This window comes from Paenibacillus taiwanensis DSM 18679 (assembly GCF_000425125.1).
GTDB classification, from domain to species: Bacteria; Bacillota; Bacilli; order Paenibacillales; family Paenibacillaceae; genus Paenibacillus_B; species Paenibacillus_B taiwanensis.
The window spans coordinates 1-115,343 of record NZ_AULE01000028.1; the positions used below are offsets into that span (position 1 = coordinate 1).

Consider the following 115,343-nt stretch of genomic DNA (forward strand, 5'->3'; position numbering starts at 1 on the left):
AAGCCCCCCTCAAGATGAGATTTCCCAATTAGTAAGACCCCTTGAAGACGACGAGGTAGATAGGTTCGGGGTGGAAGCACAGTAATGTGTGGAGCTGACGAATACTAATCGGTCGAGGGCTTATCCTAATACATTCTAAGTGAGTCATGTACACTTCGCATTCAGTTTTCAAAGTGCAAGCTTTGAACCATATAGATTAGCTTAGCTAATCGTTGTTTGGTGGCGATGGCGGAGGGGTTCCACGCGTACCCATCCCGAACACGACCGTTAAGCCCTCCAGCGCCGATGGTACTTGGACCGCAGGGTCCTGGGAGAGTAGGACGTTGCCAAGCAGATAAGTAATTGAGAACTGTTCCCCGACAATGTATCGGAGAACAGTTCTTTTATTTTTCCTCTGAAGTTAGCTACATTAAAAGCTAACTATTTAAACCCATCTTCAATATTTTGCCCATCGTATTTTATCCGGTTACCGTTTCCAACCATCAAAAGGCTACGCTGTTATGTCTTTCAGGAATGTAAGCTGCATGACATCTAAATCAATAGTAAACTCAAGCTCTTTTCGTTAAAGTGATAACATGGAAGAGAGGTCGAGCACAATTAATACGATAAATAATGTACCTTGCCGCAAGCTGAAGCTAAACGATGAAGCGCAAACGACGGCCAAGGTCATCTCACATAACAAGTCATCACGTGCCGTTCTTCAAACGGAACAAAAAGCTTGCATCCCGCATGTAAGGATAAATTCTGCATCTTCTAGTGCACAACTATCTACGGCTAACAAGCGATCAGCGTGGAAATATAGTACGATCGTTGCGGTATGTGTTGCGCTCCTTGTGCCTATTCTGACTTGGACAGGGCTAATAGCGGCGGGTAGCCAATGGATCGATAAAGCTAAGCTGGATATGTTCTACGAACAGGTGCAGCAACAAGTGGCCTTACCTAATGGACAGCCATTAGTTCGGCCGGACGAAATGCCCTCTTATATTGGAGCAGCGTTGCTCGCTATCGAGGACCATCGATTTTATTTGCATCCTGGTGTCGATCCTGTAGGAATGGTTCGTTCGCTGTGGGTAGATGTGATCAAACAAAGCAAAGTACAAGGTGGCAGCACTATTACGATGCAGTTGTCACGGAACTTATTTTTATCACATGAGAAGAAATTTGTGCGCAAATTTAAAGAAGTTGCGATTGCCTTAAATCTGGACTGGAATTACAGTAAACAAGACCTGCTTGGTATGTATTTAAACAAAGTGTACTTTGGACATGGCAAATATGGCATTGAGGCGGCAGCCAATTATTATTTTGCCAAAACAACCCGATCTCTTAACAATGTACCGACCATAGACCTTGCCGAGTCAGCTCTACTAGTTGGATTGCTCAAAGCACCTGAGCACTATTCGCCTTTTAAAAACTTGCAGCGTGCACAGCAGCGCCAACAGGTTGTGTTATATCGGATGTATGATTTGGGCTGGATAACGAAAAATGAACTACAGACAGCCCTTCACAAGCCAGTAATATTAGCTAAGAGGTGAGTAGTGATATCGATATCTATTTTTCGCCGCCTAATTTTGTCTTCATAGATCACTTATATGAAATTGAATTTATCCTTATCTTTTCGTATACAGAAGTGTAGGACTAGACGCTTGATCTTGCTGAATGATATGATGGGTGTTGGGTGAATAAGATGACAAAAGAAACCATAAATGAAGAACCAACGAACAATGGTAATGAAGATACTGCTGCGGCAGCGAAATTTACTGAGCTGGTTGATGCTGTTCATCATAACGCGCTTGTCGCGTTGCGTACATATTACGACGATGTACAAGGACAGGTATTAAACCACGAAGTTTATGGGCCAATTTTTATTTATCAAGTGAAGGATGCTGCAGAAGACAGTTATGTATGTGGATTTTTTATGCGTGAATTAATTGAGATGTTCCAAACCAACGATAAACCGGACCAATGGATGGCCTCCTTCTTCGTAGAGCTGATGAAGACAAAGGGTGGTAAATTGTTGCCGAAATCGCCAGAGTCAGAAGACGAGGCGAAGGCATTAATTGATGAAGTGTTGATCCCTCAATGTCTCGCGGCTGTTCATGAAGAGTTCCCTGATACGGCGCATGCGGGGCTGGGGTGGAATGAGGAGCATGGTCCTGTATTCGAAGCAGGGTTTCCGGCGATCGTCGAAGGAAACAACACTTGTGCATTCCCGATCCATATTTTAATGATGCAAATGCTGCTCAATCGTGATCCTGCGGATTTGATACTACAAGGTTTGTATCATATTCAAGAGGGCCACGAATTAAACGGGTAATTCAAGCGGAAAAACGGCAGAAATGCCGTTTTTTTATATAGAGGGATGTACTGAACCACTACCTTTAACACGGGCTCAAATCATCGGTATACGAGATTAGTAGCGAATCGAGGAGAGCGTAAAATGATGAAAAGGGTAAAATTAGTTGTAGTCCTTATCCCGTTGTTAATTATAATTTCTCTAATGATAGGGCTGTTTAATCAACATGATTTTAATTCGATAAAGGGGATTGTTAGTTTACACCTTTCGAAAGATAAGATGGTGGAAATGACTGGTCCAACTAACGCGCTTTATTATATTAGCCGATCAACTGATGCCGACGAGCCTGCTAGCCCTTATTTCAGTCAGATTAATTGGAACCAATCCTGTATAATAGAAGCAGGGCAGGAGAGGGGGAAGCAGGTTATTGATCCTTGTTATATTTCTATATGCATTTGTGTTAAATGTGACGGGCTATCAATTGATGGTCATCGATAAGCAAAAAGCGGTCAAGCATCGTAGACGCATCCCCGAGCGCAAGCTGTTCCTGACAGGGTGGCTTGGCGGTGCACTAGGTATTTTGATAGCGATGTATAAGAAGCGACATAAGACGCAGCATGTGACGTTTACGGCGGGCATACCTTTTATTCTTATTGTGAACGTAATCGTGTACAGTTTCATCATCATCAAATTCGGGTAAAAAAGAGTGCATCTCGTAGATCACAACTACAATCGTAATGATGCTGAAGGGTAAATATAGACGGAGAAGCGAGGGATTATTATGGCATTTACAAATGTATTGGTAGCTTATGATGGATCGGAACCTTCCCGCAATGCACTAAAGCATGCGCTTGGTATGGCAGAGGCTAGTGGAGAGGTGCGTGTGCACGTTGTTCACATTTTCCAGTTGCCGCAATATTTCCTTGGAGATGCATTCTCAACAGCTTCCCCTCAAGTGAATCAAGAAGTGTATGAATATGCACAGCAGATTGAACAGCATGCAAGGGAGCAGGTCAGCTTCTTAGGAGATCGCGCTGCGGTAGAACTGCTGCAAGGTCCTCCTGGACAAGCTGTCATTCAATATGCGGAGCAGCACAAATGCGACTTGATTATTATAGGCAGCAGAGGCTTGAGTGGTTTGCGCGAGTTTGTGCTCGGCAGCGTCAGCCATTATGTTGTCCAGTCTGCTAAAGTACCTGTATTGGTAATGAAGTCATAGTGCGCGCATACATCTTTTTTCAATAACATCGGCTTAGCCATTATGCAGATAACGTAATGAAGCAGAACCAGTTTGTCAGTCTCTCTATGAGAAGCGGCAAGCTGGTTTTTTGTGTATACTAAAAAAGTATAACCAAGCTAATATACGAACGATAAATTGTAAACTATATTTATTGTTCGCCTATTGGGTTGACACTCTATATATGACCTTGTTAAACTGAATGTAGATAAGACGATAATCGAATGATATATCATTTCGTATATTTCCGTGAATATGGGCGGAAGTCTCTACCCGAGGACCGTAAATCTTTGGACTACGCAAATGACAATACTCCCTGCCTCCATTCCTCGCGGATGGTGCTCATGAAATCGAGGCTATGTGCTGCTGTTGCGGCATACTAACTGGATGAATGGCCAAGCTCTGGCAGATCATTGTATGGTGTAGTATAAAGTTCAGAAGGCCGAGTAGAGATGATTTCATTTCACTCAGCTTTTTTTATTTGTCCATACTATTACAGTAAAGCTTGATCAGTGCTCGGTGTATGTACTTGAAATAGTTACAGCCATTAATTAATTTTAAAAATAAAGATGTGTACTATAACATGGATCATGTCGAAAGTGGGATGAGGACAAAATGGGAAACGTGGCAAACAGCAGCAGCGAACAGCATGTACTAAAAGTTGGCGTTATCATGGGCAGCACCTCAGATTGGGATACGATGAAGCGCGCATGTGATATTCTGGATGAATTGGGCATCCATTATGAAGCGCGTGTTGTATCAGCGCATCGTACTCCGGATGAGATGTTTCGATATGCGGAGACAGCTGAGACTCGAGGTATCCGAGTAATTATTGCTGGTGCAGGCGGTGCTGCGCATTTGCCTGGGATGGTAGCAGCAAAGACCATTCTGCCGGTTATCGGTGTCCCTGTGAAATCTTCCAACTTAAACGGCATGGATTCTTTATTATCGATTGTACAGATGCCTGCTGGAGTTCCGGTAGCTACTGTTGCTATTGGTCATGCAGGAGCGACGAATGCCGGACTGCTAGCAGCACAAATGTTAGGCATGTACGATGAGTCTTTACGAGCCCGTTTGGCAGCTCGCCGGGAGCAGATTCGCGAACAGGTCGCAGAGACGGGGGCACTTCAATGACAGTCTCACCGAGAATAACCGAAGTCTCAAACATCAAGATGACTCCAACTGGAAATCAAGGTGACCATACATCAGTTCGAATACAGCCAGGCGCAACAATAGGGGTGCTGGGCGGAGGTCAGCTTGGCCGTATGCTAGCGTTGGATGGTTTGCGCATGGGGTATCGCTTTGTTACTTTAGACCCGTCACCAGATGCGCCCTGCGCTGAGGCGGCGCGCCACATACAAGCAGACTTTGGGGATATAGAGGCAGCTGGACGTCTGGCGTCGATGTCTGATGTTATTACTTATGAATTTGAGAATGTTTCACTTGAGGTTGTAGAAAAGCTTGAACAGGGCGCCTACCTGCCTCAGGGCGGACATCTATTGCACATGACACAGCATCGCTTGCGTGAGAAAGATGCGTTGTCGAAGGCAGGTATTCCGGTAGCACCTTATGCAAAGATTGAATCGCTTGCAGAGCTGGAGCAGCAAGTAGCGTTGTTTGGTGGCCAAGGCGTGCTCAAAACGGCAACTGGAGGCTATGATGGCAAAGGTCAGCGTATGATTCGGCGGCAAGGAGATGCTGAACAAGCATATAAGGAACTTTCCATTCTCGGTGCAGAACTGGTGCTTGAGGCGTTTATTCCGTTTCAGTTGGAGCTGTCTGTCATTGCAGCACGTAATTCGGACGGAGACATTGCTACATTTCCCGTAGCTGAAAATAGACATGCAGACCATATTTTGCATTTGTCCATCGTGCCGGCTCGTGTGCCTGAAGCTGTGCAGCAGGAGGCAGAACGTCTAGCTCGTCAAATTGCAGAAGCACTTGATGTGGTGGGCTTGATTGCAGTTGAAATGTTTATGACGGCTGATAATCAACTCATCGTTAATGAGCTGGCGCCTCGTCCTCATAATTCAGGGCATTATACGATGGACGCTTGCATGACGTCACAATTCGAGCAGCACCTGCGTGCGATATGCAACTTGCCGCTTGGGGATACAACACTTCGTACACCGGTTGTAATGGTAAATCTGCTCGGTGAACATCGTAAAGACATGTTACAATGGCTAGTGGAGGATGATGCAGTGGCAGAGAAGCTTCACGTTACACCGAAGCTGCACTGGTACGGCAAGTCCGAGGCTTTGCCTAAGCGTAAGATGGGGCATATTAACTTGTTGGCGTCTGATGTGGAATCTGCGCTGCAATGGGTAAAGCAGACGAATATTTGGAGGAATCAATAACGATGATTGAACGTTACTCACGCCCGGAAATGCGGGCCATATGGACGGAAGAGAACAAATTCAAAACTTGGCTTGAAGTAGAACTGTGTGCTTGTGAAGCATGGGTAGAACTGGGCGTTATTCCGAAGGAAGACGTACAGCAGCTGCGTGCGAATGCGACTTTTGACATCGATCGGATCTATGAGATCGAGGCAGAAACTCGTCATGACGTTATCGCTTTTACGCGTGCAGTGTCTGAATCAGTTGGTCCTGAACGCAAATGGGTTCACTATGGCCTCACGTCCACTGATGTTGTAGACACGGCGCTTGGTTATCAGTTAAAACAGGCGAATGAAATTCTCGAAAGCGACATTTTGAACTTTATTGAAATTTTGAAGAACAAGGCGCTTGAATATAAAGATACACCGATGATGGGACGTACACATGGCGTACATGCGGAGCCGACAACATTTGGTCTGAAAATGGCATTATGGTATGCCGAAATGCAGCGTAACCTGGAACGTTTCCGCCATGCAGCAGATGGTGTGCAGTACGGCAAAATATCAGGGGCAGTAGGGACGTATGCCAACATTGACCCGTTTGTAGAGAAGTTCGTGTGCGAAAAGTTGGGCACCAAGGCTGCGCCTATCTCAACGCAGACTTTGCAGCGTGACCGCCATGCTGAATATATGGCGACGCTTGGCTTAATCGCGACTTCACTCGACAAGTTCGCCACGGAGATCCGGGGCTTGCAGAAGAGTGAATTCCGCGAAGTCGAGGAGGCTTTTGCGAAAGGCCAGAAAGGTTCCTCTGCCATGCCTCATAAGCGTAATCCGATCGGCTGTGAAAACATTTCGGGCCTTGCTCGTGTCATTCGTGGACACGTCATCTCGGCCTACGAGAACGTCACGCTGTGGCATGAGCGCGACATTTCGCACAGCTCAGTGGAGCGTGTAATTTTGCCAGATGCAACGATGCTTTTGAACTACATGCTCAATCGTTTCATGAACATCGTCAAGAACTTGACGGTATTCCCTGAAAACATGAAACGTAACATGCAGCGTACGTTTGGTGTGCCGTTCTCCGGCCGCGTCATGACGAAGCTGATCGACAAAGGCTGGGCTCGTGAGCAAGCCTACGATACAGTACAGCCCCGTGCGATGCAAGCGTGGGAAGAGCAGCGCAGCTTCCGCAGCATCATTGAGGAGACACCTGAAATTACGGCGGTGCTGACGGCTGAGGAGATTGAGGATGCCTTTAATCCGCAATGGCATTTAAAGCATGTGGATACGATTTTTGCACAGGTAGGCTTGCTGTAATAGGCACTACATCGTGAATAGTGATTAGTGAGTGATGAATTAACATCATTAAATAAGTAACCATTCGATTGTACGCAACAATAAGGATGCAGGCTAACATCATGCTTGGGGAGGCAGTTATCGTGACAACCGCAGCTATACCGACCGCAGTGAATCTTGTGAACGCTCCGCTAGTATACAAAGGCAAAGTGCGTGAGCTTTATGACTTGGGACAGCATTTTCTAATCGTGGTTACAGACCGAATTTCGGCATTTGACTATGTGCTGGAACCGGCTGTTCCAGAGAAAGGAAATGTGTTAAATCAATTAAGCGCATATTGGTTTGATCAAACCAAGGAACGGATTAGCAGCCATGTTGTGCATACAGATGTGGACAAGCTGGGCGATGTTATTATAGACAAAGAGGCACTACGTAATCGGATTATGGTCACGAAGAAAGCGGAACGCATTGATATTGAATGTGTGGTTCGTGGCTATATTACTGGTGGCGGCTGGCGTCAATATACGAAGAACCAAGCGATTAACGGTATTGAGCTGCCTGCTGGGCTGCGTAAAAATGAACGCTTTTCAACACCATTGTTTACCCCTGCGGCCAAAAATGATGTAGGACACGATGAGGATATTACATTTGATCGTATGCAAGAGCTTGTGGGATCGGAACTTGCACATACGCTGCGTGACAAAAGTCTGATGCTGTACGAGTACGCGAGCGCATATTGCGAGCAGCGCGGCATTATACTTGCGGACTGCAAATTTGAGTTCGGTATCGTTGAGGGTGAAGTAATACTGATCGATGAAATTTTTACGCCGGACTGCTCTCGGTTTTGGGCCAAGGAAAATTATGCGCTTGATACGGAGATTGACAGCATGGACAAAGAGCCTGTGCGTACGTATCTCGCGCATTCGGACTGGGATCAGGTCAGCGCACCTGCTCCATTGCCTCAAGCGGTAGTCGAGGAGACGACAAGACGCTACGTCGACATTTGGACGAGACTTACCCAATAAATGCAAAGAACTCCCGGCCTCTTATTGGCCGGGAGTTCTGTTATGAGGCGGGGAATTGACCTGCCTATGATCGACTTGGTTGTAACAGGAGGGGCTTTGCTAAGTCCGCTGTGACGAATTGCTGCTCAAATCAGTATTAACGTTGCAGGAATTGGTGTCCTTCTCATTTGGATAAAGCAGCAGCGGTGCCTGTCTTCGCCCTACGATGCCCGCGTAAGCGCGTGGTTGTTCTTGCTTGCGGGGAAATCCGGCTGCCGTCAGCAGCCTTTCTAATTCGGATCGCTTGCCAGCATTATTGTCCATCATCATCACCTGTTACTCTTTATTAAACAAAGTATTCAAGTCTAAACCTGCTGGGAACTAAAAAAGGAGCGGCCTTCTTACGGGCTGCTCCTTCTGCTTAATATCGTATCACAAAGGGCTCTCTTCGAGTCCCTACTATTGACGAGTACATGCCATATGCGGGTTTCTTGCTGCCTTTCTGTACATGAATGCCTGCTTGCTCCAGTCTGGCGATCGCAGCTTTCTTCGCTTGCTCGAAGTCGGAACCGTTGGTGTCACCTATCTTCATGCACATTCCCTCGCTTTGCAATAATCTCAATTTCCATTATATACAGAGTCCAGACACTTTTGAAGTTTATTTTCAAAATCTTCCGTGATTTGATCCAGCAAACGGTTGCGGTTAGCGTCATGAAGAATTTCCGCATCAAGTGCAATAACATATAGATAAGGCTTGTCTTGTATACGTAATCTGGCCGCAATATATTGGCGGTTCGATTTATCATTTCTTCCGGTATGGGTGAAGGAATAAGAATAATTCTCCAGTAAAATGGCACGGAGCAGGCCTGTACGCTTCATAGACTCCAACTTTTTAACTTTGTCAGGATCAAGAAATAAGGTGAAGCTTGCTTCAAACAACTTCTCAAGCAGGTCAAAACTAATGAGCAAGAAGGCATAAATAATGGCATCCTTCTCATTTAAGTCCTGCTCGCGCTTTAAGGATAAGCTCCGGTTATGGGTAGTAACAAAGTCAACAAACGGCATAAAATCTCCGCGTTCGGCGGCACTCCGTGCTGTCATGAAATCACGATAGAGCTTAATGCTGAACCGATAATAAGATTGATGAACCGCATTCAGGTCCACATTTTCCATAACAGCCCCATCCATTAGATTCAGCTTGATCACACTATCACCTTTCTGATGTTGGAGTGTAAATTCGTAAAGTTGAACGGCAAGGACATACGGGTTGTTCTGCACGAAACCGTGGAACAATCGGAGCAAAATATCTCGCATCCGGTATGCTCCCAACTGCTGGTTTGCCATGACAAGCATCTGCATTTCGCTGTGCAGCTTCGCTTCCAGTTCTTTCTTTTCTTCATTTTTTCTGGCTAAAATGTCGAGGACGTACGAGGCTACACCAGCGAGGATCAATATCGTCCAAATAATCGGGAATTCGGCTTTATCGGTGTAGGGCTCAATATAACTATGAAAAAAATTGGAAGCGAGGTCCGAATTTTCAACCCATAAATCGAACATAAAGACAAAGGCCATGACGACCAAAAACCAATAAAATTTCTTCAAGGGCAAACACCTCATATTTGGGTAGCGTATGTAAAGCTGGATTGGGTGAACAAGGGGGGAGCGCGAGGTCATAAAGGCCGTATGCAAAAGTTGACGATTACAACGTGGCATTTAACATGCATATAGTTCTATCATACTCCATGTGGAAAAGTTTAGGAATATGCAATTATGAGCCGGAGAAGGCGAAGTGATTACATTAACGTTGCTTTGAACGGATAGAAGCAAATCGAAAAAAGAATGTAAGAAGCGTTGACAATAAATTGAAACGCAAGTATAGTTAGTTACACGAGTAATTAACTAGTTTGGTGGTGGTGAGATGGGATATTTGATCGATGACAGCCGCCCGATCTTTATGCAAATTGCAGAACGGATTGAGGATGACGTCATTGAAGGAAGACTGCAAGAAGAAAGTCAAGTGCCTTCAAAGATTCAGATTGCTGCTTTTTATCAGATTAATCCGGCGACAGCCGCGAAAGGGGTAGCCCTGTTGGTGGATGAAGGAGTTCTATACAAAAAGCGTGGAATCGGCATATTTGTAGCGACAGGAGCTCGGGCGCTATTGATGGAGAAGCGAAGAGAGCAATTTTATGAACAATATGTGGTTGCGATGATCCAGGAGGCCGAAAAACTAGGGATTACAGCAGAACATTTGACGGAAATGATTAAGAGGGGGGCGAAGCGTGTTGAGTAAAATAATCGAAGTGAATCAATTAACAAAGACCTACGGCGGTGTGCACGCTGTGGATCATGTCAGCTTTACGATTGAGGAGGATAAGATATATGGTCTTCTCGGGAGGAATGGTGCAGGAAAGACTACGATTATGCATATGCTCACAGCACAGCTTTTTCCAACATCTGGTGAGTTAAACGTGTTTGGGGGAAATCCATACGAAAATGAGTCAATTCTCAGGCAGATTTGCTTTATTAAGGAGAGCCAGAAGTATCCCGATATTTTTAGTGTTCACGACGTGCTTGAGGTGGCCGCTGCGAGCTTTCCGAATTGGGACCGTGAATATGCACATGATTTAGTGGGTGATTTTAGATTGCCATTGAAGCGTATGGTCAAAAAGCTGTCCCGAGGCATGACGTCGGCAGTAGGGATTGTCATCGGTCTGGCAAGCCGCGCGCCGCTTACCATATTTGATGAGCCGTACTTGGGACTGGATGCCGTCTCACGTAGTTTGTTTTATGATAGACTGATTGAGGATTACAGTGAACATCCAAGAACGATCATTCTTTCAACTCATTTAATAGATGAGGTAAGTCAATTGTTAGAGCATGTACTCGTTATCGATGAGGGGCGTTTGATCATGAATGAGGATGCTGATGATTTGAGAGGGAGAGCTTTTACGGCAGTGGGAGCATCGACTAAGGTTGAAGCTTTCATAGCAGGTAAAGAAGTTATTAACCGCACTCCTTTCGGCGGTATGACTTCAGCTACTGTAATCGGAAGCTTATTGTCAGACGACAAAAAGCAAGCGGAAGCACAAGGAATAGAGGTAACACCAGTATCCCTCCAGCAACTAATCGTTCATCTGACAAAAAGCGGTTCAGACCGCAAGGGGGTAAAAGCCTAATGAATCGTATTGCAGCTGTCATAAAGATGCACAGCAGGGATAAGTGGTCTTGGTATGTACTCCCGTGGCTGATTTTGTTGTTAAGCTTTTTCGTTAATTTTATTATTGCTTATGCCATTAATGATGAAGGCTTTACGAGCGGCGGAATGGGTTCGATCTTTATTTATTTGTTTGTAATGGGAGTTATTTGTTTAGGACAAACGTTTGTATTTGCAATTAGCTTAAGTATAAGACGCAAGGACTACTTTCTAGGAACGGCCGCCTCGATCGCTATCGTAAGTGTGATATCTGCCGTCATCTTACTGCTGCTTGGCACGTTGGAACAAGGAACAGGCGGTTGGGGATTCAATCTTCACTTTTTTCACGTGGCCTATTTAAATGATGGCACGATCTTTCAGCAGTTATGGATTTATTTTAGTTTTTTGCTGCACCTGTTTTATTGTGGGTTTGTTATTTCAAGCCTGCACCGACGTTACGGTCGTAATGGGCTGTATGTATTTTTTATAGCTTCATTTGTTATTGGAGCTGCCGGATCATACCTGCTGACCTACTTTAGCCTTTGGTTGGATATATTTAGTTGGATAGGCCAATACACAGTCTTCCAGCACTCCTTGTGGATATGTGCCCTGACTGTACTCTATGCAGGGATATCGTATTTGCTGCTGCGTAAAGCAACCATTTAATAGGGGAGCTTCATACCGTCCGATACTAATCGGGCGGTATTTGTGTATTCAGAATGATGATGCGGCATTTTTGGGGCGTGACGCAACGAAATACGGGCACACTACAAAAAATAGCGGGCTGCATCGTTGTGGGGATGGACATATCTATGTCAATAAAAACGAACTATAATATTTAATTAACAATTAATGTTCGTGTTTTACGGTTGACATAGGCATTTGAACACTGATACACTATACTCAAATCAAAATATAACGTATGATGATAGCTCTCGTATAATTCCGGGGATATGGCCCGAAGTTTCTACCCAAAGACCTTAAATTTTTGGACTACGAGGGAAAGCGTCCTGCAAACGTATGTATATCCGCCCAGTCGCTTATGTGCGATCAGGTACCGTGATTTTCTGCGTTGCTCGCGTTTTCTTTCTGGTCTTGACGGTCCCAGGGCAGTGCTCCAAGCGCTTTCTCTCGGACCGTTTTTATGTCTTGGGCTCGTTATTCGTAAACGTCTTATAGCTCATAGCACAAGCATAATGTCAGCAAGCACGCCCTGCGAATAGATCGCAAGGCACCTACCTTATCACTCATTCTTGGGAGGAAACGATTCCATGTTCAAAGCAAAAGTTTATGTCACGACGAAGGCAAATGTACTCGATCCGCAAGGAGCTGCTGTTCAACAGGCACTGCACACGATGGGATATGGAGCAGTCGAAGAAGTGCGTATCGGTAAATATATGGAACTGACGCTGAACACGAATGACCGCGCGGAAGCTGAGGCCGAGCTTGAGAAGATGTGTAAACAACTGCTCGCCAATACGGTCGTTGAAGACTATCGTTATGAGTTGGAGGACTAATCTGATGAAGGTAGCGGTACTCGTATTTCCGGGTTCCAACTGTGATTGGGACTGTGTACATGCGGCAGAAGAGACATTAGAAGGTGCAACAGTAGAGCGTGTCTGGCATACGACATCAGACTTGACGGGGTATGACCTGATTATAGTTCCAGGCGGTTTCTCTTACGGAGATTATTTGAGAAGTGGGGCAATTGCCCGCTTCGCTCCTGTTATGAGCGCGGTTGCTAAAGCTGCGGAAGATGGTGTGTTTGTATTGGGCATATGCAACGGCTTCCAGATCCTTACCGAGGCCGGCTTACTGCCAGGAGCGCTGCGTCGTAATGCGGGCTTAAAGTTCAGATGCCACTATTCGAACTTACGTGTGACAAACAACAGTACAGCATTTACAAGCGGCTACGAAGCGAACGAAGTCATCGATATTCCAATTGCGCACGGTGAAGGCAATTATTACTGTGACGATGAGACGTTGGCCCAATTAAAACGCAATAATCAAATCGTGTTTACGTATGAATCGAACCCTAACGGTTCGATTGAAGATATAGCGGGAATTATGAACACAAGCGGCAATGTGCTTGGCATGATGCCGCATCCGGAGCGTGCGGTAAGCGATCTGCTCGGTTCGAAAGACGGCGTGCGTATGTTTGCATCAATTATGAAGGCCTGGAGGGAACGTCATGCAACCAACGTTAACTAAGAACGAGACGACATCTTCACTGGAGCAAGGCAAAGCCAACATGCTGAAGGAACCAACTCCACAGCAAATAGCGGATGGTCGCATTTATGCAACTATGGGCGTGACGGACGCAGAGTATGCGCATATTTGTGAATTGTTAGGTCGAAAGCCCAATTACACAGAAATCGGTGTATTTAGTGTAATGTGGTCCGAGCACTGTGCCTACAAAAATTCCAAGCCTTTATTAAAACGTTTTCCAGTAACAGGTGATCGTGTATTGGTTGGACCAGGCGAGGGCGCGGGGATTGTAGACATTGGTGATGGCCAGGCGGTCTGTTTTAAGATCGAGAGCCATAACCATCCTTCAGCAATTGAGCCTTTCCAAGGTGCGGCAACGGGCGTAGGCGGCATTATTCGTGATATTTTCTCTATGGGCGCGCGTCCAGTAGCTTTGTTAAACTCACTTCGTTTTGGACAATTGACGGATGAGCGTGTGCGGTATTTGTTCGAGCATGTTGTATCTGGAATTGCTGGTTATGGTAACTGCATCGGTATCCCGACGGTCGGCGGCGAAGTCATGTTTGATTCGAGCTACGAGGGAAATCCGCTAGTAAACGCTATGTGTGTTGGACTGATTGACCATAAAGACATTCAGCGCGGGGTCGCAAGTGGTATTGGAAATCCTGTCTATTATGTAGGACCACCAACTGGACGCGATGGGATTCATGGGGCGACATTTGCCTCCGAGGAACTTACGGAAGAGTCGGAAGCCAAGCGTCCGGCGGTTCAGGTAGGCGATCCATTTATGGAGAAGCTGGTTATGGAATCATGTCTGGAGCTTATCCAATCGGGGATTGTAATTGGTATTCAAGACATGGGAGCAGCGGGCTTAACCTGCTCTAGCGCAGAGATGGCAAGCAAGGCGGGTAACGGACTTGAACTGCATCTGGATGAGGTGCCACAGCGCGAGCGTGGTATGACACCGTACGAGATGATGCTGTCTGAATCCCAAGAGCGGATGCTGTTTGTCATTGAAGAGCACAATGAAGCGATCGCAATGGAGATTTTTGATCGATGGGGCGTCATTTGCCGTAAGGTTGGACGTGTGACAGACGACGGAAGACTTCGTTTGACCTATGGCGGTGAAGAAGTAGCTGACATGCCGGTACGCGGTCTGGTCGATGAGTGTCCAGTATATGAGAAGCCGTCCCAAGTACCAGCGTATTATACCGCTAATGAAGCAATAGATACGACTTCTTATCCAGAAGTTGTTGATGTAAATGAGGCACTGCTGAAAGTGCTGGGCTCACCGACGGTTGCGAGCAAAGAATGGGTATACCGTCAGTATGACAGCATGGTTCGTGCGAGCACGGCAGTGGCGCCAGGCTCTGACGCCGCAGTCGTAATGGTGCGCGGCACACGCAAGGCGCTTGCGATGACGACGGATTGTAATGGACGTTATGCGTATTTGGACCCATTCATGGGCGGTCGGATTGCTGTTGCTGAAGCAGCCCGGAACATTGTGTGTTCTGGCGCGGAACCACTTGCAATTACAGACAACCTAAACTTCGGCAATCCAGAAAAGCCTGAGAACTTCTGGCAGATGGAGCAGGCAGTAGACGGGATGGCAGAGGCGTGTCGTCATCTATCCACTCCGGTTATCGGAGGCAACGTCAGCTTATACAATGAAAATGCAAAAGGAGCCATCTACCCGACACCAGTTGTGGGCATGGTAGGTCTCGTTCACGATGTTGATCATATTACACAGCAAGGCTTTAAACAGGAAGGCGACATTGTCTTGCTGCTTGGTACGACACAAGCAGAGCTTGGCGGCAGTGAATTCCAAACGGTCATTCACGGTGTAACAGAGGGACGTCCTCCAGTGGTGAATTTAGATACAGAATTAAATCTTCAGCACGCAGTGCTCCGTGTCATACAAGCAGGTCAGGTGCAATCAGCCCATGACCTTGCCGAAGGTGGCATCGCGGTAGCATTAACAGAGTCAGCTATTAGCGGCAGCATCGGTGTAACCGCAGATTGGCACATCGAAGGATTGCGTAAAGATGTGGCCTTGTTTAGTGAATCTCAATCCCGCGTCCTGTTGTCGGTTCGTCCGCAGCATGTGGAAGCGGTCCTTGAGAGTTGTGCCCAATATGATGTGCCTGTTCAGCGCTTAGGCGTCGTTGGCGGAGACCGAATTCAGCTGCGGGTGAACGGTGAGGCTGCCATCGATGTGGCACGTATCGAAGCGGAACGGGTGTGGAAGGATGCGATTCCATGTCTGATGCAATAAAGCAGCATAAGCATATGAAGGAACGTGAAGAGGCAGCTCAAGTATACGACTTTACGCGTATGGACGAGAAGGGCACTTACTTTAATGAGGGAATCGGCAAGGACGGTCCTTTTGATCGTCTACGCGAGGAGTGTGGAGTATTCGGCGTATTTGGTTACGCCGATGCTGCTTCACTTACTTATTATGGTCTCCATACGTTACAGCACCGCGGTGAGGAGAGTGCGGGAATTTGTACGTCTGATACTCATGATTTCAGCTATCACCGCGGCATGGGACTGGTCAAGGAAGTGTTCGACAAAGACCGTCTTGCGAGCCTGAAAGGTGATCGCGCTATCGGTCATGTACGATATTCAACGTCCGGCGACAGTCGCTTGACTAATGCACAGCCTCTCGTTTTTAAGACGCGTGATGGGGATCTGTCCGTCGCCACGAACGGAAACATCGTAAATGCGCCTGTCATTCGCCGCGATTTGGAGAAGATGGGTTCGATCTTCCAGACGACGAGTGACACGGAAGTGATTGCACATTTGATTGCCCGTTCTGAGGCTGATCTAGTTACTGCTGCTAAAGACGCGCTGCGTCAGCTTGAGGGTGGCTTTGCGTTCCTAATTATGACGAATGAACGGCTGCTAGTTGCATCAGATCCTCACGGCTTGCGTCCGCTTGCAATGGGCCGAATCGGAGATGCCTATGTCTTCTCGTCAGAATCGTGCGCACTTGATGCAGTTGGTGCAGAATTTATCCGTGCAGTTGAGCCAGGTGAACTGCTTGTATTCGACGCAATGGGCTACCGCTCAGAGCGCTTCGCTCCTGTGGAGCGTCGTGCCCTTTGTGCGATGGAGTTCATTTACTTTGCACGTCCCGACAGCCAAATGCATGACGTGAACCTTCATACGGCACGCAAGCGGATGGGAATGGAGCTTTCTAAAGAAACATTCGTAGAAGCGGACATCGTATCTGGCGTGCCTGATTCCAGCATTTCCGCTGCGATTGGCTACGCGGAGCAGTCTGGCATCCCTTATGAGATGGGGATGATTAAGAGTAAATATTCGGGGCGAACTTTTATTCAGCCAAGTCAGGAGCTGCGTGAGCAAGGCGTCAAGATGAAGCTGAGCGCAGTTCGCAGCGTAGTGGAAGGAAAACGTGTCGTTCTAATTGACGATTCGATCGTACGTGGCACGACATCACGCCGCATCGTAAAGATGTTGCGTGACGCTGGGGCGCTGGAGGTTCATCTTCGAATTGCGTCGCCGCCATTCAAACATCCATGCTTTTATGGAATTGATACGCCAGACAGCAACGATCTGATCGCTTCAAACCATTCAGTAGAAGAAATATGCAGCATTATTGGTGCAGATTCGCTTGCTTTTTTGTCGCACGAGGGCACGGTAAACGCGATAGGTGGCGCTTTTACTAAAGAGAAAAACGGTGGGCTGTGTATGGCTTGCTTTGACCATGACTATCCGACGGAGCTAACCCATGTAGCAAAAACTTCAAGTTGCAGCTGCTAGTTACCTAGCATATGAAATAAAGTGTTCTGCTAACGGAATTATAGAAAGTACAGGGAATACGGAAGTACAGGAAGTACAGTACACAATGGATATCACTATTATTTATGCACAAGGGAGAGGAACCCATGTCTGAAGCTTACAAACAAGCGGGTGTCGATATCGCTGCTGGCAATGAAGCTGTTGAACGTATGAAAAAGCACGTACGACGCACTTTTCGTCCGGAGGTTATGACTGATCTGGGAGGATTCGGTGCCCTGTTCCAGATGAATCACAAGAAATACGAGGAGCCTGTGCTCGTATCGGGAACAGATGGTGTCGGCACGAAGCTGATGCTGGCCTTTGCAATGGATAAGCACGATACAATTGGTATTGATGCGGTGGCGATGTGTGTAAATGATATCGTGGTCCAAGGGGCTGAGCCTTTGTTCTTCCTCGATTACTTGGCTTGTGGAAAAGTAAACCCAGAGCGTATTGAGAGCATTGTCAGCGGCATCGCAGAAGGTTGTACACAAGCTGGTTGTTCGCTTATTGGCGGCGAAACAGCAGAGATGCCAGGCATGTACCAAACGGAAGAGTACGACATTGCGGGCTTCAGCGTTGGGGTAGTTGATAAGAGCAAGCTCATTAGTGGGGCGGACATTCAAGCGGGTGACGTAGTGCTTGGCTTGCCATCAAGCGGTGTACACAGCAACGGCTTCTCGCTTGTACGCAAGCTGTTGTTGGAAAAAGCAGGCTACAGTCTACAATCATCCGTACCAGAGTTGGAAACGGACCTGACACTTGGTGAAGTATTGTTGACGCCTACTCGCATTTATGTCAAACCGATGCTTAGCTTAATGGAGCAAGTACGCGTAAAGGGTGCTGCACATATTACGGGCGGTGGCTTCCTGGAGAATATTCCTCGTGTTCTGCCGGAAGGTACAGCGGTTCAAATTGATTACGGTTCTTGGCCAATCCTGCCTATTTTTAGCCATATGGAGCAAGTTGGCGGATTAACGACAGAAGAGCTGTTTACGACATTTAATATGGGAATTGGTATGGTCATCGTTGTTGCAGAAGAAGATGCAGAGGCCGCTATAGCTTCCCTTAACGCTAGTGGTGAGACGGTGTATCGAATTGGCACTGTGCAGGAAGGCAGCCGTTGTGTGCTTATTCCAGGAGCGGGGCTATGATGCGCTCGAAAAACGTCTCGATGAGCGGTGAACATGAGGCTCCTTCAACTGAAGGGGCTTCAGCTTCGGATAAGCCGCTTCCTCGAATTGCGATTTTTGCTTCTGGTTCTGGTTCAAATTTTCAAGCGATCGTGGATGCGGCTCAGGCTGATCCGGAACATTTCGGAGCTGTCATTGCTTTACTGGTCTGTGATAAGCCGGGGGCGTATGTGTTGGAACGGGCTAAGGCGGCAGGTATTCAGACAGCTGTCTTTACGCCAAAGCAATATGGAACTCGGGAATTGTACGAGCAAGATGTGCTTCAGCGGCTTCAAGCGGAAGGTGTTGAATGGATTGTGCTGGCAGGTTATATGCGTATCATTACACCTGTACTGCTAAAGGCTTATCCTGGAAAAATGATGAACATCCATCCCTCGTTGCTGCCGTCGTTCCCTGGACTTCATGCCGTTAGGCAAGCGCTCGACTATGGAGTACGTGTAACAGGAGTTACGGTACATTTGGTAGACGAAGGAATGGACACAGGGCCAATTCTGGCACAGCAAGCTGTACAGGTAAATGCAGGTGACTCGGAGCCATCGTTGTCTGCACGTATTCATGCGATTGAACATGAACTGTATCCAGCCGTTATTCGCGATGTCCTTGCAGGCAGATTAGCGCCAATTCGAGTCGACTTACAGCGGATGCAGTAGAATCAGTAAAAGCGGCATCCAACGGCATAAATGGAATAAACGGCTGAAGCAGTAGAATTAGTCGAAATAACTTGATAAATAACTGACTTACATTATATTTCTTGCATAATAGAGCAAGCGCAACGATGCAGCAGAGTTAATCCTAATTACACTTAAGGGAGAGAACATGATGTCGATGAAGAGAGCATTAATCAGCGTATCGGACAAGACTGGAATTGTAGAGTTGGCAGAGGCGTTGGCAAAGGCAGGCGTTGAACTGATTTCAACAGGGGGAACAAAGACACTGCTGGAGCAAGCTGGCGTACCTGTAATCGGGATTTCTGACGTTACTGGTTTTCCTGAAATTATGGACGGCCGTGTCAAGACGCTCCACCCTGCGGTTCACAGTGGATTGCTCGCGGTACGTGACAATGCGGAGCATCAAGCGCAAATGCAGGAACTGGGCTTGTCTTACATTGACCTCGTCGTTGTTAATTTATACCCGTTTAAGCAAACCATTAGTAAATCAGACGTAACGTATGAGGACGCGATTGAAAATATCGATATCGGCGGGCCTACTATGCTGCGCTCGGCTGCAAAAAACCATGCTTTTGTAACTGTGGTCGTTGATGCTGCTGACTACGGTCGAATCATTGAAGAAGTACAGGCGACAGGAGATACCACACTGGAGACACGCAAACAGTTGGCTGCAAAGGTGTTCCGTCATACCGCTGCATATGATGCGGTCATTGCGGGTTATCTCAATGAACAGGTTGGCGAGACTTTCCCTGAACAATTAACGGTCACTTATGAGAAGGTTCAGTCGCTGCGTTATGGAGAGAATCCACATCAGCAGGCTGCTTTTTATCGTGAACCGCTTGCTTCTCAAGGCAGCTTGCCAACGGCCGAACAACTGCACGGCAAGGAGTTATCCTATAATAACATTAATGATGCGAATGCGGCATTAGCCATTGTGAGTGAATTTGAAGGACCGGCAGTTGTAGCGGTCAAACATATGAATCCTTGCGGCGTTGGAATCGGCGAAAGTATATATGAAGCTTATCGCAAGGCGTACGCTTCTGATCCAACGTCGATCTTTGGCGGCATCGTAGCTGCGAATCGGCCTATTGATGCGGACACAGCGCAGTTATTAAGTGAGATCTTCTTGGAGATCGTGATCGCGCCAGAATTTACGACGGAGGCACTTGAGATTCTGTCCCAAAAGAAAAACATTCGCTTGCTTCGCACAGGTATAGCGCCTTCCGCGTCAAGAAACAGCGCCGCTTGGCAGCTCACCTCGATTGATGGCGGCTTGCTTATTCAGGAGACGGATGTGCATCGTTTAGAGGCTGATCAGCTGCAAACCGTGACGAAGCGTGTGCCTTCGGCAGAAGAGTTGGAGCAGTTGCGTCTAGGCTGGAACGTTGTAAAGCATGTGAAATCCAATGCGATTGTACTCGTTAAGGACGGCATGACGGTAGGCGTTGGGGCAGGTCAAATGAATCGTGTTGGCGCTGCACGAATCGCGATTGAACAAGCAGGGGAGCACGCACGTGGAGCCGTGCTCGCGTCGGATGCTTTCTTCCCGATGGGAGATACGTTGAAGCTTGCGGCAGAAGCGGGAATTGTGGCCGTTATTCAGCCTGGCGGCTCCATTCGTGACGAAGAGTCAGTGCAAGTGGCAAACGAACACGATATGGCGATGGTGCTTACAGGCATTCGTCATTTTAAACATTAATATACGTTAATTAAGCTCGCTGCTCGAACGGCTCAATTGCAAGATCAATTACAACGACAGGGCATCATTAACTTTAAGGTGGAGGCGACAAGAATGAAAGTAATGGTCATTGGCGGCGGAGGCCGTGAACATGCTCTAGTATGGTCACTTCGCCAAAGCAGCAAAGTGTCGGAGGTTGTGTGCGCTCCGGGAAATGCGGGTATCGCCGAATTAGCAACGTGTGTGCCGCTTGCGGTGAATGAATTTGAAGCTATTGCAAAATATGCAAATGAGCATGAAATAGATCTTATCGTGGTTGGGCCAGATGATCCGCTTGCGGATGGGATTGTAGATGTGCTGCAAAGTTACGGTCTAAACGTATTTGGTCCGAACAAAGCGGCAGCTGAGATTGAAGGTAGTAAAGTATTTATGAAGCATTTACTGCGCAAATACAATATTCCAACTGCTGCCTACGAAACTTTTGACGATGTGGAGCTTGCGCTCCGTTATGTACGCAGCCAACCGATGCCAACGGTAATTAAGGCCGATGGGCTTGCAGCAGGCAAAGGTGTCATCATCGCGCATACGTTGGCGGAAGCAGAAGCGGCGCTGCACGAGACGATGGTGGACAAGAAATTTGGCAAGTCCGGCAATCGAATTGTTATTGAAGAGTTTATGCAAGGGCAGGAGATATCGATTTTGGCCTTTGTAGATGGAGAGACCGTACGTGCCTGTGTACCAGCCCAGGATCATAAGCCGATTTTTGATGGGGATCAAGGTCCAAACACTGGGGGCATGGGAACTTATAGTCCAGTCCCACATATCGATGCGTCTGTCGTTGAAGAGGCATTAAAGACGATTATTGAGCCGACAGCAAGAGCGATGGTGCAAGAAGGCAGAACCTTTAAAGGTTTGTTGTTTGCAGGGCTCATGATTACACCGGAGGGACAGCCGAAAGTGGTGGAGTTTAATGCACGTTTTGGTGATCCCGAGACGCAGGTCGTATTGCCTCGCTTGAAGACAGACATCGTTGAAGTATTTGAAGCAGTAGTGAAGGGAACGCTGCATAACATCCAACTGGAGTGGAGCGATGATGCGGCTGTATGTGTAACCGTTGCGTCTGAAGGTTACCCAGGTACTTATCGTAAAGGCGACGTCATTACGGGACTAGCAAATGTGGGGCAGAAGGCGTTAGTGTTCCATGCAGGCACGGCAAGTAACGAAGCGGGTAACATCGTTACAAATGGTGGCCGTGTGTTAGGTATTGTAGGGCGTGGCCAGGATGTGAAGGCCGCACAGGCTGCCGCTTATGCAGCGGTGAAGGAGATCTCGTTTGACGGCATGTATTATCGCACGGATATTGCTGGCAAAGCTTTAACGGGCACGTTAGTTTAATACTGTAACACGATAATAAGAAAGACTTGCTTCATCTCTTAGAGGAGAAGAGGCAAGTCTTTATTTTTTTGCGTCTGTCGACTTAGCGTGAGTCCTTTTAGAGGATGTGCAAATAGGGATCACATTTTTGTAAACGAAGGAATAACCTGACGACAACTCTCTCATACTATGTTGAAACGACATCAAGAGCGGTAATACCCGCAGCAGGGCACTAGTAGTGAGTGGAGTTCATACATCTGATGCTGCGGTGCCGTACAAGATTGGAGGGCCTGTTAATGTTTGACCAACAATCATCCTATCCGTCGGATGGATTGACGAAGCAATATTTGAATCAGGAGCATGCACGAGGGATGGATGAAGTGAATGCATGGGTGATCACAAATGGTGATGACCAAAACAGCTTGCCAGCACAATTGAATGCGGGTTCTGAATCGCTGCAAGACTCCGATGACAACGAGTGTGTAGGCGACGCTTGTCCAGTTGAGCGTGGCGCCAAGGCGACAAACATGATGATTAACCAATCCTACGGATTTCATGTGGACAATTTGGATTATGAGTTGAAATAACTACGTAATCTCGTACAGCAGTTCAAGGACAGCAACAGTGCAACATAGATTATTATTAGGGAAAAGGGCGCGGCAGTTGATGCTGTAGCCCTTTTTCTGTCGATAGAGAACAAACCAATTCGAAGAGTAAGAAATATTGGGTGGTTCCTTTTAGTGGGCGGGAGAAGGGTTGACATTACATGGATACGATGATAAAATCCAAATTAACATAAATACAAGTAAATTAATCGGAATTATAAGATTTTAAAATATATAAGAAATGATGAATAGAAGCGGGGGAATGACAATGGAACGGTTTGTGGAAATAAAGTGGCAGCATGAGCGGATCGCAGCTTCGATCCATTATCCTGTTGAGCGTACGCCTTTTGAATCCCGATCTGAGGAGAAATCATGCAAAAGGGTACCTTTAACGGTTATTTGTCATGGCTTTGTGGGCAGCCGCATCGGAGTTGACCGTTTATTCGTAAACGCCGCGAGACGTCTGACGGCGGAAGGTCACATCGTGCTGCGGTTTGACTATGCGGGCTGTGGCGAAAGCTCTGGCGAGTACGGTAAACTGGGAATCGACGCTATGATTGAGCAGACTCAGGCCGTTCTCGATTATGCCCTCGCTTGTGGAGATGTAGATCCTCAACGGGTAACGCTGATTGGACATAGCCTGGGCGGTGCAGTAGCCTTGTTAACAGCGGTAAAAGATCAACGCATTAAACGGCTAGTATTATGGTCACCAGTAGCCTACCCCTTTAATGACATCGTCAACATCGTTGGTCGGAATCGTTATGACGAGTCCGTTAAAAACGGCAAGACCGAATACTTAGGGTATCATTTTACACCAGAATATTTCGATTCCCTTGGCAAACACCAGCCCTTCCAGGAGGCTGTAAAGTTTCAAGGGGATGTATTGCTGATTCACGGCACATCGGATGATGTCATTCCAGCAGACTATTCGTTCTTGTATCAGAAGTTGTTCTGGATGCGTAGTGATGGCCAGTGTGACAAAGAGATTGTGTTCCAAGCGGATCACACTTATTCGAACGGCAGCCACCGTGAAGCGGTATATGATCGTACAATAGAATGGCTTCAACATTGGGAGCGCCGTCAGCAGCAATGGGCACATTGGAGCATTTAACCAGGTCAAGGCAGACACAAACAAGGCTATAGTTCATACCGTTCATACGAAGCGAAGTACATGCGCACCTGACAAGGGCAGCGATGGCTTCGCTTATTGTTTTTTTGTGAATAACAAATGTTTGTTTTAGACTCCTACAGAAGCGCAGAGGATTGGACTTTTGAATAAGGATGATGGATAATAATGTTAAAATAATCTAGTCGAGCAGGAGGTCATCCTAATGTTAAAATAATCTAGTCGAGCAGGAGGTCATCCCATCGATGCATGAACCGTCCTTCCTTCGTAGCCAAGCTTGTCTACTTGTATTACTACTGTCCTTTACCATTGTAACCGCTTGCACGCAATCTGCTCCTGTTCAGAATCAAGTGGTGTCAGACAAACCTATTCAAGAGGCAATAATTGTACCTGAGCAAGAAAAGAGGGAGCCACAGCAGGTGCAGGCGCCATTTACAGGATTGCCGACTCCTGAACAAGCGATTCAGCAACGTCCGATTGCTGTGATGGTGAATAATTACAAGGCTGCGCGGCCACAGTCAGGTTTATCTTACGCGGACGTGTTAATCGAAGTGTTGGCGGAGGGCGGCATTTCGCGACTTGTTGCCATTTATCAGAGTCAAAATCAATATGCGGGCACCATTGGCCCTGTCAGAAGTATCCGTCCTTATTTGATTGAGCTTGGTGAGAGCTATAAAGCAGTGTTAGTTCATGCTGGTGGGAGTCCTGATGGTTATCGTATACTTCAACAACAGCATAAGCCTTATTTGGACGAAATTTCGAATGCGGGCTCCTATTTTTGGCGGGACAAAAGCAGGAAGGCGCCTCATAATTTATACACGAGTCTCATTAAATTGGAGCAGGGGATCGCAAAGAAGAAGTATGAGCTGACAGAAGCGATCCCTGCCATGTCTTTTGCTGCTGTGGGACAGGCCGAGCATACCGCTATTGCATACCAAACGGAAGCGGCTGGCAAGATTACAATCGCTTTGTTAAAAAATTCAGAGCTGGTGGAGTATCAATATGACGCTAATCGCGGAAACTATATCCGATATGTGGCAGGCAAGCCGCATGTCGATAAGGAAAACAACGAAGCATTACGAACTGTAAACGTGCTTGCAGTTGAAGCAAAGCATCAAGTATTGGATCAGGCGGGCAGACTGAGTGTTGATGTGACCACTGGTGGGAAAGCAATCTGGTTTCGCCATGGACGAGCGGCAGCGGGCAAGTGGGTACGTCAAGCGGCTGGACCGATCCAATTTCAACTGGAGGGGCAAGTTATTCCCCTACATTCAGGTGTCACCCATATTCTGATTGTACCAAGCTTAGAGGCGAAGGAAGCACACGTGAAATGGAGCGAATAGGATAAAATTGTTATAACAAATCGAAATTTGTCGAAAAAATTAAAAAATGTAACATATGTTCGTGAGAATTGCCGCGAAATGTTACATTTTACGTTTACGATTTATTTACAAACGACGCCTTTTTTGTGATAAGATATGTAAGGCTTGAAAAGTTTACAGCACACGCAATTAGGTTGCAAAGGAGATTTCAGAATGTTCAAGAAGAAGGACGTGTTTTTTGAAACGCTGCAAAACATGGCGGATACGCTCGTTACGGCGGCTGAAACGTTTGCAAAAGGTGTCGAAGATCTGAGTAATGTTTCCGCGTTTGTGAAGGAAATGAAGGATTTGGAACACAAATGTGACGGTTTCACGCACACCATCATTACGGAATTGAACAAAACCTTTATTACGCCGATTGAACGAGAAGACATCATGTCACTTACGACGGCGTTGGACGATGTATTGGACGGTATGGAAGCGAGTGCTTCCCGCTTTGAAATGTACCAAATGTTTGAACGTGATGAAATTGTAGTCCAATTTGCGGATGTGCTGAAACGAAGCACGTACGAGATTCAAAAGGCGATTCGTCTGTTGTCGCAGAAGAAATTGCTTGCTATTCGTGAATACAGCATTAAGTTAAATGATCTGGAAAACGAAGGGGACGCATTGCTCCGCTCTGGCGTGAAGGCGTTGTTCGCAAACATTAAAGATCCAATTGATCTTATTAAACGTAAGGAAATCTATGAACGTCTGGAGCAGACTACGGATAGCTGTGAAGATGTTGCTGATATGCTTGAAACGATCGTGATGCGTAATTCCTAAAGTTGTTATCGGCTGAAGACAGCTCAAGGATTGAAGGGGGTTAAGGGAATTGCGCAGACGTTCCTAGCAAGCTTCTGTGCAAGATATTCGTATGGATACGTCATTATTAGTTATCGGGATCGTTATTTTCCTGGCACTTGCGTTTGACTTTATTAATGGATTCCATGATACGGCAAATGCAATCGCTACATCAGTGTCGACAAGAGCTTTAAAGCCGCGTACAGCTATTATTATGGCTTCCGTAATGAACTTTATCGGTGCACTTACGTTTACAGGCGTTGCCAAGACGATCGGGGGCAGCGTAGCAGACCCTGCGACGTTAACGAACGGCCTGGAAATTGTAGCAGCGACTTTGATTGCGGCGATTATTTGGAACCTCGTTACATGGTGGTTCGGGATTCCTTCTTCTTCTTCACATGCGCTGATTGGCGCGTTGGCAGGCGGTGTATTTGCCGGAGCCGGGATGGAAGGACTTAATGTAGGCGGCTTCAAAAGCATTGTATTAGCGCTAATCTTCTCGCCTATTATTGCTTTTGTAGGCGGTTATATTTTGATGACTATCCTCAAGTGGATATTCGCCAACAAGAGCCCGCATTCTGTTAATAAGGGCTTCCGTACTTGTCAGGTTATTACAGCTGCTTTCCAATCGTTCTCTCACGGGACTAACGATGCACAGAAGGCGATGGGTATCATTACGTTTGCACTAGTTACAGCTGGCTTCCAGACAGATATGGAAGTGCAGACGTGGGTTAAGATTGCAGCGGCAACAGCGATGGCCTTAGGTACATCTATTGGCGGCTGGAAAATCATTAAGACAATGGGCACCAAAATCTTTAAGATCGAGCCTATCAATGGTTTTGCAGCGGACTTGACGTCTGCTACCGTTATTTTGTCTGCTACGTTAACTCATTTGCCAACAAGTACAACGCATGCCATTACGTCAGCTATCCTCGGTGTTGGGTCAGCCAAGCGTTTCTCCGCTGTAAAATGGGGAGTTGCGGGACGTATTGTGATCGCTTGGTTTATTACGATTCCAATCTGTGCGTTATTGGCTGCTGTAATATTCAAGATTATCGATTTCATTTTCTATTAAGATATGATGCTGCTCATACTTGCTTATTGTGCGAGTGATGAGAAAGAGCCGTCCTCGGAGTGAACTGACCCCGAAAAGTTAGACTTTATAGTTAGGCGGCATCTAAGGCATGTGTTCGGTACTGTACCGGACTCATGCCTTTTAATTTTACCTTTATCCGCTTGTGATTGTAGTATTTGATATAAGCTACTAATTCTTCTTTGAATTGCTCAATTGATTCAAATTCCTCTATATATAAGAACTCTGATTTTAAGATGCCGAAGAAGCTTTCCATAACGGCATTGTCATAACAGTTTCCCTTACGTGACATACTTTGCGTTATCCCTCGTTCTTGTAGCGCATCCCGATACTGTGCCATTTGATAATGCCATCCTTGGTCAGAATGGATCAGCAGTGTATCCTCGTTGTGTAGACGCTTAAATGCCTGCTCTAGCATCGTTGAGACAAGGGTATAGACTGGACGAGAATCAATTGTATAGGTGATAATCTCCCCGTTATACAAGTCCAGAATTGGCGACAAATAAAGCTTCTCACCAAACAACTTAAACTCTGTAATATCCGTTACCCATTTTTCATTTGGCTTAGTAGCCTGAAAATCTCTTTCTATGATATTAGGTGCAACTTTACCTAAATGACCTTTATACGAACGATATTTCTTCATTCTAACGATACTCTTCAATCCGAGTTCTGCCATGATGCGTTGTACCCTTTTATGGTTTACGGAATGTCCCTGATTGCGTAATTCTAGTGTAATACGACGATAACTATAGCGCCCCTTGTGTTCATGGTACACGGCCGCAATAAGGGCTTTAATAGCTGTATCTTTATCTGGACGTTCCAATATCTTTAACCAATAGTAATACGTGCTGCGGGGCAGCTTGGCTAGTTGTAATAGTGCGTTGATCGGAAATTCTGTCCTTAGCTCAAATATTACTTTAGCTTTGTCTTGCTTTGTAACTTTTCCTTGTTTTGAACTAAGGTATTCAACTTTTTTAAGTAGGAGTTCTCCATTCTCAAGCGCTTTACTTCTTCCTGTAAGGCTTCTAATGATCCGTCAACTAGGACTCTCTTCTTTGTTTGTTTATTCACTGATGTTTCTTTTTTCACTGATGGACGCCCCTTCTTCTTTGATATCAGGGCGCTCATTCCACCTGCTTCGTATTGCTTTATCCACCTAAGGATAGTCGCATCAGTAGATAGGTTAAATCGTGTTGCTGTCTCGTTAACAGATGCCCCATGCTCTTTCATATAATAGAGTACATCCATTTTAAATTGAACATCGTGATTTGTATAGGTTGATATAAGCCCAGCCACTCCATGTTCTTTAAATCGAGCTACCCATCGTTTTATTGGTGCACTGCTCATATTTCGTTCATCTGCTATTGTTCGGTAAGATTTCTTTCCCTTTAAGTATTCCAAGACAGCTTCTAATTTGTCTCCATATGAATATTTGGCCATGTAAAAACTGCACCTCCAATTGTTAAGTGTGTCTAACAATTGGGGTGCAGCTCAGAGGATCGGCTCTTTTTTGATGTTCGGGGCTTGGCGGTTGGAAATGTGATCAAGCACTTAACGTGTTGGCCGCAAGGGGCGTGAAGGTCGGTTTTTAGTTCTGCTGGTTCGTCTTGGAGCTTGCCTGCGACGTCTAGGTGTGCGCCCAGTGTTGGCTGGACGTCTCCGTCTGCGGCGACGTGTTGGCTTATAGAAGTATTCTTCGTCTTCGTTATCCTTGTTTTTGGACTTGCCGAAGACACCGACTAGCATTTTGGCCATTGGCGCAAACTGCTGCACACTCTGCATCACTTTTTGTACTTTGCCCATCGTGGAAACAATGCCTTCAACACCACCCATTCGGTCAAAAATGCCCTTTAAGTCGCCGATGTTAAATCCGCTTTTGGAGGTAGCGGCGGCAGCGGTGGCGACGGGCGTAACAGGTGCTTGATACGGTACGACTGCATTGGAGCTAGGGTTGTGAGGGGTTAGCCCAGAGGTCGTAACGGCTTGTTCCTCACTGTTGCGATAGGAAACTTTGTATCCGGCCCCCTTGACGGGTGAGGCAGGAGGATATGCCGTGGAGCGCTGTGAATGCGGCGTCAGAGACAAGGAGCGGGGGGAAGAATTAGCCTGAGTAGCGCTCCCATTATGATGGTTCTGCTGCTGTGCATTCGGTATGTGTAAGCTCGGCACGGACATGAGCTCTTTAGGCGTGTTCATAGAATCACCCTTCATATATGCAAATTAGGGGTTGGCAAATGCCCCTGTTTGCTATACTGTATGTCGTAGGCGAACAACTCGTGTGGACTTTCGCCCGTGGGCGAACGCCTAATCGAATTGTAAGCGCTATCGGATACGGCAGTTCGTTAACGCGAAACTACTGTACTGCTTGAAAAGGTTGGATAAAGGAAGTACAATGAGTGTACATGAGAACCTGTAGGAGTGGATCTGTTTGCAACTGAAAAAGTTAAACGATAAATCGATTGATCAATTATTTGAATCCATCTTAACGTTGGAATCATTGGAAGAAGCTTATATATTTTTTGATGATCTGTGCACCGTTAATGAGATACAATCTTTGTCTCAGCGTCTGGAAGTAGCACGGATGCTCGGTAAGGGCTGCACTTATAACCAGATTGAAGCAGAGACGGGAGCAAGCACGGCGACAATCTCCCGTGTTAAGCGTTGCTTGAATTACGGCAACGATGGATACAAGATGGCGCTGGAGCGTCTTGGACGTTAAGATGAAGCAGGGGCTATTGATTATTAGCCACGGCTCAAGGGACGAAGCTTGGGTCACATTAGTGGATGAAGCGATTGATAAGGCAGTATGGCCGGAGGGCCTGCCGGTCGCTTCTTCTTTTTTGGAGTGCGTTCCGAACCGGAGCATACAGGACGGCGTAGATGAGCTAGAGTCACAGGGCGTCGAGCAGATTGGAGTCGTCCCTTTGTTTGTGTCATCAGGAAGTACCCACGTCGATGAGATCGCGTGGGCACTTGGTGTGAAGGAAGAGCCGTTGTGCGAATCTGATCTGGAGCGGTTTAGGGTACACGCCGATATTGTATATGGTGTGCCTCTTGATGAACATGATTCCGTATATGCAATGATAGCTGCACGGCTGCGTGCAATGGAAGTGGATGGAGCACGGGACGCCGTTATGCTGATTGCACATGGCAGTCCTCATGAGCCGTTTCAGACACGATGGCGGGACGGGCTAACAAGGATGGCTCAACAATTGAAAGCGCGGAATTGGTGTACAGCGGCTGGACATGCATTACTCTGCTGCGATGATGTTGCTGGACGTGTACAGGAGATGCAATCATTGCTGTCTGCAAGCAGAGCGGATACGGCTCTGGGGCGAGTGGCGGTAGTTCCCATTTTTTTAAGCCGAGGATACTTTACTACGAAAGTCATCCCTGAACGGCTAGCAGCTGTTATGCCTAATTATGGGGTTGTCGGACAGGAATCTAGGTCTTTTGTGTTAGAAAGAGGCACTCAGCGTGGGGATGCTGAGTTAGAAGCAGATAGTTGTGCATTGTTGTACGACGGGCAGACGCTGCTCCCTCATCCTGCACTGACGGTTTGGTTAGAGCAGGAGGCTAGACGAATACTGTCCCGTTAATTCGTTATCTCTAATCCGAGCTATTTATAAGACGTTAATTAGCTGTGGATATCGATAGCATGTCAGTTGTGGGGAAGATGAGATGATCCTTTTTTAATATGAGGGTTTGAAATTGCGGCCTAAACGGTTAAACTTAATAAGATGGACTAGCCATACGTTAAGAGGGATTGATCATATGCTTGATGGATGGCTATTAGTACGGGACCGTCTCTACTTATTGACGATGCCGCAGGTTGTGGGATGACGTACTTATGAATAGATTGTAAATGGGTGAAGGATACATGATAAAAAGAGCAAGGCTGATTTATAATCCAACTTCCGGACGTGAGGAAGGTAAGAAGAAGCTGGCAGATATTTTGCAAAGGCTGGATGCTGCTGGTATCGAGACGACGACCCATGCGACTGAGGGCGAAGGTGATGCGAGCCGAAGTGCGGCGGATGCGATTGATCGGGGTTATGATCTTATTATCGCTGCCGGGGGCGATGGTACGATTAATGAAGTCATTAACGGTATGGCTATTAAGGAGCACCGGCCACCACTTGGTATTATCCCGTTGGGGACGACCAATGACTTTGCGCGCGCACTTGGTATCCCACGCAATTGGGAGGACGCCTGTGACCTTATCATTCGTCAGGAGACACGCGCTGTAGATGTAGGGCGTGCGAACGATACACATTTCATTAATATTGCAGGCGGCGGCTCATTAACTGAACTGACCTATGAGGTGCCAAGCAGGCTTAAGACGATGATCGGGCAGTTGGCTTATTATATGAAGGGGCTGGAGAAGATGATCTTTCAGCTTCGCCCAACTGAATTGAAGCTGAAGATTGACGGTCACGGTGAGTTTCATGATGAGTTTATGCTGTTTTTAATTACGAATACGAACTCGGTTGGTGGGTTTGAGAAGCTGGCGCCAGGTGCGTCGATAGACGACGGTTTATTTGACGTTATTATGCTGAAAAAATGTAATATTGCGGAGCTGATTCGTCTTGCGAGTATGGCTTTGCGAGGTGAGCACGTCAATGATCCGCACGTCATTCATATTCAGTCGAAGCGTATTGAAGTGACGTCTTCTGACTATGTCCAGTTGAATCTGGATGGCGAATATGGCGGCACGCTGCCGGCTGTGTTTGAGATGCTGCCACGTCATTTGCATATTTATGCCGATCTATCAGGGGAGTCGACGTATCGCTAAGTTCATCTCATATGGGTGTGACGCCTTTATTTAACGAGTGATGGATTAGATGAGGTAGTGAACTGCTGCTGCGTGGTTAAAGCTAAAGATATGATGAATGGTAATGGTATAAGCTTGATCGTATAGGCGCGTGAGCGGGGGCTACGCGTCTTCTGTTATGTATCCGACAGGGTGTGTTATAGGGCAGTGCGCTTGTATTTCGATGGTTTTAGCTGAATAAGGCGGTCGGTTTCGCTGTGAAATAGGTCTCTTCATTTAGGTAGGCCAGCAGGACGAGACGGGCCGTTTTGTTGATGTTAAGGGGGATTCTGATTTCGTCGGTAAGACTCGGTAAACGGGATATCAACATTCATCCATTAAATATACACAAGTTACACCCAGCATACACAGGTATCCAGTTGGAAAGATAGAAATTCATAGAAATGAAAGTGAAGTTTACACGTTGTGGCTGGATTTGTGTGCGAGGATTACATTTTACGGGTATGAAGTTGTGGATAGAAATGTTGGATTACGCCTGAAAACTCAGTTATGCACAGCTAAAATTCAGGTTGGCAGTCTATTGATGTAAACGGACGGATATTACATGACGATTGCGCACAGGTTATAAACACCATACACAGGTCGATATACGAACAGTGAGGATTGTCAGGATTGTGGCGATTGAAAAGATCGGATTTAAGGTACGCGGATAGGATAGAAGAGAAGAGTGAAACCGCGATTAAACCTGAATAGAGTGCAGGCACGCATACTAGCGAACTGGTTATAGAAGAGCTGGGTTTTTAGCTAATAATAGCAAGGTTTTTAAAGGATATTGCTATTTGTGATGGATCAACAATGGATGTATGCCGATTGAATAGGAACATATACAGATGGAGGAATAAGATGAATAAACAAGATAACAAACGAAGCAAGAACAGCAAGCGTAGAGGATCGGGAAAAGGCCGCACGAATGCAGTGGCTGCTGTATCAACCGCGCCTGTACAGAAAAACGATGAGGTTGTACTGGATATTATCGGCTTGACCCATGAGGCAGAAGGAGTTGGTCGGGTAGAAGGATTTACATTGTTTGTGCAAAATGCGCTGCCAGGCGAAAAAGTACGCGCTCTTGTGCTGAAGGTGAAGAAGCAGTACGGCTTCGCCAAAGTGCTGGAACGTGTGGTGGATAGTCCCTACCGTGTGGAGACGGAGCATCCTGCTCATTATTATGGCGGCTGCCAGCTTCAGCATCTGGCTTATGACGAGCAACTACGCTGGAAGCGTCAGCATGTTGTGGATGTATTGGAGCGCATCGGAAAATTTGGAGTGGAGCAGGCGGATGATGGGGCAACTAGAGCTGCAAATGCGGGTTCTGCTATTGGTGAAACACAAGTCAAGGTGCTGCCGACTATTGGTATGGACAACCCTTGGCGTTATCGTAACAAGAGTCAAATGCCAATCGGCCAAAACGAGCGGACTGGCGGTCTGATCGGCGGGTATTATGCTAAAGCTAGCCATCGAATTATGGATACGGATGTGAGCCTGATTCAGCACGAAGTGCATGATGAAGCGATGCGTGTCGTGAAGGAGCTTGCGCGTAAACACGGCATTCAGCCGTACAACGAGGAGTCGCATACTGGCTTGCTGCGCCATGTTGTCATGCGGATCGGTTTCCGTACGAATGAGCTGATGATCACGCTAGTGACCAACGGGAAGCGTATTCCGCAGCAGGAGGAATTTGTAGAAGACTTGGTTAAAGCTTTGCCGCAATTAAAAAGTGTATGTCAAAATATTAACAACAAGCAGACGAATGTTATTTTGGGTGATAAGACCCGTTTGTTATGGGGATCTGAATATATTACCGATTATATCGGAGATATCAAGTTTGAAATTTCGGCGCGGTCATTTTACCAAGTCAATCCGGTGCAGACGGAAGTTCTGTACGAGAAAGCGGTCGAGTACGCCGGTTTGACGGGCAAAGAGACGGTAATCGATGCGTATTGCGGCATCGGCACGATCTCGTTGTTCCTTGCGCAGCGCGCGAAGCGGGTGCTTGGCGTGGAGATCGTGGAGGAAGCGATCGACGACGCTCGTCGTAATGCCGAGATTAACGGCATCCAGAACGCGGAGTTCGCCGTAGGTGCGGCGGAGGAAGTGATGCCGCGCTGGCAGGAGCAGGGCGAGACGGCTGACGTTATCGTTGTCGATCCGCCGCGCAAGGGCTGCGACCAGGCGCTGCTGGATACGATGCTGGAGATGCGCCCAGAGCGCATCGTGTACGTGTCGTGCAATCCATCGACACTGGCGCGCGACTTGCGTATCCTCGCGGATGGCGGGTACCAAGTGGTTGAGGTGCAGCCGGTGGATATGTTCCCGCATACGGCTCATGTGGAATGCTGTTCACTATTAGTTTGGAACGGAAATAACGAATGAGAAGTTAATGTGGGAATGCCCTCTCTTCATTGAGAGGGCATTTTTTCTTCACAAGGGAGCGGGAGTCGGAGGGTTAGGATGCTCGGAGGTGGTTTACAGCTAAATGAATGTCACTTTTATCAATTTCGGGCAGTAAACATCTGCTCAGCAACCAGACGCGAAAATTTTATCGATACGAAAAGGGGGATACCAACATATGGTACAATGGATTTAGTTCTTGTTCTGATGAAAGTTGTTTGGGGGTCAGATAGATGGAACGAGAAGTATTATGGAAGACGTTGATGATGAATGGTTCTATCGTTATGTTTTGGAGACAAAGCATATTAGAAAAATACGTTGAACATATAAGAGAAGAAGGATTTGATGTATATCTCTTTGATTGTGAATCTTGGGATAAGAACAGTTGTCTTTTGGAAATAGGTAGTACTCTTGATTTCCCAGATTATTACGGAAAAAATCTAGACGCTTTTAATGATTGCCTTTCCGATATCGTCCCTAGTGGTGAAGGCTTTGTGCTTGTCTTCAAGAACTTCGACAAATTCAATGTACGAGATAAAGATACTGCGTATCATGTGCTTGACATTATCCAAAATAATTCTTGGAAATTACTTGTCGGAAATCAAAAGAAGTTGCTCGCTTTTTTGCATTCAAATGACACTCAGTTACATATTCAATCACTGGGAGCATTACCTGTACTTTGGAACAATGAAGAATGGCTTAATAAGAGCAGAGGAGTTTAGCCAAGAATCCTATGGGTAGGATGTAGCAACTCGGAATAGTAAAGGAGATCACTAATTGAAGGAAAGAAAACTAACAAAAACTCAATTTAAAGAGGCTTTCAAACGAGGACTAGGTAACTCATATATCGAGTTAAAAGAGAGTAATAATCGTGAAAAATACAAGGATATTGTCTTATGGTCTTGTCTCCATAACACTTGCTATGACATGCAATGTGAAGGCGGGCGTGGAATCTTTTTATATAATGCAATTTGTCTGTTCGAAGATAGGGGCTTTTTTGAAGAGGCAATAATCCAAAAGTTTATGCAAAAGAATCTAGATAGATGGTTATTCGATCAGTTGTGCGAGATTTTATATCTTTTTTCAGTCGATGGTAGCGTTAGAGCAAGGGAATCATTATATGAAAAATATAATACAACATTCGGATTTCTTTCACATCGCGTCAATCGTTTAGAAAAGGAAAACTTTGAATGGCTTTGTGTATGGCTAACATCCCTAGATGGATTTCCTGCATTCAAGTGCATTGTAAAACAACTTGGCGAGTATTCATTAAGAAAACGTGATACTGTGGATATGGATTGGTTTTATTCAAACGCGAAAAATAAGTTTGGGGATAAACGTGTCGATACATTTTTGCAAAACAATGCGATTAAATCTGATTATGTAAAAGCTTTTCTAAACTCCGTATCACACAGCACGATTCAAAATAGACAAAGTATCGATTCACCAACATTAGAAGAACTGATTAAATCATCAAGAGAAAAGCGTAGCCGTGGGCTTGCACTTCGTTTTGCGAAAAATGCATCAGAGGATGATTTGATAAAATTAGCGAAATACTCTATCGAAGAAACAAATCTAGAAATAAAGGTAGAATTGCTCTGGACTTTTAGGAAGGTTTGTTTCCCATTGGATGAGCAGTATATTTTCGAACTTGCCGAAAGTGATAATCAATCAATACGAGATATTGCTTTTGAGATGATGCAGCATTTACCATCAGATAGGATTCACGACTTCGTAATAAATCTTCTTAAACAAAAGAAGGAACTCGCAAATGCTCTAAGTCTCCTATGTTATTGTTATAAGTCTGAGGATGAAACTGTGCTACTCGAAGGCATTCAAAGTCTGACAGTATCATATGATGAAGGCGAATGGCATGGTGTCTTTATGTGCGTTGAGGATTTATTAGATAATCGATCAGTTAAAGTTAATCCCTCCGTATATATCTACATATATAGACAAACACTGTGTTCATATTGTCGTCATACTCTGATTCAAGGAATGTCCAAGAGAAAAGTTCTCCCCCAAGAGATTCTAGAAGAATGTTTGCATGACAGCTACGAGAATACAAGAAAGTTTGCAGTACGAAAACTAAAGAAAATTACGTAATTAAGCCCTGTTTGGGCATTCATACACGTGGCTTTACTTTTTTGAAGTAACCATTTGACATACTAGGCATGATGAGTTCTATAAAATACGAGCTAGTAAAGCTTACGACATTCTTTAATAATAGGCTTTCCGTTATATAGGCTTGTTGAGGTACTTGCCGTAAAACTGCCGCAAAAATTTGTGATAAGGTAAAGTAAATCAAGTGAATAGAACTGGAAGAATTAACTGAAAGTTGAGATAATAGCATCTAAGTTATAATACATGTGTTTTTCCTTCCATTTCACCGTGTCGAGTGGTATGTGGAATTTCTGCACTAACCACTTTTTCATCGAGCTCACCAGTCTCAAATATATTTTTCAAATGACGATAAATTGATGTTCTATCGACATCGAACAAGTCTGAGATTATTTTCGGGCTGTCCAAATCGTTCTATTTTTAACAATAAATTCCAATTTTCATCAGCATCATACATTAAAAATTGGATTTCTTTCATCATGATCTTCCATCTATCCACCTGATTTAACAGTTTCCAATCTATTAGTTTTTGACTAATTCATCCGCCAGTTCATAGATTGCATCGCGCAAACCGTTTCGATATTTCATTCTAGGTAAGGACTGTATTTGCTCATCATAAGCCAATGTTGTTATAGTTAGAAGCGGCTTGATCAATAATGTCACGGATTTTACGTTTATCATCCAAATATTGTAAGTCATAGCGATGGCGACTAAACAATTCTATTTTAGGTCTCAGAGGGTTTGGGACGGATTTTGCCGAAATATATAGTGAGAAAGTATTAGGTCTTCGAAACTTATACTCTTCTTAGGTTCAAAAATGAAATCAATAATTCTAAAGCATTCAACTGTCGATTTTTAAGTTCAACTGCGAGAAGTTATACTTAAAAGTATGCCTTAAAATTTCAATATTGAATATTTGGTAGAGCAATGAACGATTGTGATGCTAAGTGTTCACGCAAAGATTAATGAATTCGGGGGCTGAAAATGTACAATATAAAGAATAAAAAGGCATCAAAGGTAGAAGCTGTTACGTTTGCACAACTTGAAATGCAAGAGAATGATATAGAGGAACTTCTTAGAAATAGTATCGATATGCTTTGTGATGATGAGGAATCAATGCTTATAGTTGGACGTCAAGTGAAGAATGAAAGTCATGGGAGAAGTGATCTTACAGCTGTTGATAATAACGGGAATATTGTGTTGATAGAAATTAAAAGGGATCGAAAAGATATTGAAAATCGTAAAGAGGCTTTTGAATTTCAGGCTATCCGATATGCTGCAAGTTACGCGACAATCGTAGATGCCGATGATCTTGTTAGAAAAGTTTATGCACCCTATATTGAGAAATACAGAAGTGAATTCGAACTGGGTGAGCTAACCTCATATGAGCTTGGGCTTAGGAAACTGAACGAATTTTTGAAAGTTAATGGTGCTGAAACTAGTTTTAATAAGAAACAAAAGATTATTCTTGTCGCCTCTGACTATGATGATCAGACGTTGTCCGCAGTTGCCTGGCTAAATAACAATGGTGTTGATATGAGTTGTTTTAAACTCACACCTTATAAAATTAATAATGAAGTGTTTTTAAATGCTGAAAAATTGTTGCCACTAACCAACTATGATGACTACTATGTCAATTTAATGGAGAAAACTCCATCTAGAATAAAGCAAAACAAAGATATTAAACGCAGGTCATTACCTAAAATTGATGAGATGCTTCTTTGGGGCGTTGTCAAAGCAGGAGATACGATTGTAGCAAAAGGGAGAAACGATGAAGCTACCTTACTTAGTAATGGAAATGTATTAGTTAATGGCAAGGAAAAGTCATTGTTAGCATGGTTAAAGGAAGTATTCGGGTGGTCGAACATTGCGACATATGATTTTTCTGTATTAAAAGAGAGTGGAAGAACTCTCTATCAAATTCGTGAAGACTACATGAATAAGCAAGTTGCTGAAATGGTGAAGGAATTGTGATAAATGAGTAAGTCCAGCCATTAAGATAACGATTAACAAATTTTTTAAATCTGTGAAAATATTGGATTTTGATGCAGAGAAGTATATAGAGTCATGATAGTTTCAATGAAAAGTTAAAGAAAGCCGCATAAATGAACTTAACCTTTTTTGTATTTCTACCCTTATTTATCAACGTTGTCATTTTCTACTAGTATCGAGTCTGTAAAATAGTTTGTGTAAACTCCAAAACCTATTAAAATAGAATCAACTGAAAGGTTGGGAGTACACATGAGACTGAGGACAAAAGAACAATTGCGGGCCTTTATTAAGGAGAACAAGTTGGTCACAGCAAAGGACGCTCAGGATGCCTTGAAAGTTATTCGCCGAGACGATTCAGGAAACGCTGGAGGCAGAGATGGATGCTCATCTAGGCTATGAAAAGCATGAGAAATCGGATAAAAACACTCTAAATTCCCGTAACGGAAAGAGCCGCAAGACCATCACCAGTAAGTACGGTGAGCAGGAGATCGCGGTTCCCTGTGACCGTCAAGGCGATTTCGACCCGCTTGTGGTTAAGAAATACCAGTCCAATGTGACCGGGATTGAAGATCAGATTATCGCGTTGTATGCCAAAGGCGTGAGTACACGAGACATTCAGGACCATCTTCAGCAGATCTACGGCATAGAGGTGTCACCTACGTTCATTTCCAATGTGACCAATAAAATAATGCGGCTAGTAAAAGAATGGCAAAATCGGCCACTTCAAAGCGTCTACGCGGTAGTTTTTTTGGATACCATTCACTTCAAAGTGAAGCAGGATGGGGCTATTGTGAACAAGACGGCGTAGATGGTCATTGGCATTGATTTGGACGACAACAAGGATGTTTTAGGCATCTGGATTGGCGAAAATGAGTCGGCCAAGTTTTGGCTCAGCGTACTGAATGAGCTGAAAAATCGTGGCGCTCAGGACATTCTCAAGATTAATATAAGGCATGGTTCATCCCACATATATAGGTTATTGCTGATACTTTAAAATATACTTGATGTATTCTTTTGCACTGTGATCGATATCCTCATGGCTAGCTTGAAATGAAGCTCCGAAGACAGCGAAGTAGGGTAACGCCAATGCGCCCACATGTCTTGTACTGGCTTTGAAAGGTGCAATTACTTCATCTACGGTAAACGACACAGAGCCCTCTGGCATATAATTTTCTTTCTTATCGCCAATGGATATGGCAAGCCCGAACTTTTTCCCTTTAAGTTTATCCCCTTTGGATCCATAAGCCCAGCCGTAAGCAAAAACATCGTCAAACCACTTTTTCAATAACGGCGGATAACTATACCAATACAAAGGGAATTGCAAGATGACATGGTTATAGGCTTCTAATAAATGTTGCTCTCTAGTAACATCAATGTTCCAGTCAGGGTACTCTTTGTAAAGCTCATGAATTGTAATTTCGTCAGGATATTGCTGAAGTTCTTCTTTCCAGCACTGATTTATTCTTGAAACTTCCAGGTTCGGGTGTGTCAAAATGACAAGTGTTTTCATTATATAACCTCACTTCTTATGTTCATCTGTAACCGTGTAATGGCAAAGTGTCTCTTTCAATTTGTTGGACTACAATCATTATGTTGCAAGCTTGAAAAAAAGAAAATACACACAATAAAGTAAGGTAGTTACTTTAAAGTGCGTACTAGACTCGAAAAATAATATGTGCCACAGTTAATGTTTAAGCGACTATATTAACTTGGCTTTGTAAGATAGTCACGAACGAGGTGTCATTTGATGAAACAGTATAATCTGGGCATAGAGGCGACGCTTGAAATTATAGGTGGAAAGTGGAAAGCTCTGATCATATGCTTATTAATGTCCGGTGTAAAGAGAACAAGCGAATTACAGCGCCATATTGACGGCATTTCACAAAAGGTGCTGATCCAGCAACTTCGCGAACTCGAAAAGGATGGGCTCGTAAGAAGATATGTGTTTCAGCAAATGCCACCAAAAGTCGAATATAGCCTAACAGAGTATGGAGTCACAGCCAATAAGATCGTTGAAGTGATGTGTTCTTGGGGCAAAGAGAATATTAAAATGAGGCAACAGCAAGGGGAAGATATCGTCTTGCTGGAGGGAACAGTCACCGGAGAGTTTTGAAGATTATGTATGATGAAGCTAGCAGTGCTTAAAGTGACTCTATAGAGAATGGTTACTCTCCTGCTAACTTCAAAAATAAAAAAATCGTTGTATGGCTTCTCTAGGTCACAATACAACGATTTTTACAATGTGATCTTGTTGTTGGGACATATCCCTTTTTATAATGTAAATTTAGGTTCGTAGAAATTAATTTTACGATTAGCATAAGCGTAATTGACGAGAAATTCACCTTCTTGGGCTTGTAGTGCTTACACAGGATCGATCATACATGAGTTTTATTTGGTTGTAAATATATCCCGAAAATATTACGTTGTTCGACTTTTTTTATTTTAAATAAGATATTTTAGGCCAAGTATTTTAAACTACTTGTGTAAACGCATCGTCGTCAGCGATCTGACCTATGTGAAGATTTTGTATAACTAAAAAGATCGTTATCCTATTTATTGGATAGCGATCTTTTTTCTACTCCACGAGCAAAGCAATCCAGATAAATAGTACATATACCAAAGTAAGGACTCCAACGACACTTAAAGGAACAATCCAGAGTAGGTGAGCTTTAAAAGGGTGGATTCGGTGCATTTGTTTTTGCTTGGTAATAGCTCATACCGCATACTCTCAATAATTTTTTCGACCTTCGCCTCATCGACGTTCTGGAGTTCATTCCAATGTTACCTAATTCAGTTTTGTATAGTACCTTATTTCTTCATTATCCACGTGAAATCCAAGCGATTCGTATAGCGATAAGGCAGATTTATTTGTAGTTAATACCTCAAGTTTAGCACTTTGTAGTTGATTAGCTTTGAGATATTTCAAAGCTTGTGTAAGTAAATACTTGGAAAATCCACGTTTTCTCCATGGTTCGCGGACAAAAACGTCCTCGATTACACCAAAGTCATCTTCTTGCCATGCCATCAGCCCGCCAACGATAGCGTCTGTTTGACGTATGACCATGGATGTCCATAGGTTGTTATTCTTGTATTCAGATAACCTATTAAGACCAAGTGGAGTATCAGGCCAAATTTCAGCTTCTACATGAAGATAATCTCTTTCTTCGTCAGAGGTCTCCATCTTCCAGTGTGAGAATTGAAAGTCCTCCTGAAGCTTTAACTCAGTGATCGGTTCATTCAAATCTCGCTTCATGTGATATAAACTATTCAGATAAAAATATCCTTTTTGAATAAAAAAATGATTGTTTGCTGTTTCTGTCGAGTAATTGCCAACACAAAGCATTGTTTCGTATTCTTCAGACAATGTTTCCATTAATTTCTTTGCTCTATTGAAAAGATAGTGATAGACGTTTTCGAGTAAAGCAACGTCATTTTCCCTTTCGGGAAGTGTTTTAAGATTGACGTAAATGGAATGACTGTTCTCTTTTGGACGTCCGGGAGGCATAACGTTAATGATGCTAACTTGCCCCTTAGCGATCATAATCCCATTTTCAAATGCGCAATAAACGTTATCCCAATTATATTCGTCCCCGACCCACCAAAATATTTTATTTTCTTTTGCTGTTACTGATCGGTAAAACTGTCCAAGGGACGGCATGTCTCCGTTTTGGAAATTACGTATGAACATTTCTGTTGGAAATTGGCTCAATACAATACCCCTCTCAGTTTTGGGGGTCCGCAGTTTAGAGTGCTAGTTATGCGAGCTCCCCTTAATAAATTTACCCTTTGCTAACATTAGATTGCCCACAACAAACACCACCTTTACTGTTATTACCATTGACATTAACATGCCTTGAGCATGGTTTCAAACATAATTTACAAATATAAATACTTTTTTCCTACATGTATGACTATTCATGTGATTTTCGTCTACCAGCTACGGAGAGCCAAATTCAAACGTTACTTGAATAATATCCTCAACTTCTTGATGGTATTTTACAATTTTTAAATATAACAAATGGATGCAGCTTGATTGAACATGCTGTCTATGGTGGTTGTGCTTTGTTGCTTGGCGTTGACGAAATAGAAATAGCTAGTATTTGTGATGAGCATATAATTGTTAATATCCGTGCGTGAGTTCATATCTGGTAAATTGTCGTAGCAATGGCTGTTGCTATTCGTCTTGTAGAAAAAGAAAAAAGGGGAAGTGCAATTGGGATTATTTTAATAGGTTTAAGTAGTTCCTTAGTTTTTGGAGTGCCACTTGGCACATTTCTCAGTGAAATCATCGGATGGAGAGCACTATTCGTATTAATTGGTTTGCTCACGATTATTCCACTACTCGTTGTTTATAGAAATGTTCCTGCGATGCAAGAACAAGAACCAGTTATGATACTTATGCAATTAGCCATACTAAAAGATAAGAGAATTGTACTCGCAGTTGCTGTGACGTTGTTTTATATAGATGGTTACTCTACATTGTTCACTTATTAACACCATTTTTACAAATTTATTCCAATATTACCGTTTCAGAAATTAGTAGTGTGTTATTACTTGCTGGAATTTGCAGCTTCATTGGTTCTATCATTGGAGGGGTGGCAGCGGATAAAAAGGACCCCAAATTACGATTTTGGCGGGATTAACCCTGCAACTCATATCGATCAGGTGATTCAGAGGATGCAACTAGTCCACTTTTCATTGCCATAACGCCTATTTTTATAATTATCAATTTTCCACGTATCGGCTTTTCTTAATAACACAAACAGGTATTCATCATTAAAGTTAGTTTCGGTTTTGATATACACTTCTGCACGATTTTTATTTTTAAGTTCAACATTGGTTTCAATAGAGTGGTCTATCCCATTGAACTTCACCGGAAAACCAATGCTCTGTCTGTTTTTTCCTCCATATACCCTCTTTTTATCGGTACAGTATTCAACAAAAATAGGACCGATCAGCCCCGAGAATTGTTCGTGCCAATCTGTTCGTTGTACATAATGATATTCATCACCTGTATATTTTTCTTTTAATTCAGCTTCTTCTTGTTCATGTTGTTTATAGATGTGGTCTTCTATGTCGTTCCATTTTGATCCGTATTGTTGGACGATATGAATTAAATGCTTGTGTAACTCTTGTTGATCCACGGGATAACACCTCTCCACATATAAATATAGTTATTACTTGTCCGACAAGTTATTTCATACCCTTCGGATCAGCCATAACAAGACTGATGGCCTTTTCCATAGTTTCTTATACATCCAATACTAACCACAAGTGATAACTTATACAATCCTTCTTTGATTCAAGTCCCCAGTCCCCTAAATAGGAGAAGGGGGGTTTTTATAGCGAAAAGGCGAACTATTATAATATGATTGAGGATAACAATAATTAAGGCGTAAAGCAGATTGGCTTTACTAGGGATAGCTAATTTACGGAGGATTTATAATGAATAAAATGTATGAGTTTGGTTTTTTGTGCACGAATAAGGATGAAAAGGAACTGATGAATGCTCTGTACAGTTTTTTAGAACCACTTCGTAGGACATTCTCGAAAACTAGAAATAAAGGGATGTTAGAAGCAAGGCTTCCATATGTTTATAAGCATTTTTATTGGAATTTGAACAAAGAGAAGCAAGTTTATGTGGAGGTTTATCCAAATAAAGATGTAGAAGGGCAATATAAGTTTGCAGATGAAAACGTTGGATGGGTATTGTTCGCGAATCTAAAAGATGTTACACCACCCTATCATGTACCTATCGAGGAACAAGAGAAGTACCTTGCTGATTTGCTAAGCTCAGCTCATTTTAACTATGTTAAATTATATGAGTACAGTGATGAGGAGGAAAGACTATAGACCGGCATAGGTATCGTCCAACAATGTACATACACAGTGGTCAAAGAGGATCTTTAGATGCCTATATTTTAGAACAATAGGGGGAATTAGTATGTGTAGTTTAAAAGAATATGTTTTCACGAGTGTAAGGGAAAGCATTTTATCTTGGGATGGCGATCTTCTGAGTGACATTTATGTTTTATCTTTTTATGTTGAAACCGAGGATGATGATTTAAGAAAACCAAGGCTAGTTTTTGGTTATAACACGGAAACGAATTACAAAGAGAACCTTACGAATGCATCGAATCGTGACGAAGCAAGGTGGAACTATGCTTTCTGGTTGCAGAATGAGGAAATCATAATTGGTGATAATTACGAGGATGAGAACTTTGAAGCACTTATTCTAAGAGATCAATGGGTGAAGGATTCTAAATGGTACTATGGTGACGAATTGGAAGAAGACAATTTCGACAAAGCTATGGATTTAGGGCAGCAGATCGTTGCTGATTTTTATCAAATCGTCAAGGAAACGGTGAAAAGATTGCATAATGAGGGTATGATTAAGAGCGTGTTTGACAAAGACATACCTTTAATCATTCATGAGCTAGAATATGATGATGCAATTGCGGAGATAAACAAAGAAATTAACCCTAAGATTTGTATTGATGAGTTTGTTGAATGGATTGACACTATGTAATTACTGAAGAGATGGCATTAAGGTCATCTCTTTTTGACAAGTTGTAAAATGAAGTGTGACACCTTAATCAAAAGAAGCCCGTTGATCACAATTATTATGTTGGGCTTTGCCCTCAGCAGTGGAGGCTGAGAAGGATTGTCGGAAATAGCAAAGAGGGGCGCAGCCCCCTTTGCTTTATAATTTTTGATAGTGATTTAAGAGATTCTCTACTTTATCTTGGATCAGTTGCTTTAATGATTCAGGCTTTACAGATAAAACATAATTACCATATCTCATAAAATAATGAGCTATAAACGCTTCTTCTCCATGATTATAGGACCCGTTAATAACGGTTCTATTTCCATTTTCTATTTTCATAGAAGGATAATGTTCTTTATAATAAAGATCCTTTGCTTGTTCTACAATCTCTACTTCAAAATGAATACCCTTCTCAGATTGATACATTTCTAATGAACGACTAACGAGTTCGTCAATAGAAAAGTGAGATTTGATTTCCTCTTCTTCTATAAAGGTTATTCTATCGCATCTGAAAACTCTATATTTATTAGTAGGTAACTCTATTCCTGCAGCATACCATTGACCAAACTTAGCGGAAATTTTGAAAAATTGAACATGGTAACTTGTTGTCTGATTATTTTTTACATATTGAATCTTACAATTGCTCTCATTAAGAATGCTTTTTAGAATTTTATCTAAATAACGACTTACATGATGGTGCTGATATACTTCAAGCTGTAGCACTTTTTTCATTTTGTGAATCTGCTCTATTTGTTCCTTAGAAAGGCAGTGTTCAAACTTTTCATTTAGCTTCGTGACACTTAAATGAAATGGTGTTGATTGATAAGATTCTAACGTCAACATGGCAAAGTACAGCGCATACACTTCATCAATCGTAAAATTAATGGGGGACAACAATCTGTTTTTTAAGATGCCGTATCGCCCATGTCTGCCATGTTCTGAAAAAATAGGCATGCCTAACTGTTCTAATGAACTAATATCACGTAGAGCGGTACTTTTAGAAATATTGTATTTATCCATTAGGTCATGTAAATTAAAGAACTCTCGACTGTTTAAGTATCTTATCATGTCATTTAATCTTTCTGATTTCTTCATCTGAAAACCTCCTTATAAAGGTGTCATGTTTTGATACCTTTATATATTATGATGAGTTCAAGGTCATATATCAAAGGAGATTGATACCATGAGTACAACACTAGAAGTCGCCATTTTCTTATCCATGAACGGAAAAGCACAAGAAGCGATACAGTTTTACAAAAACCATTTTAAAGCAGAGGAACTGTTGCTAGTTACCTATCAAGACATGGCAAGACGTGACAGTTCCATACAGCTTACAGATGAAAACAAAAATTATATTTCTCACTCTGTCTTATCCATCGGAAGAACAAAAGTAATGATAGCGGAAGATACTATGGATATCAGTGAACAATATACAGTTGGCAATAACACTTCATTATGTATTCAAAGTGCTGACGTAGAAGAAATTAAACATTTTTATAATAGCTTACTTACAGATGATAGAGTGAAAATTATTGTTCCTTTATCCCATAATTTGTTTAGCAAAGCATACGGTATTATTGAAGACCCGTTCGGTATTCAAATACAATTCATGTTTGATCATAGATTAAAATGATGGGCAAACATTGCTAATAGGAGTAAGACAGGAGGGCTGCTAGTAGCCCTCTTTTTTGCTTTTATATAAACGACCTCTTAATCAGATGCTATAGTAATTACAAAAGCTATCTAATTACACCGTACAATAAGTCATCGGCAGACAATTATGAGAATGGATTAGTTGGTATCATTGATTGTGAAAAAGGTTTATTCGGTATTAAAGAGAACTACAGGGAAAAGATGAAAATGAAGGTATTAGAACGAACCTATTTGAAGGGAGAAACAAACATGACAAAGGGAAATGACATCAGCAATAAGACGGAATTGTCGCCGGAACAACACGAGGGACTGCTCAAAGCTTTAAAAGCCCGTTTCGAGAAAAACATGAACCGCCATGAAGGGCAAGAATGGACTAACGTGCAAGCAAGGCTTGAAGCAAATGCAGAAAAGCTGTGGTCGCTTCATGAAATGGAAAGAACCGGCGGCGAGCCCGATGTTGTTGGGTATGACCATAAGACGGGCGAATACCTATTTTATGATTGTGTGGCGGAAAGTCCTAAAGGCCGCAGAAGCGTTTGTTATGATCGTGCAGCGCTGGAGTCAAGGAAAGAGCATAAACCGCAAAACAATGCAGTTGATATGGCAGCCGACATGGGCATTGAGCTATTAACGGAAGAACAATACCGGGAACTGCAACAGCTTGGAAATTTCGATCTGAAAACATCAAGCTGGGTGGTAACACCTGCAAATATTAGAAATCTTGGCGGGGCCATCTTTTGTGATCGTCGCTATGACACGGTCTTTATGTACCACAATGGAGCAGAATCCTACTATGCTGCAAGGGGCTTCCGCGGCTCGCTGAAAGTCTGATGATGATCTTGTATGGGGCGGAGCATCACTTGATGGTGATATCCAATACTATTGATGCGGAACAACATCGGCATTCTTTTTTACAGGTGACCATTTCTTTAGAGGACGAATTGGCCATTGATGTAGAGGGACATAGCTTGAGTTGCTCCGGCATCATGATCAATTCCAACGTGGTTCATCGGCTAAAAGGAGCGGGACACCCTTTAATGCTTCTTTTGATGGACAGCACCTCTGAGATGGCGGCAAGCTTTAAGCGATATATAGAGGGCCATACATATTATGTATTTCCGCCGGGGATGATGGAGACTATTCGAGAATTTGTGCTAAAAGAGTATTTTGGCGTTAAGGATACGGACAGCTATCTTATTTTTCTGGGACAACTGATGAAGCTAATGGGTGTGGAGCATGTAAATAAAGCTATTGTTGATCCGAGAATAAGAGAGTTTATACAGCTTATAAAAGATTGCACCGACTCCGAGCACTCCGTAAGTTTATATGCCAGGCAAATGGGTTTGTCCAACAGCAGATTGTCGCATCTCTTTAAAGAAAATACAGGCATATCGCTTAGCGGATATATGCTGTTGCACAAGCTGCAGAAGGCAACTTATTTTATGTTTAAAGGGCTCAGCATTACGGATGCGGCTATGGCGGCGGGATTTGACAGTCCGTCGCATTTAGCCGCCACCAGTAAGAGACTGCTGGGAATGACGGCGAAGGATATTCGCAAAGATAGCGTCTTTTTAAAAGTTTCCTGCCTGCATTAACCGTACAATGGGTGCAGGAGGTGTTTTCAATGAGAGCATACTTAAAGGAAACGGAATTGCTGAACTATTCTCATCCCCTGATCCGGCAAGTCATTCACAGTCGCCAGTGGGATCGTATGTCCAGAAAGGAACAAATTCTTGGCATTTATAACTACGTCCGTGACGAAATCCTGTTCGGTTACAATAGGGCAGATGATATTCCAGCATCGGAAGTATTGCAGAATGGCTATGGTCAGTGTAATACAAAGGGGGTGCTTTTTATGGCGTTGCTAAGGGCCGTGGGAGTGCCTTGCCGCATGCATGGATTTGCTATTGATAAAAAGCTGCAACAGGGAGCGATGAAAGGGTGGTATTACCAATTGTCGCCCCGAGAGATCGTTCACAGCTGGGTTGAAGTGCTTTATGAGGGCAAGTGGTTGAATATCGAAGGGTTTATACTGGATATTCCTTACTTGACCAAGCTTCAGCAAAAATTCAGACAGTGTTCGGGTTCATTTTGCGGTTACGGCGTCGCTACAAATCATTTTCAAAACCCGGAAATTTATTGGAATGAAAACGATACCTACGTGCAGAAAGAAGGAATCGTTCGGGATTTTGGGATTTACGACAGTCCCGATGCCTTCTTCTCCGATCATCAACAAGGGCTCAGCCCGCTCAAGAAATCGATCTATAGCCGAATCGTTCGGCATCTGATGAATCGAAATGTCAGCCGCATAAGGCAGGGGTAATGGAATGGCTTTGAGAAGTACATATTGATCGGGATAAATATCTCGCTCCTCTTGCCATAGCATGGGGCACGCCTTGCCGACGTGTATTTAGATTGAGATGTATTGGCGGAAATAGTAAGGAGGGGCGGAGAACCCCTCTTTTTGTTTGTCTAATTCAGTTTTATTAAGTACCTATATTTCGCCTTTCTTCTATTCCAGAAGCCACCTAAAAAAGTGTAGTGAGGTTAATTTTGAATGAATGAGGTTATTAAAAAATTATGGATTGCCTAAAAGAAGGTTTAAATGAAGATCCTCCTTTATGAACCAATTACGGCAGATCTTGATAGAAACTGGATATAATGGAACCAATCTAGTAGATTTTGATTTAGTTGAAAATCTTGAAAGATTTCATTAGCTAATTGTTTAGAAAAGTTGAAGTAGCTGTGGTAGGCGGGCGTCCATATAGATCACGAGTGTAAGGGAAAGCATTTTATTTTAGGATGGAGATCTTTTGAGTGACATGTTTTATCCTATATGTTGAACACGAGGTTGGGCTTTGCCATTAGCAGTGGAGGTATTTTATTCCGACATAGAGGATTGGTGTTGATTATTGTATGATGGATAATAGAACAATCGCCTTAATTAGGTAGTAATTTATATAGAACAAGGAGTAGTACATGAGCTGGAGCAAATTGAAGCAAAATCTGGACAGTTTTTTATGTCCTGCGTTACAAGGAAGAGTTGAGTACCGTGCAACGAGCTATCGTTATTTACCCGATAAAGCAGGGCTTAGCTATTTGACAGTAGATAAAAAGAACGTATTTAATATGAGTGATACGACTACCTTAATCAGTTGGTACCAGACGGAACTAGAAATTAAAAATGATACGAATATCCAAATTCCGATTAGTAATGAAGAAATTGAAGCCATCAGAAAAGAGACGAAGGGAACGGTGCCGGAGGATCGGCTAAAAGTAATTGCAAGAAATCGAAAAATAACAGTACATGCAAAAGAGCTTTTGTCGGCACAATCCTCTTTAAGCAAATCAAATTTTGTCGTTACAGCTAATAAGTTTCTGGCCACTTCTATTGAGGAAAGTATCGAGAGTGATGATATTTTATTAAATGTGTTGGCTTTGGTGGACAGACGAGTTGGCAAAAAGCGAATTATAAATATGAGCGAGAAGATAAGGTTAAAGCATCCCATTGTGCAATATTTTTATGAACTACGGCGTAGTACGTTGTAGTAATATAGGACGTAATCTCCTATACAGCAAAGAGACTAGCGTTGAATACTGGCTGTATGATAATCCGATAAAACAAATCAATCCCCCCTCATTCAGAGGGGGGATTTTGTAAGGAGTGGTCAATATCCTCGCCAAAAAAACAATGCTTCTACTTTGTCTATCCTCCATGATCTTAATTTCAGGATGCTTTAGCAATTTACAACAAAATGAAAGCCGAGATATAAATGAGCAAGAAGTTTACAGAACTATTGAAGCATACATAGTGAAAGAAAGGCATTATTTGTTATACAACGTAGTGGAGGGTGAAAAGCAAAAAGAAATAGAGATTCAAGTGCCGTATAAGATACAATCATTACAAATTAAAAAAATAACTCTTCTACAAGATAACAACGTTGTTTCCGAAGAACTGGATCAAGTGAAAACTCTAAACAATAAACTTACAATTAAAATGCCCTATTATATCCCACAGTTTAATCAAATGAAAGCAACATTAACGAATAATAAAATTATTACATTGAACATCGGTCAGTACACACTAGAAAATTTTACAGAGCACGATTTCAATCATAATAATATAAAGCCGATGCAAATAACAAATAATCACTTAAAGTTTCACAACGGAAAGCTCGAATCAACAACAGAATTCGTAAAGAAAGACGAAACTGAAGTAGAGGTCAAAATTCCCGAAGCGGCACTTAAATATATAAAAAACATCCAATTTAACAGAGCAGAACAAAATGGGAAGATTAAATACACTTTAAAGTGTGAGATTTCCCAATCTATATTAACAGACTATAATTTGGAATCTGCAGTAGTAGATATATCGATTGTACAGAATGCAAACGAAAAAAAATGGAGTTTAATTAAAAGTAGCGTTCCTATTCAAACAATGGATTACCAAACAAAAACAAATGAGTAAACTGACTTTTATTCCAATTAAATAGGTGTAAAATTTAGAGACAAGTTCACCTTTCGCAAGTAGATCAGGCATAAGCCGCTCTCTACATTTGAAGAGAGGCTTGTCAGCCTCCCTTCAATATTTGCATTCATCCAATCGCATGTGTTGTTTAACGAAACGACCAGATTTATACGTACGAATCACATGTTATATGGCAAGCGGATCATCTTGATCTGACAAACCGTTGACCTGGCTCATAACTAAACAGCAGCATCGACAGGGCTAACATTGCACAAATCATATACATAATCGAGTAAGAGAACAGATCCGCGATAGGGCCCATAACAACTCCGCCCAGCGATACCCCCAAGTCAGCCGTCGCAATAAACAAGCCAACTAGCACATTACGGTTTTCCTGAGGTAATACAAAGGTCAAATACGTGGTTAGCGTAGGATAGAGGAGTGCCTGAGCGATCCCCATCAGACCTGCGCCAGCATAAAAAAACATCACTCCACCTATAGCCGAAAAGCTTACCAATTGCGCGGCTACCGCTAAAATGAGCATCATCAACATAACAAAATTCGAGTGCCACTTTCCGTCCGAAGGAATTTTTTTTCTCAAGAAAAAACGTACGGCGACAACGGTACCTGCCTGAATCATAAGATAAATGGCTGCATTTCCGCTGTCCATTTGCGCTGCATACAGTGGTATAAAGGTGGTCACTGCTCCAAATACAAGGGAAGAGGTGAGCATCAGGACGCTGCACTTCAATAAGTGCGGGTTTTTAACTAGTTGGCTAAAGGAGTTCAGCATTTCCGCTCCTTGCTTTGTCTGACCTTCAGATGTCACCACTTCTTGTTTATCCAACTTGGCGGTGTAACCAACGCTTCCTGTAAGGATGGCAAGTATGATCATCACGATCGTAAAAACGTGCATATCACCAGTCTGCCAGATGCTTAAAGCGAGCAGGGGACCGATGATGCCCGGCATGGAAGCACAAAGAGAATACATCGAGATGCCTTGTGAACGATCCTTTTCTGGTAGGGCATCAACTATGCCAAGCTGCAAAGCCATTGAGAAAAAAGCAGTGCACACGCCTTGCAGCATACGCGCAACAAAATAGCCCCCTAAGCCGGTAATGGTGTATAGCAGGAGAGCCAGCCCATTTACCGCAAGAATTGTGCGCAGCACCTGAATTGGTCCCCATTTTTGAATGATCAGGCCCGCCCACGGGCGAAGAAGCATCGTCGTAAACAAATACGCCCCCATAATAATACCGATCGTCGTATTGGTAGCTCCGAGTGATTCTCCTTTTAAAGGAATAATGACATTTAAGATGGCATTTGCACTAAAATATAAAAGGGTTAATACATATAACCGTACAAAAGGCCACGACAACGCTCCCTTCAAAATGTATGCTCCTTCCGCTATTGTCTAACTAGCGCTTTTATTTAAATACCGTTAAGTTAAGTAATGACCATTTGCAGCAAATGTCTTGCATACGGGGATTGAACATCCTTTAACTGTTCCACGTTGACGATTTCCACGATATGGCCGTTTCTTAATATCATCACTCTATCGCAAATATAAGCTGCCGCCCGTATATCGTGAGTGATAAAAATATATCCCATGCTGTACATCGTTTTCAGGTTTTTCAGCAATTCAAGGATTTGGATTTGAACAGAACCATCTAAGGAACTGATGGCTTCATCCAATACAATACATCGTGGCTCCGTCGACACGGCTCTTGCAATGCATACCCGTTGTGCTTCACCCCCGGACAACTCATGAGCATATTTTTGTCGATAGGAAGAGTCCAAGCCGACTTGATGTAATAGCTGATCAATGTTGCCTTGATGCGCCTGTCTCATTTTTTTGTGCAGCATTAACGGCTCCATTAGCGCCTGTTCCACGGTATAAAATGGATTGATGGAGGAAGTATAGTCCTGAAACACAGCGCTAATGTTTCCTAGTCTTGTTTTCCGATCCTTAACTCGCTTTCCATCCCATAAAATGCGGCCTTGATCCGGCTCGTTAATGCCTAGCAGCAATTGCCCTAATGTCGATTTGCCACTTCCGCTTTCTCCGATTATGCCGAGGCATTCTCCTTGCTGCCAATCAAAGCTGATGTTTGAGAGCACCTGCTGTCGCTCTCTCGTAAACAATCCGCCTTTTTTGTATGATTTATTCACATGTTTAACACTCAGCATGGCTAACGCCTCCCATAATTTTGTTGAAATGATGGTCTAGCGTAAGCCCTGTAGATACTAAGAAGCGGGTATATTCATGTTGAGCCGCAGAGAAGATGTCACGGGTCGCCCCGCGTTCCACAATTGCTCCATCTTTCATGACGAGCATCTCATCTGCGATTCGTTTGACTACAGCCAGATCGTGGGAAACGAAGATCATCGCGCAGTTCATTCTAGTTCGTAATTGAATAAACTGTTCAATGACCTCGAACTGTGTAATGGTGTCAAGCGCCGTCGTAGGTTCGTCGGCGATCACTACGTCAGGCTCCAGCACGATGGCCAGCGCTATCATCACTCGTTGCAGCATGCCGCCCGACAACTGGTGTGGATAACTATTCATGATGGCGAGCGGGTCCTTCAGCATGACGCTTTCCATCGCCCTTTTCATTTTGACGGTGATATCGTCACGGCCCCAACCATAGTGCCAGGCAAGCGTTTCTTTTAAATGAACCCCGACTACACAGGAGGGATCGAAGGCGCGCATGCCATTTTGCACAATCATGCAGAGCTGCTTTCCTCTTTTTTTTCGCATTTCTTTCTCGGAAAGCTTGGTTAAGTTAACGCCTTGGAGGAGAATCTCGCCGGATTGATGGAGCAAAGCTTTATTTAATCTCATAATCGCTCTACACGTCAGAGACTTTCCGCTTCCGCTTTCGCCCACAATGGCTAGACAGCTTCTTTGCTTCACATGAAAAGAACTATGCGGGACGAGCACCTTGCCAGTACGACTGTCCCATATTTTTAAATTGGACACTTCCAGACTGTTCATAACAGAATTATGCCACCTCTTTTCCATGCGGCTTTGAAGCTAGAGCAATGGCTTTCCCTTGCCATTTATGGCGGGAGGTCATTAATTTAGGATCTAAAGCAATCTGGAGCGCATCGGACAAAAAGTTGATGGCCGATACGACTAGAATAATCGCGATTCCCGGGGCCAGCATGAGCTCGGGTCTTGAGAACATGACTGCTCGTGCTTCATTTAGCATCATGCCCCATTCCGCATGCGGCGCTTGAATCCCTAAACCGAGGAAAGAAAAGCCGGAAATTTGCAAAATCATAGAGCCAAAAGAACTGCTTGAAATGACGGCGATATCCGGCAGCGAAACGGGCAAGATGTGCTTTATCATAATGTTGATATTGCTAACGCCAATCGCTTTTGCGAACTTTACATATTCAGTATCCGTATATTGCATAACAGACGTTCTGATGATGCGGGCAAACCACGCCCATTTCATCAAGACAAACGCAATTAATATATTTTCAAGGCCAGCCCCTAGAATGCCAATGACCGCTAATGTCATGACATATCCCGGGAAAGAAAGCATGATATCGCAAACTCTCATCAAGATGGCATCCGCTTTGCCCCTAAAGTAGCCCGCAATAAAGCCTAGTGTTGTCCCAATTGCTACCGATATGGACAGGGCAACCAAAACCCACAGCACACTGGGACGGATGCCATATATTAATCGGGATAAAATGCAGCGCCCAAGATGATCGTTACCTAACCAATATTCCCAGGAGGAGGCTGCAAAGCGCAGTTCCATGTGGACTTCCTCAGGGGCATGCGGCGCAAATAAGGGGGCGAACACCCCAGTAACAAGGATGGCGGCGATAAACAATAAACAGACGGCGGCCAACTTATCTTTTCCGATTCGTGTCACTATTTTCATCTAATGATCCTTCCTCAGTTTAGGGTTTAACGCCGCATTTACAATGTCGGAAAACGTATTAAAGATTACAAAGGCTGCTGCCAGTACAAGCACATATGCCTGAATGATCGGGAAATCTCTGCTTAAAATGGATTTCACGCTGAGGGTTCCTAATCCAGGCCAGACAAATAGGTTTTCCACGACGACTGTGCTCCCTAAAATAACAGGAATCGCCATGCCAAATACTGAAATGGCTACCTGCAATGAATTTCGCAGCAGGTGCAGCGTGATTTTACTCTCGGGCAAGCCGCATGCCCTGCCATACAGCACATAGTCTTCATTCAGATTGCTTAGCATGGAGCTTCTGATGATTCTAAAGTAAATGCCTGCAAAGCTGATTGTAATCACCGTAACCGGTAAAATGTAGCTCTGATAGGTGTCCATACCGCTCGTAGGCAGTAAGTCCAGCTTGACGGAAAAATACCAGACTATAAGAGCAGCAAGCCAGTAGGAGGGCATCGAGGTGAGTAGAAAAAAGATACCTCTGACCGATTTATCCACCCATTTCCCTTCTCTTAATGCGCAGATCGTACCAAGTGTGATGGACAGCGCAATAATGGCTATAACGGAAACTAACGTCAGCTTTAACGTATTGAGAAAAGCGGGTCCTAGCAAAGACCACACCGGTTTTCCCGTTACATACGAGTTTCCGAAATCGAGCTGCAAGCAGGACACGAACCATTGTACATAACGAGTGAGCAAGGGTTGATCCATCCCGAGCCTCGCCTTTGTTTCGGCAATCAATTCACTCGTTATGTTCGGTACGCCTTGCGCGTGCAAGATGACCTCGGCTGGATCTAAAGGTGAAAGCTGGTTTAATATAAACGAAAAAAATGAAATTGTTACAAGCAAAGGAAGTGATATCAGAACCCTTTTTATGATATAACGTCCCATAGCCATCACCTTTCTGCGCTCAAATACAAAGGGGAGGAGGCTCCCCCTTTTGTATTTAACTATTGGAAGTACATTCGTTCAAAAGGCAGCTCGTATTGTGTTTGCTTAAACGAAATGCCTTGCAAGCTTTTGGGAGCCACAAGGGTGACATTACCGTTCGTAATCGGAATAAATACAGCTTCATCATGGACTATTTTTAAAATATCTGCATATAACAACTTTCGTGTTTGTTCATCTGTGGACACCATCACCTTATTAATTTTGGTGTACAGCTCAGTGGCGTTGGCGATCCCGTTGGTCGTGTGAAAGTAAGAAGATTCAGAGGTGAAGGCGGCGATGGTGCTTTGAGGATCGTACGCGAGCCCCCACGTTTGATTGAACAGCATGTCATAGTCTCCAGTCGCTCTTCTTTGAGCGATGGAAGAGGATTCTTCGCCGACAAGCTCCAGCCTGATTCCACTTTTTTGGACCGTGCTTTGAATAAATTCGGCCTCTGTTTTTTGGGAAGGCGAATTAGCGTCGTAATAGAGCGTTATCGCTAATTGGCTGCCGGCTTTTGTTCTGATTTTGCTGCCATTTTCTAATATCCAGCCCGCTTTTTCCAACAGCTTGTTTGCCGTTTCTAAGTCATAGCCTCGTTTTTTTAACTCCACCTCGGCATAGTTGACGTTTGATGAGAACAAAGTATTGGCAGGCGTCTCCGTGCCGTTAAAAATTTGCTTGCTAATCGTTTCTCTATCAATGGAATACCAGATCGCTTCACGTACGGCGGTTTCCTGTACGGGACTACCCGCCTTGCTGCTATTAACCACGATCATTTTCGTATTCATAGGCTCGCTTCTAACAATCTGGTAATCGCCCGAATCCGCTAACTCCTTCATGGCTTGCACGTCAAGGCTGTCGGTGCCGCGATCATCCGTAAAGATGAAATTCACTTCTCCTTTTTGCAACGCTAACAATGTCGTTTCACCAGTCGGAAGCACTTTTGCCGTAATCTTTTTCACTTTGGGCGCGCCCCCCCAATAGCTTTCATTGGCTTCAAAAACGGCATGCTGATCCGTTTGGTGTTCAGTAAGTTTATAGGGACCCGTACCGTTAAAACCATTTACGCCATCTTTTGTACCCCCGCTGCTGAAATCTTTGGGGGACAAAAAAGCATAAGGTCGGGTCATGGCCAATTCCAGCAAAGTAGGGTAGTAGGCTTCCGATAGTACCAACTGGACGGTATGCTCAGCAACTACGTTAATACTTACAATTTTGGTGGATAGCTTGATCCAGGAATGTTTGCTTTTATTGCTTTGGACCGCTTCGATGTTTTTTTTCACCGCATCAGCGTTAAACGGTTCCCCATCGTGGAAAGTTACACCCTTTCTGAGATAAAAGGTGTACGTTTTTCCATCCGGGGAGATGTCCCAAGACTCGGCCAGCATCGGGGTGATGCCGTCTTTTGTGTTTTCAACCAGTGATTCGTAAACGATCCCTTGTGCAGGGATGGAGCCTGCATACAGATGGGGATTCATGTCATTAATATCTTTGGCCGTGGCATAAACGAGTTCCGTGCGTTTATTTGCTTTTGCCTTGCTTTCCGTTTTGTTGCTACCACAAGCTGCAAGCAGGGTCATGGAAATCAAAAGTGCAGATAGCAAAATGGCTACATTTTTGTTCATATTTAATCCTCCAGTAAATGGTTCCGGTATACGGTTCTAGCTCGCACTGTTTTCGATTTCCTCGCAAATTTGCTCTATATCTTTAGCGAAGCTTTGAATGATAAAAGCATCCGACAGAAGTTCACCTTTAAGCTTCAGCGCGACTTGCTCGATTTTGTGCTCGTATGTTGAGATAAATTGATCGATCATCGGGCAATTCAAATGAAGATGTTTTGCGATGCCTTGTATAATTTTGATCCGATAATAATCTTCCTTGGGCATACGCGGGATGTCCCACTTTCCTTCTTGATTGATAAATATTTGCCGGATGGGGACAGCAGAGAAATCAAAATATTTTCCATTTGAATCTGGCTCTGAGAACGGATCGATTAACAAGGAAGCATAGCGGACATATAACAAGTATTCTTGATGAATCGTCTCCAGATGAACGAAATGATCGATATCGTGACGCGATAAGCTTTCTGTTCTTACTGGGTAATTGTCATCTGTCATAAACTTCAATAGATTAACGCCGCTCATATTCAGTTTTTCGACGATTGCCGATATTTCTTTCCATCCGCTCCGCATATTACGAATTAAGGCTTGTGTAATCGGTCCTTCGGGAAATAGTTTGTACACACACTTTGTCGTAGAAGCTTCACCAAATATGACGCTTAATGAAAAATCGTTCATGAATAGCGGCGGGTGGACATACAAAGAAATATTTCTCGTTTCGGCTTCGAGCGTCGAATTCATAGCAGTAATGGCGATATCCAACTGCTCATATAATGCCCGCAACTGCTCCATGTTTTGAGATGAAGTGTGGGTTGATCCAATGAACACCTTTTTCTTCACTCCCGTCGTGATGACACGATTTGACGGAATAGCATGCACCCAACGCGTATCACCCAAGTATGTAGAAAAACTTATAATTTCAATGTCAGGGCGTTGAACGTTCATACACTGACGAGTTAATGCGCCAGAGCCGAAGGTCGGAGAAAGCAGCACCACGCACTTGATCTGTCGTCGCACTTCATCGTTAAGCTGTTGCAGCACCTCCAGGTAGGCATCCGCTGTAACCGCTAAAATAAGGGTGTCCCAGTGTCCCGCGACGGTGTCATATCCATCAAACACATGATCCAAGCGGCATTTGCCTTGGAACTTATGATGCTTTTCATTTTGAATGTCTACGTGAACTTGCTGGTCGCTCTGTTTAAGCGCCGTAAAGAAGGACTCCGAACGGGCGGACTGCCGACCGGCGATTCCTATGCAGCCATTCAAATGATGCTTGAGTATAACCGCCATCTGAATGGAGGCAGGTCCAGTCCCCGCAATCAAGATGCGTTGAAAATCATGCATATAAACCTCCTTGTGTTGTCATTATAGGACTACGCTTTTTGGTATAATGCGATATCAAATACATGATCGGGACGTAAAATGGATTCAATTAACTTCCATTTATGAGCATCTGTCGCTTGCATAGGGTAATTAAATAAAGATTTCAGCCGATCGCCATATCGCATGGCTACGACGACTTGTTCATTCGTTAAAGCAAATAGCTGATCCAGTAAATCATATTTATTGGCCACCGTGGAACTAAAAATGATGTGGGTTGCATCCTTGACAGCATCCAGCTGTTCTACGAAGGCATGCTCCAACGTAATTTTTAATCCGTTGCCTAAACGTTCGACCACCTTTCGTCCAAGTGCTATGGCCTCCTCGTCAATGTCGATTCCAATCACCTCTGCACCTGTCTGCTTGGCAATAAATAGCGGTGTCATCGGAAATGAACCGGAGCCAATTAGTAATACTTTAGAATTGGCAGTGACTAGAAAGCTTCCAAATTCATTTTTAATACAAGCCTCTATATGATGAAAGTAATCAGTTTTGTCGATTTCACCGTTCAACAGCTTTAAGGCGCGGTATTTCTCCATGATTGCAACACATGTCGCCGATGAGCTCCTTATTCCCTCAATGAGTGGGGCAAGTTCGCTAGACGTTTGCTGCTCCAGTTCTGCCCATACTTGCTCGTTACTTTCGTTTGTAATAAAAGCGGCATATTCATCGATGATCGTTTCTAATTCCGAACTATGATGTATGGTGCCATCATATCGAGCCGCTAAAGCTATAAATCTTTCATGAAAATAGGCCAAACGGTGCTTAAATTGATTGATTTTCATTCACTTCGCCCCTATACGGTGTTAATTGACCAAACTTCCTTCGATAAAGGCCTTGCCTTGTGCTACAATTCCAACGGTTCCCTCAATGCTCAGGCTCGTTACGCTGTCGTTCTCACAACTAGCTGTGACATGAATCGTGCCGCCAGGCTGCTTGACGGGGAGGGTAATAGCTTCGTTGTTTTTCCAAGCGAGATAGGCTCCGAGTGAAGCCGTGCCCGATCCGCAGCCTCTTTCCCACATCATGCTGTCCAGTGGGGGAACATAAATGAGTGGAGCCAGTTCATTAGAGTCACGTTTAAACAGTAAAATGCCAATCAAGTTTGCGCCAAAGGTGACTCCCAGCAGCTTTGCCAAGCCTTGAACCCGCTTCCTCATGGCGGGGCTGAATTGATCTACTTCGATCACAATATGAAAAAAATCATCATACCTGATGATGGCAAGCTGCATTTCATCGCCTTCATACTCAACTGTCTTTTGTTCAATTTTGTTAGGAACAGGCATGCTCACTCGACAGTCGTACGTTTCTTTGTTTTGTTTCACTAGGCAAGTGATGAATTGATCTGTACCCGAGGCTTCTAAAATAATTTCCGTGAAATGATTAGGCTGGAGCCCACGCTCAGCAGCTACATAAGCCGCTAATGCCATGCAAGCATTTCCACAAAACTCTCCTCCCGCCATTTGTAAATAGGCAGCAGCTTCTTGCCTTTGCGGTTTTTCGATAAATCCTACCTGCTCGGCATAAACATGATCATAGGACATCAATATGGACGCAATATGTTGATGTTCTGCCGGGGGATGCTTTGTTTTCACCAGGATGGTCATATTTTGTGTAGGGTTAAATTTCACAAAATCGATTTCGTGTTTCATCATAACGACCTCTTGACCAATTGTCGCCAACCTCGCCTTCTGTTAATCGTAATAATTACGATTTAAATTTGGGTAAATCATACCCAAAATAAGGGGAGACGTCAATACTTACTTTTCTTTTTTATTCTATACCGATTATTTTTTTCTTCCAGACAGGTGTATTACCCAGTAACAAGGGTTATTCAAAAAGGGGCGTCTCTAAGTCAAAATCGACTTTTTGAGACGCCCCTTATTGTTAGACAGACCGAGCCAGTCGGAATCCAAGATCATCGATGGCAAAGGTAGGATGACTGCGACGACGACAAGAAGCACCACAGCCGCGTTCCGCCTCCGCCCAACTGCCACCTCGAAAAATGCGGTAGGAGCCGTATACTTGCTCGTCGTATATATCCCAGCACCACTCCCACACATTTCCGATCATGTCGTAGAGCCCCCATGCGTTAGGCTGCTTCTGTCCTACTTTATGGATTTGGCCGCCTGCATTGTCCTTATACCAAGCGATTTTATCTATTTCGCCGTATCTATAACCTGTCGTTCCTGCCTTACAGGCGTACTGCCATTCTGCTTCTGAAGGGAGACGGTAACCATCTGCTTCCCAATTACAGATGATTTCTTCACTGTCATTCTTTACCGAATAACATTCATTTAGCCCAGCTCGTTGAGAAAGTAGATTACAAAAGGAAATAGCTTCATTCCATGAAATATTTACGACCGGTGTTTGATTGGCAGTGATAGAAAGAGGGGAGTTTCCCATAATCGCATCATACAGTTCCACGGTCACAGGGGACGGGGCAAGCTGGAAGGACCGGATTGCAGTGTGCCATGTTCTTTTGGTTCGGTCATCTCTCAGTTCTATTTCTCCACTAGGAATTTTGACCATCGGATAATCAAAATGGCCCTTTATGATTGCTGGCACTTCGACATGCCTCCTCAACTTGAAGATGAGCCAGTGCTCAATTTTTGAAGCGCTTGTGTTTCATTTGGCAAGAAAAATAAATCTTTGCCTTTGTTGCTCTCATAAATAAAATCTTTAAAATTCTCACTTGAATACGCAGAGAAATCACCAATAATGGCAACTTTCACGTGATAGTTAATAAATTTCTGTAATATATCTCCAGCAAGTCGAGTTGATAATTTGAAGAAATCATCACAAATGGCGGACTTATTCAAAATAATTCGATTACAGCCTGCTTCATAATGAACAGTTGCAATCAAATCTAATGCAGACTGTACATCTGTGATCAGTAATTCGCTGCCGCTTACAACGGCAATTTCCACATTGTTTACTGTTACCTTGTTAATGTTCATCCTAATCCTCCAGTTAGTCGTTTGACATAGTCCTCACAAATGTATCGATTATCTTCCCCGTTCATCGGTTGAATATTAGCTACTTTAAAAAAGCTGAGCCCGACCACCATAGCGAGCATACCATAAGCAGCACTGCCCGAATCCTCCACCTTCATCGTGCCAAGCGTCTTCCCGTAGTCAAAAATCTTCATAATTCCTTTCATGTCTTCCTTGTATCCGGCGGCCACAACCTCTTGTAAACGGGGGTCCAGCACAGCTTTTGAAAAGAAATGGAGGAAAAGCTTGGCTTGAACCTCATGGGGGATATGCATCTTTTCAACACCGTCAAGATCGGATACATTGATTGCTCCTTGTGTATCCTCGCTATACGGTGGGAGGATGTTCTGTAATGTAATTGCGAGCATCGTCGCTGGGGTCATAGAATGCTCAATTTGAGAATTGATTTTCAACCCATAATAGGCTAAAAACGACCTGAAAGCCTCGATAATCAAGTTGTCTTTATTTTTAAAATAATAAGTGACAACTCCCTTTGAGCAGTCTGCATACTCAGCAACTTTTTCCAGCGTCATACCATCAATACCATGATTACTAATGCACAGTAGTGTAGCATTAATGACATCGGCTCGCCGCATTGGCTCCATTCCCACTTTAGGCATCATATGGCCTCCCTTGTTTGAAATAGATGCTTCGTTATTTTATACTGACCAGACGGAATAAATAAAACATACAATAAATGGAATCTTATGTCAAGCAGTTATTTATTAAATTTCTCTTTACTGACGTGTGACGAATAGAGTTTATTTTTCTGTTCATTCGAGTCTGCTGCGTATGCTGTATAATGAAAGCCATGTCCTAATGATGTAATTGATGAAGGGGAGAGAGTAGTGAAGCGAAATAGAATATTACTCACAAAGCCGAGCAAAAATTATAAAAGTTATGTTCATCTCATGATCACAGAAACTACAGATCAACACATTTTAAATATCGTCAAGGGGCGTTTAACATTACGTAAAAAAACTTCTAATGCAGTGTATAAACAATATCCACCTGATGTGGCAGTTCAGCAGCTCGAGCAGTTGTCCTTGGAATACAAAGCGAAAGGATATAACGAAGAGCCGGAATCGATTTTAGATGCTATTAAGATTCCTGAAATTCAAGTATTAGATAAAGCGAAGTGGCATTATGATGGGGATTTTCCACTGGATCTAACAAAAGAAGCGGCGTATACTGCTACGGGGATGTTTATTACGTGGGTTATTAACAACAATTGGTTTACAGGGGAAATGGAGCAGCAGTTTCATGCTGAGATTGAGCAAGTCAAGAAGCGTCAGCTTACGGGTGCTGAATTTTATCGAAAATGTCTGGACGGTGTATTTTCAACCCAAGAACTTTCGGATGACATTATACCATTCGTAAATCAATATTTGGATATTCAAAATGATATATATACGGCTGAGGATTATGTCCAAACGCTGCAAGGAGACAAGCCTACCTTTTATCACATTGCAAATACGTGGGAAAATTATGACTTGATCGAACCTGTAATCGAGCGACGTTATCAACAATTCCAGGGCAAAATGTAAGCTCTGTCCATTGCAAGGGAGGGGCGCTCAGCATGCGCGCCCTATTAACCTCAAATAAAAAAGGTTGTTGATTTCAAGGAGTAAGCTTCAGTTCCCTTATCTGATTTTTACAATTATTTTCCCTTTAGCTCTGCCCGCTTCTGCATGCTCCATCGCCTTTTGCGCATCATGAAAAGAATAAACGCTGTCTATTACAGGTTTGATGTTACCAGACTCAATGAAGTTGGTTAGTATACGTAATTGATCTCCGCTTGGCTTCATAAACAAATACGTATATTGAGCATGATGCTTTTTTTCAAGTGTAGTGAGTTTATGACTTACTGCTGATAACAGCAATGTTTTAAAAGTACCTAAACCATAGTCTTTCGCAAAGCGAGCATTTGGCATGCCAGAAATGGAAACTATTTTTCCACCGTCTTTTATGACCTCAAATGATTTTTCGAGTATATTTCCCCCAAGTGTATCCAGAACCGCGTCAACATTGGCCAATCTTTTTTCAAATTGTTCGGTCTTGTAATTAATAATTTCATCTGCACCAAGAGATTTTACTAAATTCATACCGGCTTCACTGGCAGTTGTTGCAACAGTGGCACCCATTAACTTGGCCAATTGAATCGCGAAGGTACCGACACCACCCGCCCCAGCATGAATCAAAACCTTTTGTCCTTTTTGTAATTGCAGGATGTCATGCAAGGCTTGATAGGAGGTTAATCCAACAAGTGGAATGGAAGCAGCCTCCTCAAAACTTAAATTTTTAGGTTTTAAGGCGATATCATCCTCGTGGATGGAGATAAATTCCGCCAAAGTACCGATCTTGGTCTTACGTGGACGGCCATATATTGCATCACCAACTTTAAAACGAGTCACTTTTGCGCCTACCTTTAACACGATACCAGAAAAGTCATTACCCAAAATAAGTGGCATATTATATTTAATTAACATTTTTACTTTGCCGTTACGTATTTTAAAATCAATAGGATTAATACTAGCTGCATGAATTTCTGCAAGTATCTCATATTCGCCAACTTCAGGGGTAGACATTTCCATCAAGCGTAGAGGGAAGTGTCCATACTTGGTAACGACCATCGCTTTCATGATTTTTCCTCCGAATTAATTCTGTTTATATTTCATTAGATCTATGATAATTCTGCATAAAAGTTTCAATATTTGACACAAGCGTTTTGAGTAAACCTAATTTTGTACGTACATTGATATAATAAAAGTTTTTTGTTCCTTCTTTTCGCATTAAAATAACACCAGCATCCCGTAAAACCTTCAGATGATGTGACACCGCAGGGCGAGAAAGATGTGTTTTTGCGGTGATCTCTCCTACACGCAAGCCTGTTTGACAATCCGTCTCCATACAAACTAACAAAATAGACTGACGTGTTTCATCACCAATTGCTGATAGTACCTTTTTACAATTGATAAAATCTTTCTTGATCATATTTAGTTGGTCATGTTTATTCATCCAATTGAATACCTCCAATAGTCAGTTGAATAGTTTAACTTGACGAACCATTAGTGCTGACTACGACAATATACTATTGTTGTATGTGGTGCAATATTGGGAAAGAAAATCGAGACGAAGCATTTTGTAGCAGCGAAACCAGATCCGTAGTCTAACGTAAAAGCATCGAATCTTTAACCCGATACCAATACGTATAAATTTCCGTATAACCGAGCTTTGAATATAGTCGAAGCGCGGGCTCATTTTGGGTAACTACTGCTAGATAGCTGTATGCCGCGCCATTTTCTCGGCCCCATTTGAGTAAATTTAATATCATTTGTTCACCGAAACCTCGATTTCTAAAATGAGCATCCGTCACGATATCATATAATCCGATATATGATCGTTCGATAACTCCAAGTCCGCAAGCAACGACCTGATCTTCGAAATAAAGGGTTATAAATCCTGTTTTCGTTTGAATATTGGACAGTAGCCGCTTCATAATGTCTTTTTGTTTAGCTGCAACACGATTTAACTTGCAATAATTGTTGATCCATTCAGTGTCTAGTTGTTCTTCTATGGTGACGGAATGTAGTAGGGGTTCGTTTAGTTGGTTTAGCGCCAAGGTCTGTACACTTGTGGGATCAAGGATGGAGTAGCCCTTGTTCTGTAACACGTCATCTAAATTTGGGGGTTGTACATAGGGGGTAATCTTAAAGGTTGTCTGTAATTGATGAGCGGAATAGATGCTTTCACATTGTGCGATTTTAGTATTCAGATCAAGGGTAGAATTATAAAGTGGCTGAATCGAGTTGGCCCGTTTGGTGTAGCCTTCAGCAAAGCGTAATACCCATCCATCATAAAGCAGCGTGGAGAGCGCGGGCCAGTTGTTCAAGGACAATTCTTCAATCGATTTCATATCCATCATTAGTATTTATCCTCCCAATTACATTATGCATAATAATACAATTTTAATAATTAATATTCAATATAAATGTAACGCCAAGTTAGTTTGCTATAAAACTGAAAGATCTATAAGACAAGTAAATCAGCTAGGCTAAGGTACGACACCAGCTGATTATGGGCAAAATGATAAGAGATAAGTTCTGACGAGGGGAATCGAATTTTTTATGTTGTTTCTATTTTTAGGATTAACAGACAGCATAAATGGTTTTTCAAGCCGTGATAATCCATTCATGCTGTCTGAGCGGTCATCATTGAATTACTTGGGGCATTTTTGAGAAAAGGATGTAGGAGTTGGCTGGTCTTTCCGTTAACTATTGCTGTGAAAGAACGTATGAATTAAATTCGATAGTGTTCTATCATACAAGGCTTTGGCAGCTTCTTCGTTAGGGATATGTCCCCCTAAATAAAGATGGATGCTTCCATGCAGTGATGCCCAAACCAAATTCACAACAAGGACCGGGTCTTGCTCGGTAATAAATCCTTGGTTAATAGCTTTTGTAATGATGGTTATCACTTGTTGTAAGGCCGTAATAGTAGCCTGTAGACTTTCCTCTGTTGGCTTGAATTCACTAAAAGCCCCACCAAACATCACCATATAGTAGCTGGTGTAATTCTGTGAGAACTTCCAATAAGCTTGCCCAATATCCCAAAGAAACAGGTCAAGCTTGGTTTGTTCTGGGACCGCTTGAAAGGCATCAGCTAACAATTTGCAGCCCTCCAGGAAAAGTTGTTTGGCCAGTCCATCCTTGTTTCCAAACAAGTTATAAATAATTTTTGTAGAGCATTCCATTTTCTCAGCAACCCGGCGAATGGTTACGGCTTCGGGACCGTATTCCTGCATAATCGAGGCTGCAACTTCTATAATGCTTAGTTTTAATATTTCGTTATGCTGAAGTTTGGCTTTGGGATAGGTAGTAGTTGTATGAGTATCTATAGACAAATTTTTGGATGAATTGTGCATGTAATTTTCACACCCTTAGAACTTTAATTTGCTAGCTAGCTTGCATTTCAATAACTTATTTTACTGTTTTCAATGGCAAAATGCCAATTTGCAAGTAGTTTTCACTTGTATGTACTCTAAGGACCACCGTTTGCTAGAGTTCCCAAGCGCTCTAATTGACATCGTTGTGATATTCGGATACACTGATTCAAAAGGAAACACTGTTTCCGTAATGCGATTAAGGAGGAGAGAAAATAGGATGATACCGATCCAAAATAAATGGACGCTCATTACAGGTGCTTCTTCAGGAATAGGTGAAGCGTTCGCGCATGAATTTGCAGCAAAAGGAAGCCATTTGATATTAGTTGCTCGCTCGGAGGCCAAATTAAATGCTTTAGCAGAAAAATTAAAACAAGAACATCGCATACAAACGCATGTTATTGTTTCTGATTTATCTCAACAGGGCTCCCCGAATAGGCTCTATCAACAATGTGTAGAACGTGGTCTGAGCGTTGATATCCTAATCAATAATGCAGGCTTCGCTACTCATGGATTTTTTGAACAATTGTCTGGCACAAGACAGCATGAGGAAGTGATGCTTAATGTATTGGCGGTTGTAGATATTACTCATTTATTTTTACCCGATATGTTGCAAAGGAAAAGCGGAGTAGTCATTAATGTTGCTTCAACAGCAGGATTTCAACCTCTTCCTAATATGGCCATTTATGGCGCCACTAAAGCTTTCGTATTATCATTTACAGAGGCTCTATGGGAGGAAAATCGAAAACGAGGGGTACAATTTCTTGCATTATGCCCTGGTGCAACGGAAACGGAATTTTTTAATGTTGTAGGGGCAGATGAAGCTTCTGTTGGGAAAAGGGATACTCCAGAAAATGTGGTCCAAGTCGCACTACGCTCCCTCCAAGCTAAAAAAGTATATGCGATCCCAGGGTTTAATAACTACATATCAGCTCAAATGGCGAGGTTCTTCACTCGAAAACAAATGCTTTATATTGTTGGAAGAATGCTGCGTAAACGTCATTAATAGATAAAGTTATTACTAATATAACTCTCGAATGATTTGTGTTTGCCAATTGAGTAGAGATCATTTATGATCTGTTGCTTCGGGAAAGAAATTCTTATTTTCAGCTCACCAGCGCGCACTGCTTGAGTGCCGGTACGCGCTGGGTGCTTAAACTTTATAATTTATTTCTTGATAAAGGATAATTTAAGAGACAGGCTCAACTTTAAGGTTATGCTTACTCTCATTCTTGTTTCCGGTATATTTCCTGATACTGGCTCGGCGTGCTATGGGCATACTTTTTGAAAATGCTAATAAAGTACTTGTAGTCACTAAAGCCGATATCTTGTGCAATCGTATAAACTTTGCTATCTCCCGCCTTTAATAAATCGATCGCTTTTTGAATGCGGTAGCGGTTAACAAACTCATTAAACGTATAACTCGTTTCAATCTTGAATTTCTGATTTAAATAATAGGCGCTTAAGTCAAGCTGCTCTACCAGATCATGAATGCTGATCTTCTTAGCGTAGTGCTCCTGCACATAGGCGATCATTTTGGCTACATACTTTGATGTTTTCGTTTCTTTTTCTAAAAATCGACTGTTTATAATTTCTTCGCTTTCTTGCTTGAAGCTGGAGATTACTTCATATTTACGAATTAAATCTACTTTTGCTTTGGCAGATTCCAGTGCCCGAATCAGTTGATCATCCTCTAACGGCTTAACGAGAAACTCGGTTACTCCTAGCTGGATAGCTTGTTTGGCGAGATGAAATTCATTATAGCCCGAAATAATGATGCTGCTAAACGTGTGCTGCTGGAGCCCTTCTCTTATCATCGAAATTCCATCTTTTATTGGCATGTTAATGTCGGATATGACAATATCGGGTCGGAGTTCACAAATCTTCTCATAGCCCTCTTGTCCGTTCAGAGCTTCTTCAATGACGATACAATCATATTTCAGCCAATCGATACTAAACCTGATCCCTCTTCGAATCATATCTTCATCTTCTACTAATAGAACTTTAAACATCATTTTCACCCCATTCGTAAGGAATTGTAAGTGTTACACAGGTGCCTTTTCCTTCGGTGCTGTCGATGTGAATGCCGGATTGCTCGCCATATAACAGCACTAAACGGCGATGAACATTGTATAGCCCGATGTGCTTTGTCGTATTGCTAGCGCTTTGTAAGGTCTCGTTTACTCGCTGCAATGTTTCTTCATTCATCCCGTGACCGTTATCATGCACTTCCAGTATTAGTTTGCCTGCTGAAGTATAAATTCGAATGTCAATCAACACCTTGCTTTGATGCTGATAGCCATACTTGATAGCGTTTTCAATGATCGGTTGCAGGAGCAGCTTAGGAACGTATACCACTTTCGTTTCCTCTGCAACGGATATTTGATATTCCAGTCGTTCATTAAAACGAATGTGCTGTAGTTTAAGGTAATCTTGCACGTAATTCATATCATCTTGTAATTGAACGCTGCGATCGTGTCCAATACTGTATCGGAGCAATCGGGACAAGATCATAACTATATCTTGGGCTTGATTGGCATCTATTTTAATGGCATATCTAAGCGTTTCTAACACATTAAACATAAAATGTGGATGGAATTGAGATTGCAGCTGCTTCACCTCAATAATAGTGCTGAGCTCTGACAGTTCTTTGTTTTTTTCCATCAGCTCTTTTAGGCGGTCCAGCATTACGTTGTATTCATCCCCGAGAATTTCGAATTCATCATTGGTCTGAATGTCCACATAGCCGTTAAAATTTCCTTCGCGCAGTTGGGCGAGCGCATGAATTAATTTATCGATTGATTCAGAGTTACGGGCAGACATTTTATGAGACATAATCTGAATCATAATCCATAACAATACGCTTGCAGCAAGGACAAATACTGTCACCGTATAATAAGTATACTGTTCGGATTTATAGGAGTTAAGCGTAACGACTTGAATTGGCGTATCAGGTATCCGTTTCGTATACATATAATACGTGCCATTATTTAATAATACATGCCCTTGATTATCAAACGTAGGGCTGAACTTATTCAGCACCCCTTTGGTTGCATTGCTCGTAGTGGCAATAATTGTATTGTGCTGGTCCGTAATCATTGCAATTTCGTTATTTTGTTCAAAAATAATTTTTTGAATGTCCGATTCATACAGTTGATAAATGATGTAACCAACCGTCTGACCGTCCTTGACAATCGCTTTGCCAAATGTATAGCTTGTATCGCGATCATGGGAATAACGGAAGCTGTTCATTTCACTCAACGTTTCTTGTGGCCGCTGATGAATCCGGTTAATTAGATTACTGAAGGCAAAGTTGGACGACAACACTTCTGGGGGAGCCGAACTGGCCAGAAAGATGCCCCCTGCACTGACAAGATGAAATATGCTCTTCACCTTCTGGTGGTTATTGAAATCGTAAAACTCAGAGTACACTTTGTCACTGCCCAAGTGTGAGCTTACATAGTTGGTTACAGCAGGGGAGACGGCCATCCTGTTAATTTCGTTGTAGTATTGCTGATACACTTCTGTCATAGACTGACTGATGGATTGTGCCGCCTCGGTTGTTTTTTGAGTTAAGTTCATCCTGCCATTAATGATTGTAAATACTAGAAATAATACCATTAACACAGCAAACGGGATAATGGTATACATTCGAAATAAATGACGGGTTGATTCCTTGAAGTTGCGATACTTTTTATGTTTCATTTTGCCCCCCCATCAACACTAACACCTTTGTTTTATTATACCTTACGGCTAGAAAAGGCTGAACAAGATCACTCATCCGCAGGCCATCCAAATACAACCAAGTCGGTCCCTTGATGCAGGTACCGACTTGGCAGTGACGTAAAACATATTGGATTAAAGAGAGACCTCTTTTTGACCGGACAATTTCAGGAAGGCGAGCAACGATACAACGGTAATAACAGTAAGAATCGTAGATAGTGCTGCTGCAACTCCATAGTTCCCGCGAATAACCTCGGTATAAATGGCAACCGTCACGGTCTTTGTTTTGCCCGTATACAAGATGATCGAGGTGCTTAATTCGGTAATAATCGTAATCCAGCTTAAGATTGCACCGGAGACGACACCAGCAAGCATCATCGGCAGTGTAATTTTAAAGAAGGTTCTCATCTGGGAAGCACCCAGGCTGATTGCTGCTTCTTCAATCCCGTCATTGATCTGGTGCAAAATAGCGGCACTTGATCGAATCGTATAAGGCAGACGCCGAATGACAAATGAAATAATCATAATGAATGCGGTTCCACTTAAAGCGAGCGGTTTGTTGTTAAACGTAATCAATAACGCGATCCCTAAAATGGAACCTGGAACGATGTAAGGGAACATCGTGAAAATATCAAGCGTATTGGTTAAAGCGTTCTTTCTGCGAACGGTTACATAAGCGATTAGGATCGCTAACAGGATGATAACGATAAGGGATACGATCGCCAGCACAAATGTGTTCGTAATGACGCTTCCGATATTGTTAAAGGCATCACGATAGCTTTGAAGCGAGAAGCCGTCTACAAAGATGCGGCCGTTTGATTTCAAGAAAGAAGTGTAGATGACATACAACTGCGGCAATAGTGCAATCAAAGTGTACAGATAAATAACGACATGTGCTACAACGTTGCCAATCCCTTTTTTCTTTTTGGATTCAATCGGATTTAGTGCACTCATCGTAAACGATTTACGATTGGAAATGAATTTTTGTATCAGGAAGATCGCAGTTGCAAAAAGAACGACGATAACACTAATTGCAGCTGCAAAGCCATCATCACCACCGACTTCACTTATAAATTCATTAAAGATCAGTACAGGGACGGTCTTAAATCCTTCACCAATAAGCATCGGTGTACCGAAATCAGCAAGTGCGCGCATAAATACGAGCAGTCCGCCTGCGAGCAATGTTGGTGTAATAAGCGGAAGCAGCACTCTGCGCATTTTGTTAAAGCCTTTGTACCCCATGCTTTCGGCAGCTTCCATTAACGATTGGTCCACATTTTTAAGTGCTCCGGATACGTACATAAAGATAAGAGGCACCATTTGTAACGTTAAGACCACTAGTATACCTGTAAATCCATATATATCAGGCATCGTAATTCCAAACGTGTTACTAATGAATCTGGTAATGACGCCGTTTCTACCTAGCAGCAAGATCCAAGAGTAAGCTCCAATGAACGGGGCTGACATCGATGAGATCAGAATCAACACTCGAATAGTAGCATTACCTTTAATCTTAACCGTTGCCATCATGTAGGCGAGCGGTGTTGCGATAAGTGCGGCAAGTAATGTCACACTAACGGTTACTTTTATACTGTTAAATAGAGCATTTAAATAATAAGGCTTGCTAAAAAATTTCATAAAATAAGCGAATGAGAAGTCACCCGTTGTGCCGTTGTACACACTTTTGATCAACATCGTAAACAAAGGTAGTGCTAGAAAGAGAACATAGAAAATAAAGATCAGAAATGAAATGTTGGTCCAGACATCAAATCGTTTGCGTGTCCCCTTCATAGCTGACCGCCCCTTGTATAATTCAATTCACCTGTCGCGTCGTATACATTAATTTTATCTCTTTTTACTTTTAGGAAAACGATTTGACCAGGCTCTAAAATGTGTGTAGTTTTGGATTCCTGCGTAATTTCAATGCGCTGTCCGGATTCTAGGTCCACAAAGTAATGCGTGTTTTGGCCTAAAAATACGCTGTGTACGATGGTTGCTTTAATGCCTGTGTTATCCTCGGTAATAATAAACTCTTCTGGACGAACCGAGATTTTAACGTCAAGCGTCGTTTGCTTCTCTGATGCTGGTAATTGAACGTTCGTGAGCTCTTCAACATATTCTACACCGAAATGCAGATGGTAATGCCCGTCTTCTTTCGTCAGACATCCATTAATAATGTTGGTGCGACCGATAAAAGTAGCAACAAACACATTTGCAGGGCGCTGATAAATTTCTTGCGGTGTGCCCAAATGCTGAATGATTCCCGATTTCATAACGGCAATCCGGTCAGATACCGCCATCGCTTCTTCCTGATCATGGGTTACATATACCGTTGTAATGCCAACTTCTCTTTGAATATCTTTAATGGCATTCCGCATGTCAACCCGAAGCTTGGCGTCCAGATTCGATAGAGGCTCATCCATTAGCAGGACGTCCGGCCGGATGACGATCGCACGGGCTAATGCAACACGCTGCTGCTGACCGCCTGACAGATTTTTTGGCATCCGATCTTTGTATTGTTCGATTTGAACAACTTTCAAAATCTCATCCACTTTGGAGGCAATTTCAGCTTTAGATAACTTTCGATTCTCAAGTCCGAAAGCGATATTCCCTTTAACCGTTAAATGAGGGAAGATGGCATAACTTTGAAATACCATGCCGATATTTCGTTTTCCCGGTTCCACTTGATTAATAACGCGGTCGTTAAAATGAATAGTGCCGCCTTCAATGCTGTTAAAGCCAGCGAGCATCCGCAGCAGCGTCGTCTTTCCGCATCCCGAAGGACCAAGAAGGGTGAAGAACTCACCCTTCTTAATCTCCAGGGACAACTCAGGAATGACGGTAGTATCTCCATACTTTTTTACTAAGTCTTTAATGGATATATTCACGCTCATAGTTGTCACCTAATTCTCTATAATTTATTTGATGCTTGTGAACATCTCGATATAATGCTCTACAATTTTGGATTTGTTAGCACTTACATAGTCAGTGTCCTCTTTAATCATGTTGATGTCAGCTAAAGGTTTCATATGGTCACCAAGCTTCGTATCTTGACGGAGCGGACGGTTCGTCAATTGCGTTCCAAACGCATCCTGAGCATCTTTAGAAAGAATAAAGTCAATAAACTTCTTGGCGTTGTCCATGTGTGGAGCACCTTTTGTAATCGCGGAAGCTGCATCCAGGAATACAGCGCCTTCTTTTGGATAAACGACTTCTACCGGAGCACCGTTTTTCACATATGTGCTTGAAGGGTCTTCATAAGTTAAACCAACTACATATTCTCCGTCAGCTACACTTTTGTGAACCGCGCCGGAACCGCTTGCAATTTTACCATCAAGGTTCTGAATCAACTTGCTTACATAGTCCCAACCTTTATCATTCTCATAATCGCCGCCCATCGCTTTGAGCATATTAGTCAACTGTGCGAATGCGGAGCTTGAGCTTGCGGGATCAGCAGATGCGATTTTGCCTTTAAGCTTCGGATTAAGCAAATCTTCGTAACCTTCGATTTTGATGTCACCAACGAGGTTTTTGTTTACGAGCAGCACGCTTCCATCAGAGATATAAGGCGTTGCAAATCCTGTCGTATTCCGATGCCCCTCAATTAAGTTTTTGTCTTCTGGTGATACGTAAGGCTCGTACAAATCAGCGTGTTCACGGTAGCCAGCCATCGAACCACCAAACATAACGTCAGCGTACGGATTTTGTTTTTCGGATTGTAAACGCTTTATAATTTCTCCAGTCCCAGCTGTTACAAGCTCAACTGTAATACCTGTTTGCTTTTCAAACATAGGGATGATCGTCTTAATAATTTCTTCACTATTTGGGCTGTAGATGACGAGTTTGTTGGATGCTGCTTGCTCGGATTCGTTACTTCCACATCCACTGAGTGCCCCCATAAATAACATACAAGCCATCACTAATATAGAAAGCCTTTTCATTTTTATTCCCCCTGAACTAAGATCGTTTAGTTGCATGTTCATTGTAGCAAGGATGTTACCGGTTACATAATCCCATAATTCGCAAACATCGTCTAAAATTCGCAACCTATTTTTAATTTTAAGTATCGCGATTAGGTCATATTATTGATATTATTCCTATAAATAGGTTGTTGAATGATAAAGGTAATGGCAGGGGTGCCATTAAATTAATGAAGGGTGAAGGAGGGATGTTATGGACGGCAGTAAAACGACATTTGCAACGATCGACGAATACATTGTGCAATTTCCACCTGAGGTTCAGGTAATACTTGAAGCGATAAGAAAAGTAATTCGAGATTCCGCACCAGACGCAAGCGAAAAGATCAGTTATCAGATGCCTACGTTTGCATTACATGGGAATTTGGTACATTTTGCAGCGTACAAGCATCATATCGGCTTCTATCCAGCCCCAAGCGGTATTCTCGCATTTGAGCAGGAGTTGGCACAATTTAAAGGCGCTAAAGGCTCCGTGCAATTTCCACTGAATAAGCCAATCCCTTATGAATTAATAAGCAAAATTGTACAGTATAGAGTAGCGGAGAATGTAGGAAAAGCAGAAGCTAAGTTAAAGCAGAAGCAGGGCAGTGGTAGTAAAACAAAAGCATAAGCAGGGACAAGGGACATGCCTTAAGCGTGTCCTATTTTTAATTCACATAAGGATAAATTGTGGTAAAGTTTAGGTTGATTATGAATAGGGGAAAGGAGGCATACAGCTTAGTAGGGTGTGCAATACAAATGCGGGGAGAGAAAATATGTAAGCGCTACCGAGAGTTCTTTTGGACTACTAAATTTATTGGGGATGTGAAATGTGATGAGCAATTTGACTTTACGTTATTTAAAAGTATTGATCGTTTTCTTTACGGCACTTTTTGGTACTTTAATTTTTGCAGGTAACCTGATGGACTACAATTCTAACTATATGTTTGTGCAGCATGTGCTGTCGATGGACACTACCTTTGACGGAAATGCACTTATGTGGCGCTCTATCACGAGCCCAATCCTACATACGGTGGCTTATGTGGGCATCATTGCTGCGGAAGGCTTATTTGCCTTGTTTGCCTGGATTGCAGCAGTGAAGATGCTGCGGACCGTAAAGAAAGAAGCGAAGTTGTTTCATCATGCCAAGACTTATGCATATTTGGCTTATATGGTGGCGTTCTGCATTTGGTTTTTTGGTTTTGCTATTGTGGGTGCAGAATGGTTTGCGATGTGGCAATCCGATACGTGGAACGGCAAACAAACTGCGATGGATATTACGGAGGTTATGATCGGTTTTGTCATCTTGGTGTCGCTGCGGGATAAAGAACTAACAGAGGTCTGATCCTTACGACAGTCAGTGGTGGAGGCATGAGTTGGCTGTGGCTATACCAAATTAGTCTGTTAAAAGGCTGGGAATAGGAATGGAAACGATTTGACTGTGAAACATGGAGAGTTAGAGTCGAAAAAAGAGATTCTAGCATGATGTACCATTAAGACAACCAGTTACTGATAGAGGATCACGGTAACTGGTTGTTTGTTTTTTGTTCGAGTTTTATAAATATCGTGTTCTAAAGAGGAACTGACAAGTAAATCCACTTCTTTGGTCAAAATGAGAAACTATTTTTTAGCTACTGTAAATGTCGTATCCAGATGCCATTCATCTCCTGTAAATGTATTCCAACTAATGCTTAAATAACTTAACACCACTTTAACAACGCCTCCTACCCAAGGATGTACATAACTTGAGGCAACTTGTTTAGTTGTTTCAGAATAGGAAACAGGAACTCTCAGTTGATCTCTTAAATAACCATAGTTTGATTTAGCATAGGCTAGGTCCAGATCACCTTTTGTACCACCAGGTTTTCTAACTATATCTATAAATGATTCGTGTATAAAATTACTAGTAGCATCCACTTGGTAATTGTTAGCACCTAACGAGCTAGCGCTTGATATTCCAGCGTCCCAAGTATTAGCTACAGAATCTATAATGAAAAAGTTGGGATAACCGTCCCACCTATAGGTTGTGTATAGATCGTATATAAACTCTGTATTCGCTGGATTTTTACCTAAGTAATAAATATTAATATACCCCGACCATATTCCATCAGTTTTACTTGAACCCAGAGGTGCGTTAGTCTTATCTTTCTGTCTTATAGTGGCTCTATCTTTCTCTTGAAGTAACAATATTTCATCTTTATTGCTATCAGAAACAAGGTGACGGATTCCATCCAGACTATTATAATAATGTTTAGCCTTCGTGCTGGTTTTTACCTTCACTCCCCCTTTAGCTACTATTTGTTGCTTCAGTTCTATTGGGTACGCCTTTATTTCTTCTTCTGACGAATTCATTTCCTTCATGATTCGATCTAAATCTACAATAGGGATTGACTTTACATTTTCGACAGGGGCAATGCGGCCGTCATTATATTTAGTAATTTTTAATTCAGCTGAAATACTAATATGTCTTGCTCCTAAATCGACCTTTATCATGGAATTTTCTTTCCCAGATGCCTGAGTTATGGTCGAAAAAAACAATAATAAAACTGATATACACATAACATATTTCTTCATAAATCTTCCTCCAATCTCATAATATATATTATTATATAAGAAATTGAACGCGCCTTCTTTAAAAAGTAGATAAAGATTACCTAAAAAAATAAATGATGCATCACTAAGCGTATATCAAATGATTATTTAAAGTGAAAAATGGTATTGACTAGTGGGCTATAGGCTTGAAGCAGTCATTAACTTAAACGTAAATTTAGATGCTTGGTTCTTTTAAAAAAAGAGTTAAGAGAATTGTCGTGTTTAGAAAGGTTGTTGTGTAGATTGATGCTAGGAAATGATAAATTGGAGGTATTTCTATGAACAAAACAAAGTATCTACTCATTGTTTTATTCTCAGCCGCTTTATTAGTTATGTTGTTTGTATATTATAATTACACTTTTTCTAGGGATATTAAAGTTGGTAAGCTTATAAAAATAGATGCACAAAATGTGCTGACATTTCAAACACGTGCAGGGGAAGAAGTTATTGTAGACTCTCCTCAGATTATTATTCACTTACTAAAAATAAATACAACATACTCGATTAAAATATACAGCAATAAATTAAGAGCCCCTTTTCTAGTTGATATTAAAGAAGTGCGAGATTAATCGTCACAAAACTAGAGCTACCGATGTATTTTGTAATGGGACGGTACGATTACATGACTTCAAGCAAAGCAGCAAAAGCATACTTTGATCAGATTGACGCAAATAAGAAGGAATTTATAACGTACGACGAATCCGCTCATTATCCACAATTCGAACAAAAAGAAAAATTTTCGAGGTGGATGGTAGATTTGTTCGCAAAATGAACGTTCTGATACTATGCGGATGCTGAATAAAAATATCCAGCATCCGCCACATTTCTACCTCTCCTGCGATTTGGAGCGAAGACAGTCCAGAAGTCGCTCAAAAGGTCGTGATTACGCCCTGTTAAGGTAACACTCATCACTTTTATATCCTTGGGATAGTGGTATAATAATGCAGCAACTAGCGCTGTCAAGGGATTCCATGGCAGAACAATACCAAAAAAGAGATGATTACACTGAGTACGATAGATTCCCCTATAAAGAGAAGGACTACGTTCCTGCTGAACAAATATTTCACAGGTGACACGCTTGATTATAAACAAATTATCGCGATTATTATCCCGATATTTGTGGATCAAGCTTTTATTATTTTAATGAGCTTATTAAATACGGCGATGATCAGCTCATCAGGTGTTGCTGCCGTCAGTGCAGTGAGTATGGTCGATTCACTGAATATTTTTTTAATTAACGTCTTTGTTGCTGTGGCAACGGGCGGAACCGTTATTGTAGCGCAGTACAAGGGCAGCGGCAATAAGGAGATGGTTGCCAAGTCAGCCGCTCAAGCTATATCTGCCGTAGCTATCTTATCGATCCTCATTAGCGTGCTGGTCATTATTTTTCATAATCCAACGTTAGATTTGTTGTTTGGACAAGCAGAAGCAGAAGTATTCGACAACGCGAAGCTGTTTCTGATTGGCAGTTGCATTTCTTATCCTTTTATTGCGATCTTCCAAGCTATAACGGGAGCACTGAGAGGAATTGCGGAGACGAAAGCATGCTTAGGCCTGTCGCTTATTATGAATTTAACTTACTTGGGCTTAAATATTTTGTTTATTACGTTTCTGGATATGGGTGTCGTCGGGTTAATTATTTCGATGATTACGGCAAGAGTTCTAGGGATGGTCATTGCGTTAATCTATTTAGTTAAATACAATCAAACGCTGCGGTTCCGTATCCAGCACGCACTCAAGCTTAATTTTTCGATTCTTAAAAAAATTATGATCATTGGTGTTCCATTCGCTGCGGAGCAGATGTTTTTTAATGGCGGGAAGCTGTTAACGCAAACCTTTATCGTACAGCTTGGAACGATGGCCATTACAGTAAATGCGATCGGTGGCTCGATTTCGTTGTTATTTCAGATCGGTGCAAATGCACTCAGCATCTCCATCGTAACGGTAGTCGGTCAATGCATTGGGCGACGAAACACACAGGATGCGAGGAAATTTATTAAGTCGTTTTTATGGCTGTCCTCGATATTTTTTGTAGTGATGGCAGCGCTTCTGTTACCTTTATACCCGTTTATCGTAAGTCTATTTTCGCCGCCTGCCGAGATTGTGCCGGATATTTTCCAACTGATGGTGTTAATTGCGATTACACAGCCCTTCTTATGGTCCATTAGCTTTATTTTGCCTTCCGCCTTGCGGGCAGCCGGAGATTCGAATTTTACATCGATGACATCACTGCTTACGATGTGGGTGCTTCGTGTCATTTTGGGCTACGTGTTAGGGATAACGCTAGGCATGGGCATAATGGGAGTTTGGATTGCGATGGTTATTGAATGGGGCATTCGTGGCTCCATCTTTGTCTGGCGCTTCAGAGGCGAAAAATGGTACAGCCGTAAACTGATCTGATATATCGGACTACAATGGAAAAAGAAATAATATAGACCATTTGAATAGTTACAAAAAAGCATGCTGTGGCGGTGGAAACACATCGACACTAGCGTGCTTTTTTTGTGCACGGAGTTCATTTGAAATAGCCAAGCTTTGAACCTTCATAAATTACTCCTATGTCGGCATACTACAAATGTTTGTTGTGCCCAATGCATAGGAGGAATCGTTGTGAACCAACTGTTTCGAAAAAAATCACTCAGCCTCATGCTTGCTCAAAGTGAGAAAAAAGAACTTGCCCGGGCTATGTCCTTGATCGATTTAATTTTTCTTGGCGTAGGTTGTGTAATTGGAACGGGTATTTTTGTAGTAACGGGTGTGGTAGCAGCAGAAGCTTCTGGGCCTGCGATCATGTTGTCATTTGCAATCGCGGGTTTAGTTTGCGCGCTTGCTGCATTTTGTTACGCCGAGTTTTCATCGGCTGTACCCGTCTCAGGAAGCGTGTACACCTACACCTATGCAACGTTGGGCGAGTTGTGCGCTTTTTTGATCGGATGGGATCTTATGCTGGAGTATGTACTTGCGATCTCGGCTGTTGCAACTGGCTGGTCAGCCTACTTTCAATCCTTGCTTAAAGGATTTCAAATACTGATTCCCACCCTTGTGTCCTCTGCTCCTGGTGTAGGAAAAGGAGGCGTTATCGATTTGCCTGCCGTTCTCATCATATTGGCTATTACTGCGCTTGTTAGTAAAGGGGTTAAGGAAAGTATTAAATTTAACAACATGATGGTATTTGTCAAATTAGCCGTCATTTTGTTATTTATCGTTGTTGGCATTTGGTATGTGAAGCCTGATAACTGGGTACCCTTTGTTCCGTTTGGCTTTAACGGGATTATTACAGGTGCAGCTACTGTGTTTTTTGCGTACATCGGGTTTGATGTAATTGCAACGGCATCTGAAGAAGTAAAAGATCCTAAAAAAACGATGCCGATTGGCATTATCGGGTCCTTATTTATTTGTACCCTAGTTTATATGATCGTATCGGGCGTACTGACCGGGATGATTTCATATAGGGAGCTTAATGTAGGAGCTCCTGTTGCATTAGCGCTCCAATCCGTCGGACAAAATACAGTAGCGGGTATCATTTCAATTGGAGCCGTCTTTGGGATTACAACTGTCATTTTGGCTTTGATTTATGCGCAGGTTCGCTTGGCTTATGCCATGAGCCGTGATGGATTATTACCGCAGAAGTTTGCGCAGGTTAATGCCAAAACAAAAACACCATTTGCGAACACATGGATAACCGGCTTTGTAGCCGCGGCCATTGCAGGTTTTATTGATTTAACGACTCTTGCCCATTTAGTCAATATGGGGACGTTAGCAGCATTTACATTAATATCGATCGCTATAATTGTTTTGCGTAAAAAATTTCCGGATTTAAAAGCTTCCTTTCGTGTTCCGTTTGTGCCAGTTCTGCCCATTGTTAGTGCGCTATTCTGCTTATATTTGACGATCAGTTTGCCTTTGATTACTTGGATTTCCTTTGTGATCTGGATTGGTGTGGGGACGGTCATATACTTCGTATATTCACGCCAGCACAGTCATTTGAATCCATCAGCGCTTGGGTCTGATGAGCGGCGAAAATGATGATGAAGGACATATGCGTGAGGGGGCAGGTTGAAGTTTTCGTTTACATCTCAACTTATTTCTAACATACTGAGAATAGAAGGAAGCGCGCTTGTACAGGATAAGGAATGATGCCGTACGGGAGTGTGTCCGTCTGACGGTGTCCTCTTATGTAGACAAGCTGTAACAAGCTGTGAAGCTTACCTTTCATCATGACAAGCAATTAGGGAGAGTGATCCGATGTTAAGTGAGAAGCTGCTCGACAAGTTAAACGATCAAATGAATTATGAATTTTATTCCTCGCAGGTGTATCTGGCCATGGCGGCCTACTGTTCGTCGGAGAGCTTTGATGGGTTTGCGAACTTTTTCATCGTACAGGCGGAAGAAGAGAAATTTCATGGAATGAAAATATTCCACTTTATTAATACATTAGGTAAGCGTGCGGTGGTTAGCGGGATGGAGCACCCTCAAAATGAGTACAGCTCTTTGCTGGATGCTTTTGAACATTCCTATGCGCATGAGCAGTCTGTCACGAAGCGTATATATGAATTGTCTGACATTGCTTGGAATGAACGTGAACATGCGACAATCAACTTCCTCAAATGGTTTATCGATGAGCAAGTGGAGGAAGAGGCGACCTTCGACAGTATCATTCAAAAGCTCCGTCGGATTGACAATGACAGCAACGCTTTTTATATGCTGGATTCCGAGCTGGCTAGACGTACGTTCACGCCGCCAACAGGCGAAGCCTAATTGGACAACTAATTTAACGATAAAGAGCTGCTTCCCTTTAATTAATAAGAGGGGAGCAGCTCTTTATATTTGCAGCAGCGCTGAATGCGCATTGGCGGCTAGGACTGGCCGAGCAGTTCGTTTGTTCTAGTAACTTGACATTTTATGACGGTATCTATATAATTCGATTTAACAAATATCTAATTAGATAAGTATTAAATTTAGGTGGTGACAAAAGATGCAGCTAGATAAAGTTGTTCAGTACCATAAAGCACTCGCAGACCCGACTAGAATTAGAATACTGATTCTACTTGCGGGAGGTGAGCTTAATGGTCAGGTGCTGGCTGAGAAGTTAAGTGTCACTCCGGCAACGATTACACACCATGCTGCCAAGCTGCGGGAGGCAAGCTTAATTAACGAGCGCAGAGATAAGAATACGATTTTTTTCAGCTTGAATCCGTACTTTATCCGCAACAGTGCTTTGGCAACAGAGGCGTTAATTTATCGTCATAATCAACCGAGGGAAGGGATGGAGGCTATGGATAATCCATCTGCGCGTGTACAGGATACTGTCATTAGAAATTTTTTCACCACCGACGGTAAATTAAAAAGTTTGCCTGCCCAGTTGAAGAAAAAGTTAATCGTATTAGAGCATATAGCCGTTCAATTGGAAAAAGGAAAATGCTATCAAGAAAAAGAGCTAAATGAGTTTATTAAGCTTTATCACGACGATTTTGCTACTATTCGGCGAGAGTTTATTATGCATCATTTTATGTTTAGGGAACGTGATGTGTACGAATTAAATCCGAAGGAAATGTGGGCGCGTTGGGAAACGTTGTCCTGAGGATAGTGAACTTAGCTATTGCAGGCTGCTCAAGCCGAGCTTCTGCCTTGCCGATATGAAGAAGAAACAGACCGTAAACACCTGCAATGATAGACAGGCGTTTACGGTCTGTTCTGGATTAAGGGCTAGTTGGCAGTAGCACAGGATTGGACGACACTCCATACCCCATGAGGGCCGCTGTTCTGATCTGGACGTTGATTTTGAGACCACCACTTGGCCTGATAAAGGACACCGTTATAAGATGCCTGATGTCCATTCAAATACGTACTAGAAGCGTTCCATTCGTTGTTCGAGCAGATGCTGCTCTTAACAGTCGTTACACTGAGCGGAGCGCTTGCTTCCGACAAGTTGTTGCTGCCGTCTCGTGCTTTGACGGTGATGGTGTAGGTTGTTCCTGGCGTAAGCGAATAAAGAGTTGCGGAGGTATCGGATGTCCACACGCTTGGTAGTAGGTTCCCATTCACATATAGATCATAACCAATCAAAGTCACATCATCGGTGGCAGCATTCCAAGTGAAGGATACACTGTCCTGTGCAGTAGCTACAGCAACCAAGCCTGTTGGTGCGAGTGGAGCGACGGTATCATGCGGCACGCTGCCAGGTGCTTTCAGATTTTTAATCATTTCTCTGAGATTTGGCATAAATCCAATCTTGTCGCGGGCCGGATCTGCTGTAGGCGTATTGTACGCCGCACTTTTGATCAGTCGGCGCAGCTCAGCAGGTGAGTAGGGAACGCCAAATGTCGCTTTGGCTATCCCTTGCATGGAGATAGCCGACGCAGTCACGATAGGAGAAGCTGCCGACGTACCAGCAAAGTCCTTCATATAACCCGTAGTAGAATTCGCGTCAATGGCATCGAGTGTGTGCACATCCCATGATCCCCATGCATACGCATCGATACGATTGCCATGCGTACTGAAGCCCATCCGTTTATGAGGCAGACTGGCGCTGGCTGCACCTACAATAACCGCGCCGGAATCACGGAAGTCAGGGTGATTCGGATTTAAAATATACTTGCCATCAACTGTTTGGAACCGATCCAAGTCTACGCTGCCGTTGCCGGCCGCTTCAACGACGGTGATTCCACGATCAACTGCATATCGAATGGCATCAAATTCAGCAGGGTATACTTCGACCGGAACGTAACCAGAAGCGGTAGGATAACCAGTTTGTGCCTCAAGCAAAATAACATCGCCTGCTGATAACGTATTCGCTGCAACGATGATAGCTTCCGCAGTGTTGTAAGTATAATTGGTACGATGCTGGGAGGAGGCAAATGGCTGCGCTTTACTGGCGAGTCCAATATTGCCGATTGTGTTATCAACAGCAGACACTTGACCGAGTACGGCTGTACCATGACTGAAGTATAAGGCATTGATGCCGCCTGGCAGCAAGGGAATGGCGTGACTTGCTAGATCCTCATGATTAAAGGCCCAACCTTGTTCTACGTCAACCCACTTGATCCCTTTGCCATCGCCGCCCTCATACTGCCAAGCATAGGGGGCATAAATACCTAATGGAGCGGGAGCGGCATAACCTTGAAGCGGATAGTTAGGATCGTCGTCGGGTTGTACGGGTGTGGAGTTAGGTGCAAGCGTAATGGATGGAACGGATACGGGCTGGGGCTTGATGTAGGCTTCTTCAACAAGCGGTGAATTTTTGAATTGCTGTAGAAGCATGTCCATATTAGCGCCAGTTGGAATAGAAACCGTATAGTATTGTTCGAAAACAGATAAATTTCCTTGTGCTGAAAAGTGGGTCTGTGAGGTGTTATCTAGTATGGAAAATAAACGGCTGAAGTTTACTTGTGGGAGTTGTGTAAGTGCTGCTTGAAGTGAAGGATCTTGAAGTGCTTTAACCTCAGCTTCGACTTGATCTTGATACGGTATATCGACATGCGGCTTAAACTTGACGACAATCTCTTCGGGATACTTAAATGTAGGAGACGAGGGAGGCGGCGCAGAATCTGCTTCTACAGGGCTAGCAAGGCCGCCGTAGAGCGATGATAGAGACACAAATAATACGGTAGCCATGATGAAGGGGATGATTCGATTACGTTTCATGTTTTCTCTCCTCTTTCGTATAGTAGCTGTCGAAAGCTACTATATATGGACGCAGGGCTTCTGGTCAAGCCCTATGTATTCGTATACAAAGCCTAGCAAATGAGGTAGCGTATTCCCTTCGAAAAATAAACATGTGCGGGAGTTTCAAGCTAGCATAAGCCTTCCACATAATTTACTATAGTAAAATTATGGTATTTTATATATGATAGAGAAGGCAAGATTGATATGATTTTGTCTATCATGTTATTTTAGGAGGGTTTACGATGAGGTCAAAAAAGTCTTTACTCAGCGGATTGGCGTTAGGGGCTTTTGCTATCATGATCAGCACCGCTCCTGTATATGCGGCAGTGACTACTTTCGCCAAATGGCCAAGCAGAATCCAGACGATGAACGTATCGTTGAATTCTAAGCATGCGGCAGCCTGGAGCGAAGGAGCTGCAAAATGGAGAAATGCTTCACATTTTAGCCTGACAACGGTTGTAGGTTCAGCAACAAAATATTATGCTTACGACGTAAACGACTCCGGTGTAGATTGGGACGGTATTGCTGATTATACGGTGACAAATGGAATCATTTCAAATGCACAACTGAGAATGAATACGTATTATACTTCTACCTCCAAATATACCTCGGCGATTAAAGCCGCTGTCACCGGTCACGAAATTGGTCATTCCCTCGGTTTAAATCATACTTCTATCGTAGAAACTACCTCTATTATGCATCCCTATACGTTTAACAGTGACGGTACAAGAGCGCGAGCGCTTTCTCCTTCTCCTTCTGACCTTGCGGTTGTGAACAGCCTGTATCCATTGATGAATGGGCTGGTACAAGAGGGAACGAACTTAAAGCAAAAGGCGAATGGCGTTTATTTGCATCCGTCTTGGGCAGTTCACTATAAGAATGAGCAGCAGTTAGCTAAAGCGGCTGATCTCGTTGTTCAAGGTAGAGTGGTTGCCGAGGCAGGCAGCAAATATGAGGAAGGGGAATACCATACTTATGTGACCCAAGTTAAAGTTAAAGTAAAACAGGTGATGAAGGGGGACCCCACCAAAGCGGGGCAGCAGCTCCGGATTGCCCAGATGGGCGGAAGCGATGGCAGGTTAAATGTATTTGCTGAACATACGACTTATTTGCAAGACGATGAAGAAGTGGTCCTGTTTCTGCGCCAATCAAGTGATGGTACGTATAAGCCTCTAAATGAAGATGATGGTGTGTTTATTATGCGAAACGGTAAGTTTAACAACATTTCCAGTCAAAAGCAGCTTCACTTCTAAACATGTATTTATAAATTGTAGCAGGGCAACTGAAACAATTGGAAAACAAAGGGCGTTTAAATACTGAGGTGATATATCGTGAGGAAAATAGTGATCATCCTGGTCATGCTTCTGCTGAGTGCCTGTACAGGTCACGAGGCAGCACAGAATGCGAACCCCTCAGCACTTGAACCACGCTTGCAATCTGCTGCTTCTTTTCCATACCCTTCTGTGAGATGGAACCATCAAACGTATCGCATAACCGATGTCACTTTAACGGAAGTAGATGAAGAACTAGGGGAAATTGCAGATTACTCTCTGGACGAGAGTGAGACGTTGACCGAACCTTATTCCAACTACTATCGTGAAGGGACCAAGCTATATGCAATTAAAGGGAAACCCAGCAGTTTAGCGATTGCGATATTGGCAAGGGAAGGATTATACATTCAAGCGGAAGTTGCTCCTAAGTAAGATTAGCGCGGTATTTGTCGCTAATTCGAAATGAATTTACAACTATGACGATATTCATCGTCGTGGCGTGGTATAATGACAGGAAATAGATGGGAGTGAGGTGCGATATGCCCGTTCAAACATTTAGAGCAACTGCAAGTTTGCAGCAAGGCATGGTCGTTAAGGCGCAATCCAGAAATTTCGAAATTACGTTAGACGAGCCTAAATACTTAGGTGGCACAGACACAGCTATGAATCCGGTTGAGCTACTATTGTGCGCACTGGGAGCCTGTCAGTCCATTGTCGCCCGCGTATATGCTCCTAAGTTCAACATTGAACTGGAGGAGTTTCGGGTAGAGGTGGAAGGGGACCTCGATACGGACGGATTTATGAACAAATCAGACGTTCGGCGAGGATACTCGGATATCAGATACAATATTCACATCAAGTCGAACGCTACGCTTGAGCAGGCAGAGGCATTTGTTGAGTTTATCGAGCGAACTTGCCCAGTAGGGGATTCCATTAGCAATCCCGTTAATCTGGTGCTGAATCAAATTGTAGTAGAATAAAGCCAGCTTCTTCATGTGACTGTTCGCTATTATAAATGATGAGTAAGCCCCCTTTATGGGGGCTTTTTCTATGTGGCCATTGCAGTATGCCGTTATGTGAAACGAATCAAATTATGTTGGACAAGTATCCATTTTTTTATGCAGTTGGCCTATAGCTATATGACGTTTGTCATACCTCTTACTTGACGTTTATGACTACTACAAACCCGATTAAATTCCTATACTGAAGATAGGAATCTACAGCCGTACAAGCGGCGGAGACGTTCTATGCGCCTATATGTAGGAGGAAAAGATAACATGAATCAATCCAAGCTTGCTAATTTAAAGAAAAATGTGGCACCCTACGAGCAAATCGATACGAAGTCAAGTATAAAGCAGATTCTAAACACGTTAGTGCCTCTTGTTCTGCTTTGGTATGCTGCATACTTAAGTCTTTCCGTATCGTATTGGCTCACAGTTCCAATTGCAGTCGTTGCTTCTGGATTTGTCATCCGTACATTTATTATATTTCATGACTGTTGTCACCAGTCGTTCTTCAAAAGCCGCAGGGCGAACGATATATTAGGCACGATTACAGGCGTACTGACGCTTGTGCCTTATCAGCAATGGAAAAATAGCCACTCGATTCATCATGCGACGAGCAGCAATCTGGACAAACGCGGTACCGGAGATATGTGGGTGCTGACCATTGAAGAATATGAGGCTGCTCCTTTATATACACGTATTGCTTACCGTATTTATCGGAATCCGGTTGTCATGTTGGGTTTGGGGCCGATTTTTATCTTTTTGATCTCTTATCGCTTTAATGATAAAGGCGCAAGAAGAAAAGAACGGATCAACACTTATATTACGAATGTATCTATAGTGGCTTTGTATACACTTTTGATTTGGGCAATCGGTTGGCAGGCATTTGTGCTTGTACAGGGCCCTATCTTTTTCATGTCAGGTGTTCTTGGCATTTGGTTGTTTTATGTCCAGCATCAATTTGAAGATTCCTACTTTGAGCATGAAGAAGAATGGAGTTATGTACAAGCGGCTGTAGAAGGCAGTTCTTATTACAAGCTGCCGAAGCTGCTGCAATGGATTACGGGTAATATCGGATTCCATCATGTGCATCATCTCAGTCCGAAGGTACCTAACTATAATTTGGAGAAGGCGCATAATGCGACACCGCCCCTTCAGAAGGCCACCACGATTACGCTGCGTACGAGCTTGAAGTCTTTGCGCTTCCGGTTGTGGGATGAGCAAAACAAGACATTTGTCAGCTTTAAGGAGCTTAAGATTAAGCAGCTCCAGCAGAAGCTCGGGCGCTTATCGGATAACGTGAGCAATCGCAGGCCAAAGGTGCAGGGTGAATAACGAATGATCAGTAGATAGCCGTTTTGTGCTACTATACAATTAAATACGGATTCAGCTTAGAGTAAGGAAGGAGGAAGACGCACATGCAGAAATGGTACCAAATATTTCACCGCAATACGGGACTTAGCCCGTACGTATGGGTCGTCTTTTATATCCTTCCTTTTTATTTTATATTTCGGGCTTCATCTACTTACGAGGTCGTTATTGGCATCGTGATGATTGTTGCTTTTTTTATTTGTTACATGCTTTCTTTTGTGTCAAAAGGCTGGCTCGTTTATTTTTGGACATCTTTGCAGATCATTATCTCCATCACGATGACGATGCAGTTCGGATACGTTTATTTCTCTCTGTTTTTGGCGTTTTTTATTGGCAATATTCAGAATTGGATCGGATTTATAACGTTATATACTATCCATTTAGTTACGACGGTTGTAACTATTAACGTTGGATTTGTGACCAAAAATGCACTGCTCATTACACAATTACCTTTTGTGCTCGTTAGTTTGATTGGAGTCATTCTCCTCCCGGTGACAACTTATAACCGTAATAAGCGGGACAAACTGCAAGGCCAACTGGAAGATGCGAATAAGCGGATCTCGGAGCTGGTCAAGTTGGAGGAACGTCAACGAATTGCCCGTGATTTGCATGATACACTAGGTCAGAAACTTTCTTTGATCGGATTAAAGAGCGATTTGGCTGGGAAATTAATAAGCAAAGATCCAGCTCAGGCTCAATTGGAAATGAACGATGTTCGTCAGACCGCAAGAAGCGCACTTAAAGAAGTGCGGGAGATGGTGACTCAGATGCGGGGTACACGATTAGAAGATGAGATGTTCCGCATCAAGCAAATTTTAAAGGCAGCTGAAATTGAGTTTACGGTGGAGGGCGACGAGAAGCTAAGCAATACCTCTTTGTTAAATGAAAATGTCCTCAGCATGTGTCTCAAGGAAGCGGTAACGAATATCGTGAAGCATAGCAGTGCTTCAACGTGCTCAATCGTGATTCAACCGTCAAGGACTGAGTTGAGCGTAAAAGTGCAGGATAATGGCATCGGCATTGCAAACGAGTCTCCCTATACGAGAGGGAACGGGCTGCGAGGCATGAAGGAGCGGCTTGAGTTTGTAAATGGGTGTATGGAAATCCATTCGGATAGAGGAACTACGGTCATCATTAAAGTGCCAAACGTATTTAAGCAGCCAGAAGAGGAGGGAAGCTCATGATCCGAATCGTAATTGCAGAGGACCAGAGAATGCTGCTTGGAGCGCTCGCTTCCTTGCTTGATCTGGAGGACGATATGCACGTGGTAGGCAGGGCAAGCAATGGCGAGGAAGCGGTGAAGCTTGTGCATCTTCACAAGCCCGACATCTGTGTGATGGATATTGAGATGCCTGGGAAAAGTGGGCTTGATGCTGCCGAGGAATTAAAAGGCTGCGGCTGCAAAGTGATGATATTAACGACTTTTGCACGGCCTGGTTATTTTGAGCGGGCACTCAAGGCGGGAGCCAATGGTTATTTGCTAAAAGACAGCCCAAGTGAGGAATTGGCGGATTCCATTAGAAGTATTATGGCAGGCAGACGTATTTATGCTTCGGAACTGGTAGACGAGGCTTACGGAGAAGAGAATCCATTAACTGAGCGCGAGAAGGAAGTGTTGAGTCTAATTGCTGATGGGAAAAATACCAAGCAGATTGCGGATCAATTGTACCTTACGACAGGAACGGTACGGAATTATATTTCCGTTATTCTCGACAAGCTAAATGTCGGCAATCGGATTGAAGCCATTACTCGCTTTAAAGAGAAGGGCTGGTTCAAGTAAATAGTAAATAGCAAGTAGTGATCAGAATAAGACATGGCTTATATATGGTAAGATGATCTTCATAAGTAATGGCCGGGGGAGCTGATGCTCCTCTTTTTGTTATACCACGAGCATCATTATCGGTAACTTGAATGTTCGAATTCAAGCGGTTTATAATAAACGTAATCTTTCCATTTGGGGTGAAGCGGATGTCTTACCGTATCGTTCGAGGTAGCTAGTTGTCGGGCTGGAAAAACATGCGTGCCAGCTATCAAGGGGGAAGTCTGCCCTTTTGATCTAATGAACTATGCTGATGAACGATAGGTTGGGCGGTTTCGCGATGATCACGATTGAATTATGGAAAGGGTGTTTATATATATGAAAGATTTTGATTCTGTTGCTTATTACGATAAAGTAGGCCGCATAAATGGATGGGACTTCTCTCAGATGAAGTTTACCTCGGAAGGTATTGGATGGGATTTCTATCAAGAAGTTGTTCGTGCATGTATACCATCAGACTTCTTGCTTGATATCGGAACGGGCGGCGGAGAAGCTGTATTGGCTATAGCCGACTCCAGTCAACTGATCGTTGGGATTGATCATTCCCCCGGAATGATCAAGACAGCGGCTCAAAACTTAAAACGAGCATGTTTCCCCAATGTACGTTTTGTGCAGATGGATGCGGAGAACTTGCTGTTTCCAAACGATTTTTATAACGTAGTGTCCTGCCGTCATTCGGGCTTTTGCGCAGAAGAAGTGGCTCGAGTGTTGGCACCAGAGGGCCTATTTATGACCCAACAAGTCGGGGAGCGGGACAAGATTAATCTCAAAGCGGCGTTTGGTAGAGGACAAGCGTATGAGACCATGCCAGGTACGTTAATGAGGGGGTATATTGCCGAATTAAGTGCTGCTGGCTTCCGGGATATTCACTTTGAGGAATATAATGCAGTGGAATATTATGAGGCGCCTGAGGACCTCTTCTTTCTGTTAACGCATACACCAATCATTCCTAACTTCGGTGAAATGAAGGGGGATATGGAGGTGTTTGAACAATTTGTAGCGGATCATATGACGGACCGGGGGATTATAACCAATGCTGAGCGGTTCATGATTGTTGCGAAGCGAAGAGGCTAACGTTGGTGAGCTGGATAGTATAAAGGAAAGGGTGCTTGCAATGCAGGCACCTCTTTTAACGTGGTTTGTGCTTATATGAAGGCTATTATTTTCATGTAGCGTATTCCCCACAAAACTGCTAAGTTAATGAAAGGCCATTAGGCTGACAACTACCTTTATTGTACATTATAAATAGAGAGAACATACATGATTAACATGGAATGGGGAACAAGCATTGAAGACGTTTAAAAAAGTATACATTGAGATTACAAGCGTATGTAACCTGGCCTGTACGTTCTGTCCACCAACAGAAAGGAAGGCTAATTTTATTAAGCTGGATACTTTTCAACACATATTAGATCAAATAAAGCCACATACAGATTATATTTATTTGCATGTCAAGGGTGAGCCTTTGCTTCACCCCAAACTGGATGAGCTGCTGGACGCGAGCCATGAGAAGGGGTTTAAAGTTAACATTACAACGAACGGTACTTTAATTCGCAAAAATAGACAAAAGCTGCTGGGCAAGCCTGCGCTGCGGCAGATGAACTTCTCGCTCCACAGCTTTGATGGGCATATTGGGTCGGAGGACCGTGACGGGTATTTAAAGGAGATTCTTTCTTTTGTACGGGAAGCGGAGCAGCATAACGTCATCTTTTCGTTTAGACTTTGGAATCTGGATCAAGATAATGTGACCAATCAAGTTAAGAATCGCAATCGCGAAACGCTGCAAATTTTGGAGCAGGAGTTTAACCTTGATTATAAAATAGAAGAAAAAGTAGTACGGGGCAGTGGCTTGAAGATTGCTAACAACGTCTATTTGAATCAGGACCATGAGTTTGAATGGCCAAGTCTAAGTGCGCCTGAAGATGATGGCAAAGGCTTCTGTCATGCGCTTCGCAGTCAGGCAGCGATTTTGGTGGACGGAACCGTTGTGCCGTGTTGTCTGGATGGAGAAGGTGTTATTAAGCTTGGCAACGTTCACGATGATCCATTCTCCGAAATTGTAGAAAGCGAACGGGCAAACAATTTGTTTTATGGTTTCTCGCGGCGTGAGGCAGTCGAGGAATTATGCCGGAAGTGCGGATACAGGAAGCGATTCGGAACTTAAAGATGAACGGTGTTCCTCGTGAATACTTGGATGTTACTTTAACTGATCACGATAGATTTGGCCACACTCCATCATAATAACACTCAAAAACAGCTCAAATCGGAAGATGATGGGGGCTGTTTTTTGTTATGCGCTGTGAGAGTGATCGTCAACTTAATATGAACATATGATGTCAGATACATATTTATAGTAGTTAAATAGGACTTTAGTTGGTATGTTGTGGATAGTCGTTTAGGTATCATTTTAATAGTGCAGGACACTTTTAAGGGCCATGACAGATAGGAGCGATAAATGTTGATCGAAATTACAGAATCCTATATCGATTCGTTAGCACCCAACAGCTCTGCCATTAAAAATGGACAGGGACTCGTGAAGAAACGCAGCTTCGTGAGATTTAATCGCTCACAGGACGCGACTTTGCTGTTTGGTGAATGTTCAGGGAGTGGTAGTTCCAACTACCAGTGCTCCGCAGACTTTATTCATCCGGAGAATCCGGTGCTGCGCTGTTCTTGTCCGAGCAGACAGTTGCCTTGCAAACATGCACTTGGACTGTTGTACGCCTATGTCGGAGGGGCGGAATTCATAGAGGCAGAAGTGCCCGAGGACATCCTTTTGAAGCGAGAAAAGGTGGAGAAACGGGAAGAGAAAAAGTCAAAGCAAGCAGCAGAAGGCGTTGAGGCGAAGCCCAAGAAAGTTAATAAATCAGCATTAAAGAAGAAGGTCCAGGCGCAATTGGACGGACTGGAGCTGTTGGAGAAGCTTGTGCTTTCGCTTATACGCGGAGGATTGGCGACGATAGACAAGAAAGTGCTCAAGACAATCGATGAGCATGTGAAGCAAATGGGCAATTATTATTTGACGGGTGCCCAGATGGAACTGCGACAATTAAGTTTGCTGCTCAAACAAGCAAGTGAACGTGAGGAGTTCTACACGTATGCTGTGGAACAGTTGACGCTAATCCATGCACTTGTGAAGAAAGGCCGTACACATTTAACAGCCAAGCTTGCCGATCCTGAACTAGCGTTGGATCATGAGTCCACGATTGAGGAATGGCTTGGTCATGCGTGGCAGTTGGATCAATTAAAAGCGTGCGGACTGATGAAGGAACAGGTGGAGCTCGTGCAGCTTGCGTATTTCAGTTATGATGATCAGGCTAGGCAGGAGCTTGTGGATTTGGGCTATTGGCTGGAACGATCAAGTGGAGAAATCCACAGAACAATCCAATATCGCCCTTATAAGGCGTCAAAGCATATGAAGGAAGAAGACAGCTACTTTGACGTTGTTCAGGTACCCGCTTTGTACACATACCCTGGTGATATGAATCGCCGTGTTCGCTGGGAGAACATGACTCCGCGAAGTATCGATCCGCAAGTAATAGCATCCATGTCAAAGCATGGACATTCATCTTACGCAGAAGCTATTAAGCTGGTGAAAAACCAACTTAAAAATCCGTTAAGCGATCGGAACCCAGTAATGCTTGTGCATGTGGCTGAGGTCGTTCAAAATGAGCAAGGCCAATACGCTATTGTCGATCAGGCAGGTCAGCAGTTGGCGTTGGAGGATATCGCTCCCACCAATCAAGGTACAGTATCGCTGCTGCCTTATATTCCGGCTGACCAGTTGTCGGATGCTACGATGCTAGTTATGTTCGAGCATCGTATCGCTGAGGGCAAACTTTATGTGCAACCGTTAACCATTATTAAAGGCGCGGATATGATCCGACTTTTGTACTAGGAGGCTGAAAAACATGAGCACAGCGCTGTTGCAAGAGCTTCATCAGGAATTACGCAGGCTGTATATTGCAGGTAGTGATCTAGCGGCAGGGGACTTCCGCTTGAAACGTATGCTGCCCCAATTTCAACAGCTTGGAGAACGAGCTCCTGTTTTCAAACGTCTTGCCGAAAGTATTACAGCTCTTGTGGAACCGGCGGATTCACTACAGCATCGTTCAGCAGAATGTTTGCAGGACGTAACGTTGTTACTAGAGTCCGTGCTGCGTACGCAGGGGGTTACGACGGTGAGCGGTGAGCTTGGCCAACTGGATAGTCGGCCGACGAACTTAACGACCTTTTTGCCATACCGCAAATTGGCTGATGTGGAGCGGGCGTTAATGACAACGGGAAGCGGACGATATGAAATTATTGTACATGCATTTGAAGAGGGTATGTTTCAGGATCTCCGCTTGATGAGCTTGGCGATTAACGCACTGCAAGATCCATATACGGATATTGTAAACTATACGATGAAGCATGTGCTTCCAGGTTATGGTGAGCAAATTGTACCACATTTAGTAAGAAGCTTCGATGCCACTGGCGGTAAGCTGGAAGCAAGAAAGCTGAAAGTTATTGGAGAGGTCGGTAGCGAGGATATGCTTGGGCTCATTTATGAAGCAGCCGAATCAGGATCAGACGATGTTCGGATAGCGGGAATTGAAGCTTTAGGCAAACATCAACAGTATGAGTCATCTCTGGTGGAGTGGTCCAAAGACAAAAAGAAGTCGATTCGCGAAGCAGCTTATTTTGCGTTAGCCGAGATGGGAACGGACACGGCAGCAGCGCGTCTGCATGAGGCTTTTTCCGGCAAGGACATGGAACTGGCGGCTGAAGCAGCAGCCAAGTGTGACTCTATGCAGCTGACGATGAAGCTTGTTAAAGATCTTGGTGCAGAGCTTCATAGGGCGCTGGAACTTAAGAATGATAAAAAGAAAATGGAAGTGCTGTGGACAAAAGTTCAGCATTATCTAACTGGATTGGAAGGCAAACGCAGCACAGAATTGTATGCTCTTTATACATATACAGTCGAACATTATGCGCTCTTTATTTCATTTGGCTGGATGGACCTTATCGATTATGCGGCAAATTACCTAAGTCAAGAAAGTACAGAAGAAGCACTGCGTTTGCTGCAACAATTGGAGCAGAACAATGTACGTTATATTCCACATGCGTTTCGTGCCGCATTCCAGCAGTTATCGCCTGCTGAGCTGTTTGATTATTACGTGGAATCGTTGCGCAACAAATGGAAAATGGTAATGAATAAAGATACAAACAAACGAAAACAGCAGTTGTTCCGTGTTGTAGAAGAGCTGGTCATCGAACGAGAATATAAACAATGCCCTACGTTGTGGGGGGCACAACAGGAACAATCAACGCTGCTTGCAATTGAGATGCCCCCCTTGGAGCAGATGGCTGTGCAATGGGATAGTCGGTGGCTCGCGTGGTTTATGGAACAAGGTGCAACTGAATTGGTATGTGCGTTTGCGTCCCCTGGACATAAAGGCTGCCAGCAATTTATGTTGCAGCAACTAACGGAGCACACGGGCTTCAGTACATCTACCGCAGGACTGTTGCTAGCCGGGTTGGAGCGTGCCGAGGCCGAGGAGCATGTTCGTTATGAAGCGTTAATGACCCTGTTGGAAAACAAGCGCAATAAAATGGGGTACGTATTTGAATGGAATGTATGGGAGCAGCTATGTCAGCTTCCAGCAACATATCACGCGCGATTGGCAGCTATTGCGCCTAATTATCGATACACAGCAGGCAACCAACTGGAGTACGTGCTGCGAGTGATGCAGGCGGATGGCACAGCAGTTCATGCAGGTCAGTCCGTATAGCATTGCGGGGGATTACAAATGGAGAGCGTAAAGGGAGATGAGCCAATGGCTGCACGACAAGAGAACCAGGAAATGATGCGACTTCCTGCGGAACTATTGTATAAGGAAGAACTTGAGGCACTGCGCAAAGCAGATAAAGGCAAGGTACCAGCCGGTTGGCAGATGTCGCCGCAGTCCGTGCTAACGTTTATTGTTGGTGGTAAGGCGGGGAAAACCGTTATTACGCCTAAATATATGGGGAACAAAAGGTTAGTTGAGATGGCAATTGCCACACTGGTAACGGATCGTGCATTGCTGCTGATTGGCGAGCCTGGCACCGCCAAATCGTGGTTGTCTGAGAACTTGTGTGCCGCCATCTACGGTAATTCTGGACTTGTTGTGCAAGGGACGGCTGGCACGAGCGAGGAACACGTCCGTTATTCATGGAATTATGCCATGCTTTTGGCGAACGGACCTACTCCTGAAGCGCTTGTACAAAGTCCGATCATGCGGGCAATGGAGGCCGGTGGAATCGCACGGTTTGAGGAAATTTCCCGCTGCGCATCGGAAGTTCAGGACGCCCTAATTTCTATTTTATCTGAGAAGACCGTTTCTGTGCCTGAGCTGAGCCGCGAAGTAAGTGCACGCAAAGGTTTCTCGATTATTGCAACGGCTAATACGAGGGACCGCGGTGTAAATGAAATGTCGGCTGCTTTAAAGCGCCGGTTTAATATTATTGTGCTGCCTACACCTTCGGATATGGACACGGAAGTTGAGATTGTGAAGAAGCGTGTTCGTGAGATTGCCGCGTCTTATGATCTTCAAGCTGCTGTACCAGCGGATGAGGCGCTTATTAAGGTAGTGACCATTTTCCGTGAGCTGCGCAGTGGCATGACGATTGATAAGAAGGAGAAAGTGAAGACACCAGCAGGGGTAATCTCAACAGCGGAAGCTATTTCGCTCCTGACGAACAGTATGGCACTTGCTGCGAGCTTCGGAAGTGGGGAGCTAACGGATGAGGACTTGGCTGCCGGTCTTCAAGGTGCGATCGTTAAGGATGATGTAAAGGATAAATTGGTGTGGAAGGAATATCTCGACAACGTAATGAAGAAGCGCGGTGCTGAATGGCGCGGCTTATATACGGCGTGCAAGGAGATGAACGAGTGAGCGTGACTTCAGAGGGAGCTGTACATATATTTGGTGTACGGCATCTGTCGCCTGGCGGAGCCAAGCACCTGCTCGATTACTTGCAAGAGGTTAAGCCTACGGCTGTACTGATCGAAGGCCCTGCTGATGCGACAGCGGAGATGCGGCATCTCACCCATGCCGCAACTCAACCTCCTGTGGCGATATTAGCATTTACGGACGATCTGCCCGTTCGGACTGTATTGTGGCCTTTCGCCGCTTATTCGCCAGAATACCAGGCGATGAAATGGGCACAGGAACACGACGCTCTGGCTGCTTTTATTGATTTGCCTGCTGATGTTACGCTTGGTTTGCAAGAGCTTCGGCTGCAAAAGGGCGCTGGAGCACAAGTCGCTGAGCAAGAGGAAGCACAACAGCCAGAAGAACAGCAGACAGGAGAACAACATACGCAACAAGAGTCTGTACAAGGTTTGGAACAACAACATACGCAGCAGGAGCAGCAAGATCATAAGCCGGAAGCTACAGAACGACAGGTGATGAAGAACCGCTCCGTGACGGAAGCAGATGCTAACACGACGGAGGCAGCTGTATTCGAAGAGCGCTCTATCTACAGCCGCATTGCTGAGTTGGCTGGAGAGCACGACTACGATATGTATTGGGAACGAAATTACGAGCACAATTTGAATGCGGGGGCTTATCAAAAAGCGATATTAGCTTTTTCTGTTCAGATGCGAGAGTTGTCAGAAGCAAGCGAGCAGCGTTATGAGCAAAGGGAATATGCTTATAATGCTGTGCGGGAAGCGTATATGCGCAGGCAGATTATAGCGACGATTGCGGCAGGGCATGACCCTCACAAGATCGTAGTCGTATGTGGTGCCTATCATGCCTCAGCACTAGTGGATCTGACGGATGCGATGACGGATGCGGAACTAAAAGCATTGCCTCGGCGCAGCACCAAGCTTACGCTGATGCCTTACTCCTATTATAAGCTGTCATCTATGTCTGGTTATGGTGCGGGAAACAACGCACCAAACTATTATGAGATGATGTGGCACCAGATGAGATCGGATTCGCTGGATGAACTGCCACAGTATTATTTATCAACGGTGGCAAGAGGGATGCGGGACGCCGGAACGCACCGCTCTACCGCTGAAGTGATTGAGGCGGTACGATTGGCGGAGGCGCTTGCAGCCCTTCATGGGGGCAGCGCCCCGACATTACGTGATTTGCGGGATGCCGCGCAGACGCTGCTTGGCAGAGGCGAATTGTCCGTCGTGGCAGATACATTGGCACGAGTAGATGTAGGCACGGCGATAGGCTCCTTGGCCGAAGGGGTGAGTCAGACGCCGATTCAAGATGATCTGAACCGATTGCTGAAGCGCTTAAAGCTTGATAAATATAAGACGGCGGTAGCAACGGATCTAGCTCTTGATCTGCGTGAGAACCGCCGTGTGACTACCGAGGAAGCTGCATTTTTGGACCTAAACCGATCTTTTCTGCTCCATCGGCTAAATTTGCTTGGCATTACGTTGGCGAAGCAACAGCCAAGCGGACAGGATCGGGCCACATGGGCAGAGCATTGGGTCATACAGTGGTCGCCAGAAGTGGAGATACAAGTCGTTGAATCCACATTGCTTGGTGAGACGGTGGAAGTTGCTGCGGCGCATGTACTCCAGCAGAAATTAGATAAGTGCGGCTCGATTGCCGAAGCCTCACATCTGATTCGAACAGCATGTGAGTGCGGCATGCTGGCACAGATGGAAGCAGCACGTCAAAATTTGCAGCATCTGGCAGCAGATAGCCGAGATGTGGTGCAAATTGCGGCTGCTTCACGAGATTTGTCTACCATCATCAGTTATGGTGACATTCGGAGAGTAGACACGGCACCGTTAATCCCGCTGCTTGAGCAATTGTTTACGCGTGCATGTCTGTTTTTGCTCGATAGCAGCGGCTGCAACGACGAAGCCGCCAATGCAATGTGCACAGCCATGAACGAGATGAACAGTGTAGCTTTGGACCATCACGAACATGTGGATGATTCCTTATGGCTGCGGGAACTACAGCATCTGGCAGCGCGGGATGACCGGAATCCGAGGCTGTCCGGTTTTGCCTGTGCTATCCTGATGGAGCGAAATGCAATCACAGTAGAGCAATGCTCCACTGAAGTGACACGACGCCTGTCGCCAGGCGTGCCCGCAGACTTGGGAGCGGGCTGGTTCGAAGGGCTGTCCCAGCGCAATCGATATGCACTACTGTCACGAATGAGCTTATGGGAACAGTTGAATAACTATATTGAATCGCTTGATGACGCCGAGTTTGTTCGTGCGCTTGTCTTCTTGCGCAGAGCATTCAGTACATTTGCATCTCGTGAGAAGACGATGATAGCAGAGCTGCTGGGCGAATTGTGGGGTGTCCATGCAGAAGCCGCAGCCGAAGTGCTGACAGGTGAGCTGAAGGAGGGCGAAGCCAAAATGATAGATGAGCTGAACGATTTTGACTTTGAGGACTTTTAACGATGAGTACAACAGTGGATTCTCGGGTCGTATCCCGTTGGCGGCTTATTTTGGGGCAGGCCGTAGAGCAGCAATTAGCTGAATGTAGTGCAGTGGGCTTAACGGAAGAAGAAATCATTATGGATCAAGCACTGGCGGCGATCTATGACGAGACAAATGAAAGAACAACTGGTAGTAGTGGATCAACGGCAGGCGGCAAAGGCGCAGGATCGGGTAGTTCAGCACCAAGGCTCTCTAAATGGCTTGGCGATGTACGCACCTTGTTTCCAGAGGACGTCGTCTCCATCATTCAGCATGATGCAATGGAGCGCAAGGGCTGGAAACAGCTCCTATTTGAACCCGAGGTGCTGGCGAAAGTAAAGCCGGATATTCAACTGGTCGGCACGTTGTTGTCACTTAAAGGAAAAATACCGGAAAAGACCAAAGATACAGCTCGTGCACTTGTCCAAGCGCTCGTAGATGATCTTGTGAAGCTGTTGGAAAATGATATCCGCAGAGCGGTGACCGGAGCACTTAATCGCAGGCAGCATACACCGCTTCCCTCAGTCAGCGGTATGGATTGGAAGCGAACGATCCAGCGCAACCTAAAGCATTACAATGCGGAACGGCGTCAGATTATACCGGAGAAGTTCTACTTTTTCGATCGGGCGCGGCGCAGCAACGAGTGGACGGTCATTGTAGATATCGATCAGAGTGGATCAATGGCGGAGTCGGTCATTTGGGCTTCTGTCATCGGCTCCATTTTCGCAAGTATTCCGGCGCTGAATACAAGAGTTGTTGTATTTGACACAGAAGTGGTTGATTTGACTGAACAATGCGCAAATGATCCTGTTGATATGTTGTTTGGTGTACAGCTTGGCGGGGGAACAGACATTAATAAGTCAGTTGCTTATTGTGAGCAGTTTATCGAGGAGCCGAAGAAGACACTCTTTATTATCGTATCCGATTTATATGAGGGCGGAAATCAATCTGCGTTAATCCGGCGCATGCGGGAACTTCGTGAAGCAGGGGTAAGAACGATGTGCCTGCTTGCTTTATCTGATCGGGGACAACCTTTCTACGATGAACGTCTTGCCAAGCTGCTGTCGCGTGATGGAACTCCTTGTTTTGCGTGTACCCCTTCCTTGCTGCCTGAATTGGTAGAGGGAGCACTGAAAGGGCTAGATTTGTTTGAACTGGCGAAACGAGTTGGAACGAAGCCGGAATAAGCAGAAAGTATGGCAATCCGACTTGTGAAGGCACGTGCTAAATAAAATATATGATTTAAAGGAGAGCGGTCTGCTCTCCTTTTTTTACGTTAATTTTAGGCGAGTAGGTATGATTGCAGGTCATTATTTGCGTATGTTCTCATGTTTTTTATTCCCTCCGATGGGTAAACCTATAATGACATTTGCTTTGAGGGGGACCAATATGAAATTAACACCGGACCAGCGCATCCAACTGCACGAATTTAACAACTTAACCAAATCGTTAAGCTTTAATATGTACGATATTTGTTACACGAAGACCAAGGAAGAGCGGGAGGCGTACATCGAATATATCGATGAGCAATACAATGCTGACCGACTAACCAGCATTTTAAATACAGTGTCCGATATTATAGGAGCACACGTCCTAAATACGGCGAAACAGGATTATGTGCCGCAGGGGGCAAGTGTTACGTTGCTCGTATCAGAAGGACCTGTTGTGGAAGTGCCAACCGAATCTTTTGAGGAATCACCTGGTCCGCTTCCAAGCAATGTGGTGTTACAGTTGGACAAAAGTCATATTACGGTGCATACCTATCCAGAGTATCATCCGGACGAGGGGATCAGTACATTCCGAGCAGATATCGATGTGTCCACATGTGGGGAAATCTCGCCATTAAAGGCGCTGAACTATTTGATACATTCCTTTGATACAGATATTATGACGATCGACTATCGTGTACGTGGATTTACGCGTGATATTAATGGGCATAAGCTGTTTATCGATCATGAGATTAATTCTATTCAAAATTACATTCCGGAAGAGGTCAAACAGATGTTTGACATGATCGATGTGAACGTCTATCAGGAAAATATTTTTCACACCAAATGCAAGCTCAAAGCTTTTGATCTGAACAATTACTTGTTTGGTTATACTAAGGATAAGTTAAGTATGGAGGAGCAGCAGGAGATTACTGATGGGCTGAAGCTGGAGATGGATGAGATCTTCTATGGGAAAAATATTTATTAAGTGGCATTTGTCAGGACTTGGTTTGAATGGTGAAAAGGTTAGGCTGATCAAGTAGGGTGGGTAAGAACCCGCTTACCCGCTGCAATTCGGTGCTTTGCAAAGCTGAAGGGTAAAAATCATATGCGCTCCAGACATTTGTCTGGAGCTTTTCGTATTTGATGATGAGCAAACCATATAATATCCCTATGGAATGATATACCAATTCGTGTAATTTTGATATAATTATGCTATTGGTCATATCTCATCATGTATCGGCATAGTTCTGTCCTATAACTTGAAATTACAGGAGGATGTGAACGTCTTGAAGCTTGTGCAGGAGGACGATCCTAAGAAGAATGGAGTTCTTAGACAGCGCCAGTTATCGATTCGGATGAATGCGTTTTTCTTTGTTACGTTTATGCTGTTTACTGTGTTAATTGTACGGCTTGCCATATTACAGTTTGTTGAGGGCCCAAGCTTAAAAGCTCAGGAAGCTCAACTGGGCTACCGCGAGGTCCCTATTCCTCCGCTGCGCGGCACCATTTGGGATGCGTCCAATACCAGACTTGCTTATTCGACCTCAACGCAATCTCTCTATTTTAATATAGAGAAAAATTATGGTGATCCGAAAAAAGCGAAGCTAACAGAGTTACAGGCAGCTAACCGCAAGGAGGCTCATACGTTAGCACAGCAATTGGCTGAAGTATTTGCGAAGCTAGGGGATCCCTCCAATGAGCAGCTAACGACGGAACTTATCGTTAATAAAATGGATTTAGAAGGGGCTTTGAACTTTGTATATGTGCCAAGGCTAATTAAGACAGGGTTAAATCAAAAAGAGATCGCTTATTTGATGGAGCATCGCCCAGAGTTTAAGGGAATAGAGGTCGTAGAAGACAGTGTGCGCAATTATGACGACGACACGGTTGCTGTACAAACCATTGGTTATTTAAAGAAATTTAAGGGCGTTCGTGAAAGCTCCAATCATTATAAGAAAATATATCAGCAGCGCAAGGACATGCCTACGGAAAAACGTTATTTGGATTATGAAGACGTTGGGTTTGATGGTATAGAGTTAATGTATCAGGATGTACTTCGCGGCCTTAATGGTGTTAAAACCTTCCCTGTTAATGTAGCGGGACGAATTATTGGAGCGATGGAACTAAACAAGCCAGAACGCGGCAGTGATTTATATTTGACACTACATAAAAGTATTCAGCTTCGTGCCGAGCAGTCGATCATGGAGCATTTATCCAAGCTGCGTACTTCCTCGAATAAGTTTGAACACGCACCGCATGCCAGAACGGGTTATGCGGTGGCCATGGAGGTTGATACGGGTAATGTGGTTGCGATTGCAAGTATGCCTGACTACGATCCGAAAGTATGGAAAAATGGGCAAATTAGTATCAAAAACTACGAGTTAACGAAGTTTTCTACAGGAAATGGTGCTATACGTGAAGTACAGCCTCCTTATGCCGATGACAAGGAACGGATGAGGAGGGCAAATTCACTAGTATATTTAGGTTCTACTATGAAGCCGTTAACGATGCTTATCGGGATGCAGGAGGGGCTGTTCGACCCTGATGATACTTACTCGGATCAAGGATACGCCCAGTTTGGCCGCAGCGGTTATGAGCGAAATGTGTGGAACGCCAGCAATCGGGCTTGGGGGAGAATTAGCCCTGCACAGGCTTTAGAGCGCTCTTCAAATGCCTTTATGGTAGATATGATAGGGAAACGCCTTTATCGAATGAAGGAGAGAAAGGGTAAAAATGGTTTGCAAATTTGGGATTCTTACATGGATGCCTTTGGTCTAGGGGTACCGACAGGGAGCGGACTGCCGCTAGAATCGGGAGGCATGAAGGATTATATGGTTGAAGCCGAGCGTAATAATGCTCAATCTGCCTTGGTGTATGCTTCATTTGGTCAACAAGGAAAATATACGGCTTTACAGCTTGCACAGTATACGGCGACGCTCGCTAATCGCGGCAAGCGGATCAAGCCCCAGTTCGTTAGCAAGATTGTTGATGGTAATGGCCGGGTTGTAAAGACATTTGGTCGGGAAGTGCTAAATGAGACACACTTCGATGAGCGGTATTGGCGCGTAATCGAGGGGGCAATGCTTAAGGTGGGGGCGCAAGGGTTCGAAGGATTTCCGTATAAGTTTTATCGCAAGACAGGGACATCGGAACAAGACGTTGGTGGAAAACGGCTTGAGAATGCGGTGTTTATTGCCTACGCACCAGCCGACAAACCTAAGCTGGCGGTTGCCGTCGTTGTGCCGGAAGGCGGCTATGGCTCCTATGGAGCAGCGCCGATTGCACGTCAAATTTTTGACGCTTATGACGAAGTGTATGGGCTGGACGGCATCCCGAAGCTTCAAAAAATGCAGGTGAAAGCGAAAGATAAGGAGCAAACGTCAACGACGTCACCTACGCGTTGATGGAGCTGCGCCACGTGTCCTTTTAAATGAGTATATGTGCACAATTACTTAATAGAGGATAGGCTTCATAAAAGAGAAAGCGACTAAAACCTCCTACATAACCTATAATAAATAGGTTTTATGGGAGGTTTTATTATGAATTTACAAATGTTCAACTTCTGTTCTCAAAGACGTTCATTTCCTAACGCCTGATTAAGTTTTAATATCTGGTCTTTCCCATTTACACTGTACATTGAATCACCAGCAATAAGCGTCTTACTTTGCTTCAAATACAGGCTGATATGTCCAGGGGTGTGCCCAGGTGTATGGATGATTCGAATTGTGCCGCAAAACGGCAGCTCCTGACCATCGTGTAAGGTGTAATCCACTTTTCCCTTTGGGGGATTGTCAAGGTGACAATCTTTTAAAAGGGGGATCTCCCCCTGAATATAGGGCTTATCCAGTTCGTGTGCATATACTTTCACATGATTCCCACACTGTTGCACGATCTCAGGAAGGTTTCCGATATGATCCACATCCTGATGCGTTAAAATGACAGCTGTTAGTTTCTCGAACGACACGCCTACGTTTTCCATTGCTGCACGCAAATCTTCTACTTGTCCTGGGAATCCTGTGTCTATTAGAATAGCCATTTCTTGATCCCATAGAAGAACAGGGTGAATCAAATGCCCATGAAAATTTAAGCGAAGCATTTCAATTCCAGTTGCCATTTCCATCGTATCTGACCTCCGTATTTTTAAGTGCGTGCTCTCCGGTGTTTTTTCGAACTTACTTTGTAAACGAACGTGGGCCCTAAAAAGATACGGATGCTTCAACTAGCGCTTCATTGTCTCTACATTCTTAATTATGTTAAAGTGTTCAGGTAAAGGGTTTCCATTATGATGTAAATTCAGGCGTGCAGGGTGTAAGGAGTGTGAAGAACAATGAACCACATATTAATTGTAGAGGACGATCCCAAAATAGCCGAATTGCTGCAATCCCACATTGTGAAGTATGGCGATGAAGGGATTATTATTAAAGACTTCCAACGAGTGCTGCACACGTTCGAGGAGGTACAACCGCAGCTTGTGCTGCTGGATGTGAACTTGCCGAGCTATGACGGATATTATTGGTGTCGGCAAATCCGTTCCATATCCACCTGTCCGATTATTTTTATTTCCGCGCGCAGCGGGGAGATGGATCAGGTGCTAGCACTGGAAAGTGGTGCAGATGATTATATTACGAAGCCTTTTCACTATGAGATCGTGATGGCTAAAATTCGGAGCCAAATTCGCCGTGTATATGGCGAGTATGCTACGAAGGAAAGGGTCATTGAGCATTTCGGGATGATCTTGTATCCCGAACGGATGGAGCTGCGATTGAGGGACAAGCATGCTGTACTGACACGGAAGGAAACGCTGCTTATGGAGACGCTGCTGAAGCAGTGTCCACGCATCGTAAGTCGAGAGGCGATTTTGGATAAGTTATGGGACGACTATAATTATGTGGATGATAATACGTTAAGTGTAAACATTACGCGTTTGCGGAAAAAGCTGCTAGAGCTTGATATTGAAGATAGTTTGGAGACGGTTAGAGGTTACGGTTATCGATTAAATGTGACGTGGCAGGACGAGGCAGAAGGATGAGACTATTTATTCGAGATCATATTCCACTTGTCTGCTTTTCGATCCTTCAATCCTTTATGATGCTGCTTGTCTATTGGTTTGACGGTTATGATCGGTTCCCAACAGCCTTTTACGCCATATTTTTAGGATTATGCTTGCTCCTTGTCTATTTGGTTTATCGATATGTCAGCCACCGTGATTTGTACCAGCGGCTATCGCGTCCTCAAGAAATTGTGTCCATTATTGAGAATAACAGCACGGCTCCACTCCCAAAGGCGCTAAATGAAGTGCTGACAACACAATATCGATATCATCAGCAGCAGTTTAAGTCATGGGAACGCAAGCAACAGGATCACCTTACATTTATGAATCAATGGGTGCATCAGATGAAGACACCGTTATCTGTCATTGAATTAATAACGCAGGACGCAGATGATACCCGCTTTGAAAGTATCGGGGAAGAAACTGATCGTTTGCGTCAAGGGCTTGAAATGGTGTTGTATATGGCCAGATTAGAGACATTTGCACAAGATTTTCAAGTGGATAAAGTCGAACTGCGCGAACTGGTCAATGAAGTTATCCAAGACAACAAACGGTCGTTTATTCGGAGTTTCGTGTACCCTGAGATTATGGTGGATGCCGGATTTGTGGTGGAGACGGATGCGAAATGGCTGCGCTTTATTTTACAGCAGGTGCTGTCGAATGCGATTAAATACTCCGCAGGGAGCCGCGAGAAAGTGACCGTATCGGCTTTTGCAGAAGAACGAGCAGTAATTCTTGAGATCAAGGATCATGGAATCGGCATTCCGAAGTCTGATTTGCCGCGTGTATTTCGGCCTTTCTTTACAGGCGAGAATGGCAGAGCTTATAAAGAGTCAACAGGTATGGGACTATACCTCGTGCAAGAAGTGTTGGAGCGTTTGAATCATGAGATTAGGTTGGAGTCGGAGTCTGGTGTCGGGACGACTGTCCAGATCGTATTTCCTTATGCTTTACATTAAGACGATGAGCGATGAAGGCTTATCGTCTTTTTCGTTTTACGGGAGAGGGCGGATCAACTAGCTTACAAAGGTGTAAGATACACGAAAGGCAGCCTTATATGAAGCTGAAAACAGTTGGATTACAATGGGATACATAAGGTGGAGCAGGGAAAGGAGAATAAAGACATGGAGATATTAAAGGTCCGTGAGCTAAGTAAAATTTATAACGAGAAAATTCCATATACGGCTTTGTCCAACATCGACTTGTCCATTAACAAGGGGGAATTTGTAGGTATTATGGGCCCGTCCGGCAGCGGCAAGACCACTTTGCTGAATCTGGTTTCCACGATAGATCAACCCACATCAGGAGAGGTCATTTTAGAAGGGCAGAACCCGCATCAACTGCAACCCGATCAGTTGGCCTTATTTCGTCGGCGTGAGCTTGGGTTTGTGTTTCAGTCTTTTAATTTGCTTAGCACATTAACCGTAAAGGAGAACATTTTGCTGCCATTAACACTGGATGGCACCTCTATTGCGGAAATGCATACTCGGGTAGAACAGGTGGCTGGAAAATTAGGGATTGGTGATATTCTTGGCAAACGTACATTTGAGATATCGGGGGGACAAGCCCAACGAACAGCGATTGCCCGTGCTCTGATCCATAAGCCGAAGCTGGTGCTGGCGGATGAGCCGACGGGGAATCTGGATTCCAAAGCGGCTAGAGATGTGATGGAGCTGTTGACGGTGCTGAACAAAGAAGAGCAAGCAACGATGATGCTTGTGACGCACGACGCTATGGCAGCGAGTTACTGCGATCGTGTCGTTTTTATAAAGGACGGACAGTTCCACAACGAAATCACATGTGGTGACAATCGTGAGGTATTCTATCAGAAGATCATTAACGTGTTATCGCTGCTGGGGGGTTATCGTCATGACTTTTCAACAGTTCGCGTTTAATAATGTCATACGTAACAAACGGATATATCTCGCTCATTTTTTAAGCAGCTCGTTTTCGGTTATGGTATTTTTTGTGTATGCATTGCTGCTGTTCCACCCGAACCTGCAAGGTGAGCTTGCTTCGACAAGCGATACGATGAGTCACCTAGCGACGATGGGGATGAATATATCGCAGTACTTGATCTTTATTTTTTCATTCTTTTTCTGTTTATATTCGGTTAGTGCGTTTTTGAAGACACGCAAGCGGGAATTTGGTATTTTGATGGTTCACGGGCTGTCACATAAGCAGCTGCACCGTCTTGTATTTACGGAAAATATGATGATCGGCGGCGCGGCCATAACGGCGGGAATAGTAACGGGGCTAGTTTTTGCCAAGCTTGTGTTATTAATGAGCGCTAAAGTACTCTACATTGACAAAGGGCTCCCCTTTTACTTTCCAGTGCATGCAATTTGGATTACGATAGCGGCCTTTACCGCATTGTTTTTAGTCGTTTCCTTTTTTACTTCCCGGTTAGTTAAGGTTGGAAATTTGGTAGACTTATTAAAATCCGAAGAGAAGCCTAAGCCGGAACCAAAAGCTTCCGTTTGGCTCTCCTTGCTTGCCGTTGTCTTTATTTTGGCTGGTTACTGTACCGTGTTTTATTTCGTAATTTGGCGCGTGTTCTCCTTGCTGCTGTTAACAACGGGGGTGATGCTTGTTGTAGTAGGAACGTATTTCTTATTTACACAGCTAAGCGTATACGTGATTCACTCCTTACGTAAAAAGGAATCTGTATTTCTAAAAAGAACGAATATGGTCACGATTTCGGAGCTAGCTTATCGTATGAAAGACAACGCAACGATGTTTTTTATGATCTCGATTATATCTGCCGTAGCCTTTACCGGCATTGGCACTTGCATTGCGATTGCAGACCCGGGATTAGAGGAAATGGAAAACCCGTATGCGTTCACCTATGTATCCAATCTTCCCAATAAACTGGAAAAAGAACATGTCGATTTGATCAAAGAAGAGCTTACAGCTTCAGGTTTTAGTTATAAATTAGGTACGGCTGCTCCCTTATATACAGGCAGTGGGGTAAGCGTAATTCATTTAACCGATTATAACAGCTTAGCACTGGCGTTAGGTCGTCCGACCGAATCATTATCGAGCGACAATGAGGCTATTCTACTGCCTTCAAACGTGACGGAGAAGACTAGCTATGAACGGGGACAATATCCAAATGAAGAGATGATCACGGAGCATAACGTAGAGAAGGCGATAAAAATTCAAAAAGCAGTTCCTTACATTATGTTGCCTGAGTATGGAAAAACGATCGTGATCACAGATGCAAAGTACAAAATTTTAATGGGAGAAGCAGCTGCCAACGAGGAAGCGCAGACGAAGCGTTATTTGTTTGCTGTGCCAGGCTGGCAGAAATCAAAAGAGGTTTCCAATCAACTGGCACAAACTATCGGGAATGATTATAATAACGGCAGCTATTATTTTTCAGCATTAGTATTGAATTGGATTTCCTCCAAGCAGGAGAACGGTATCCTATTTATTGTCAGTACGTTGGTGGGGGTTGTCTTTTTTACATTTGCGGCTAGCTTTCTGTACTTTAGACTTTATACGGATTTGGAGCGCGACCGACAGCAGTATCAGATGATCAGCAAGCTAGGTTTAACAAACAAGGAGCTGCATCAAATCATAAGCCGTCAGTTATGGTTAATGTTCTTTTTGCCTATTGTGATGGCGCTTATTCATAGTAGTGTAGCTTTCACTGCGCTTCAGCAATTGGTCGATTATTCCGTATTGGAAGGCTCCATTATCATTTTTGTATCTTTTGTCTCGATTCAAATCGTGTACTTTATCGTGATCCGTTGGCGTTATTTGCAGCATTTGCGACAGAACGCTGTATAAAACGTATAGGTTTTCCGCACAGGTGCATGGGGCGGTGCAAAAGTTATAAATCGCTGTATAATCAGGATAAAAGACCTAAAAAAAGCCAATACTGGAGCTATCAGCTTATATACATAAGGTGGTGGCTCTTCATTTTTTTAGGGGTAAAATCGGGGTGTTATCCGGAGTATTCACATGTGGTTATAAGTACCTTCAGTTACTTTTCGCACAGTGGCGCGGTTTATGGTATGATATAGAGAGTTCAACTCCTTTCATTACTAATACAAAGTCATATCTACAGGACGCTGCTTTGGATTAAGCAACCGTTAGGAGTCCTTGCTGATGAGTAACCTTTTCTTTGTAAAGAACCAGGAGATCAACTAGATCATTCTTCGAGTACAAAATATGGTTTATCAGAAAAGGAGACATGTAAACGTGCAAATTAATTTAATCTTTACCAATAAAGGCAAAGTGGCGATTGAGAATTTCAACAATGAAGAATTGATTGAAATATTTACACGGTACAGCAATACGCTCACTAAAAAGTATGATATCGAAATTATCGTTCCTGTTGAAGCTAACGCGAACATTACTGAAGAGGGCGTACTAACAGTAGTGGCGCAGCAAGTGAATTGTGATGTGGAAACTTTCTTTAAAGAGCTGGGAAGAGATATTAAGGTGCCGCTTAAGAAACGACTGGGTACGAAGCTCGACACGGTGTTCAAGATTAAGATCGTGGAATAGAACCACATCTGAATTGGCAGGCGACCTCCCTTGGTGGAGGTTATTTTTTTTCTACAAATGGTACTTGGACTACTATGCCTAGACAACCAGTTTTCATGCTATACTGAGCATAACTTTATCCCATGTGAAAGGATTCGCATCATGAAATTCATACGAACACTGATTTGGTTTATTTATTTTTGGCTGTATTTATTGTTTTTGATTCCTGGCATGTTAAAAGCGAATGCCTTATATCGAAAGGGACGGTTTGCAGAGCTTGATGCCTATACAGCTAAGCAGGTAGGGCGATGGGCACGTTCTCTGCTACGCGTTGCGGGGGCTAAGGTGCAGGTTCAGGGACTTGAACATATCCCGAAGGAAGGCGCGGTCTTTATTGCAAATCATCAAGGCAACTTTGACGTGCCGATAATGTTAGGTCATATCGGAGCGCCTAAGGCGTTGATGGCGAAGGTAGAGCTGACCAAGCTGCCATTTATCCGAGTATGGATGAAGTATTTACGCTGTATTTTTGTAGACCGGAAAAATGTGCGACAAGCGATGAATAGTTTAAATGAAGCTGCTGAATTGGTGAAGAACGGTCATTCTATCGTTATATTTCCTGAGGGGACACGCAGCAAAGGTGATCCGATCGGCGAGTTCAAAAGTGGAGGTTTTCGCGTAGCTACGAAGACAGGAGCTCCAATTGTACCTATACGTATTAACGGCTCCTATAAATTGATGGAGGCAAACGGGAATTGGATTCGTCCGGCAACCGTAAAAGTTACGATATTGCCGCCTGTACCAACAGCAGGTCTTACGAAAGAAGACACCGCAGCTTTACCGGAGCAAATTAAAGAGCTGATTGTGCAGGCAACCTGAATGGTATGTATTTAGTGTCATGAGCCATCGTTGTGCTGAGTGCTGAACGCTGCATGTTGAATGTTATATGTTGCATGTCGAACGATGTGAATAATAGGCTGAACCAGCTCCCGTACACTTGTCTTGTTGAAGATAGGTAACGGGAGTTTTTTTGCGGATGTTACGAATACATCCTTATAGCATTTGATATGGGAAAGCTTGTTGATGAACAATAATTCAGACTGGTAAAAATAGTTTTTTTATTCAACTTGTCATGCCTTATAATGAAGGCGTTTGAAAGGGGGCGGGCGTCTTGGTGTATAACAGGTAGTTCCGTTAACAAAGGTGGCTATCGTTATGGAAATCAAGCGAACGACGATGTTACACGGATCGGGGTGAACCTTTATGTCGGGGATATCGTATGGTTGGATTGCTTCTGTTGGCAAGAGTAGTGCATAAATAGGGTGATACCACATTCCTCACTGTAAGGTTAGAGTCAGAGGCGTATACTGTTATAGGTTTTTGTTAAAGAAAAGTTTCAAAATACATCAATGAAAGAAGAAGGGTGCATGTGAGAAGGAAACAGGCAGGTCGGTTTGCATCATACTCGTTGCAAGCATTCCGCAAGGATATGCTCGCAGGGGTAGTTGTAGGGGTGATCGCTATTCCGTTAGGAATGGGGTTCGCCATTGCGTCGGGAGTCAAGCCAGAGTATGGGATTTATACAACCATTATTGCAGGAATTTTAATATCGCTGCTTGGAGGTTCCAAATTCCAGATCGGAGGCCCGACAGGTGCATTTATTCCTATCCTGTTAGGTATTGTGATGACCTATGGATACGACAATTTGTTGATAGCAGGTATTTTAGCGGGGATTATGCTCTATATGATGGGGCTATTCAAGTTAGGTTCGCTTATCCAATACATTCCACATTCCGTGACGATTGGCTTCACAGCTGGAATTGCCGTTCAAATATTTACGGGGCAGCTAGGCAATCTATTCGGACTGACGGGGCTCGTGAAACACGAACATTTCTTATCCAATATGAAGGAGCTTGTGATCCATGCAGGTACATGGAACGGGTATAGTGTACTTACGGCCATCATTTGCTTCTTCGTTATCTTATTGGTGCAGCGGTACTTGCCCAAAATTCCCGGCGCACTTGTTGGCTTGATCGGATCAAGTATCGCCGCTGCACTGTTATTTCCGGGTCAGGTAGCAACGATTGGCTCGACGTTCGGTGAGATTCCGAATACGCTGCCCAGCTTTCGTTTGCCCGACTTGTCGTGGGAGACTTGGGTGCGCATGCTACAGCCAGCATTAGTAATTGCGATGCTCGGGGGCATCGAGTCGTTGCTGTCGGCTGTTGTAGCTGATGGGATGACGGCGGATCGCCACGACAGCAACAAAGAGTTGCGTGCGCAAGGCATTGCCAATATGATTACGCCCTTATTTGGCGGCATTCCGGCAACTGGCGCGATCGCCCGCACAGCGACTAATATTAAAAACGGAGCAGTATCCCCTATATCCGGCATTATTCATGGCATCGTTGTGCTGCTAGTATTATTGCTGTGCGCCCCTTATGCTTCGGCGATTCCACTGGCCGCGATGGCGCCCGTGCTTATGCTGGTCGCTTGGAACATGAGCGAACGCAAGGCATTTGCTCATTTGCTAGTTACGCGTACAGGGGATTCGCTTGTGCTAGTCATTACGTTTTTGCTAACCGTCCTGGCAGATCTTACTGTTGCAGTAGAGGTCGGCTTGTTAATGGCGATCATCCTGTTCGTGAAGCGTGCAGGAGATACCTTTCAAGTATCACAGGTACTGCCGGACCTTGAAGATGAGCAGCATAAGCTGGGAACACACATGGTAGATCAAGACCATGATTGTCCACAGATTATGATCTATAAAGTGAACGGACCCCTATTTTTCGGGGTGGCGCGTATGTTTACTACAGGTCTTGACGAAGCGATTGAACGCAAGCCCAAGGCCGTTATTATTAGAATGGCTTCAGCTCCCTATATGGATATGACCGGAGCTAAGATGCTAAAGGAAGGGCTGCGTACGTTGCAGAAACAGGGCACAAAGGTGCTTATCTCGGGAATACAGCCGCAGCCGCTCGCGATATTAAAGCGTTCGGGGTTATATACCATCATTGGAGCGGGTGCTTTCTTCGAGCAAACAAACAAAGCTATCGAAGTGGCGACGCAGCTAGTTAACGAGCAGGCATGTAAGGCGTGCAGTCAGCATGCCTTTCAAGAGTGTGAGAGCCTAAGCTTGGGCATAGCTGTGGGTGTGCCTTCCAAGCAAGCTTCATCAGGGTCATAAATGGATAAGCCAGTGCCCGCAGCGTAATAACAAGCGCTGCGAGTGCTGGCTTATTCTCGTTTCGTATACATCGTAATGAGCTAGAGGCTAATGAGGAATGCACATTTCCTTATTTAAACAGTACCCTGGTACAATCCATGTTTAAAAATTGTGTACCACTCTTCTAGCTGCTCATCTTTGTACACTTGCAACAGTTCTAAAATATGTTTAGTAAATTCCACGGCAGCTGTGCCGTTGGCTGTTATTACATCTCGATCACGGACGGATTGCGCTTCGATGTAATGCTGCTCGCCCTTATAATCTGGCGCCGCTTCTTGCAAATAAGCTAATGAATTGCTTGTATGCTTGTGCTGATCCAGAAAGCCATAACGACCCAGGAAAGTGGTCGCATCGCAAATAGCGGCTACTGGAATAGCTTGGCTGAAGCAGAAATCTACGAGTATAGAAGCCTGTTGATTCTGCTTCTCCCGCCAACCTGTGCCGCCTGGGATGATGAGCATAGCTACATCAGCGTCAGGCACGTAAGTTGGCAGAATGTAATCTGGCAGCACCCTGAGTCCGCCCATAGATGTTTTAGGTTCTGCATCTATCGCAATCGTCTTAACACAATAGCCTGTAGAAGGCTTGTTTATTTCGGCTGTAACGTAGCTGGCCTCCCAATCGGAAAATCCATCTGTAATAAACAGCAGTACTTTGCGAATATTCGTCCCCATTTGTGTACCTCCCTAATTTAAGAACCTAATAAACTGTACATAGTATAAGCTACCTTTGCTGACAGCTATAGTCAGTCAAAGGACGATCGACATTATTTTATTGTAAAGATAAGATATGTAAAGATCGGAATGGATTAATGGACTGAGGGATGTTTATTGAAAATAAGCAATACAAAATATCGATCACAAAGAAAGCCTTGGGCTACGTCCTCCTCCTAATATTACCACTTCCAATTATTAATTAAAGCACATACGCGAGAAGCAGGTAGTGCTTTAAACTTCCTTAACTTAACCAAAGCACTAAGAAAATACTTTATTTTCTTCTAACATTAATGTCGTTATTTTATAGATATGATGTCGTCATTTTGAACTATTATCGTACAGTGAATATGATATATTGTAGGCAAGTGTCATTATTCTATAGTGATAAGGAGAGGTTGAGATGTCACTTCGCATCGGTAAAATTAGTTATTGGCATGTCCATGCCTGGGATTATACGAAACAATCGGAGGCACATCCTGATACCGATATAACAGCAGTGTGGGATGAGGATCAAGAACGTGGACGCAAGGCGGCAGAACAGCTGGGTGTTCCCTTCTACGATTCGTTAGCGGACCTGCTCGCAAGTGATATTGATGCGGTTATCGTTGATGCGCCTACCAAAATGCATCGTGATGTAATCATTCAAGCAGCCAGAGCAGGCAAGCACATTTTCACAGAGAAGGTATTAGCACCTACCTTGCAAGAGGCTCTTGAGAT

Annotated in this window: 106 protein-coding genes, 2 rRNA genes, 4 pseudogenes and 2 riboswitches (1 of these 114 running past the window's edge); of the genes and pseudogenes, 78 read left to right on the forward strand and 34 right to left on the reverse strand. The window is 43.7% G+C overall.

The annotated features are described in order from the left end of the window. From H509_RS0106375 to H509_RS0106420, 10 genes are all read left to right on the forward strand, one after another. A 23S ribosomal RNA gene (locus tag H509_RS0106375) occupies positions 1 to 128 on the forward strand; the annotation flags it as partial. Positions 129 to 215: 87 nt separating this feature from the next. After that, positions 216 to 332 (forward strand): 5S ribosomal RNA (gene rrf / locus H509_RS0106380). A 243-nt stretch (positions 333 to 575) separates the two neighbouring features. Further along, positions 576 to 1,532 (forward strand): biosynthetic peptidoglycan transglycosylase, encoded by a 957-nt coding sequence (locus H509_RS24460; RefSeq protein ID WP_051286855.1) that lies wholly within the window; start codon positions 576 to 578, stop codon positions 1,530 to 1,532. A gap of 152 nt (positions 1,533 to 1,684) precedes the next feature. Then, the gene (locus tag H509_RS0106390) at positions 1,685 to 2,314 is read left to right on the forward strand and encodes a hypothetical protein (protein WP_028544350.1); all 630 of its coding nucleotides are present in this window, start codon (positions 1,685 to 1,687) and stop codon (positions 2,312 to 2,314) included. 406 nt (positions 2,315 to 2,720) lie between these two features. Further along, a complete protein-coding gene (locus H509_RS0106395) occupies positions 2,721 to 2,993 on the forward strand; it encodes a DUF1294 domain-containing protein (protein ID WP_028544351.1) in 273 nt (90 codons plus the stop codon). An 81-nt stretch (positions 2,994 to 3,074) separates the two neighbouring features. Continuing rightward, positions 3,075 to 3,512 (forward strand): universal stress protein, encoded by a 438-nt coding sequence (locus H509_RS0106400; RefSeq protein ID WP_028544352.1) that lies wholly within the window; start codon positions 3,075 to 3,077, stop codon positions 3,510 to 3,512. Between the two features lie 235 nt (positions 3,513 to 3,747). Beyond that, a riboswitch (purine riboswitch) is annotated at positions 3,748 to 3,848 on the forward strand. 297 nt (positions 3,849 to 4,145) lie between these two features. Further along, on the forward strand, positions 4,146 to 4,664 hold the full coding sequence (purE, locus tag H509_RS0106405) for a 5-(carboxyamino)imidazole ribonucleotide mutase (RefSeq protein ID WP_051286858.1): 519 nt from the start codon (positions 4,146 to 4,148) through the stop codon (positions 4,662 to 4,664). Between the two features lie 38 nt (positions 4,665 to 4,702). Continuing rightward, positions 4,703 to 5,887 (forward strand): 5-(carboxyamino)imidazole ribonucleotide synthase, encoded by a 1,185-nt coding sequence (gene purK / locus H509_RS0106410; RefSeq protein WP_028544354.1) that lies wholly within the window; start codon positions 4,703 to 4,705, stop codon positions 5,885 to 5,887. A 2-nt stretch (positions 5,888 to 5,889) separates the two neighbouring features. Then, positions 5,890 to 7,185 (forward strand): adenylosuccinate lyase, encoded by a 1,296-nt coding sequence (purB, locus tag H509_RS0106415; protein WP_028544355.1) that lies wholly within the window; start codon positions 5,890 to 5,892, stop codon positions 7,183 to 7,185. A gap of 101 nt (positions 7,186 to 7,286) precedes the next feature. Continuing rightward, a complete protein-coding gene (locus H509_RS0106420; protein ID WP_425414222.1) occupies positions 7,287 to 8,189 on the forward strand; it encodes a phosphoribosylaminoimidazolesuccinocarboxamide synthase in 903 nt (300 codons plus the stop codon). 99 nt (positions 8,190 to 8,288) lie between these two features. Here the strand turns inward: H509_RS0106420 and H509_RS0106425 are convergent, their stop codons facing one another. From H509_RS0106425 to H509_RS0106435, 3 genes are all read right to left on the reverse strand, one after another. Continuing rightward, positions 8,289 to 8,495, reverse strand: coding sequence for a hypothetical protein (locus tag H509_RS0106425; RefSeq protein WP_211234311.1), 207 nt, complete (start codon positions 8,493 to 8,495; stop codon positions 8,289 to 8,291). A 94-nt stretch (positions 8,496 to 8,589) separates the two neighbouring features. After that, on the reverse strand, positions 8,590 to 8,760 hold the full coding sequence (locus H509_RS27545) for a hypothetical protein (RefSeq protein WP_157277497.1): 171 nt from the start codon (positions 8,758 to 8,760) through the stop codon (positions 8,590 to 8,592). A 26-nt stretch (positions 8,761 to 8,786) separates the two neighbouring features. After that, positions 8,787 to 9,770, reverse strand: a complete 984-nt coding sequence (locus tag H509_RS0106435; RefSeq protein ID WP_028544358.1) for a hypothetical protein — start codon at positions 9,768 to 9,770, stop codon at positions 8,787 to 8,789. A gap of 316 nt (positions 9,771 to 10,086) precedes the next feature. Between H509_RS0106435 and H509_RS0106440 the strand changes: the two genes are divergently transcribed. From H509_RS0106440 to H509_RS0106515, 16 genes are all read left to right on the forward strand, one after another. Then, positions 10,087 to 10,461 carry a GntR family transcriptional regulator gene (locus tag H509_RS0106440; RefSeq protein ID WP_028544359.1) on the forward strand — a complete coding sequence of 125 codons (375 nt, stop codon included), beginning with the start codon at positions 10,087 to 10,089 and terminating at the stop codon, positions 10,459 to 10,461. Beyond that, on the forward strand, positions 10,454 to 11,347 hold the full coding sequence (locus tag H509_RS0106445; protein WP_028544360.1) for an ABC transporter ATP-binding protein: 894 nt from the start codon (positions 10,454 to 10,456) through the stop codon (positions 11,345 to 11,347). The genes H509_RS0106440 and H509_RS0106445 overlap by 8 nt, the downstream gene beginning before the upstream one ends. Next, entirely contained in the window at positions 11,347 to 12,030 is a 684-nt protein-coding gene (locus tag H509_RS0106450; RefSeq protein ID WP_028544361.1) for a hypothetical protein, read from the forward strand. The genes H509_RS0106445 and H509_RS0106450 overlap by 1 nt, the downstream gene beginning before the upstream one ends. Before the next feature lie 249 nt (positions 12,031 to 12,279). Further along, positions 12,280 to 12,380: riboswitch (purine riboswitch) on the forward strand. Positions 12,381 to 12,635: 255 nt separating this feature from the next. Further along, entirely contained in the window at positions 12,636 to 12,881 is a 246-nt protein-coding gene (purS, locus tag H509_RS0106455; protein ID WP_028544362.1) for a phosphoribosylformylglycinamidine synthase subunit PurS, read from the forward strand. Between the two features lie 4 nt (positions 12,882 to 12,885). Continuing rightward, positions 12,886 to 13,575 carry a phosphoribosylformylglycinamidine synthase subunit PurQ gene (gene purQ, locus H509_RS0106460; RefSeq protein WP_028544363.1) on the forward strand — a complete coding sequence of 230 codons (690 nt, stop codon included), beginning with the start codon at positions 12,886 to 12,888 and terminating at the stop codon, positions 13,573 to 13,575. Positions 13,576 to 13,615: 40 nt separating this feature from the next. Then, a complete protein-coding gene (purL, locus tag H509_RS0106465) occupies positions 13,616 to 15,847 on the forward strand; it encodes a phosphoribosylformylglycinamidine synthase subunit PurL (protein ID WP_036696592.1) in 2,232 nt (743 codons plus the stop codon). 14 nt (positions 15,848 to 15,861) lie between these two features. Then, positions 15,862 to 17,358, forward strand: a complete 1,497-nt coding sequence (purF, locus tag H509_RS0106470; RefSeq protein ID WP_425414225.1) for an amidophosphoribosyltransferase — start codon at positions 15,862 to 15,864, stop codon at positions 17,356 to 17,358. Positions 17,359 to 17,483: 125 nt separating this feature from the next. Next, positions 17,484 to 18,530, forward strand: coding sequence for a phosphoribosylformylglycinamidine cyclo-ligase (purM, locus tag H509_RS0106475; RefSeq protein ID WP_028544366.1), 1,047 nt, complete (start codon positions 17,484 to 17,486; stop codon positions 18,528 to 18,530). Further along, entirely contained in the window at positions 18,530 to 19,219 is a 690-nt protein-coding gene (gene purN, locus H509_RS24465; protein WP_425414226.1) for a phosphoribosylglycinamide formyltransferase, read from the forward strand. The genes purM and purN overlap by 1 nt, the downstream gene beginning before the upstream one ends. 169 nt (positions 19,220 to 19,388) lie before the next feature. Further along, on the forward strand, positions 19,389 to 20,936 hold the full coding sequence (gene purH / locus H509_RS0106485; protein ID WP_028544367.1) for a bifunctional phosphoribosylaminoimidazolecarboxamide formyltransferase/IMP cyclohydrolase: 1,548 nt from the start codon (positions 19,389 to 19,391) through the stop codon (positions 20,934 to 20,936). 93 nt (positions 20,937 to 21,029) lie between these two features. Continuing rightward, positions 21,030 to 22,310: a phosphoribosylamine--glycine ligase gene (gene purD, locus H509_RS0106490; protein ID WP_028544368.1), complete on the forward strand. Its 1,281-nt coding sequence runs from the start codon at positions 21,030 to 21,032 to the stop codon at positions 22,308 to 22,310. A gap of 275 nt (positions 22,311 to 22,585) precedes the next feature. Beyond that, complete coding sequence (locus H509_RS0106495) at positions 22,586 to 22,876, forward strand: hypothetical protein (RefSeq protein WP_028544369.1); 291 nt, start codon at positions 22,586 to 22,588, stop codon at positions 22,874 to 22,876. Positions 22,877 to 23,162: 286 nt separating this feature from the next. Further along, on the forward strand, positions 23,163 to 24,005 hold the full coding sequence (locus H509_RS0106500) for an alpha/beta hydrolase family protein (protein ID WP_028544370.1): 843 nt from the start codon (positions 23,163 to 23,165) through the stop codon (positions 24,003 to 24,005). A 260-nt stretch (positions 24,006 to 24,265) separates the two neighbouring features. Next, complete coding sequence (locus H509_RS0106505; protein WP_028544371.1) at positions 24,266 to 25,363, forward strand: DUF3048 domain-containing protein; 1,098 nt, start codon at positions 24,266 to 24,268, stop codon at positions 25,361 to 25,363. Between the two features lie 192 nt (positions 25,364 to 25,555). Then, positions 25,556 to 26,167: a DUF47 domain-containing protein gene (locus H509_RS0106510; protein ID WP_028544372.1), complete on the forward strand. Its 612-nt coding sequence runs from the start codon at positions 25,556 to 25,558 to the stop codon at positions 26,165 to 26,167. A 91-nt stretch (positions 26,168 to 26,258) separates the two neighbouring features. After that, a complete protein-coding gene (locus tag H509_RS0106515) occupies positions 26,259 to 27,260 on the forward strand; it encodes an inorganic phosphate transporter (RefSeq protein WP_028544373.1) in 1,002 nt (333 codons plus the stop codon). Between the two features lie 91 nt (positions 27,261 to 27,351). Here H509_RS0106515 and H509_RS27115 read toward each other — a convergent pair. Both H509_RS27115 and H509_RS27550 read right to left on the reverse strand, forming a co-directional pair. After that, positions 27,352 to 28,718, reverse strand: a protein-coding gene (locus H509_RS27115; RefSeq protein ID WP_157277501.1) for an IS3 family transposase whose coding sequence is annotated in 2 segments (ribosomal slippage) — positions 27,352 to 28,256 and positions 28,256 to 28,718 — 1,368 coding nt in all. Because the reading frame shifts where the segments join, the coding sequence is not laid out codon by codon here. A 111-nt stretch (positions 28,719 to 28,829) separates the two neighbouring features. Then, positions 28,830 to 29,474: a hypothetical protein gene (locus tag H509_RS27550; protein WP_051286859.1), complete on the reverse strand. Its 645-nt coding sequence runs from the start codon at positions 29,472 to 29,474 to the stop codon at positions 28,830 to 28,832. 232 nt (positions 29,475 to 29,706) lie between these two features. Here H509_RS27550 and H509_RS0106535 point away from each other — a divergent pair, with 232 nt between their 5' ends. The 8 genes and pseudogenes from H509_RS0106535 to H509_RS24475 all read left to right on the forward strand — a co-directional run. Beyond that, complete coding sequence (locus H509_RS0106535) at positions 29,707 to 29,997, forward strand: YerC/YecD family TrpR-related protein (RefSeq protein WP_028544376.1); 291 nt, start codon at positions 29,707 to 29,709, stop codon at positions 29,995 to 29,997. Further along, positions 29,960 to 30,877, forward strand: coding sequence for a sirohydrochlorin chelatase (locus H509_RS0106540; protein ID WP_245595994.1), 918 nt, complete (start codon positions 29,960 to 29,962; stop codon positions 30,875 to 30,877). Before H509_RS0106535 ends, H509_RS0106540 begins: the two co-directional genes overlap by 38 nt. Positions 30,878 to 31,161: 284 nt before the next feature. Then, entirely contained in the window at positions 31,162 to 32,073 is a 912-nt protein-coding gene (locus tag H509_RS0106545) for a diacylglycerol kinase (protein WP_028544378.1), read from the forward strand. Positions 32,074 to 32,955: 882 nt separating this feature from the next. Continuing rightward, the gene (gene rlmD, locus H509_RS0106550; RefSeq protein ID WP_028544379.1) at positions 32,956 to 34,482 is read left to right on the forward strand and encodes a 23S rRNA (uracil(1939)-C(5))-methyltransferase RlmD; all 1,527 of its coding nucleotides are present in this window, start codon (positions 32,956 to 32,958) and stop codon (positions 34,480 to 34,482) included. A 251-nt stretch (positions 34,483 to 34,733) separates the two neighbouring features. After that, on the forward strand, positions 34,734 to 35,222 hold the full coding sequence (locus tag H509_RS27125; RefSeq protein WP_245595995.1) for a barstar family protein: 489 nt from the start codon (positions 34,734 to 34,736) through the stop codon (positions 35,220 to 35,222). A gap of 55 nt (positions 35,223 to 35,277) precedes the next feature. After that, positions 35,278 to 36,606, forward strand: a complete 1,329-nt coding sequence (locus H509_RS0106560; RefSeq protein ID WP_028544381.1) for a hypothetical protein — start codon at positions 35,278 to 35,280, stop codon at positions 36,604 to 36,606. Between the two features lie 999 nt (positions 36,607 to 37,605). Beyond that, positions 37,606 to 38,595: a PDDEXK family nuclease gene (locus H509_RS0106565; RefSeq protein WP_028544382.1), complete on the forward strand. Its 990-nt coding sequence runs from the start codon at positions 37,606 to 37,608 to the stop codon at positions 38,593 to 38,595. Between the two features lie 267 nt (positions 38,596 to 38,862). Then, a pseudogene (locus H509_RS24475) lies at positions 38,863 to 39,550 on the forward strand (IS256 family transposase); the annotation flags it as partial. Between the two features lie 39 nt (positions 39,551 to 39,589). Here H509_RS24475 and H509_RS0106575 read toward each other — a convergent pair. Continuing rightward, positions 39,590 to 40,123 (reverse strand): NAD(P)H-dependent oxidoreductase, encoded by a 534-nt coding sequence (locus H509_RS0106575; RefSeq protein WP_028544383.1) that lies wholly within the window; start codon positions 40,121 to 40,123, stop codon positions 39,590 to 39,592. A 237-nt stretch (positions 40,124 to 40,360) separates the two neighbouring features. Between H509_RS0106575 and H509_RS0106580 the strand changes: the two genes are divergently transcribed. Further along, positions 40,361 to 40,726: a winged helix-turn-helix transcriptional regulator gene (locus H509_RS0106580; protein WP_028544384.1), complete on the forward strand. Its 366-nt coding sequence runs from the start codon at positions 40,361 to 40,363 to the stop codon at positions 40,724 to 40,726. A gap of 672 nt (positions 40,727 to 41,398) precedes the next feature. Here the strand turns inward: H509_RS0106580 and H509_RS0106585 are convergent. Next, a complete protein-coding gene (locus H509_RS0106585; RefSeq protein WP_028544385.1) occupies positions 41,399 to 42,322 on the reverse strand; it encodes a GNAT family N-acetyltransferase in 924 nt (307 codons plus the stop codon). Between the two features lie 443 nt (positions 42,323 to 42,765). Between H509_RS0106585 and H509_RS24480 the strand changes: the two are divergent. Beyond that, positions 42,766 to 43,276: pseudogene (locus tag H509_RS24480) on the forward strand (MFS transporter); the annotation flags it as partial. 7 nt (positions 43,277 to 43,283) lie between these two features. Here H509_RS24480 and H509_RS0106595 read toward each other — a convergent pair. Next, on the reverse strand, positions 43,284 to 43,757 hold the full coding sequence (locus H509_RS0106595; RefSeq protein WP_028544387.1) for an NTF2 fold immunity protein: 474 nt from the start codon (positions 43,755 to 43,757) through the stop codon (positions 43,284 to 43,286). Between the two features lie 301 nt (positions 43,758 to 44,058). On the opposite strand from H509_RS0106595, the gene H509_RS0106600 reads away from it, so the two are divergent. Then, positions 44,059 to 44,466 carry a hypothetical protein gene (locus tag H509_RS0106600; protein ID WP_028544388.1) on the forward strand — a complete coding sequence of 136 codons (408 nt, stop codon included), beginning with the start codon at positions 44,059 to 44,061 and terminating at the stop codon, positions 44,464 to 44,466. Positions 44,467 to 44,557: 91 nt separating this feature from the next. Beyond that, the gene (locus tag H509_RS0106605; protein ID WP_028544389.1) at positions 44,558 to 45,142 is read left to right on the forward strand and encodes a hypothetical protein; all 585 of its coding nucleotides are present in this window, start codon (positions 44,558 to 44,560) and stop codon (positions 45,140 to 45,142) included. Positions 45,143 to 45,316: 174 nt separating this feature from the next. Here H509_RS0106605 and H509_RS0106610 read toward each other — a convergent pair whose 3' ends face one another. After that, the gene (locus H509_RS0106610) at positions 45,317 to 46,255 is read right to left on the reverse strand and encodes a helix-turn-helix transcriptional regulator (protein ID WP_028544390.1); all 939 of its coding nucleotides are present in this window, start codon (positions 46,253 to 46,255) and stop codon (positions 45,317 to 45,319) included. A gap of 88 nt (positions 46,256 to 46,343) precedes the next feature. Between H509_RS0106610 and H509_RS0106615 the strand changes: the two genes are divergently transcribed. The 6 genes from H509_RS0106615 (at position 46,344) to H509_RS0106640 (ending at position 51,281) form a co-directional block, all read left to right on the forward strand. Beyond that, positions 46,344 to 46,793: a VOC family protein gene (locus H509_RS0106615; protein WP_028544391.1), complete on the forward strand. Its 450-nt coding sequence runs from the start codon at positions 46,344 to 46,346 to the stop codon at positions 46,791 to 46,793. Positions 46,794 to 47,062: 269 nt separating this feature from the next. Further along, positions 47,063 to 47,644: a DUF4256 domain-containing protein gene (locus tag H509_RS0106620; RefSeq protein WP_028544392.1), complete on the forward strand. Its 582-nt coding sequence runs from the start codon at positions 47,063 to 47,065 to the stop codon at positions 47,642 to 47,644. 32 nt (positions 47,645 to 47,676) lie between these two features. Continuing rightward, positions 47,677 to 48,408 (forward strand): helix-turn-helix domain-containing protein, encoded by a 732-nt coding sequence (locus H509_RS0106625; RefSeq protein WP_169450862.1) that lies wholly within the window; start codon positions 47,677 to 47,679, stop codon positions 48,406 to 48,408. A gap of 29 nt (positions 48,409 to 48,437) precedes the next feature. Then, entirely contained in the window at positions 48,438 to 49,136 is a 699-nt protein-coding gene (locus tag H509_RS0106630; RefSeq protein ID WP_028544394.1) for a transglutaminase-like domain-containing protein, read from the forward strand. A 656-nt stretch (positions 49,137 to 49,792) separates the two neighbouring features. Beyond that, complete coding sequence (locus H509_RS0106635) at positions 49,793 to 50,362, forward strand: SF0329 family protein (protein WP_028544395.1); 570 nt, start codon at positions 49,793 to 49,795, stop codon at positions 50,360 to 50,362. Positions 50,363 to 50,528: 166 nt separating this feature from the next. Beyond that, on the forward strand, positions 50,529 to 51,281 hold the full coding sequence (locus H509_RS0106640) for a hypothetical protein (protein WP_157277503.1): 753 nt from the start codon (positions 50,529 to 50,531) through the stop codon (positions 51,279 to 51,281). Positions 51,282 to 51,483: 202 nt separating this feature from the next. Here the strand turns inward: H509_RS0106640 and cntE are convergent, their stop codons facing one another. From cntE to H509_RS0106700, 12 genes are all read right to left on the reverse strand, one after another. Continuing rightward, the gene (cntE, locus tag H509_RS0106645) at positions 51,484 to 52,671 is read right to left on the reverse strand and encodes a staphylopine family metallophore export MFS transporter CntE (RefSeq protein WP_028544397.1); all 1,188 of its coding nucleotides are present in this window, start codon (positions 52,669 to 52,671) and stop codon (positions 51,484 to 51,486) included. A 56-nt stretch (positions 52,672 to 52,727) separates the two neighbouring features. Continuing rightward, a complete protein-coding gene (locus H509_RS0106650) occupies positions 52,728 to 53,471 on the reverse strand; it encodes an ABC transporter ATP-binding protein (RefSeq protein ID WP_028544398.1) in 744 nt (247 codons plus the stop codon). Further along, a complete protein-coding gene (cntD, locus tag H509_RS0106655) occupies positions 53,458 to 54,279 on the reverse strand; it encodes a staphylopine uptake ABC transporter ATP-binding protein CntD (RefSeq protein WP_028544399.1) in 822 nt (273 codons plus the stop codon). Before cntD ends, H509_RS0106650 begins: the two co-directional genes overlap by 14 nt. A gap of 7 nt (positions 54,280 to 54,286) precedes the next feature. Beyond that, on the reverse strand, positions 54,287 to 55,180 hold the full coding sequence (gene cntC / locus H509_RS0106660; RefSeq protein WP_028544400.1) for a staphylopine uptake ABC transporter permease subunit CntC: 894 nt from the start codon (positions 55,178 to 55,180) through the stop codon (positions 54,287 to 54,289). Beyond that, positions 55,181 to 56,113 carry a nickel/cobalt ABC transporter permease gene (gene opp1B / locus H509_RS0106665; RefSeq protein WP_028544401.1) on the reverse strand — a complete coding sequence of 311 codons (933 nt, stop codon included), beginning with the start codon at positions 56,111 to 56,113 and terminating at the stop codon, positions 55,181 to 55,183. It lies immediately after the preceding gene. 59 nt (positions 56,114 to 56,172) lie between these two features. Continuing rightward, a complete protein-coding gene (gene cntA, locus H509_RS0106670) occupies positions 56,173 to 57,780 on the reverse strand; it encodes a staphylopine-dependent metal ABC transporter substrate-binding lipoprotein (protein WP_028544402.1) in 1,608 nt (535 codons plus the stop codon). A 36-nt stretch (positions 57,781 to 57,816) separates the two neighbouring features. Continuing rightward, a complete protein-coding gene (locus H509_RS0106675; RefSeq protein ID WP_028544403.1) occupies positions 57,817 to 59,118 on the reverse strand; it encodes an opine metallophore biosynthesis dehydrogenase in 1,302 nt (433 codons plus the stop codon). Between the two features lie 29 nt (positions 59,119 to 59,147). Then, positions 59,148 to 59,939 (reverse strand): ribosomal RNA methyltransferase FmrO domain protein, encoded by a 792-nt coding sequence (locus H509_RS0106680; protein WP_028544404.1) that lies wholly within the window; start codon positions 59,937 to 59,939, stop codon positions 59,148 to 59,150. 21 nt (positions 59,940 to 59,960) lie between these two features. Beyond that, positions 59,961 to 60,806 (reverse strand): histidine racemase CntK family protein, encoded by an 846-nt coding sequence (locus H509_RS0106685; RefSeq protein ID WP_028544405.1) that lies wholly within the window; start codon positions 60,804 to 60,806, stop codon positions 59,961 to 59,963. A gap of 235 nt (positions 60,807 to 61,041) precedes the next feature. Further along, positions 61,042 to 61,686, reverse strand: a complete 645-nt coding sequence (locus H509_RS0106690) for a formylglycine-generating enzyme family protein (protein ID WP_051286881.1) — start codon at positions 61,684 to 61,686, stop codon at positions 61,042 to 61,044. Between the two features lie 50 nt (positions 61,687 to 61,736). After that, positions 61,737 to 62,114: a DUF4180 domain-containing protein gene (locus H509_RS0106695; protein ID WP_028544407.1), complete on the reverse strand. Its 378-nt coding sequence runs from the start codon at positions 62,112 to 62,114 to the stop codon at positions 61,737 to 61,739. Beyond that, positions 62,111 to 62,770 carry a TetR/AcrR family transcriptional regulator gene (locus tag H509_RS0106700; protein ID WP_028544408.1) on the reverse strand — a complete coding sequence of 220 codons (660 nt, stop codon included), beginning with the start codon at positions 62,768 to 62,770 and terminating at the stop codon, positions 62,111 to 62,113. Before H509_RS0106700 ends, H509_RS0106695 begins: the two co-directional genes overlap by 4 nt. A 228-nt stretch (positions 62,771 to 62,998) precedes the next feature. Between H509_RS0106700 and H509_RS0106705 the strand changes: the two genes are divergently transcribed. Continuing rightward, positions 62,999 to 63,697 carry a DUF7832 domain-containing protein gene (locus H509_RS0106705; RefSeq protein WP_028544409.1) on the forward strand — a complete coding sequence of 233 codons (699 nt, stop codon included), beginning with the start codon at positions 62,999 to 63,001 and terminating at the stop codon, positions 63,695 to 63,697. Between the two features lie 96 nt (positions 63,698 to 63,793). Here H509_RS0106705 and H509_RS0106710 read toward each other — a convergent pair whose 3' ends face one another. The 4 genes from H509_RS0106710 to H509_RS0106725 form a co-directional block, all read right to left on the reverse strand. Then, positions 63,794 to 64,792, reverse strand: a complete 999-nt coding sequence (locus H509_RS0106710; protein WP_028544410.1) for an NADP-dependent oxidoreductase — start codon at positions 64,790 to 64,792, stop codon at positions 63,794 to 63,796. 25 nt (positions 64,793 to 64,817) lie between these two features. Beyond that, positions 64,818 to 65,168 (reverse strand): ArsR/SmtB family transcription factor, encoded by a 351-nt coding sequence (locus H509_RS0106715; protein ID WP_028544411.1) that lies wholly within the window; start codon positions 65,166 to 65,168, stop codon positions 64,818 to 64,820. A 151-nt stretch (positions 65,169 to 65,319) separates the two neighbouring features. After that, positions 65,320 to 66,075, reverse strand: coding sequence for a GNAT family N-acetyltransferase (locus tag H509_RS0106720; RefSeq protein ID WP_028544412.1), 756 nt, complete (start codon positions 66,073 to 66,075; stop codon positions 65,320 to 65,322). A gap of 345 nt (positions 66,076 to 66,420) precedes the next feature. Then, a complete protein-coding gene (locus tag H509_RS0106725; protein WP_036696534.1) occupies positions 66,421 to 67,074 on the reverse strand; it encodes a TetR/AcrR family transcriptional regulator in 654 nt (217 codons plus the stop codon). A 238-nt stretch (positions 67,075 to 67,312) separates the two neighbouring features. Between H509_RS0106725 and H509_RS0106730 the strand changes: the two genes are divergently transcribed. Continuing rightward, the gene (locus H509_RS0106730) at positions 67,313 to 68,098 is read left to right on the forward strand and encodes an SDR family NAD(P)-dependent oxidoreductase (protein WP_028544414.1); all 786 of its coding nucleotides are present in this window, start codon (positions 67,313 to 67,315) and stop codon (positions 68,096 to 68,098) included. 220 nt (positions 68,099 to 68,318) lie between these two features. On the opposite strand, the gene H509_RS0106735 is transcribed toward H509_RS0106730, so the two are convergent. From H509_RS0106735 to H509_RS0106755, 5 genes are all read right to left on the reverse strand, one after another. After that, positions 68,319 to 69,104 (reverse strand): response regulator transcription factor, encoded by a 786-nt coding sequence (locus H509_RS0106735; RefSeq protein WP_028544415.1) that lies wholly within the window; start codon positions 69,102 to 69,104, stop codon positions 68,319 to 68,321. Then, entirely contained in the window at positions 69,097 to 70,797 is a 1,701-nt protein-coding gene (locus H509_RS0106740) for a sensor histidine kinase (RefSeq protein WP_028544416.1), read from the reverse strand. The genes H509_RS0106735 and H509_RS0106740 overlap by 8 nt, the downstream gene beginning before the upstream one ends. A 153-nt stretch (positions 70,798 to 70,950) precedes the next feature. Further along, positions 70,951 to 72,606 (reverse strand): ABC transporter permease, encoded by a 1,656-nt coding sequence (locus tag H509_RS0106745; protein WP_028544417.1) that lies wholly within the window; start codon positions 72,604 to 72,606, stop codon positions 70,951 to 70,953. After that, entirely contained in the window at positions 72,603 to 73,709 is a 1,107-nt protein-coding gene (locus H509_RS0106750; RefSeq protein ID WP_028544418.1) for an ABC transporter ATP-binding protein, read from the reverse strand. The genes H509_RS0106745 and H509_RS0106750 overlap by 4 nt, the downstream gene beginning before the upstream one ends. 24 nt (positions 73,710 to 73,733) lie before the next feature. Then, complete coding sequence (locus tag H509_RS0106755) at positions 73,734 to 74,756, reverse strand: ABC transporter substrate-binding protein (RefSeq protein ID WP_028544419.1); 1,023 nt, start codon at positions 74,754 to 74,756, stop codon at positions 73,734 to 73,736. A gap of 232 nt (positions 74,757 to 74,988) precedes the next feature. Between H509_RS0106755 and H509_RS0106760 the strand changes: the two genes are divergently transcribed. Both H509_RS0106760 and H509_RS0106765 read left to right on the forward strand, forming a co-directional pair. Beyond that, the gene (locus H509_RS0106760; protein ID WP_028544420.1) at positions 74,989 to 75,402 is read left to right on the forward strand and encodes an iron chaperone; all 414 of its coding nucleotides are present in this window, start codon (positions 74,989 to 74,991) and stop codon (positions 75,400 to 75,402) included. A gap of 204 nt (positions 75,403 to 75,606) precedes the next feature. Continuing rightward, positions 75,607 to 76,116, forward strand: coding sequence for a DUF2165 family protein (locus H509_RS0106765; RefSeq protein ID WP_028544421.1), 510 nt, complete (start codon positions 75,607 to 75,609; stop codon positions 76,114 to 76,116). 275 nt (positions 76,117 to 76,391) lie between these two features. On the opposite strand, the gene H509_RS0106770 is transcribed toward H509_RS0106765, so the two are convergent. Beyond that, positions 76,392 to 77,345, reverse strand: coding sequence for a hypothetical protein (locus tag H509_RS0106770; protein ID WP_028544422.1), 954 nt, complete (start codon positions 77,343 to 77,345; stop codon positions 76,392 to 76,394). 296 nt (positions 77,346 to 77,641) lie between these two features. On the opposite strand from H509_RS0106770, the gene H509_RS0106775 reads away from it, so the two are divergent. The 6 genes and pseudogenes from H509_RS0106775 (at position 77,642) to H509_RS0106805 (ending at position 82,944) form a co-directional block, all read left to right on the forward strand. After that, positions 77,642 to 77,932 carry a hypothetical protein gene (locus H509_RS0106775; RefSeq protein ID WP_028544423.1) on the forward strand — a complete coding sequence of 97 codons (291 nt, stop codon included), beginning with the start codon at positions 77,642 to 77,644 and terminating at the stop codon, positions 77,930 to 77,932. Positions 77,933 to 77,934: 2 nt separating this feature from the next. Beyond that, positions 77,935 to 78,135, forward strand: a pseudogene (locus H509_RS28150) (alpha/beta fold hydrolase); the annotation flags it as partial. A gap of 224 nt (positions 78,136 to 78,359) precedes the next feature. Further along, entirely contained in the window at positions 78,360 to 79,763 is a 1,404-nt protein-coding gene (locus H509_RS0106785) for an MATE family efflux transporter (protein ID WP_036696537.1), read from the forward strand. Between the two features lie 210 nt (positions 79,764 to 79,973). Beyond that, positions 79,974 to 81,389 (forward strand): branched-chain amino acid transporter BcaP, encoded by a 1,416-nt coding sequence (bcaP, locus tag H509_RS24485; protein ID WP_051286860.1) that lies wholly within the window; start codon positions 79,974 to 79,976, stop codon positions 81,387 to 81,389. A gap of 219 nt (positions 81,390 to 81,608) precedes the next feature. After that, a complete protein-coding gene (locus tag H509_RS0106800) occupies positions 81,609 to 82,121 on the forward strand; it encodes a ferritin (RefSeq protein WP_028544426.1) in 513 nt (170 codons plus the stop codon). Between the two features lie 217 nt (positions 82,122 to 82,338). Next, a complete protein-coding gene (locus H509_RS0106805; protein ID WP_028544427.1) occupies positions 82,339 to 82,944 on the forward strand; it encodes a DUF2087 domain-containing protein in 606 nt (201 codons plus the stop codon). A 125-nt stretch (positions 82,945 to 83,069) separates the two neighbouring features. Here H509_RS0106805 and H509_RS24490 read toward each other — a convergent pair whose 3' ends face one another. Beyond that, positions 83,070 to 85,007 carry a S8 family serine peptidase gene (locus H509_RS24490; protein WP_051286861.1) on the reverse strand — a complete coding sequence of 646 codons (1,938 nt, stop codon included), beginning with the start codon at positions 85,005 to 85,007 and terminating at the stop codon, positions 83,070 to 83,072. Between the two features lie 263 nt (positions 85,008 to 85,270). On the opposite strand from H509_RS24490, the gene H509_RS0106815 reads away from it, so the two are divergent. The 15 genes from H509_RS0106815 (at position 85,271) to H509_RS24495 (ending at position 104,541) form a co-directional block, all read left to right on the forward strand. Then, positions 85,271 to 86,281, forward strand: coding sequence for a matrixin family metalloprotease (locus H509_RS0106815; protein WP_028544428.1), 1,011 nt, complete (start codon positions 85,271 to 85,273; stop codon positions 86,279 to 86,281). 78 nt (positions 86,282 to 86,359) lie between these two features. After that, positions 86,360 to 86,731, forward strand: coding sequence for a hypothetical protein (locus tag H509_RS0106820; protein ID WP_157277505.1), 372 nt, complete (start codon positions 86,360 to 86,362; stop codon positions 86,729 to 86,731). A gap of 107 nt (positions 86,732 to 86,838) precedes the next feature. Next, positions 86,839 to 87,279 (forward strand): OsmC family protein, encoded by a 441-nt coding sequence (locus tag H509_RS0106825; RefSeq protein WP_028544430.1) that lies wholly within the window; start codon positions 86,839 to 86,841, stop codon positions 87,277 to 87,279. A 297-nt stretch (positions 87,280 to 87,576) separates the two neighbouring features. Next, on the forward strand, positions 87,577 to 88,638 hold the full coding sequence (gene desA / locus H509_RS0106830) for a Delta(5) desaturase DesA (RefSeq protein ID WP_028544431.1): 1,062 nt from the start codon (positions 87,577 to 87,579) through the stop codon (positions 88,636 to 88,638). A gap of 83 nt (positions 88,639 to 88,721) precedes the next feature. Next, positions 88,722 to 89,858 (forward strand): sensor histidine kinase, encoded by a 1,137-nt coding sequence (locus tag H509_RS0106835; RefSeq protein WP_028544432.1) that lies wholly within the window; start codon positions 88,722 to 88,724, stop codon positions 89,856 to 89,858. Then, entirely contained in the window at positions 89,855 to 90,454 is a 600-nt protein-coding gene (locus H509_RS0106840) for a response regulator transcription factor (RefSeq protein ID WP_028544433.1), read from the forward strand. Before H509_RS0106835 ends, H509_RS0106840 begins: the two co-directional genes overlap by 4 nt. 357 nt (positions 90,455 to 90,811) lie before the next feature. Beyond that, complete coding sequence (locus H509_RS0106845; protein ID WP_028544434.1) at positions 90,812 to 91,567, forward strand: class I SAM-dependent methyltransferase; 756 nt, start codon at positions 90,812 to 90,814, stop codon at positions 91,565 to 91,567. Positions 91,568 to 91,781: 214 nt separating this feature from the next. Beyond that, a complete protein-coding gene (locus tag H509_RS0106850) occupies positions 91,782 to 92,657 on the forward strand; it encodes a radical SAM/SPASM domain-containing protein (protein WP_028544435.1) in 876 nt (291 codons plus the stop codon). Positions 92,658 to 92,951: 294 nt separating this feature from the next. After that, the gene (locus tag H509_RS0106855; RefSeq protein ID WP_028544436.1) at positions 92,952 to 94,391 is read left to right on the forward strand and encodes an SWIM zinc finger family protein; all 1,440 of its coding nucleotides are present in this window, start codon (positions 92,952 to 92,954) and stop codon (positions 94,389 to 94,391) included. Between the two features lie 13 nt (positions 94,392 to 94,404). Next, positions 94,405 to 96,267 (forward strand): HEAT repeat domain-containing protein, encoded by a 1,863-nt coding sequence (locus tag H509_RS0106860; protein WP_028544437.1) that lies wholly within the window; start codon positions 94,405 to 94,407, stop codon positions 96,265 to 96,267. An 18-nt stretch (positions 96,268 to 96,285) separates the two neighbouring features. Further along, positions 96,286 to 97,413, forward strand: a complete 1,128-nt coding sequence (locus H509_RS0106865; RefSeq protein ID WP_425414223.1) for an AAA family ATPase — start codon at positions 96,286 to 96,288, stop codon at positions 97,411 to 97,413. Beyond that, positions 97,410 to 99,905: a DUF5682 family protein gene (locus tag H509_RS0106870; protein WP_028544439.1), complete on the forward strand. Its 2,496-nt coding sequence runs from the start codon at positions 97,410 to 97,412 to the stop codon at positions 99,903 to 99,905. Before H509_RS0106865 ends, H509_RS0106870 begins: the two co-directional genes overlap by 4 nt. A 2-nt stretch (positions 99,906 to 99,907) precedes the next feature. Then, positions 99,908 to 101,113 (forward strand): VWA domain-containing protein, encoded by a 1,206-nt coding sequence (locus H509_RS0106875; protein ID WP_028544440.1) that lies wholly within the window; start codon positions 99,908 to 99,910, stop codon positions 101,111 to 101,113. 202 nt (positions 101,114 to 101,315) lie between these two features. Next, the gene (gene speD / locus H509_RS0106880; protein WP_028544441.1) at positions 101,316 to 102,122 is read left to right on the forward strand and encodes an adenosylmethionine decarboxylase; all 807 of its coding nucleotides are present in this window, start codon (positions 101,316 to 101,318) and stop codon (positions 102,120 to 102,122) included. Positions 102,123 to 102,492: 370 nt separating this feature from the next. Continuing rightward, positions 102,493 to 104,541: a peptidoglycan D,D-transpeptidase FtsI family protein gene (locus H509_RS24495; protein ID WP_084159106.1), complete on the forward strand. Its 2,049-nt coding sequence runs from the start codon at positions 102,493 to 102,495 to the stop codon at positions 104,539 to 104,541. A gap of 215 nt (positions 104,542 to 104,756) precedes the next feature. Here H509_RS24495 and H509_RS24500 read toward each other — a convergent pair. After that, positions 104,757 to 105,257 (reverse strand): annotated as a pseudogene (locus tag H509_RS24500) (MBL fold metallo-hydrolase); the annotation flags it as partial. A 207-nt stretch (positions 105,258 to 105,464) separates the two neighbouring features. Here H509_RS24500 and H509_RS0106895 point away from each other — a divergent pair. The 8 genes from H509_RS0106895 to H509_RS24505 all read left to right on the forward strand — a co-directional run bounded on the left by H509_RS0106895 (position 105,465) and on the right by H509_RS24505 (position 113,871). Next, positions 105,465 to 106,166 carry a response regulator transcription factor gene (locus H509_RS0106895; RefSeq protein WP_028544442.1) on the forward strand — a complete coding sequence of 234 codons (702 nt, stop codon included), beginning with the start codon at positions 105,465 to 105,467 and terminating at the stop codon, positions 106,164 to 106,166. After that, positions 106,163 to 107,146: a sensor histidine kinase gene (locus H509_RS0106900; protein WP_028544443.1), complete on the forward strand. Its 984-nt coding sequence runs from the start codon at positions 106,163 to 106,165 to the stop codon at positions 107,144 to 107,146. Before H509_RS0106895 ends, H509_RS0106900 begins: the two co-directional genes overlap by 4 nt. Positions 107,147 to 107,311: 165 nt before the next feature. Further along, the gene (locus tag H509_RS0106905) at positions 107,312 to 108,082 is read left to right on the forward strand and encodes an ABC transporter ATP-binding protein (RefSeq protein ID WP_028544444.1); all 771 of its coding nucleotides are present in this window, start codon (positions 107,312 to 107,314) and stop codon (positions 108,080 to 108,082) included. Beyond that, entirely contained in the window at positions 108,057 to 109,982 is a 1,926-nt protein-coding gene (locus tag H509_RS0106910) for an FtsX-like permease family protein (protein ID WP_028544445.1), read from the forward strand. Before H509_RS0106905 ends, H509_RS0106910 begins: the two co-directional genes overlap by 26 nt. Before the next feature lie 414 nt (positions 109,983 to 110,396). Further along, entirely contained in the window at positions 110,397 to 110,705 is a 309-nt protein-coding gene (locus tag H509_RS0106915) for a hypothetical protein (RefSeq protein WP_028544446.1), read from the forward strand. Positions 110,706 to 110,846: 141 nt separating this feature from the next. Continuing rightward, the gene (locus H509_RS0106920; protein ID WP_028544447.1) at positions 110,847 to 111,563 is read left to right on the forward strand and encodes a lysophospholipid acyltransferase family protein; all 717 of its coding nucleotides are present in this window, start codon (positions 110,847 to 110,849) and stop codon (positions 111,561 to 111,563) included. A 263-nt stretch (positions 111,564 to 111,826) separates the two neighbouring features. Continuing rightward, positions 111,827 to 111,994 carry a hypothetical protein gene (locus tag H509_RS27555; protein WP_157277507.1) on the forward strand — a complete coding sequence of 56 codons (168 nt, stop codon included), beginning with the start codon at positions 111,827 to 111,829 and terminating at the stop codon, positions 111,992 to 111,994. A gap of 179 nt (positions 111,995 to 112,173) precedes the next feature. Beyond that, positions 112,174 to 113,871, forward strand: a complete 1,698-nt coding sequence (locus tag H509_RS24505; RefSeq protein WP_051286883.1) for a SulP family inorganic anion transporter — start codon at positions 112,174 to 112,176, stop codon at positions 113,869 to 113,871. Between the two features lie 113 nt (positions 113,872 to 113,984). Here H509_RS24505 and H509_RS0106930 read toward each other — a convergent pair whose 3' ends face one another. Then, positions 113,985 to 114,572 carry a type 1 glutamine amidotransferase family protein gene (locus H509_RS0106930; RefSeq protein ID WP_028544448.1) on the reverse strand — a complete coding sequence of 196 codons (588 nt, stop codon included), beginning with the start codon at positions 114,570 to 114,572 and terminating at the stop codon, positions 113,985 to 113,987. Between the two features lie 454 nt (positions 114,573 to 115,026). Between H509_RS0106930 and H509_RS0106935 the strand changes: the two genes are divergently transcribed. Continuing rightward, positions 115,027 to 115,343 carry the 5' portion of a Gfo/Idh/MocA family protein gene (locus H509_RS0106935; protein ID WP_028544449.1) on the forward strand. The gene runs 685 nt beyond the window's last position, so the window shows 317 of its 1,002 coding nt (coding positions 1–317); the start codon lies at positions 115,027 to 115,029; its stop codon lies beyond the right edge, outside the window.

What these genes read in the sequence shown, in the direction of transcription:
- H509_RS24460 (WP_051286855.1), top strand. Translation starts at nt 576, where the DNA reads ATGGAAGAGAGGTCGAGCACAATTAATACGATAAATAATGTACCTTGC.
- H509_RS0106390 (WP_028544350.1), top strand. Translation starts at nt 1,685, where the DNA reads ATGACAAAAGAAACCATAAATGAAGAACCAACGAACAATGGTAATGAA.
- H509_RS0106400 (WP_028544352.1), top strand. Translation starts at nt 3,075, where the DNA reads ATGGCATTTACAAATGTATTGGTAGCTTATGATGGATCGGAACCTTCC.
- purE (WP_051286858.1), top strand. Translation starts at nt 4,146, where the DNA reads ATGGGAAACGTGGCAAACAGCAGCAGCGAACAGCATGTACTAAAAGTT.
- purK (WP_028544354.1), top strand. Translation starts at nt 4,703, where the DNA reads ATGACTCCAACTGGAAATCAAGGTGACCATACATCAGTTCGAATACAG.
- purB (WP_028544355.1), top strand. Translation starts at nt 5,890, where the DNA reads ATGATTGAACGTTACTCACGCCCGGAAATGCGGGCCATATGGACGGAA.
- H509_RS0106420 (WP_425414222.1), top strand. Translation starts at nt 7,287, where the DNA reads ATGCTTGGGGAGGCAGTTATCGTGACAACCGCAGCTATACCGACCGCA.
- H509_RS0106425 (WP_211234311.1), bottom strand. Translation starts at nt 8,495, where the DNA reads ATGATGGACAATAATGCTGGCAAGCGATCCGAATTAGAAAGGCTGCTG.
- H509_RS27545 (WP_157277497.1), bottom strand. Translation starts at nt 8,760, where the DNA reads ATGAAGATAGGTGACACCAACGGTTCCGACTTCGAGCAAGCGAAGAAA.
- H509_RS0106440 (WP_028544359.1), top strand. Translation starts at nt 10,087, where the DNA reads ATGGGATATTTGATCGATGACAGCCGCCCGATCTTTATGCAAATTGCA.
- H509_RS0106450 (WP_028544361.1), top strand. Translation starts at nt 11,347, where the DNA reads ATGAATCGTATTGCAGCTGTCATAAAGATGCACAGCAGGGATAAGTGG.
- purS (WP_028544362.1), top strand. Translation starts at nt 12,636, where the DNA reads ATGTTCAAAGCAAAAGTTTATGTCACGACGAAGGCAAATGTACTCGAT.
- purQ (WP_028544363.1), top strand. Translation starts at nt 12,886, where the DNA reads ATGAAGGTAGCGGTACTCGTATTTCCGGGTTCCAACTGTGATTGGGAC.
- purL (WP_036696592.1), top strand. Translation starts at nt 13,616, where the DNA reads ATGCTGAAGGAACCAACTCCACAGCAAATAGCGGATGGTCGCATTTAT.
- purF (WP_425414225.1), top strand. Translation starts at nt 15,862, where the DNA reads ATGAAGGAACGTGAAGAGGCAGCTCAAGTATACGACTTTACGCGTATG.
- purM (WP_028544366.1), top strand. Translation starts at nt 17,484, where the DNA reads ATGTCTGAAGCTTACAAACAAGCGGGTGTCGATATCGCTGCTGGCAAT.
- purN (WP_425414226.1), top strand. Translation starts at nt 18,530, where the DNA reads ATGCGCTCGAAAAACGTCTCGATGAGCGGTGAACATGAGGCTCCTTCA.
- purH (WP_028544367.1), top strand. Translation starts at nt 19,389, where the DNA reads ATGTCGATGAAGAGAGCATTAATCAGCGTATCGGACAAGACTGGAATT.
- purD (WP_028544368.1), top strand. Translation starts at nt 21,030, where the DNA reads ATGAAAGTAATGGTCATTGGCGGCGGAGGCCGTGAACATGCTCTAGTA.
- H509_RS0106495 (WP_028544369.1), top strand. Translation starts at nt 22,586, where the DNA reads ATGTTTGACCAACAATCATCCTATCCGTCGGATGGATTGACGAAGCAA.
- H509_RS0106500 (WP_028544370.1), top strand. Translation starts at nt 23,163, where the DNA reads ATGGAACGGTTTGTGGAAATAAAGTGGCAGCATGAGCGGATCGCAGCT.
- H509_RS0106505 (WP_028544371.1), top strand. Translation starts at nt 24,266, where the DNA reads ATGCATGAACCGTCCTTCCTTCGTAGCCAAGCTTGTCTACTTGTATTA.
- H509_RS0106510 (WP_028544372.1), top strand. Translation starts at nt 25,556, where the DNA reads ATGTTCAAGAAGAAGGACGTGTTTTTTGAAACGCTGCAAAACATGGCG.
- H509_RS0106515 (WP_028544373.1), top strand. Translation starts at nt 26,259, where the DNA reads ATGGATACGTCATTATTAGTTATCGGGATCGTTATTTTCCTGGCACTT.
- H509_RS27550 (WP_051286859.1), bottom strand. Translation starts at nt 29,474, where the DNA reads ATGAACACGCCTAAAGAGCTCATGTCCGTGCCGAGCTTACACATACCG.
- H509_RS0106540 (WP_245595994.1), top strand. Translation starts at nt 29,960, where the DNA reads ATGGATACAAGATGGCGCTGGAGCGTCTTGGACGTTAAGATGAAGCAG.
- rlmD (WP_028544379.1), top strand. Translation starts at nt 32,956, where the DNA reads ATGAATAAACAAGATAACAAACGAAGCAAGAACAGCAAGCGTAGAGGA.
- H509_RS27125 (WP_245595995.1), top strand. Translation starts at nt 34,734, where the DNA reads ATGGAACGAGAAGTATTATGGAAGACGTTGATGATGAATGGTTCTATC.
- H509_RS0106565 (WP_028544382.1), top strand. Translation starts at nt 37,606, where the DNA reads ATGTACAATATAAAGAATAAAAAGGCATCAAAGGTAGAAGCTGTTACG.
- H509_RS0106575 (WP_028544383.1), bottom strand. Translation starts at nt 40,123, where the DNA reads ATGAAAACACTTGTCATTTTGACACACCCGAACCTGGAAGTTTCAAGA.
- H509_RS0106580 (WP_028544384.1), top strand. Translation starts at nt 40,361, where the DNA reads ATGAAACAGTATAATCTGGGCATAGAGGCGACGCTTGAAATTATAGGT.
- H509_RS0106600 (WP_028544388.1), top strand. Translation starts at nt 44,059, where the DNA reads ATGAATAAAATGTATGAGTTTGGTTTTTTGTGCACGAATAAGGATGAA.
- H509_RS0106605 (WP_028544389.1), top strand. Translation starts at nt 44,558, where the DNA reads ATGTGTAGTTTAAAAGAATATGTTTTCACGAGTGTAAGGGAAAGCATT.
- H509_RS0106610 (WP_028544390.1), bottom strand. Translation starts at nt 46,255, where the DNA reads ATGAAGAAATCAGAAAGATTAAATGACATGATAAGATACTTAAACAGT.
- H509_RS0106615 (WP_028544391.1), top strand. Translation starts at nt 46,344, where the DNA reads ATGAGTACAACACTAGAAGTCGCCATTTTCTTATCCATGAACGGAAAA.
- H509_RS0106620 (WP_028544392.1), top strand. Translation starts at nt 47,063, where the DNA reads ATGACAAAGGGAAATGACATCAGCAATAAGACGGAATTGTCGCCGGAA.
- H509_RS0106625 (WP_169450862.1), top strand. Translation starts at nt 47,677, where the DNA reads ATGGTGATATCCAATACTATTGATGCGGAACAACATCGGCATTCTTTT.
- H509_RS0106630 (WP_028544394.1), top strand. Translation starts at nt 48,438, where the DNA reads ATGAGAGCATACTTAAAGGAAACGGAATTGCTGAACTATTCTCATCCC.
- H509_RS0106635 (WP_028544395.1), top strand. Translation starts at nt 49,793, where the DNA reads ATGAGCTGGAGCAAATTGAAGCAAAATCTGGACAGTTTTTTATGTCCT.
- H509_RS0106640 (WP_157277503.1), top strand. Translation starts at nt 50,529, where the DNA reads ATGATCTTAATTTCAGGATGCTTTAGCAATTTACAACAAAATGAAAGC.
- H509_RS0106650 (WP_028544398.1), bottom strand. Translation starts at nt 53,471, where the DNA reads ATGCTGAGTGTTAAACATGTGAATAAATCATACAAAAAAGGCGGATTG.
- cntD (WP_028544399.1), bottom strand. Translation starts at nt 54,279, where the DNA reads ATGAACAGTCTGGAAGTGTCCAATTTAAAAATATGGGACAGTCGTACT.
- cntC (WP_028544400.1), bottom strand. Translation starts at nt 55,180, where the DNA reads ATGAAAATAGTGACACGAATCGGAAAAGATAAGTTGGCCGCCGTCTGT.
- opp1B (WP_028544401.1), bottom strand. Translation starts at nt 56,113, where the DNA reads ATGGGACGTTATATCATAAAAAGGGTTCTGATATCACTTCCTTTGCTT.
- cntA (WP_028544402.1), bottom strand. Translation starts at nt 57,780, where the DNA reads ATGAACAAAAATGTAGCCATTTTGCTATCTGCACTTTTGATTTCCATG.
- H509_RS0106675 (WP_028544403.1), bottom strand. Translation starts at nt 59,118, where the DNA reads ATGCATGATTTTCAACGCATCTTGATTGCGGGGACTGGACCTGCCTCC.
- H509_RS0106680 (WP_028544404.1), bottom strand. Translation starts at nt 59,939, where the DNA reads ATGAAAATCAATCAATTTAAGCACCGTTTGGCCTATTTTCATGAAAGA.
- H509_RS0106685 (WP_028544405.1), bottom strand. Translation starts at nt 60,806, where the DNA reads ATGAAACACGAAATCGATTTTGTGAAATTTAACCCTACACAAAATATG.
- H509_RS0106690 (WP_051286881.1), bottom strand. Translation starts at nt 61,686, where the DNA reads ATGGTCAAAATTCCTAGTGGAGAAATAGAACTGAGAGATGACCGAACC.
- H509_RS0106695 (WP_028544407.1), bottom strand. Translation starts at nt 62,114, where the DNA reads ATGAACATTAACAAGGTAACAGTAAACAATGTGGAAATTGCCGTTGTA.
- H509_RS0106700 (WP_028544408.1), bottom strand. Translation starts at nt 62,770, where the DNA reads ATGCCTAAAGTGGGAATGGAGCCAATGCGGCGAGCCGATGTCATTAAT.
- H509_RS0106710 (WP_028544410.1), bottom strand. Translation starts at nt 64,792, where the DNA reads ATGAAAGCGATGGTCGTTACCAAGTATGGACACTTCCCTCTACGCTTG.
- H509_RS0106715 (WP_028544411.1), bottom strand. Translation starts at nt 65,168, where the DNA reads ATGAATAAACATGACCAACTAAATATGATCAAGAAAGATTTTATCAAT.
- H509_RS0106720 (WP_028544412.1), bottom strand. Translation starts at nt 66,075, where the DNA reads ATGATGGATATGAAATCGATTGAAGAATTGTCCTTGAACAACTGGCCC.
- H509_RS0106725 (WP_036696534.1), bottom strand. Translation starts at nt 67,074, where the DNA reads ATGCACAATTCATCCAAAAATTTGTCTATAGATACTCATACAACTACT.
- H509_RS0106730 (WP_028544414.1), top strand. Translation starts at nt 67,313, where the DNA reads ATGATACCGATCCAAAATAAATGGACGCTCATTACAGGTGCTTCTTCA.
- H509_RS0106735 (WP_028544415.1), bottom strand. Translation starts at nt 69,104, where the DNA reads ATGTTTAAAGTTCTATTAGTAGAAGATGAAGATATGATTCGAAGAGGG.
- H509_RS0106740 (WP_028544416.1), bottom strand. Translation starts at nt 70,797, where the DNA reads ATGAAACATAAAAAGTATCGCAACTTCAAGGAATCAACCCGTCATTTA.
- H509_RS0106745 (WP_028544417.1), bottom strand. Translation starts at nt 72,606, where the DNA reads ATGAAGGGGACACGCAAACGATTTGATGTCTGGACCAACATTTCATTT.
- H509_RS0106750 (WP_028544418.1), bottom strand. Translation starts at nt 73,709, where the DNA reads ATGAGCGTGAATATATCCATTAAAGACTTAGTAAAAAAGTATGGAGAT.
- H509_RS0106755 (WP_028544419.1), bottom strand. Translation starts at nt 74,756, where the DNA reads ATGAAAAGGCTTTCTATATTAGTGATGGCTTGTATGTTATTTATGGGG.
- H509_RS0106760 (WP_028544420.1), top strand. Translation starts at nt 74,989, where the DNA reads ATGGACGGCAGTAAAACGACATTTGCAACGATCGACGAATACATTGTG.
- H509_RS0106765 (WP_028544421.1), top strand. Translation starts at nt 75,607, where the DNA reads ATGAGCAATTTGACTTTACGTTATTTAAAAGTATTGATCGTTTTCTTT.
- H509_RS0106770 (WP_028544422.1), bottom strand. Translation starts at nt 77,345, where the DNA reads ATGAAGAAATATGTTATGTGTATATCAGTTTTATTATTGTTTTTTTCG.
- H509_RS0106775 (WP_028544423.1), top strand. Translation starts at nt 77,642, where the DNA reads ATGAACAAAACAAAGTATCTACTCATTGTTTTATTCTCAGCCGCTTTA.
- H509_RS0106785 (WP_036696537.1), top strand. Translation starts at nt 78,360, where the DNA reads ATGATTACACTGAGTACGATAGATTCCCCTATAAAGAGAAGGACTACG.
- H509_RS0106800 (WP_028544426.1), top strand. Translation starts at nt 81,609, where the DNA reads ATGTTAAGTGAGAAGCTGCTCGACAAGTTAAACGATCAAATGAATTAT.
- H509_RS0106805 (WP_028544427.1), top strand. Translation starts at nt 82,339, where the DNA reads ATGCAGCTAGATAAAGTTGTTCAGTACCATAAAGCACTCGCAGACCCG.
- H509_RS24490 (WP_051286861.1), bottom strand. Translation starts at nt 85,007, where the DNA reads ATGAAACGTAATCGAATCATCCCCTTCATCATGGCTACCGTATTATTT.
- H509_RS0106815 (WP_028544428.1), top strand. Translation starts at nt 85,271, where the DNA reads ATGAGGTCAAAAAAGTCTTTACTCAGCGGATTGGCGTTAGGGGCTTTT.
- H509_RS0106825 (WP_028544430.1), top strand. Translation starts at nt 86,839, where the DNA reads ATGCCCGTTCAAACATTTAGAGCAACTGCAAGTTTGCAGCAAGGCATG.
- desA (WP_028544431.1), top strand. Translation starts at nt 87,577, where the DNA reads ATGAATCAATCCAAGCTTGCTAATTTAAAGAAAAATGTGGCACCCTAC.
- H509_RS0106835 (WP_028544432.1), top strand. Translation starts at nt 88,722, where the DNA reads ATGCAGAAATGGTACCAAATATTTCACCGCAATACGGGACTTAGCCCG.
- H509_RS0106840 (WP_028544433.1), top strand. Translation starts at nt 89,855, where the DNA reads ATGATCCGAATCGTAATTGCAGAGGACCAGAGAATGCTGCTTGGAGCG.
- H509_RS0106845 (WP_028544434.1), top strand. Translation starts at nt 90,812, where the DNA reads ATGAAAGATTTTGATTCTGTTGCTTATTACGATAAAGTAGGCCGCATA.
- H509_RS0106860 (WP_028544437.1), top strand. Translation starts at nt 94,405, where the DNA reads ATGAGCACAGCGCTGTTGCAAGAGCTTCATCAGGAATTACGCAGGCTG.
- H509_RS0106865 (WP_425414223.1), top strand. Translation starts at nt 96,286, where the DNA reads ATGGAGAGCGTAAAGGGAGATGAGCCAATGGCTGCACGACAAGAGAAC.
- H509_RS0106875 (WP_028544440.1), top strand. Translation starts at nt 99,908, where the DNA reads ATGAGTACAACAGTGGATTCTCGGGTCGTATCCCGTTGGCGGCTTATT.
- speD (WP_028544441.1), top strand. Translation starts at nt 101,316, where the DNA reads ATGAAATTAACACCGGACCAGCGCATCCAACTGCACGAATTTAACAAC.
- H509_RS24495 (WP_084159106.1), top strand. Translation starts at nt 102,493, where the DNA reads ATGAATGCGTTTTTCTTTGTTACGTTTATGCTGTTTACTGTGTTAATT.
- H509_RS0106895 (WP_028544442.1), top strand. Translation starts at nt 105,465, where the DNA reads ATGAACCACATATTAATTGTAGAGGACGATCCCAAAATAGCCGAATTG.
- H509_RS0106900 (WP_028544443.1), top strand. Translation starts at nt 106,163, where the DNA reads ATGAGACTATTTATTCGAGATCATATTCCACTTGTCTGCTTTTCGATC.
- H509_RS0106905 (WP_028544444.1), top strand. Translation starts at nt 107,312, where the DNA reads ATGGAGATATTAAAGGTCCGTGAGCTAAGTAAAATTTATAACGAGAAA.
- H509_RS0106910 (WP_028544445.1), top strand. Translation starts at nt 108,057, where the DNA reads ATGACTTTTCAACAGTTCGCGTTTAATAATGTCATACGTAACAAACGG.
- H509_RS0106920 (WP_028544447.1), top strand. Translation starts at nt 110,847, where the DNA reads ATGAAATTCATACGAACACTGATTTGGTTTATTTATTTTTGGCTGTAT.
- H509_RS27555 (WP_157277507.1), top strand. Translation starts at nt 111,827, where the DNA reads ATGAAGGCGTTTGAAAGGGGGCGGGCGTCTTGGTGTATAACAGGTAGT.
- H509_RS24505 (WP_051286883.1), top strand. Translation starts at nt 112,174, where the DNA reads ATGCTCGCAGGGGTAGTTGTAGGGGTGATCGCTATTCCGTTAGGAATG.